This is a genomic window from Gordonia sp. SMJS1, from assembly GCF_029866425.1.
Lineage (GTDB): Bacteria > Actinomycetota > Actinomycetes > Mycobacteriales > Mycobacteriaceae > Gordonia > Gordonia hongkongensis.
The window spans coordinates 55,933-171,275 of record NZ_CP123381.1; the positions used below are offsets into that span (position 1 = coordinate 55,933).

The following is a 115,343-nucleotide window of genomic DNA, read 5'->3' on the forward strand; positions in this document are numbered from 1 at the left end:
CACGCGGTCTCATCGCCACCACCGAACACGAGGTGTGGGGTGAGGTCCGGCAGGTGACCTCGCCGGTGCGTTTCGGCACGGACAAGACGGAGTATCGTCGGGCACCGCATCGCAACGAGAACTTCGACGAGGTGATGGGTCTGCTGGGCTACAGCGCGGACAACGTCCTTGGTCTCGTCGACGGCGGCGCCTTCGGCGCGGTCGCCCAGGCTCCCTCCGGTCAGGCCCCCTCCGGTCAGGCCCCATCGTGACCGCCCGCCGACTCGCGAGCTGGGCCGCCGGCCTGAGCATCGACGCCATCCCCGAGACCACCCGCCGCGCCGCACTCCGACACCTGCTCGACGGCATCGGCAACGGGATCGGGGCCCGGCGCCTCGGCCAGGGCGGACCGGGGTTGACGGTGGCTCGCGCGCTCGGCGGTCCCGCCCAGGCCCACCCGCTCGGAGATGCCGAGGCGATCTCGGCCCCCGCGGCGGCGTTCGCCAACGGCGTGCTGATGCATGCGCTCGACTTCGACGACACGCACGCCGGCGCGCTGGTGCACCCGACGACGGTCGTGGCCCCGGCGGTGCTGGCGGTCGCCGAGGAGGTCGACGCGACCGGCGCCGACACCGTCGTCGCGCTGGTGGCCGGGCTCGAGGTCGCGTGCCGTCTCGGCGCGGCCGCGCCCCACGGGTTCCATGCGCGCGGACTGCACGCCACCGCCGTCGTCGGTCCGCTCGCCGGTGCCGTCGCCGCCGGATTGCTGTACGGCGCCGGGACCGATGTGCTCACCAACGCGATCGGCATCGCCGCGTCGTCGTCGGGTGGGCTCCTCGAGTTCCTCGACACCGGCGCGAACACCAAGACCCTGCACCCCGGGAACGCCGGCTTCAGCGGTGTCCTGGCCGCGCGGCTCGCGGTGGCCGGGGCGAGCGGACCCGAGTCGGTGCTCGAAGGCCGCCGCGGTCTGTACCGTGCGCTCGCCGATCGTGACATCGATCCCGACATCATCGTGGCCGACCTCGGAACCCGCTGGGAGAGCGCCAGTATCGGCATCAAGCCGTACCCGAGTTGCCAACTGATGCATGCCGCACTCGACGCGGTCGGCGCCGCACTGGTCACGGCCGGTGAGCAGGGGCGCGAGATCGTGCCGGGGAACATCACGAGCATCGCCGTCGACGTCCACCCGGACAGCGTCGAGATCGTCTGCGGCCCGGGCACCGGTACGCGCAGCCCGCGCAGCGTCTACGACGCCAAGTTCGATCTGCCGTGGAGCGTCGCCGCCCTCGTGCACGACGGTGCCGTCACCGTGGACACCTACGCGGTGGACTCGATCGGGCGCCCCGAGGTCGCGACCACCGCGGGACTCGTCGAGGTCACCACCGTGCCCGATGACCGCCCGGCCGCCGACGCCGCCGGCCGGGCGGTCATCACCTTCGCCGACGGCTCCCGGGTCGTCGGCGAGGTGCCCTGCAGCCGTGGCACTTCGGGCCGGCCGATGGACGACGCCGCCGTGGCCGCGAAGTTCCGTGGGAACAGCGGTGGCGGAGATGCCTCCGATGAGCTCGTCGACGCGGTGTTCGGTCTCCCGAACGCGTCGTCGGTCGTACCGATCACCACCCTCGCGACGACCATCGTCGCCGCCGGCTGACACACACCACGCCCATCTCGCCGTGGGTTTGCCGCCGCGAACCCGTCCGGTCACGCCTGAGAGCAAGGATCACAATGGATTTCAGCTTCAACTCCGAACAGCGCGACTTCCGCGCCGCCCTGCGCCAGCTCGTCGACAAGGAGATCATCCCGGTCGCCAACGAGTGGGAGCGCACCGGCCGGTATCCCACCGAGATCGTCGACCGGTTGCGGGAGATGGGGCTGTTCGGGATCACCACGCCGGAGGAATTCGGCGGACTCGAACTCGACATGGTGTCCTTCACCCTCGTCTACGAGGAGCTCGCGCGCGGTTGGATGGGGATCGCCGGAATCCTCGGCAGTCACAATCTGTCCTGCTGGATGATCGCGCGCCACGGCACCGACGAACAGAAGGCACAGTGGCTCCCGCGCCTGGCAAGTGGTGAGTGCCGCACCGGAATCGGCCTCACCGAGCCGGGGGCCGGAACCGATCTACAGGGCATCAAGACGACCGCCACCAAGGACGGCGACGACTACGTCATCCGCGGCACCAAGACCTGGATCACCAACGCGCGCCACGCGAATGTGCTCCCGGTACTGGTGAAGACCGACCCGTCGGCCACTCCGGCGCACAAGGGCATGAGCATCCTGCTGGTGGACACCACCACGCCCGGCTTCGAGGTCCAGCGGGACATGGGCAAGCTCGGCTACAAGGGCACGGAGTCGTGCGAGATCTTCCTCGACGAGGTGCGCGTCCCGCAGTCGACGCTGCTCGGCGGCGTCGAGGGCCGGGGCATGCAGCAGGCGCTGTCGGGCCTCGAGATCGGTCGGTTGAACATCGCCGGCCGTAGCGTCGGCATCGCGCAGGCGTCGTACGACGCGGCGCTGAACTACTCACGTGAGCGGACGGCATTCGGCAAGCCGATCTCGGACTTCCAGGCCATCCAGCTCAAGCTCGCCGACATCGCCACCCAGCTGCAGGCGGCGCGTCTGATGACGTACTGGGCAGCGGCCAAGGCGGATTCGGGTGCCCGCGTCGACGGCGAGGCCGGGATGGCCAAGTACTTCGCGTCGGAGACCGCGATCACCGCGAGCCTCGAGGCGATGCGCATCCACGGCGGATACGGCTACTCGACCGAGTTCAACGTGGAGCGGTACTACCGTGACGCCCCACTGATGTCGATCGGTGAGGGCACCAACGACATCATGCGGACGGTCATCGCCAAGGCGCTCGTCAACGGCACCGTCACGGTCGGATGACGCAGACGCTGGTCTTCCTGTACGTCCCGGGCGACCGGCCCGAGCGCTTCGACAAGGCGGTCGGGTCGGGGACCGACGCCGTGGTCCTCGACCTGGAGGACGCGGTGCCGTTGTCGGGCAAGGACACCGCACGCATCGCCGTCGGCGCGTGGCTGGAGAACCGCGACCGGGACGGCGTCCCCGTCTGGGTGCGGGTCAACCCCGGAGCCGAACTCCTCGACGACCTCACCATGGCGGTGCGGGCCGGCGCCGACGGCGTCTGGCTGCCCAAGGTCGACGACGCGGCGACGCTCGAGCGGGTGGACACCATGCTGGCCGAGCTCGAGGCCGAGTGGGGACGACCCCGCACACCGGTGTCGCCGCTGATCGAGACCGGGGCCGGACTCTGCAACGCGGCGTCGATCGCGGCCGGACCGCGGGTCGAGTTCGTCCAGATCGGCGAAGTCGATCTCGCCGCCGACCTCGGGGTCACCTCGGTGGTCGGCAACGAACTGCTGTGGGCACGCTCGCAGGTGGTCGCCGCGTCGGCGGCGGCGCGGATCGGTCCACCGCTCGGCGCGGCGTCGCCGGTCATCGACGACCCGGACGGCTTCGCCGACGAGACCCGACGGCTGACCGCCCTCGGGTTCCTCGGGCGCGCCTGCATCCACCCGCGACAGATCGCCCCTGCCCGAGCAGGGATGGCACCGACCGACGCCGAGGTCGCCTCCGCCCGCAACGTCCTGACCGCCTTCGACGCCGCGGGAGGCGCCGCGGCCACCGACAGTGCGGGCCGTCTGATCGACGAGGCGGTCGCGCGGATCGCCCGGCGAACTCTCGCCCGGCAGTCGACGTAGGATCGACAGCGCCGGGGCGGGGCGACCCACGGTTTCCTGCTCGGTGCCGGACCCGACCCCTCACGCGAACATCGAAACGGAGACGAACATGGTGGACAACATCCTGTGGCAGGCGATCCAGGACAACGAACTGGCACTGGCCGTACTGCAGTACGTGTTCTCGGGCGTCAAGTAGGGGAATCCCGAAACAACCGCAATCACGTTGCGGCAGCTCGGTCCGAATTGCGGGCCGAACTGCCGCAACAAACATTTTGGGACGTATTTCAGAAATCGATCCGGTGAATTCACCGGCTACTCGGGCTATGTCTGAATTGTCCGCTAGTGTTTAGCGATGCTCACAGGCACGCGCGGTAATCGATGGCTGGTGCGTCTCTCGGTGACGGCACTTGTGCTGGCGGTGGCCGCAGGTTTGTCGATCGTCGCCTCCGGTCCGTCGCAGGCGGCGCCCGTGGTGAACCCCAACGCCGGAAAGCTCGTCGCGCAGGCCGACTTCCAGGTCAAACGGGACGGTTTCTCCTTCGAGAACTGGGGGCCGAACGACGCTCTGCACACCCGCGGCCTGAGCGTCGAAGGTATGCGGGCGGTCTTCGGCGACGAGGTCTGCGCACGCATCGTGGTCGGTGTGTGTTCGCCGACCACCGTCGCCGAACTGCTGCAGCAGGAATTCAACGAGTCGATGGCGGGCGGGCACTGCTTCGGAATGGCCGCGCTCGCCGCACTGTATGCCACCAAACGTCTGAACCCGTTCCCACTGGCGCTGCCGTGGCAACCGGTCTACAGCATCGGCCCGTCGACGCCGCTGGACGAACTCATCGCGCGGATGTTCATCACCCAGGGCTTCCCGCCCACCGACCTCCTCGAGTCAGAGGTCACCGTCACAGAGGCGCTGTCCCGATTGCGCTCGGCGTGGGCGCGCAACGACAACTACGTCTTGGCGATCTACACCGATGAGGAGCAGAGCGCCGGGCACGCCATCAACCCGATCGCCATCCGCGATCTGGGACAGGGCAAGCGGGGCATCGTGGTCTACGACAACAACTTCCCCGGCGTAGAGAAGATGATCGTCGCCGACCCGGGTGCCAACAGCTGGTACTACTCGACGGCCACCAACCCGTCCGAGCCGACACTGTTGTTCCAGGGGTCGCCGGCCAACAAGATGATGCTTGTTCCGCTGGCGCCGATCCTGGCACGTCATCAGGATCCGGAGCTGCGCAACGACGAGACGGTCGTGATGGTGTCGGACAACAACGGCGGTGCACGCGGTGTCGGCGACGTCGACTGGGACGTGCGGGTCACCGATCCCGCCGGTCGTGCGATCCCGGGTGTCGACAAGAAGATCTTGTTCAACAACGACAACTCCGCCACGTTCACGGTGCCCGCGAACCGGAAGTTCCGGATCGTCGTGGACGGGGTGGAAGCGGGTCGGACCGCGGACATCGACGCCACCGTGCTCAGCGCGGGCGGCGTGGTCGCGATGGGTGATCTCGAGGTGCCCGCGGGTGCGGTCGCGGTCATCGACGCCGATCCGGCCCGGCACGGGATGCGGGTGACCTCGTCGGCACCGTCGACCGCGGAGTTCGAAGTCGCGACCGAGAATTCGCTGCGATCACTGTCGACCGAGACCACGCAGTTGGCGATCGGCCCGGGCTCGGCGGTCTCGGTGGGGGCCACCTCTCCGTCGGGAGTGACCGTTCGATCCGAAGGACGGGCACAGCGGCTCCGACTGGAGGTCGAACGCAGCGACACCTTCACCGATCGCATCGCGGTCAGCCCGACGTCGATCTCGCTGCCCGCGGGCGCGACGGTCACGGTGCCGGTGAATCTGTGGCCCGGGTTCGGACCGCTGCCGGCGACCCTGCGTAGCGGCGCGTCGATCACGCCTGTACCGCTGAGCGTGCGGTGACGGCCACGTCGCGTCGCGTCCGCACCGCACTGGGTGTCGTCGTCGCCGGCGTGCTGGGACTGTCCGCGTGCTCCACGGGAACCACGCCGACCCCGACCCCCAGCAGCAGTGCCACAGCCGCCCCGGTCGAGTACCTCGACGAGGTGACCGTCCACCGGTTCGACTACCCGACGCCGGACGATGGTGACTCCGAACAGAATTGGGCCGAGCTGTACCTGCCCGCGGGTGAGCAACGGGTCGACACGATCCCGCTGGTGGTCCTCATCCACGGCGGTGCCTGGCAGAGCGCCCTCGGGGCCGACGTCTTCGAGCCGCTGGCACGAGACCTGGCCGATCGGGGCATGGCCGTGTACAACATCGAATACCGCCGCGTCGGATCGGGCGGTGGTTGGCCGACGACGTTCCGGGACGTCGCGAGCGCCCTGGACCACGTCGTCGTGGTGGACCGGCAGTTCCCGCAGATCGACACCGACGACGAGCTGGTTGTCGGGCACAGTGCCGGAGCGCAACTCGCGGTCTGGGGCGGCACCCGGCACAAACTGGACGACGACGAGGTCGGTGCGCGGCCGCTGTTTCGCCCGACGCGGGTCGTCTCGCTCGCCGGTCCACTCGACATGACCTATGCGGCCACGCATGGCGACGACCGGATCGTGACCGCCCTCGGCGGCACCCCGGCGCAGGTCCCGCAGCGGTACACGATGGTCGATCCCATCCAGAACATCGATCCCGACACCCCCGTGGTCGCCGTTCACGGAACCGCCGATCGGATGGTCGCGCCGGCCAATTCGCAACGCTACGTCGCCGCCGTCGTGCGCGACGGCGGCGACGCCGAGGCCGTTCTCATCCGTGGCGGCAACCACGGGTCGGTGGTCACCTCGACTGCGCCCGAGTACCCGCGGGTCCTCGACATCATCTCCGGAGCGTCGGCGGCGGATGTGCAGGACGTGGCCTGAGCTGGTCGTCGGCACCGGGACCGACGTGCCTCCGGGTCGACTCAGAGGGTCACGAGACTCGCTGCGGGCGTGTACTTCTCCCGCTTGATCCGCCGGGGCGGCATGCGTCGTCGCTTGAGGGCCCGGACCCCCGCCTCGACCATCGCGGGCGGGCCGCAGAGGTATGCCGAGTGGTTGCGGCAGGAGTCGAAGTCGGCCATCATCGCGTCACCGACGTAACCGGTACGGCCGCTCCACTCTTCGCGGCTGAGGCAGGGCGTGTACCGGACATTCGGGTGCTCGGTCTCGAGTGCGCGCCAGAAGTCAACGTCGTACAGCTCGGCCTCGGTGCGGACGCCGTGGTAGACGTGGATCTCACGATCGGGGTCGGCGTCGAGTGCTGCTCTCGCGATCGACTTCAGCGGCGCGAGACCGGTTCCCCCGGCGAGCAGGATGAGCCCGAACGTCGGGTTCGCCCGGCTGATGGCAGAAGTCGCCCCACGGTCCCGTCATGGACACCGCCGCCCCGACCGTCAGGGAATCGAAGATCCACCGATCGGTGGCGAGACCGTCTGGCTGCCTTCGGACGTGAAACTCGAGAGCGTCGGATTCGCTGGGCGGGTTGGCCATCGAGTACGGCCGGGTCTGGCCGGTACCCGGGATCGACAACTCGACGTATTGGCCGGCCGTGAACTCGAACGGTTCGTCGAGTGACACCGTGATGGACACGGTGTCATCGGCCACCGCGGTGATCGAACCGACCGTTCCGGCGACATCGCGCAACAGGTGATGGCGCTCGCCGCACTCGGCGGCGGGCGGTTCGACGGCGATGTCGGTGATGGGTGTCGACTGACACGACAGCACGTATCCCTGCTGCTGCTCGGCGTCGGACAGGACACTGTCGGGGGCAGGCGGGGCGGTCACCATGCCGTCGATCACCCGGACCTTGCAGGTGCCGCAGGTGCCCTGGTTGCAGGAGTTGGGAATCCACACCCCCTGGCGCAACAGGGCATCGAGAACTCGCTGTCCGTCACCGCAGGTCACCGAGGTGTTGCCGGCGTCGATTCGGAAGGTCGTCGGGCCGGGCCGGGTCGTCGGGTCGGACACGTCACACCTCCCACACCGTGTGCAGTGACGTTGGCCCGCGGAAACCCCAACCCCAGAACTCGACGTTGCTGCTGTTGTCGCGCTCGAGGTTCGGGATGGACTCGAACAGCTCCTCGAGTCCGATCCGGCACACGTGATTGGCGAAGTAGATTCCTGCGCAGGCGTGGTTGCCGGCACCGAATGCGAGATGCGGCAACGGCGGTCGGGTGATGTCGTAGTCCGACGGTGCCTCGTAGACGGAGTGGTCATGATTGGCCGAACCGTACGACATCAGGACCACTGAGCCCTCCGGTAGGTCGACGCCCGCGACCTCGACGTCCTTCGTACTGATCCGGGCCGTGGCCGACCAGATCGGTGACGTCCACCGCATGCCCTCCGAGATCGCGCGCGGGATCAGGTTCGGCTCGTCGACGACCTGCTCGAATTGGTCCGGCCGGCTGAAGAGGCCGACCAGTGTGGAGGCCATGGCGTGGCCAGGCTCCTGCATCGCTCCGAGGAGGTACACGTACAGCGTCGGGTAGATGTAGTCGCGGTCGCGCGTCTGTCCCTCGGGCATACCGTCGTGCAACCAGTGGGAGATCGCGCTGTCGTCGGGATTCTCGATCCAGTTGTCGATCAGCGGATTGACGATCGACTGGATCTCCAGCTTCGCGGCGTCGGCCTCGGCGAAGCCGTCCGGGTTGGTGAACTCGCCGTTCTCGTCGACTCCCGCGTTGGTGAACGACGCCGACAGTTTGTGGAACCATTCGCGCAACTTGTCCGAACTCACCGACTGAAGGCCGAGAAGGTCGCCGAGCGCGCGCACGCTGACGGGTTCGCAGTACTGGCCGACGAGTTCGGCGCGCCCCACGTCCTCGAAGTCGCTCAGGTACCGGCGGGCGATCGGCCGGACGAGGTCGTCGATCCACCGGTCGACCTCCTGGGGTTGCAGGGCTGGATCGACCATCGACCGTAGGTCGTCGTGGATCGCACCGTTCACCCCGATCACTGCCGGGTGTCCGAAGGTACGGCCGCCGGCCTTGGTGATCACCGCCTCGAAGTCGGGGCTGGTGGCGATCGACCGGCAGATGTCCGCGGTCGTCGCGACGTACGACCCGAGAACCGGGACATAGGCGAGCGGCGCCTCGGCGCGAAGCCGTTCGTAGACGGGGTAGGGGTTGCGTTCGAGTTCGGTCATCGTGATGTCGTCGATCCACGACATGGTGCTGGTCATGGGTTCCTCCGCTGTGTTCGTCTCGAGAGCCGGGGGCGGCGGCCGGCAGGTTGTCGGCGACCCGGTGCGAGGTGACATTAGGGACCGCCGACCGGGCGGTCGATACGCTTCGCGCGTCGGCGGCACCGATCGCGCGGCAATGTGATCGCAGTCTCCGAACCGGGTGGCGAGTGTCGTGTGTCACCGGGTTGAATCGAGATGCACGACCCTGCGCGACCGGAGTACGAGGAAGAAGTCCATGCGGAGCACGACATCGACCAGCGACTGGGAGACGGCGCATCGTGCCGTCGAAGAGGTGTACTTCCCGCATGAGCTGACCGCGCTGTCGTCGCCGGATCAGCTGAATCTGAACCTGCAGACCGTCGAGCTGGGACCGGTCACGATCGGCAAGCTCAACTGGGGAACCAACGTCTCCATCTCCTGCGACTACCCGGGTGCCTACGAGATCAACATCCCGATCCGCGGTGTCCTGGACTCGCGCGCCGGGTCGGTGGAGACGACGTCGGAGGAAGGCAAGGCCACGGTCTTCACCGCGGATCGCCCGTCGACGATCACCCGGTGGTCCGCGGACTGTGTCGTGGTCGGGGTGAAGTTCGACGCCGACTACCTCGAATGCGAGGCCGACCGGGTCCGGGCGTCGGCGCTGCGTTCACAGTTGCGGCTGCCCGATCAGCTGGATCTCGCCGGACCCGACCAGCAGGCGTGGTTCGGGCTCGTGCGCGCGTTGTCGGCCCAGGTGCGCGAACCCGCCGACCTCCTGTCGAACCCACTGGTCGGACCGCAGCTGGCGAGCGCGATCAGCAGCGCGTTCCTCCTCGCTGTCTCTCCGGAAGAGGCGGGGACCGGTCTGCGCCCGCGGATGGTCAAGCGTGTGCTCGACGCATTGCATGACGATCCGGGACGCGACTGGCGTCTGGCGGACATGGCCGAACTGGGCGGCTCGAGCCTCCGGCGGCTGCAGGAGGGCTTCGCCGAACACGTCGGTGCGAGTCCGACCCAGACGCTACGGGACATCCGACTCGACCGGGCTCACCACGACCTCACCGAAGCGGACAACACCGACACGGTGGCCGAAGTTGCTGCGCGATGGGGCTTTTCGAGCCCCAGTCGGCTGGCGGCCGCGTACAAGAAGCGCTACGGCATCCCGCCGTCGGAACACCGTCGGCGGTAGGCATTCCGGGGGTACCGCTCGAATCTGTGCCGGAACTTCGCAGTTCAGACCACGCGGCGACGCCGATCGGTTAGTTTCCGCACTGCGTGATTCCGACGGACCCATCGAAAGGCGCGGCCATGAAACGTCGCCATGCTCTGCTTGCCACCCTCATCAGTGTCACGCTGGCACTCTCCGGGGGAGGGGTGGCGGCCGCCGCGCCGAACCCTTTGGGCGCATTGGATTTCGGATCGCTGGGCGGGCCGGAGGCGGGTGGATGTTCCGCACAGCTGTTGTACAACGACGAACTGTTCGGTCCGAAGATTCTGGCGACCGATGCCCCGGTGGGTCCGCAGTTGAGGGGTTACGACCGGCTCGCGGGTCTGAGTCCGAGCGAGTTCCTGCAGACGTATCGGAAAGGGGACAAGTGGGACTATCCGGACCACGACGGATACACGCTGAACCCCGACGGGTCCGCCAAGAAGTCGCTGACCACCCTCAACCCGAACAAGCGGATAGATCGCTATGGTCCCGCCAATGGTCGCTTCCTGGCCCCCGCGGGCACGCACTACAAGAGGCGGGCGCTTCCGCCGGAGAACCTCGTCGACAAAGACAACCCTCAGTTCTGCAACTACCACGTGTACGTGGTCATGCGCTCGGTGAAGGTGTGGACCGGACGTATCGCCAAGGGCTTCGGTCAGCCGGGCGGCGGCATTCAATATCAGATCGACCAGCAGCTCCTCGATCCCGGGTTGATCGAGGACCATCGCGGATGTTTCAACGAGACAGGCGGTTTCGTCAACACCCAGTGGTTGCTGTGTTCGGGTGTGCTCGAGAGCGTCTTCCCCGGATGACGTCGGGCGCCGACGACCAGCTCGACCCCGAGATGCGCAGCCGGATAGCCGATCTCGCGGCGACGATGTCGGCGGAGCCGTCCGATGTGCCTCGCCTGGGTCACATCCTCGACGACGCGACGCCCTCGTGCGTGCGCGACTCGGACGGTGTGTGGCACTTGATCATTCGCGAACGCGGCACGGTGATGTTCGACCGGCAGTCCAGCGATCCAGAGGAGTTCCTGAGCTGGGTTGCGGTGGCGATCGCCGAAGCGGCGTCGTATCGGCTGCACTCGCCCGGCGCGCCCGACTATCTGCGCCGGATCTGGGCGGAGCAGTATCGGATGCTGACCGCGGCCGACCCGGGGTGGGCCCGTACGTGGCTGGAGCGGACCCGGAAGAGGTTGGTCGACCAGGGAGCCGACGATCGTGAACTGGCGCAACTGCCGGGCGGGCACCACGGCTGAGACGAGGCCGGGAATCGGCGTCCACCGGTGTGGGCGGCGTAGCGGTGCAGGTTCGCTATCCCGGTCTCGAAGAGACGATCGTAGTCACCACGGCTGGTCGAGCCAGACTCATACTCGTTCGACATTGCGGCACGGCCTTTTCAGTCCGGTCTACGCGGGGGTCCACTCGAGTCCGAGGAGCGTCAGGGCGCGGGCCAATTGTGGATCCGCGGCGTCGATGGGGCAGTGATCGACAACGTCGATGTGGGGGCTGATGTCGGGGTCGGCGGCGCGTTCATAGAGCGCCCACATGCGCAGCTGGTCGCCGTGTCGGGAGTCGAACTCGATCCCGTCGACCGCTGCATGGCCGTGGTCGGTGAGGGCGTAAATCCAGCGGGAGATGGCCTGGGTGAGCCCGCGGGGCCGGCCGTCCCGCAACGCGGCGGTGTCGAGGTCATCGAGCCCGTAGCGGATCGCGAGCGGCCGAAACACCGTCCGGAGGGTGGCGAGGCTGTCCGGGTCGGCGGGCACCGCGAACCGTCCGGTCAGGGTGCCGTGACCGATCATCCGTAGATCGCACCACGATCGCGGAACGTGGCCGGGCGGCAGCGCGGGGTAGTCCTGCTCGTCTTCCTCGTCGACGACGATGTCGTCGAGCTCGGCGATCAGTTGTGGGCTGGGTCGGGCGAAGGCGAGGACTTCGAGGTAGCAGGCCAGGGGAGTGTCGGCGCAGTACAAGGTGCGCCACACCCCCGTCGGGGTCGTCCCAGCGGCCGGCGAAGCGGTCGTCGGTGGCGTACTCCCATGGTGTCCACTCCCACGGGCTGGGCGCGTATCCGACTCGATATATGGGCGTGGCAGTCCGGATGCTGGTGGTGATCGGGCCGTGCGGGGTGCTGATCGTCGAAGGCTGTGGTTGGTTCATCCCACCGCGGCGAATTGGCGGGCGGCGGCGAGTACTTGCGGTCCGACGTCGGCGAGCTCGCCGTCGCGCAACAGCAATGCCGGCGCCCGGTCGTCGAGGACCGGGTTGAGGCCCTGGAACCAGGCTTGTGCGACGGCGGGGGTGTCGCGTTCGGTGATCAGGCGGGCGGCGCGGTAGGCGATCCGGAGCCGTTCGACGTCCTCGGGGTTGGCGATGGTGCGGGTGCCGTCAGCCCATTGCCGCACCGCCCGGGTCTCGCTCACCCGACCCAGGTAGGCGACCAGCCGCGCGCCGAGCAGATCTCGCAACGCAGCCACCAGTTCGGGCTGCGACATACGAGCCGCCTCGGCGTAGGCAGCTAGTGTTCTGAGTCATTAATTCGTGTGCAGTAGTGGGCGATGGAGTCGAGGATCTGGTCAGCGGTCTTGACCCACACGTAGGGGCGGGGGTTGTCGTTCCAGGTCTCGATCCATGCTCTGATGTCGGCGTTGAGCGCTCTCACGGTGCGGTGGGGGGAGCGTTGGAGCTTCTTGGTGGTCAGTTCGGCGAACCAGCGTTCGACGAGGTTCATCCAGGATGAGCTCGTCGGGGTGAAGTGGACAACGAATCGTGGGTGCGAGGTCAGCCATCGTTTGACCGCGGGCGTCTTGTGGGTAGAGGCGTTGTCCATGACCAGGTGGACGTCGAGCTCGTCGGGCACCTCGGCGTCGATCTTGCGGAGAAACCCGATGAATTCTGTTGCCCGATGCCGTGAGTGAAGCGAACCGATCACTTTTCCCGACGCGATGTCCAACGCCGCGTACAGACTGGAGGTGCCGTTGCGCACATAGTCGTGGCTGGCCCGTTGCGGGGTGCCCGGGAGCATGGGAAAGATCGGCTGGGTGCGATCGAGAGCTTGGATCTGGGTCTTCTCGTCAACGCAAAGCACCAGGGCACGTTCGGGTGGGTTCATATAGAGCCCGACGACATCGCGGACCTTCTCGGTGAACAAGGGATCTCTCGACAGCTTCCACGAATCCTGTTTGTGCGGAGCCAATCCGAACGCCCGCCACACACGCGACACGGTTGACTGTGACATGTCGAGATGCTCGGCCATCGCCCGCGTCGACCAGTGTGTCGCATTCTTCGGAGTGGTCTCGAGAGTCGCGGTGATCAAGTTTTTGATCTGCTCGTCGTCGACGGTGCGAGGTCGCCCAGGCCGGGGTTCGTCGAGCAACCCCTCGCAGCGGTGCTCGACGAACCGGCCTCGCCAGCGCCGCACGGTACTGCGATTGAGGCCGAGTCGTTGTGCCACTTCAGTATTCGAACCGCCATCAGCGGCGGCGAGAACGATTCGTGAGCGCATCGCCAAACCCGAGGCCGTCGTTCGCCGACGCGCCCACCCTTCGAGCTCACGGCGCTCGTCATCAGTCAGAACAATATCCACTGCTCGCGGACCCCGGGTTGCCATTCCCTAGCCTAACAACCGAACGGAAATTAATGACTCAGGACACTAGGTGGGGTTCGCCGCGCTACATTCCAGTGATGACCGCACTTGAGCGCGGTCTTCCCGTTACGGCAACGTCGAACACACTCGTGAGCTGTCGTGGCTGAATCTATTGGCGATGGGCGGTTCGAGGCCGGGCTCGAGCACCTGCACCGCTACGTCGCGGTGTACGGCACCAGCAACGCCCGCCGGCGCGATGTCATTGACGGATTCGCGATCGGCACCTGGGTGCAGAGCCGCAGCGCTGACTACCGCAAGGGCCGGTTGTCGGCCGAGCGGATCGAACGGCTCGAGACCGAGTTCCCGGACTGGCGGTGGACCATCCGGACTAATCAGGGATGCGTCAATGCATCGCGACCGTAAGATGGCGAGCAGCCACCGCTCACGGAAGCGGAGCTTGAGAAACTGTTCCTCGCACTGGCCTAAACAGTCGGCCAACCTAGTACTACCGCGAGTCGTAGCGACTTGAATCGCCCCGGGTTTGCTGGAGGCTCGGTTAGTTGGTTCCAGCGTTTGCGGGGACCGGGTTCTCACGGTAGCTGGTGACGGTGTGGGTCGACCAGTAGGCGCTCTCGTACTCGACGGGTGGGACGTGTCCGATCTCGCCGTGCAGGCGGCGGTGGTTGAACCATTCGACGTACTCAGCGACGGCGATCTCGACCTCGCCCACACCTGCCCAGCCGCCTCGCGGGCGCATCACGGGGTTACGGATGCATTCGGCTTTGAACAGCGAGTTGAACGCCTCAGCCATCGCGTTGTCGTATGAATCCCCTTTGGAGCCAACAGATGTCACCGCTTCGGCTTCGGCCAGTCGTTCGGTGTAGCGGATGGCTCGGTATTGCACTCCGCGGTCGGAGTGGTGGATCAGCCCGGCCACGTCGTGGCCGGCACGCGACCGTGCCCACAATCCCATGTTCAGGGCGTCGAGGGCGAGGTCGGTGTGCATGGTGGTCGAGACCTGCCAGCCGACGACCATCCGCGAGAACACGTCCAGGACGAACGCCGCGTACACCCAGCCCGAGTGGGTGCGGATGTAGGTCAGGTCCGCCACCCACAACGCGTTCGGTGCCGCCGCGGTGAACTGACGGTTGACCCGGTCAGCCGGCCGGGGTGTTTCAGCTCCCTCGCTGCGCGTGGTCTTGCGTGTCTTGAGTCTCGCTATCCCTTGCAGCCCATCGGCTTTCATCAATCGCTCGACGGTGCAGCGGGCAGCACTATGGCCCTGTCTGCGCAATTGGGCATGCACCTTGCGGGCACCGTAGACGCCGAGGTTGTCGGCATGCACCGCGCGGACCTGGGTAAGGAGCTCCCGGTCACGCACCACACGAGGCGCCTCGGTCTTCTGGGGGCTCAGGTGGGCTCGTACCGTGGACGGAGCGATCTGGGCGGACGTATCGCGCAATGCCGCACAGATCGGATCGACTCCGTGTTCATCGCGGTGAGCCGCGACGAACTCCACGATCAGCGCTGTGGGCGGTCGATCTCCGCCGCAAAGAAAGCCGAAGCCTGCTTCAAGATCGTGTTCGCTCGCCGCAGTTCACGGTTCTCCCGCTCCAACGCCGCGATGCGGTCAGCGTCCTCACTCGTGGTGCCCGGGCGGACCCCGCCGTCGATCTCGGCCTGACGAACCCAATTGCGCAACGCCTCGGGATGGACTCCGAGCTGATCGGCGATCCGCTTGATCGCACCTCTCGACGAATCGGGATCTTGTCGCGCTTCACATGCCATCCGGGTGGCCCGGTCCTTGAGTTCCTCACTGTACTTGCGTGGTGCTGCCATGCTCTCCATCCTTCACAGGTTCGAGAGCCTCCGACAGACCCGGGGCGGTTCAACTGTAGCCAGGACGGAAGGAAGAGAGCTGCACATTCGAGGGAGCTCGCCGCCCTCCCCTCAATCCTGTGAGAACAGTGCTGCCGGTGACCGTTATGGTTCAGCCGCTGTGTACGAGCCTGATGCTGCAGCGCCGCGACTGGTGGGCGGGCAATCCGCTCGGCCTGACCCTCGCGGTCAAGCCGGTCCTTGCGGTGTTGTTTTCCTGTCGCTACTGAACCGGCAGTGGAAGGCCGAGCGTTTGCAGTTCCAGCCCTGTTGACCGTCGCAGCCTGACCGCTGGCGGTGGATCGCCGAACGTGGTCGCGTACCTCGCAGAGTTGGCGGCGCGCAGAACGGAGACGCGTGCGGCGTCAGTCTGACCGCGTGAAGTTGGCGAAGAAGTCATCGATTGTTGATACGTCGGCATAACGTCGAAAGTGAGCAACGTCGACCTTGACGAAAACACCGCTAGAGGTGAAGTACGTTTGCTCATCGAACGATCCGGCGGCCGCGATGTGCAGTAGGCGATCCGACTCGTGGTCAATCCAGGCAGTGAGACGTATGGGAGTGTGCAGCGGGACCGGCCGGCGGTATTCGACGGTCAGGGTGCGGGTCACCGCGGGGGTCCGCGCGATCCACAGGGTGAAACCCATGATGTCGTCGCAGGCGGCCGAGATCGCGCCACCGTGCGCCAACCCGGGCGCGCCGAGGTGTTTCTCGTCGAAGGTGTGATCGGCGTACACCCGCTCGCCGCTCCGGTAGACCTCAAGTTGAAGTCCGTGGGGGTTGCTGCTTCCGCAGCCCATGCACTGGGACGAGTGTGCCGGCAGTCTTGCTTCGGGGGTCATCTCTGATCGTTGTCCTTAACTCAGCCCGCCACCTACGCAACAGGGTGCGGGGGGATCGATGAGGTGTGGGAACCGGTCCCGAACACGGTCTGTGCTCACCACTATAGGTAATACTGCCAGTACCTGATACTGTCCATTACGCACACGCGAATGGAGTGGCGCACACCACGCGCACTAGGGGGGGAGATGGCCATCACCACCGGCACAGGCGTCAACCGTCTGCTAGACGGCGCTGCCACTTTTGGTAACACCGTCGGCTTGGCTGGTCAGGCCCTGCGGTGGGTAGCAGTAGACATTGCTACAGGACGATTTCCGTTTCGCGAAGCCGTATCGCAAACCTGGTTCGTCATCGTCGTGACAACTCTGCCGGCGATTCTCGTAGCTGTGCCATTCGGTGTCATCGTGTCAGTACAGGTGGGTAGCCTCACTCAGCAAGTTGGGGCCACGTCAATAGCTGGCGCCGCTGGTGGCCTCGGGATTATTCAACAGGGAGCGCCCATCGTTACCGCCCTCCTACTCGGGGGCGCGGCCGGATCAGCGATTGCCTCTGATTTGGGTGCTCGAACGATTCGCGAAGAAATTGCTGCCATGGAGACACTCGGACTCAATCCGATCAGGCGAGTCGTAGCGCCCCGGTTCGTATCTGTGTTGATCACCGCGCCGCTGCTCTGCATGCTAATCGTCTTCACCGGGCTGCTGGCGGGCTACGCCATCAGCGTCGACGTCCAAGGCATCACACCAGGCAGCTACGTCGCCTCGTTCGCTTCGTTCGCATCGATAACAGACATCGTTGTCGCTCTATGCAAATCGCTTGTGTTCGGACTTGTAGTGGTGACGATTGCTTGTCACCGCGGCCTGTCGACGAAAGGCGGCCCTAAAGGCGTCGCAACCTCAGTAAATGCCACCGTAGTACTGGGCGTCGTCGCATGCTTCGTGATCAATGTCTTTATCACGCAATTAACAACCATGTTCGTCCCCCAAACTATTGGATGAGAAACGCCTCGTGACCACCGTTCCCTCCCGGAGGTTCTCCGCCGCCACCCGCCCTGTCGAAGCCGTGATCGCGCCAGTTGTACACGTACCTGAACGCTTGGGGCACGTCGCGACCTTTGTGATCGCCGCGGTCCTCGGCATCCGCCATGTGATCACCACCTACCGACGCCAAACCCTGCTCTACATACAAGAATTCGCCTGGGGTAGAGGTGCAGTCTTGGTCGGTGGTGGAACGGCCATCGTCCTCGCCATCCTCGGCATCGCCGTCGGCGCCTCAATCGGTATCCAGGGTTACGCCTCTCTGGACCTCGTAGGGATGGGTTCACTGACGGGGTTCATCTCTTCCTATGCCAACACCCGAGAGCTTGCGCCAATGATCGCGGCGATCGGGTTCGCAGCACAAGCCGGCTGCCGGTTGACAGCTGAGATCGGCTCGATGCGCATTTCCGAGGAGATCGACGCTCTCGAGGCTATGGCGGTACGTCCTATTCCATTCGTCGTCAGCACTCGCGTAGTTGCGTCGATCACGACCGTGATTCCTTTGTACATCGTCGCGCTTATTCTCGGATTCGGGGCCGCCAAACTCGTCGTCACACAAGTTCACGGCCAATCCGGCGGCACTTACGATTTCTATTTCGACCAGTTCCTCAAACCTCAGGATCTTGCCTTCTCGCTTATCAAAGTTCTTGTATTTGTCATTTCTGTAGTGATTATCCATAGCTATCAGGGCTACTTCGCCACAGGCGGAGCTGAGGGGGTGGGTCGAGCGTCCGGTCGAGCGATCCGCACGAGCCTCATAGTCATCGTCGTGGAGGACATGATCTTGACCCTTCTGATGTGGGGATTCGATTCCGGCGTACGGATTTCAGGGTAGGGGGTTCAGTGGCTGTCTTTCATGATCCGTCCGGACGCGAGCCGTCGCACGGGAACCTGGCCCTTCGGGGGGTCGCCCTATTGATCCTCGGCGCGATAGCTGCCTACTTACTGATAAGTGACGCTAACGGCGACTTCAGCGATCACACGTCGTTGACCATCAACACCGACGCGATAGGCGACGGATTGAAGGGGGGATCGGATGTGAAGTACCTTGGGTTCACCGTGGGGGAGGTCTCGAGCATCGCGGTTCGAGACCGTGGCGCGGCGGTCAAAATCAACCTCACCGGTTCCGGTAACGACCTAGTTCTCCGGCAGGGCATGACGGTGAACTACACCTCGTCAAACGCATTGGGACCAACTGCACTGGAGATCGTAGATCCTGGACAAGGACCACCCATCGGTTCCGGCGGGAGTGTCTACGTGAGCAGGTTGCAATCTGAACAGACCTCGGTGTCAACGCTTGTTCGCAAGATCTCCACGCTGGTCGAGGCACTGGACCAGCCCTCATTTGAAGCGGTAGTGAGGTTCATCGTTGAGGACTCGCAGGCAATGGCTGATAGCGGAAGACTCGTTCTCCAGATTGCGCAACTCACGCGAGATGTCCAGAAACGGCCGGTCGGGGAGGACCTAGGAATTGCGGCTAACCTGTCCACCGGAGTCGCCGACTTCATGACGCCGTTTGTCCCTGGCGTCTTGAAGAACGTCGATATCGCTGACTTTTTCGCCACCCAACAAAACATCGACCGCACGAAGAGTAATCTCGGCGACACGGGAAAGGTTCTTTTCGGTGGGCTCGGCGGCCTGCTCGATAAGAATTACCCAGCCCTGAGTTCGCTGTTAGACGTCGGCCTTGACCTAGCGCGGCCCGTCGCCAGATCCGCCTCGGGGCTAGTTCGCACGGTGTACACGATCCCGCAGATCCTCGATGGCATCGACAAAGCCTTGCCGAAATTCAACGAACGGGTCCAGCTCCAGCTAGCACTGGTGGTCCAGACGTCGCCTGCCCTACAAGGCGCATTGAGAATGGGGGGTGCCACGCGATGACTCTGAGGTCGCTAACACCCACAATCATTAAAATCGTCGCTTTCATCGCTCTCATCGGAGTCCTTTCATATGTCATCATCGCGATTCTGCAGCCGACCAACGAAGGGTCACCCAGTTCGCAGCGTTCCGCGGTGTTTGCCGACGCTTCCGGACTCAAGCCCCGCGACGGGGTACGACTCGCTGGAGTGAAAGTGGGATATGTAACGGCTGTCGATCTCGAGGGCTCAACAGCGATCGTCCGTTTCCAACTGGATGACGGTGTCGCGATTACCCCCGCGACGACTGCCGCTGTGCGTTACCAAAATCTGCTGGGGCAGCGGTATGTGGAACTCATCAATGCCGGACAAGGCGCCGACCAGGACTCGATCACACAGGTGGCACTCGAGAAGACCGTCCCGTCCTTCGACGTATCGACACTATTCAACAGTTTCAAACCAGTATTCGATACATTGAATACTGCGGAAATCAACGAGCTTCAGTCGAACCTTCTACGGGTTGCCCAGGGAGACGGTCGAGGTATCGCACCAGTCATGAAGCAAGTCGCGAACATCACTGATTACGGGAACCAGCGTTCAGAGATCATCACCAATATTGTGACGAGCCTGGGGCAGGTGTCCGACCAGTTGATGGGGCGCTCCGCTGAACTGGTTGAGTTGATAGACAAATTGGGGTCAATCGTCGATGCGTTCAGCCGCGTGAGCGATCGACTGCGGGCCTCGCTGCGAGAGGTCAACCGTTCGATGGCAAAGACTGTACTCGCCGGTGAGCAGATCGAGTCGACCTACGACACCAGCTTCGCGGCTATCTTTCAGAGATTAGTGCGGGAGCCAGGGGATACAGAAGGCCTACTGAATGGTGCCGTTCTCCTGAAGCCGCTCCTGGACGCCCTGGCCGCAACATCCAACGCGACTCCCCCGCCCTCGGCGGCAGGGTGTGCCCGAGGGGTGCTCGACCTACCGAGAACAGTGCAGATCGCCCTGATGGGTCAACGACTGGTGGTGTGCCAGTGACCCGTTTCTTCGGCAAGCGTCCGCATCACCGCCCGCAGCGTCGGCGGGACCTCATCCTGGCGGGGGTCGTAACGATGGTCACGGTGGCCGGTCTCGTCGCCGCCGGAGCTGTGTATATCTCGCCGCCCGGACAAACTATCTACAGCGCGGAGTTAGTCAATACCGGCGGATTGGAAGCTGGCGACCAGGTACGTATCGCCGGGATCAGGAAAGGCAAGGTAGCGTCGGTCGACCTGACCGGAACGTTCATCACCGTGCGGTTCCGGCTGGATGACTCGATTGCCGTTCGGTCGGACGCGACGGCGAACGTCCGTCTCCTCACCCCTATCGGTGGACGTGTATTGGACCTCGACCCAGGTTCAGGCCCGTCGGCCATTGACGGCGCGATCCCACTGGTGCAGACAGGCAGCACCTATGATATTTCCAGCACCCTGGAGACATCTACACCGGTGTTCCGTGACGTGCGTGGTGTTGATCTACGGCGCACGGCGGCGTTGCTACAGGATGCCTTTTCCGACGGAAACACCAATATCCCTGATGCCCTGCAAAACGCGAGCAGCCTGATGGACTTGCTGGAGCGTCAGTACGCACAACTCGACAAGACGGTGGCTTTGTCCGACGAGTATGTCGCTGCCCTCGCAAACCGCAAGCAGGTACTCGTGGACTTCCTACGCCAGCTCAGCTTCCTTGCCCGCACCCTTGGACCAGACATCGCCAACGTCCAGAGCGGGTTCGATTATCTACGTCGTCTTTTTAAGTTGCTGACCCGGCCGCTTGTCGCGTACCGCGACGGTATAGAACCATCGGTACAGCAGTTTAAGATCCTTCTAAACAAGGTGTCGGCCCAGATGCCCGCCTACCAAGACGCGCTGGCCCAGGTCGATCAGATCACCAGAAGACTGAGCATTCTCCTCAATGCTCCGCAGGTCGGACCTGCGAGTCCTGAACCGACCGTCCGCGTCTGTATCCCGATTGGTGATAACAAATGTTGACGGAGCGGATGCGTCGGCATCTGATCCCGATCGCCACCATTGTCACACTGGCAGTAGTGATCGGCGGCGTCGGAATCGACTATGCGACAGCCGACGACGACACGCGATCACTATGTGCGGAGTTTTCTGACGCATCAGGTCTGTACGAAGGCAATTCCGTCGCGATGCTCGGCAAGAAGGTGGGCAGGGTCGTAGGCATTCACGAGGAGGGACAGAAAGGTGTGCGTGTCGATATGCGGATCGACAAGACCGTGCCGCTTCCCGCAGATGTGGGTGCGACCCTGGTGTCCACCTCGATTGTCACCGAAAGACAAATCGAGTTCACCCATCCCTATCGTGGCGGAGAATATTACAAGTCGGCTGAGTGTATCCCACTGGAAAAGACCAGGACTCCACTGGGGATTAGTCAAACGCTCGACGCGATCAGCACTCTTTCAGACGAACTCGTCAAGGACGACGGACGTAACACGGATGCGATTCTTCAGGCACTTACACTCGTCTCGAAAAACATGGAAGGGACCCAGGGTGATATATCCGGCATTCTCCAGGACTCGGCCACGCTAATCAACGATCCGACCCGGCGTGATAGCCAGATACGCAGGATTGTAGCCAATCTCGCCACCTTAACCGGTGTTGCCACCGAAAACAGTACTGAGGTGACCCAGCTATTCGACAACTTCGTAGGCGCAATTGAGGTGATTGTTGCTTTCGGTCAAACATTCGGCGCCGCAACAGAGTACGCAGGCACCTTCGTCCCTATCCTGTCGCGCCTATCGTCTGACTTCGGGCCACCTATTTTCTCACTTGGAGATGCTGCGGTTCCCCTCCTCTCGCAAGCGGGCAAGCAAGAAAACATACTTGCGTCCGTCGCCGCTCGAACAGCTGACCTCATCGTTGAGCATCCAGATGCGAAGTCGATCCTGCGGGCATTCGCAATATCTGTACCACTGCAGGCCCTCAAGAACGCGTGCGCTCCTCCTTCCGTCAAGGACGTTTGCGCGACGGGTAACGAAGCGGCGACGATCGCCAACTTGATCGGAGGGCAACCTCGATGATGATCTACGGCTACCTTCGTCGTGTCACGGCCGCGATCGTGACGCTGTTCGTAGCGACTATCGCCCTCGCCGCCTGCAGCATCAGTGCTGACAACCCGCCGACCATCGGTGGATCATCCGCCCGAGACGGCTACGACATCGAGATCGAGTTCACGAGTGCTCTGAACTTGCCTGCCCGTGCCAAAGTCCTCTCTCGAGGGATTGACGTTCGGTGCCGTCACCAGCGTCGCTTACGACGGAGGCCACGCGCTGGTTGCTGCCCGAATTGATAAAGACGCCCAGCTGCCGGAAGATTCGCGCGCGGAACTCCGCCAAGACACTCTCCTGGGCGAGATTTATGTGGCCATCCTTCCCCCTGCACAGCAGTCCACCCAAGGCTTGCTGCGCGCGGGATCGGTAATACCTCTCTCACGCACCGAACCGGCTGCCAACGTCGAGGACGTGATGCGGGGTATGGCTAACGTATTGGGCGGGGGTGAACTCGATAAAATCCATACCGCGATATCGACGCTGAACTCGACTTTTCCGAGTGACCCCGCCCAGTTCGATGCGCTCTACCGCACGACCTTGCGCACCGTGTCTGAGGTGTCTGCCAACACCGACAAACTCGACGTAATCCTGCAGTCAGCCGATCGCACACTCAAAGTGATCCTGGCCGACCCGTCAGGTACAGACCGAATGTTGACCAAGGGGGGAGTGAACTTTTATGGTCTGGGCTACTCGCTAATTGACGTAGCGCTACTCATCGCTAATCTGCGCGACTTCGCGGTATCCGCAGGCCGTATCGTCGACCCTGAGTATTCCCGCATCAAGGAAACGGTGGGCGCGATCGCGCCAGTGGTCGCGTCCATCGCGTACTCGGACATCTACTCCAAGGATGTTTCCGACAAGGCGGCTCGTGTAATACGCGAAAGGCTCATCCCATTCGTCAGCTCGCCAGATATCAACGTCTCCGATGTGTCTATCGATGGCCGAGAACTGGCGCGGCGTGATGCCGAGTCGTTCATAACCGTCTTGCGAGCGATCGGAATGATGCCATGATCCGCAGCACCCTCGTATCGCTGGTTGCCCTTGTCCTCGTTCTCCTCGTCGGAGCGACATACTTGATCATCGACGTGGCACGGGTAAACCCGTTCCGCACCGACTACGCGATCTCGGCCATACTCGAGAGCTCGGGCGGCCTTCTAGACACATCACCGGTAATGTTAGAGGGGGTGCCGGTGGGAAAAGTGACATCTATTCGCGTCACAGGTAATCAGCTCGCCGTCGACATGTCCATCGACTCCGACTATAAGATTCCTCGCGGCAGTGTCATGACGATTCAGAACCTCTCGGTCGCGGGAGAACAATACATCAATTTCATCCCACCGGGCACAACCACCAGTGAGTACTTGCGTAGTGGGGACCTAGTGCCCGCCGGCGCCATCCGCGTGTCGCAATCCGTTCCCCAGGTGCTCCCGAAAATGTCGGCAGTGGCGGACGCGCTCGATCCAGCATCGATTCAGTCCATCAACGAAACGATCTCGGCGGCAGTCGACGGCCGGCAAAAGGACCTCGACACGATCGGAGACATGATGCACCGCCTCGTGGACTTCGTCGGTGACGACGGTGCCGTCCGTACCACTGCGGACAATGCCGAGTTCCTCCTGGGCCTTATGTCGAACGTGGGCGGTGTGCTCAGCACCGCGTCGGTCCGGACCCCGGATGCCGTCGACGGTTTGGCGAGGATCCAACGTGCGTTCATCGTTTTCACTTCTACGTCCTACGACAAATGGCCACCGATCCTGAAGCTAGTGGAAAAGCTCAGCGGCTACATCCAGATACTCCAGCCCGATATTGTCGCCATTACCCGCGCGGTGAAGCCGGCGACGGCGAAAGTCGCAGACACATACATCGACTTCGGATCGATCGGTGATCTTCTGGCTCGAACATTCCCAGCGTCACATCGGGGGCAGGCGCAGATTCCGATCGCCGTCACGCCATCACCTCGCTGACGCCCGATGGATACCTCCTACACCAGCATTCACAGAAGGCAGCAAATGACGGCACAAGACAACGGACCAGAATCCAAGGACAGCAGCGCTGAGGATAAGCTGACTGCGGCTTCCGACAAAGCAGATCGCAGCGACGCCACTGGTGCTACAGAATCTGCGACGTCCCAAGACGGTCCCGCCCCGGACGAGGCAAGCCCCCCGACGTCCGATGCCAGGCACCGATGGAGATCAGCACGCGTCCAGGCGGTGGCCGCCGGCGCTTTCGTGGTGGCACTCGCGGTGCTGGCCGGCCTCTTTGCTTACCTCTACATTGACATGAGGGAAGCAAAGACGTCCGCGGAGAACGCTGCCACACAACGAGCGCAGGCAGCGCAGGCAGCATCGGACTACACCACAAAGTCGCTCACCTACAGCTACCAAAACACCGGCGCATTCTTTACCGAAGTGAAAGAGAATGCCAGCGATGCGTTGGTCAAGCGATACGACGATGTCGAACCCACCCTGACCCAAATCATGGAACAGGCCAAGGTCCAAGCGTCGGGACGCGTACTGGCGACCAGTGTCACCGGCAGCGCCAGCGAGAACCGGGGGGAATACACGGTGCTGGTCTTCGCCACCCAGAAGACCCAGAATGTTCAGAACCCTCAGCCGAGCGAACTCCCCACACTGTTGAAAGTAGTCGTGCTGAAGACCGAGAACGGCTGGCAGATCCAGGATTACGGACCTGCCGAATGATCCAGCGTCCGCCGCGAAAGGAGAATTTGATGAAAAGCACCATGCAGGAGGTGCCGATGACAGTGTCATCGATACTGCGTCACGTCGCAACCAATCATACTGATAGGCAGGTGATTACTTATTCCGCGAGCGACTCTGCCCGGTACGCAACCTACGGCGATCTCGAAGAGCGATGCGCACGTCTGGCGAATGCTCTGCGCCGGGTCGGCGTGGTCGGCGACGACCGCGTGGCAACCATGCTGTGGAACAACCAGGAGCACCTCGAAGCGTACGCTGCGGTACCCGCGATGGGCGCGGTGCTGCATACGCTGAACATCCGGTTGTCACCGGCTCAGCTGCAGTTCATCGCGAACCACGCCGAAGACAAGGTCATCATTGTGGACGGGTCGCTGGTGCCGTTGTTGGCGGCGGTCTTACCGGGCTTGGCGACGGTTCGGGTTGTGTTCGTTACCGGCGACGGCGACACCTCCCCGCTCGACGGCCACGGCGTGACCGTGATGCGATACCATGACGCGCTCGCAGCAGAATCACCAATGTTCTCTTGGGTCGATCCCGACGAGCGGTCGGCTGCGGGTATGTGTTACACGAGCGGCACTACAGGCGATCCCAAGGGGGTCGTCTACAGTCATCGCTCGGTGTTTCTGCACTCCATTGCAGCGTGTACTGGTAACGCTCTGGCGATCGCAGAAGCCGATCGTGTACTTCCCGTCGTGCCGATGTTTCATGCCAGCGCCTGGGGTCTGCCCTACGCGTCGCTGATGGCCGGCGCGGACTTGCTCATGCCTGATCGATACCTTCAAGCGGCGCCGCTCGCCGACTTGATCCAACAGCATCGCCCCACGAAGGCAGGAGCAGTACCGACAATCTGGAACGATCTTCTTCAGTACGGTATCGCGAATCCGGGTGTCGACTTGTCATCAATCGACCTTGTCGCCTGTGGTGGAGCTCCTGTCCCGCAGTCGTTGATCGAAGGGTTTGCGGACCGCTTCGGCGTACAGATTATCCAGGCGTGGGGCATGACTGAGACGTCCCCGCTTGCAGCGGTAAGTCGGCCTCCCGCCGGGATCAGCCCCACAAAGGAAATGTCGTACCGCAAGCGACAGGGACGGGCAATTTGCGGGGTGGAGATGCGCCTCATCGACGAGGGCGGCCTGCCGGTTCCCCGTGACGACAAGTCCGTCGGCGAACTCGAAGTGCGGGGTCCGTGGGTCACAGGCAGCTACTACCGGCTCGAGGACGCCGAGAGGTTTCGGGATGGCTGGTTGCGGACCGGAGACGTGGGACACATCAGCCCGGACGGGTACCTGACGCTGACCGACAGGTCCAAGGACGTCATCAAGTCAGGGGGCGAATGGATCTCGTCAGTGGAGCTCGAGAACTGGATCATGTCGCACCCAGATGTCGCCGAGGCCGCGGTTGTCGCGATGCCCGACCCCCGGTGGCAGGAAACAGCTCTCGCCGTGGTGGTTCCGGTACCGGGTCGCAAGGTGTCGGCTGACACGCTTCACGAGTGGTGCCTAAGAAATTGCCCGGAGGAGATCCCACACTGGTGGATCCCGAAGAACTGGACGTTCGTGGAGCAGGTACCGCGTACGAGCGTGGGCAAGTTCGATAAGAAGGTGTTACGCGCGAAGCATGAGCAGGGCGAGCTGCCGGTTGTATCGAATTAGCGCCGCTATAGGGCGCAAGTGTGCCCACCGAACGTCGTCAGCGTTCGGTGGGCACACTTCTATAGAAGCAATGCATTTGCCGATGGGGACTGCTGCACGGATAGGTGACAGTTTGGGTGTCATGCCGCGGCAGCGGCGGTGTTGATCATTGCTTCGAACTCGACAGGCGTCAACCGACCGAGGCGGGCTTGCCGGCGCCGGCGGCGGTAGGTCCGTTCGATCCAGGTGACGATCGCGATCCGAAGCTGCTCGCGGGTGTCCCAGCGTTGGCGGTCGAGCACGTTGCGTTGCAGGAGTGCGAAGAAACTCTCCATCGCTGCGTTGTCCCCGCACGCTCCGACTTTGCCCATCGACCCCGTGAGTCCATGAGTGTTCAAGGCGTGTACGAATTTTCGCGATCGGAATTGGGCGCGTTCAATCGGTCGATGCAACACTGGGTTGTTGTAGCGAGTGTAGTTGTTCGCCAAAGACTTCGGCGGGAGTTTTCCATCCAAGGACTTTTCTAGGACGGTTGTTGAGGGTGTAGGCGATGGCCTCGAGGTCCTCAGCTGACCACCGCGACAGATCAGTTCCCTTAGGAAAATATTGGCGCAGAACACCATTGGTGTTCTCGTTGGATGGTCGCTGCCACGGTGAGTGCGGATCGGCGAAGAACACCTGCGTTCCGGTGTCCATCGCGAACTGGGCGTGAGCGGACAGTTCCTTGCCGCGATCCCACGTCAACGTTTTGCGCAACTGCTGCGGCAGCGCGGCGATCGACGCTGTCAGTCCTGCATTCATCGCGATGGCACCGTAGCCACCGAGTGCGGGCCCGTTCTTCACAGGCGGCTGCTCACCCCAGCCCTGCTGGCGTGGCAGATGCACCAGAAGTGTTGCACGACTACGACGTTCAACGATCGTGCCGATCGCCGATCTCCCAGTTCCGATAATCAGATCACCCTCCCAGTGCCCGGGGACGGCACGGTCCTCGGCCTCGGCAGGGCGCTGACTGAACACGACATCGGAGGTGACGTGACCCTGCGGCTTGTTGCGCGAGCGGGCCCGCGGCTCCCTCAGTGCACGTCCGGTGCGCAGGCACGCGACCAGCTCACGTTTGAGCGCGCCGCGGCCCTCGATGAACAGGGACTGGTAGATCGCCTCGTGACTGATACGCATGGATTCATCATCGGGGAAGTCGACCTTCAAACGCTGGGAGATCTGCTCTGGACTCCACGCCAGCGACCACCGCCGGTTGGCCCGGTGCGGTTTGTTAAGCCCCTTCCATGGCGGTGGCGTGGGGCCCGCAGCGATCGTGCCATCGGGACGGCGGACAACGCCGGCCAGGCGGTCCTGTACGTACTCCCGCAACTCGACGTGGGCCACGAGCTTCGCTGTTTTCGGGCGCTTGGCGGCCTGCTGGGCTTTCCACTGCGCCACCAACGCCCGATACTCGAGCTTCCCGCTCCTGGTTGCGGCGTTGCGCCGTAGCTCACGCGAGATCGTGGCCGGACTCCGCCCGATCCACCGTGCGATCTCACGCACCCCACGATCCTGGGCGCGTAGCAGCGCGATCTCTTCCCGTTCGGCGAAGGATAGATAGCGGCCCGAAGGCTCATCCAGACTCAGCGGCCTCATGCCGCCAGCGTGGCGGAACCAGCGTGTACCCACCGGCACCGACACACCGACAGCGATCGATGCCTGTGCCGTGCTCACCCCCGTCGCGACCACCCGCCAAAACTCACGTTGCACCTGCCGCGACGGCTCCGGCCGCCCCGGCGATCGCATCGCCGGCCGAAGTGCACGATCAGCACGCCACTGCCGACGAACACCTACCGCCACATCGCTGGTCCTCCGACTCCAGTCCGCCGTAGCCACCGCAAACACCTCCATGATCATGGTGTTGCGACGACCAGTTGAATCCGCCTTGCACTCCGCGGTCGGAGTGGTGGATCAGCCCGGCCACGTCGTGGCCGGCACGCGACCGTGCCCACAATCCCATGTTCAGGGCGTCGAGGGCGAGGTCGGTGTGCATGGTGGTCGAGACCTGCCAGCCGACGACCATCCGCGAGAACACGTCCAGGACGAACGCCGCGTACACCCAGCCCGAGTGGGTGCGGATGTAGGTCAGGTCCGCCACCCACAACGCGTTCGGTGCCGCCGCGGTGAACTGACGGTTGACCCGGTCAGCCGGCCGGGGTGTTTCAGCTCCCTCGCTGCGCGTGGTCTTGCGTGTCTTGAGTCTCGCTATCCCTTGCAGCCCATCGGCTTTCATCAATCGCTCGACGGTGCAGCGGGCAGCACTATGGCCCTGTCTGCGCAATTGGGCATGCACCTTGCGGGCACCGTAGACGCCGAGGTTGTCGGCATGCACCGCGCGGACCTGGGTAAGGAGCTCCCGGTCACGCACCACACGAGGCGCCTCGGTCTTCTGGGGGCTCAGGTGGGCTCGTACCGTGGACGGAGCGATCTGGGCGGACGTATCGCGCAATGCCGCACAGATCGGATCGACTCCGTGTTCATCGCGGTGAGCCGCGACGAACTCCACGATCAGCGCTGTGGGCGGTCGATCTCCGCCGCAAAGAAAGCCGAAGCCTGCTTCAAGATCGTGTTCGCTCGCCGCAGTTCACGGTTCTCCCGCTCCAACGCCGCGATGCGGTCAGCGTCCTCACTCGTGGTGCCCGGGCGGACCCCGCCGTCGATCTCGGCCTGACGAACCCAATTGCGCAACGCCTCGGGATGGACTCCGAGCTGATCGGCGATCCGCTTGATCGCACCTCTCGACGAATCGGGATCTCGTCGCGCTTCACATGCCATCCGGGTGGCCCGGTCCTTGAGTTCCTCACTGTACTTGCGTGGTGCTGCCATGCTCTCCATCCTTCACAGGTTCGAGAGCCTCCGACAGACCCGGGGCGGTTCAACCACCAGCCAGCCGCGTACCAAGGTCAGTGCAGCTAGCGTTTGAATTAGGACGCAACTCATCTATCACGGGCGACGGTGCTGCGTCATGCTTATGCCCCTCCTACCTGTTGACGGAATGGTCGGGATATTCAGCGACCGACGCTTGTCAGATCCCCATGGGTCCGTCCGCGTGACTTTTGCGATGGTCAAGGGGCGAGCCGGAAACGGTCGATGTCACCCGGCCACCAGCTCGCAGTGCCCAGCAGCACCGCTAGCGCCGGGACTACTAAGGTCCGCACCAGGAACGTGTCGAGCAGCAAACCGACACCGATGATGAACCCGATTTGCACCATCACATCGATGGACCCGACCATCAGCCCAAACATGCTGGCCGCGAATATCAACCCAGCCGAGGTGATGACCGACCCGGTGTAAGCGACGGTACGCATTACGCCGACCCGCACGCTCCACCTCGTTTCCTCTCTCAGCCGTGACACCAGCAGCATGTTGTAGTCGGCGCCCACCGCCACCAAGACAATGAACGACACCAGTGGCACGGGCCAGGCGATCCCGGCACCGAGGATGTGTTGAAGTACGAGCACACCAATACCGAGAGCCGCCATGTAGTTCAAGACGACGGTTGCAAGGAGATAGACAGGTGCAACGACGGCCCGCAACAGCAGCATCAGGATCAGACCCACGATGAGAAGGGTGGCTATGCCGAGCAGTTTGAAATCGTACGACAACAGTCGCTGGACGTCGGCATTGATCGCAGGAAAGCCCGCAACAGAAGCACGTCCGCCCTCCAGAGTGGTGTTCGGCATCGCGTTCTCGGCGACGCTGGACAGCTCGTTCGCCAGCGTCATTGCATCGGCAGAGTATGGGTCGTAGGCGGTCTGTACCGCATAGCGCACGGTTTTCCCGTCGGACGAGATGAACTGTCGAGCGACCTGACTGAACTGCTGGTCCTTGAACGCATCCGCGGGGAGATAGAAGCCGGTTGCCGAGTCAGAATCGCCGACCTCCCGTGCGGGAGCCCGAAGCTGTGCGGCGACCTGTGCCAGTCCACTGAGTAGCTGAAGGTTGCTGTCCACCAGAGCACCGACTCCGTTCGACAACTGACGCGCGCCGTCGGCAAGTGCGCCGACGCCGGATTCGAGTTGCGAGAGCCTGTTCCCGAGGTCCTGTCCGCCGATGGCTTGTAGTGCAGAATCCAGCGTTTGAAGAGAACGCTGCAGCTGTGCAATGTTGGTCGAGCCTGGCGCACTCACGCGGCCGAGCTGCGCGGCAAAGTCAGCCACCCTCCCAAGCGACTGATCATCCGCGAGTGCCCGGATGTCGGCCATTTGCGCGCGCAGTGCCGAGCACTGCGCGATCTGCTGGCACCACGGATTGTCTAACGCGGACAACGCCGGCGCGACCGCATCTGCCGCAGACTGGGCCCGACGTGCGAGTTGAGACAGCTCGGGCGCTTGCTTGGAAAACTGTCTAAGCCTTGGGGCAGCGTTCGCCAGTTGGTTCACAAGCGGCCGATACTCGTCGAGCTGCGGGCCAAATGACGACACCTCGTCGAGCAACCCCGACAGCGGAGCGAGGTTGGAGGATATCTGGTCTTCTAACAGTGCCAGGCCTCCGGCGAGCTGCTCTGACCCCGTCTTCAGGACGGCCAGATCACCCTTGCGGGCCTGTCCATCACCGGTCTCCTCGGTGATCTTGGTACCGATCTGATCATTCTGCCAAGATAATTGCGCCTGCTCTAGCTTCTCACCGGTCGGCCGCGTCACGCCAATGACCCTGGTCACGCCGGGAATCTGCGCGACGCGGGAGGCTAGCTGGTCGAGGTCGGCAAGGCCTTGAGCCGTGCGCATGTCGTTCTCGGACTCCACCACCAAGAATTCTGAGATGATGATGTCTTTCGGGAAGTGGCGGTTGAGAAGCGCGTATCCTTCGTTGCTCCCTGTGTCAGGTGGCTGCCCCTCGCGATCGTCGTAGGTGATCTGAATTGTTGCGGCGACCATGGCGAGGCCGATCAACACGACCACACTGATCGCGAGCAGAGGGACCGGCCGCCGGATAACCATGACTCCGACTCTTCTCCAGTAATCCCGCGTCAGGTCACGGCGGGGAAGGCCGGCGCCTTTCTTGGCAGCGAAAGAGAGTACGAGGGGCAGCAATGTCACCGTCGCCAAGAATGCGAAAGCTATGGCGATTGCGCAGGCCGGACCCAAAGTGTTAAACACACTGAGCTTGGCGAAGGCCATAGCCAGGAACGCTAGGGCCACAGTGCCCGCCGACGCTAGAACCACGCGGCCGATAGTTGCATTCGCGTGGGCGATAGCGACATCAGGAGAGTAACCCGCTCGAATACCTTCATGATAGCGGCTGATGAGGAACACCGAATAGTCAACTCCGGCACCAAAGATGATGACGGTCATGAACATTGACGTGAACTGGGATACCGGCATGCCCAGCTCGCCCAGTCCAGATAGAACTCCGCGACCCACAGCCAAGCTCATGCCCACGACAAGCAGCGGCATCAGCGCGGTGAAGACCGAACGATAGACGATCAGGAGGATCACGGCGATCAGCAGCACGGTGGCAACAGTGATCAGGACCAGATCCGACTCGCCCACGGCGAGTTGGTCGCTAAAGGTCGCGGGCGGGCCTGTCACACGGACTGTCGTCCCACTGTCACGAAAGATACTCTCAGCGATCTCACGCACCGCTGCGACCGCCTCCGCGGTATCGGGTCCCCCGAGTGTGCCGGCCACTCCCACGGGCAGATACCAGGCTTGCTTGTCTTTGCTGAGAGCCTGACTTGCGGTGAGGGGATCGCTCAGCAGGTCCCGGACAGCGATGACGTGCCTGTCGTCCGCCCGCAGGGTGTCGACAAGCACGTGATATCGATCGCGGGTGTTGTCGGACAGGCCTGCACTGTTCTCCATCACAACGAATACTGTGGTCTTGGCGCCGCGCTCGTCGAAAGATGCACCCATACGGTCCAAGGTCTGAAAAGACGGGACTCCGGCCGGGATCGGATCCACAGATTGTTCCCGTATCACTGACTCCAGTTGAGGAAAGAGAAGGCCTAAGCCGATGGCGGCGCCGAGCCAGACCAGCGTCACAATTCCCTTGCGGCGGAGGGTAAACCATGCAACCCGCTCAAGGGTCGGACTGTACTCGCCGAGTTTCTCGCCCCCTCTCGACGGGCGGGTTCGAATGGGAGACGAACTCACCATGTGCAATATCCTCTCGACCTGAAGTGGGCGACCCAATCGTGCGGACCCGTTTCGCGAATGTCCGTGCGGCGGTGGATGGTTGTCACTTGTGGTGGTGCTCGACCATGTTCTCGACTTCCTCGAGAGTGGTGGGCAGGTGGTATGGCGGAGTGCTCTTGCCTGAGATGCGGTATCGGCCCCAGAAGTCGGGATCCCCGACGACACACTCCGCTCGGCCCTCGGGGGTCGTAAATACAGCGATCGCGCGGGCGCCTTTCAGGAGCCCGTCGAGCTCATCATTCTTCTGAATCCGGCCATACCAGGTGTACAGGCCGTTCAGCGGCTGGAAATAGCCTTTGATCTTCGCTTCGACATGGATCTCCGCCCCGCGGCACACCAGGGTTCCTTCGCCGGAGTAGTCGAGGTCATGGTCGTCAGACATGCAGTCCTACCTTCTTCGCACTGAGCGTTGACAAATATCGCAGTTCGTGGATACTAGCAGTACCAGATACTATGAGTAATGGGTACTGGGCGCCAGGCCCCGACTCCCAGCCTTGAACGACCGAGGAGAAGACATGACCGTGCAGGATGTCCAGATGAACCCCGACTTTTCGAAGGAGGGCATGGCTCGGGTGAACGGGCGTAAGCCCGTCGACATGGAACGATCTGCGGGTCGATTGCTGCGGTCTTCCGCGGAGAAGTTCTACGACGCGGAGATCGACATCGACTGGGAGTCGCCCTGGGAGGAAGGCAAGTGCTTTCTGCCAGAGCATCGAGTGTCGCTATACGGCACCAGGCTGTGGGACAAGATGACTGAGGAGCAGCGTCGCGAGTTGGGGCGCCATGAGATCGTGAGCATCCTCAGTTTCGGCATCTACGCAGAGAATCTGTTGAGTTCAGCGCTTCTGCGCATGTCGGCGAAGGGGGCTTTAACCGATCAGAAGTCTCTATACGCGTTGACAGAGATCGGCGATGAGTCCCGCCATTCCACTATGTTCGCGCGCCTCATCAACAAGACGGGCGTGCCCCCCTACAAGCTTCCTAAGGGCTTCTTGAGCTTCGCGAAGATCCTGCATTTCGTCCCTCTCGGGCCGTCGGTGTCTGGAGCTACGCTGTTGATCGAGGAAATCCTGGACCGCGCCCAGCGCGAGGCGATGAACGACCCCAGTATGCAGCCTCAGCTTCGCCAGCTCATGAAGATCCACGTCCTTGAGGAAGCCCGTCACATTACCTTTGCGCGACTGGAGATGATCGAAGGCATGCAGCGTCGTCGTAAGGCGACGCGCGCTTGGCACCGAGGGGTGCTTGCCGTCATCGCGAACCTGGCGTACCCGCTGCTCATTAATCCGAAAGTGTACCCCGCAGTGGGAATTAGTCGCTGGCGTGGCGTGTGGGCGCAGCAGACCAGCCCAAACTATCGGACCAACCTGCAATTTATGTCGGAGCCCATGATTCGGTTCTTCCATGAGGCGGGAATGTTGGAAGGCAAGTTCACAATGGCCATGTGGCGTGCGACGCGGAGCCTTCCCGACGATCTTCGCTGATCTCCGTTCACGCGGCCGAGCCGTCGTGATCGACATCAGTTAGACCTGTGCGGAGCATTCTCGATGGCTTCGCGATCACTTCCGCCTCAACAGATCACCTGCCGCCACTGTGCGCAGGTGATGTGTTGTGCGATCCAACCTACGAGGGAGAAAGCATAAACATGGCATCATCGACTACCCGGCGCGCCTCGCGCGCAACCGCCAAGACGGATTCAACCAACGACCCGATTTCGACCAAGATTCTGATTATTGGAAGCGGGTTCTCTGGTCTCGGGATGGCCGCGCAGCTTAGACGTCGCGGGTATAGCGATTTTCTGATTCTGGAGAAGGCAAGCTCCGTCGGTGGGACCTGGCGCGACAATACCTATCCGGGCTGTGCATGTGACGTTCCGTCGCTGATGTACTCGTACTCATTCGAGAGTCGAGGTAGCTGGTCGAAGGTGTGGTCGTCACAGCCAGAAATTGAGCGGTATCTACAGGATGTCGCGGATAAGCGTGGCGTGACACAAAAGATTCATTTCGGTCAGAAGTTGGTTTCTGGATACTGGAGCGAGTCGGAGTCGCGGTGGCACCTGCGTACTGAGTCCGGACGTGAGTACATTGCTCAGTTCGTGGTGTCAGGAGTCGGTGCGCTGCATATCCCCAATTTTCCCGAAATTTCGGGGATTGAGGACTTTAAAGGCGAAGCGTTTCACTCCGCACAGTGGGATCATTCGGTGGATCTGGAGGGCAAGCGTGTCGCCGTGATCGGCACTGGTGCCAGCGCTATCCAGTTTGTACCTTTCGTGCAGAAGGAGGCCATGTCCCTCAAGGTCTTCCAGCGAACCCCTGCCTGGGTCCTACCCCGCAAGAATTTCTCCGTTCCGCCGGCCCTGCGGACTCTTCTGAGTAAACTCCCGATTGCACGTCGTATCGCCAGGTGGTCGGTGTACTGGGGTGCGGAGAGCCTGGCCTTCGGCCTCAACGGTCACTCTAACCTCATGCGGCCAATTGAAAAGGTCGCTCGGTGGAACATTGAACGCTCCATCTCTGATCCGGCATTGCGCAAGAAACTGACCCCGTCGTATCGTATCGGCTGTAAGCGGATTCTGGGGTCAAACGACTATTACCCGGCGCTTGCGGCACCTAACACCACTGTCATCAGCGATCGGATTGAGAAGGTGACCGCTGATTCCATCATTTCTTCAGACGGTGTCGAGCATCTCGTGGACGTTATAATTTATGCGACCGGTTTTCACGTGACTGATGGTTTCGATCAGCTCGCCCTGAAAGGTGCCACTGGCGAGGATCTCCCGTCCCACTGGCATCAGACGGGGATTAACACGCACCTGGGCATCACGACCGAGGGTTTTCCCAACCTGTTTTTCCTCCTCGGACCCAACACGGGCCTCGGCCACAACTCAGTGGTGTTCATGATCGAGCAACAGATCAAATACATCATGAAGGCCATCGACACAGTAGAAAGCCGAGGCGCTGAGAAGGTTGACGTACGCCCGTCCGTGCAAGAACAGTTCAACACCGACATCCAGCGGAAGCTGGCCAAGGGAGTGTGGACCAACGGCGGCTGCACGAGTTGGTATCTCGACTCGCAGGGCGTCAACCGGACCGTGTGGCCGGGCTTCACATGGCAGTACTGGCGCGCCACGAAAGATTTCGAGCCCGCCGAGTACGACATCGCCTGAGCCCGAACGCACGGAGAGACACGATTCGAAGAGATGGTGGGACGACGGTGAGCAGTTCTAATCGGCATGACTATACCGGCAAGGTGGCAGTGATCACCGGTGCCGCGTCAGGGATCGGTCGGTCTCTGGCACTCCAGTTGGCGGAGCGAGGTGCCGCACTGGCACTGTCCGACATTGATGAGATGCACTTGAAGGAGACTGCAGAACTTTGCCGCACCACGCATGGGGCAACGGTAACCGCCGCCGTACTAGACGTTGCGGACCGCGCTGCTTTTCAGGACTATGCCGACGGAGTGCGGTCAGAGTCGGGCCACGTCGACATGGTGTTCAACAACGCCGGCGTGGCCTTGGGCGTCGACGTGGTCGACATGAGCTGGGAAGACTTCGACTGGCTCATGGGCATCAACTTTGGCGGAGTCGTTAACGGGTCGAAGGCGTTTCTGCCTCACCTGATCGCGTCCGGGGACGGACATCTCATTAACACGTCGAGCGTCTTCGGCTTGATCGGAATCCCCAGCCAAAGCGCCTATAATGCCGCGAAATTCGGCGTCAGAGGCTTCACCGAGGCGCTCCGACAGGAGATGAAAATCAGTCGATACCCGGTCACAGTGACATGTGTGCACCCGGGGGGTGTAAAAACCAACATCGTCAACAATGCCCGAGGCGTTTCCGCCATGGGGGCAGACACCGCGACTGTCGCCTCGCTGTTCGACAGGATCGCACGAAGCACCCCGGATAAAGCAGCGGCGACAATCCTCAAAGGTATGGACAAGAAGAGAGCGCGAGTGCTGATCGGTGCGGACGCCCGCGGTTTCGACTTCGTGGCACGGGTGATCGGTCCCCGCTACCAGGACATCGCGGCGCCACTGACACGAGCGGGTTACGCGGTCGCACGTAGACAGGGGATCCTCAAGTGACCGTCGAACCCGATTCACGTCCGGCTGCCGCGGCGGCCCGCTCACGCACCTTAACCGTCTCGGAAGTGATCCAGGAAACGAAAGACTCCGTTACCATTTCGTTCGAAATCCCCGACGCCATGGTCGAGGAATTCAAGCATACCCCAGGGCAATTCATCACCGTCAAGATCCCATCTGATCGGACCGGTCATGTCGCACGGTGCTACTCATTGAGCAGCTCGCCTCACGTCAACGACTTCCGTCTCGAGATCGGCATCAAGCGGACCGAGAACGGTTACGCATCGAACTGGCTGTGCGATAACGCGATTACGGGAATGGAATTGACCGTCCTCCCGCCGTCAGGGCATTTCACGGCGAAGAATCTCGACGTTGATTTTCTATTCTTCGCAGGAGGAAGTGGGATCACTCCGGTCTTTTCGCTGATTAAGTCGGCACTTGTGTGCGGCGGGGGCGAGGTCACACTATTCTACGCGAACCGCGATGCCGAGTCGATCATGTACGGGGGGCAACTGACGCAGATCGTCTCCGAGTTTCCTGAGCGTTTCACCGTCTTCCATTGGTTGGAGTCGGCTATGGGTATTCCGACGCCTCAGAATGTCGAGTCCGCCATACGTGAGCACCGCGGTGCACAGATCTTCACCTGTGGTCCGGCGCCGTTCATGGATCTGGTGCAGAAGTCGGCGGAGGCCTGCGGTGTCGAGCACTCCTCGGTACATCGAGAAGTCTTCCAGTCACTGACCGGGGATCCGTTCGATACAGCCACGATGCGTCAGCTTGGTGACGACGACGGTGTGGCGACCGCTACGGTCTATCTGAATGGGCAGTCCATCACGACTGAGTGGCCGCGCAACACGCCGTTGCTCGACGTGCTACTGGCCCAAGGCCACAATGCCCCGTACTCCTGCCGAGAAGGAGCCTGCAGCGCGTGTGTATGCAAGCTGGTCGAGGGTGATGTAGAAATGGCCCAGAACCACATCCTCGTTGAGGGTGATGTTGCCGACGGTGAACGGCTCGCATGCCAGGCACTTCCGCTGACGGATTCTGTCACGGTGAGCTTCGATGACCTCTGAGTTTGCGAGTGCGTCGCGAGGATCGCGTGACCTCGAGGTCCTTTCCTCCGACGGGACCAAGTTGTTCGCTCAGGAATTCGGTCCGGGCCGGGATGCTCCGCTCCTAGTCTTTAGTCACGGCTGGGCTTGTCAGGGACGTTTCTGGCGTCCGCAGGTCGAGCAGTTCGCGGCGACGCATCGGGTGGTGGTCTACGACCAACGCGGACACGGGTTGAGCGACCGGGGCCGGGTACCGTTCTCGGCGAAGCTCTTGGCCGATGATATGGAGGCCGTAGTCCGGGCAGTGGCGACTCCCGCCGACAAGGCTGTCGTGGTCGGACACAGCATGGGAGGCATGTCCATCATGAGTTGGGCGGCTGAGTACCCCGCCTCGGTTTCGGAGCTGGCCCGCGGAGTAGTACTGGCAAGCACCGGGCCATCACAGTTGGTGGATCGGTCTACATTGCTCAAGGTTCCCCGACAGCTACGACCGAGACTTGAGCGGGCCTTCGCGGCCAGTCTTGCAGTCGCCGGACCCGAGATGCAGGGGACGCGTTTGTCTCGCCGCCTGATTCGTTACGGAACCCTGGGCCCGGGCGCGACTGCCGAGGTAGTCGACGAGTGCGCCGACATCGTGTTGCGATGCCCACCACAGGTGCGCGGGATGTGGGGTTCAGTGTTGGCGACAATCGACGTCAGTAAGGGGGTTGACTCGCTGGAGGTGCCGGCGACGGTCATCGTAGGTGATGCCGACAGACTGACCCCAGCGACCCATTCAGTGGATCTCGCAGCGCGCCTGGGTCGGAAGGGCGTTCTATTTGAATTCACTCTTCTTGACAAAGTCGGTCACATGTCCAACCTAGAGGCCGTCGAAGACTTCAATTCAGCCGTGGCCAGATTAGACAAATCCGCCTGACGCGGGTCTCGTCGACCCAACCCATGTTCACTGGCTAGTGCGTCACTGGCGCGACAAGTCAGCCATCCTGATAACGTAGGAGGTCATGTCTGTAGTCCGTCGCATCTCCGCGGCCCCGGTGAAAGTGCAGCGACGTGTGCGCGACGCTCGAAGCACGCGCTGGGACGACCACCGCGCCGTCGTCAAAGCTGAACTCGTCGATGCAGCGATACGCGCGATCGAAAAGTTCGGCGATGCCGTGAGCATGGACGATTTTGCGGAAGAGGCTGGTGCGTCGAAGCCTAAGCTCTACCGCCATTTCGGTGACAGGGCTGGGCTCTACTCCGCCGTGGCAGCCCGTCTGGGTTCTATGATGTGGGAGTCAGCGCAGTCAACTCTGCTCTCCGGACAGGCAGACAGCACCGTCGACGAACTTTTCCGTTCAGCGGTGTCCGCATACGTATCCTTGGTTGATGAACATCCAGCGGTCGTCCGTTTCCTCATGACGAACCACATGTTCCAGTACTCTGAGTCCGGCGAGGGTGGGGCCGCAGATCAGCTGAGATCGGCAATGGAGATTATTTCCGACGAGTTCGCTCGTGGCCTCCGAGAGGTCGATGCCGAGGAGTCCCCCGTCGCCGTAGCAGTAGCCTCCATTCTGGGGGCTGGCCTATCAGCGACCCAGTGGTGGATCGATCACGGTCGGCAGAATGGAATGAGCAGGGACATGTTTGCCGCGCACCTGTGCCAGACCTCGTGGGGGATCATAGACGGCGCTGCAGCCACAGTAGGCGTTCGATTCCATAGGGACAGGCCCTTAGGCGACCCTGGATTCGCCACTCGCCTCGACGCCGTCTGATCCCCTTCGTACGGGTGGTCCGCCCTGTGTCACGCACGCGGCAGAACTGCTCACACAAACGGAGCGCATTTCACAATCCTGACTGCTGGCTGTCATGGGGGATCATCCTTGGTCGCCGCTCATCTTAGTAGCGGAGCGCTACAGACGGTACTGTTGACGACAGTGCCACAGTCGTGGCGGCACTCATAAGGCCCCCCTCGAGCCTTCCATCGGTACCGCCACTGGCAGTTTCGTTCTGTTACCGACGGTATTGGTGTGCAGTCAGAGGTTCTTGATTTGGTTTCGTAGGGAGTGGCCAGGGTGGAAACCATCGATTTCGACGATGTTGACCCGAGGCGGGTTCGGTCGCGTCAGCGTTTGTTGGATGCTGCGGTGACCTTGCTGAACAGTGGCGGGGTCGAAGCCGTTACCGTGGAGGCGGTCACTCGACTGTCTCGTGTTGCTCGCACCACCTTGTATCGTCACTTCGAGAGCTCCACAGATCTGGTGGCGGCTGCCTTCGAGCGATTGTTGCCTCAGGCCGAGACCCCCGAGACGACGACGTCGATCCGTGATGACCTGCTGAAGCTGATGCAGCGGCAGGCTGAGCTTATTGAGCAGGCACCGCTGCAGTTGACGACGCTGGCATGGTTGGCAATGCTTCCCGAGCAGCCCCGGCAATCCGGGCAATCCGACGGGGATCAGAACGCGCTCGCGCCACTGCGTCGTCGAGTCGTCGAGCAGTATCGAGAACCATTCGATCGAGTTTTGACGAGTGACGTGGCCACGGCGGAGCTCGGCGACCTCGATTTGACCATGGCAGTCACTCAACTGGCGGGCCCCCTTGTCTTTGCCAAGCTCACGGGCATTCGGTCGATGACCGTTGGCGATCTCGAACAGCTTGTCGACGATTTCCTCATGGCCCACCGGCGACACCAAACCTCCTGACCTCCTTCCCCATCTACGGTACTGCTAGTACCGTAACGATACCGTCGGTTTCGTAGACGGGCTGGGTCGAGGGTGAGGTGCTGCGTATGGTGGTCCAACGTCCAAGTGGTGGGCGCTTGGCGGCGCGCCGGTTGGCGGAACGCAGCGAGTACAGCACGACATTGGGGCGGTTGGCACGGTTCACCTTGGCGCACAGATTCCTCGTCATCGGGGCGTGGGTGGCTGTGGGTATCGTCTTGGCGATACTGTTTCCCCAGCTGGAGACGGTGGTGCGGCAGCAGTCTGTTGATCCGATCCCTGCTGGGGTTCCATCGTTTCAAGCACTCGATCAGATGGGTGGTGCGTTCGGTGAGAAGGGCGCCAAGACCACTGTTTTCGTGACCATGGAGAACCCGAACGGGTTCACCGACGTGGCGCGGGAACGCTACGACATGCTCGTTCTGCAGTTGCGCGAAAAAGTCGACGATGTGCAGTCAGTGCGGGATTTGCTCTCCGATCCGACGACGGCCGGCCAGGCCTTGAGTGAGGACGGGCAAGCCTGGTACTTGCCTGTCGGGGTCACCGGAACTTTGGGAGGGCCAACGGCCACGCATGCTGTGGAGACCGTGCGCCAAACCGCGCAGCGCGTGTTTGACGGTACGGACACCACTGTCCATGTCACCGGGCCGACGGCCACTTTCAGTGACCAGATCGTCAGAGCTGAAAGCGATTTAGTCGTGATCACTGTGGCGACGGTGGCGCTTATCGCGATCATTCTGTTGATCGTTTACCGATCGCTGTTCACCGCGCTGGTGCCGTTGTTGGTGGTCGGTGTCAGCCTCGGCGTGGGCCGCGGGGTCTTGTCCGCACTCGGCGAACTCGGTATGCCGGTATCGCAGTTCACCGTCGCGTTCATGACCGTCATCCTGCTCGGAGCCGGGGTCGACTACTCAGTCTTTTTCATCAGTCGCTATCACGAACGGCTACGCCAGGACGCTACCACTGAGGTTGCGCTCGTGGACGCGACAGCAACTATCGGACGGGTCATCCTGGCTTCAGCTGCCACGGTGGCGCTGGCCTTTTTGGCGATGGTGTTTGGTCAGCTGAGCGTGTTCTCCACCTTGGGTCCGGCATGCGCGATCGCCATCCTCATCGGATTCCTCGCCACGGTCACCCTGCTACCACCGGTGTTGCTGTGGGCGGCGCGATTCGGCTGGGGCGCACCCAGACGAGATCTGACCCGAAAGTACTGGAATCGCGTCGCCGTGCTCGTCGTGCGGCGTCCTGTGCCTCTGCTGGCACTAACCCTGGTCGGGCTAATCGTGCTTAGCGTCTTCGCGATGGGCATCCAGATCACCTTCGACGATCGTGAGGGGCAGCCCGCGACAACCGACAGCAACGAAGGCTACGCGTTGCTCGACCGTCATTTCCCTCAAGACGTCACTACCACTGAGTTCCTCGTTGTAGATGCACCGATCGATCTCCGTACTGCCAGCGGGCTGGCCGATCTTGAGCAAATGGCCTCACGTGTATCCCAGATCCCCGGAGTGACTCGAGTCATCGGTGTTACCCGTCCCACCGGGGACAAGCTCGAGCAAGCCGAGCTGTCCTGGCAGAACGGTCAGATCGGGGACCGGCTGGCGGGTGCGGTCGACGATGGCCAGAACCGCCGAGGTGACCTCGAACAGCTCCGTACCGGCGCATTCCAACTCGCCGACGGGCTTACTCAGCTCGACACCCAGGTACGCACCAACTTGGCCCCCCTGGCCGGCATCCTCGATCAGGCAAGCACAGCAGGGCAGCAAATTCAGCAGTACCAGCCGATACTCCGCCAACTCGCCGCATCTGCACCAGCGCTCGATCGCGCTTCTCAGAATGCCCCACAGCTGGCCGCGCTCACCCGCCAAACATCTGCAGCCCTGGCAACAGTGACCTCGATCCTGCCCATCCTCGATAATGCGCCCTGGTGCACCCAAGTCCCGCAGTGCGCAGCTCTGCGCGCGCAGACCCGCAATCTCGACGCCCTACTGAGCAACGGGACCCTCGACCAGATCGCCACGCTGTCAACACAACTCGCGCAGCTGGATACACCGATCTCAACAGTCACCGACCAACTCACTTCCACCGTCAACTCACTGGGCTCCACGCTGGGAAGCATCAGCAGCCAAGACCTTCCCGGCAAGCTCACCCAACTGCAAACAGGTATCAGTCAACTCGCGGCGGGATCACGCCAACTCGCCGCCGGTGTATCCGCGCTGATCGACAGCAACCTTCAACAACTCGCCGGGATGGCCGCGCTAGCCACACAACTACAAACCTCCGCCCGCGAGACCGCCGGAACAAACTCAGCAACCGGCTTCTACCTCCCACCTCAGGCCAACGCAGACCGCCGTTTCGTCAACGTCGCTCGCCAGTTCGTCTCGCCCGACGGCCATACCGTGCGCTACGCAATACAAACCAGCTTCGACCCCTACAGCACCGAGGCCATGCAACTGGCCGACACAATCACCGATGTCGCACTCGCCGCCAGACCGAACACAACCCTGCAGGACTCCAACATCGCGATAGCCGGGTTCCCCGCCATCAACGCCGATCTGCAACGTCTACTCACCGAAGACTTCCGACTCCTAGCGTTGGCCACCCTCACCATCGTCGGCCTGATCCTGATACTCCTACTCCGAGCACTCATCGCGCCGCTATACCTTCTGGGCACCGTCATACTCAACTACACCGCGGCACTGGGTATCGGTGTCCTGATCTTTCAACACATCCTCAAAACCGATATCGCCTGGCCCGTACCACTACTGGCCTTCATAGTCCTCGTCGCGGTCGGCGCCGACTACAACATGCTTCTTATCTCTCGCCTACGCGAAGAATCCCAAAACAACATCCGCATCGGCGTCCTGAGAACCGTCACCAACACCGGATCAGTCATCACCTCGGCCGGCCTCATCTTCGCTGCCAGCATGTTCGGACTCATGGCCGGATCCATCTCGATCATGACCCAGGTCGGACTCATCATCGGCATCGGCCTGCTGCTCGACACCTTCATCGTCCGCACCATCGTTGTGCCGACCATCGCCACACTTGTCGGCAGAGCAAGCTGGTGGCCGAGTACCCGAACCGACACGCATCCAGTGTCCCGCTAGTACGCACGCACGTGCCGAGATCTGACCGGCCCCGCCAGTCATCCAGCCATCGCGCCCACCTCATCGACTGACACCCGCTCGACGGTCGGCCGCGGCACCACACCCGACCCACGTGCGAGCGCCCCTCGCGTCGTTGACGCTGGTAGAACTCGCAGGAGGGCCCGTCGCGGCGTTGGGGACTGTCGCTGATTCGGTGTAAGTGGTTTTGATCGCCCCCGGCGTGGGGCAGGAGGAATCACGACGATGACCGACACAATCGGGGGCGTGGATGCCCCGGTGGCAGGGCCGGTTCAGACCGGTCAGGAACACGATGTCACCACCGCGGATGCGGTGCGTGAGCTCTCGAAGGCCGAGCAGGCTTTGGTGAGCGATCTGGTACGTAGCTCACGCGCTCAGGGAGTGGCTCTGACCGGTCCTGACGGGCTGCTCAAAGCGCTGACCAAGAGCGTGCTCGAAGCCGCGCTCGATGAAGAGATGACCGAACATCTTGGCTATGACAAACATGACGTGGCCGGCCGCAACACCGGCAATTCACGCAACGGCACGCGCACGAAACGGGTCCTGACCGACGCGTGCGGGCAGGTGCCCATCGAGGTGCCCCGCGACCGCAACGCCACCTTCGACCCGGTAATTGTCGGTAAGAGCAAACGTCGCGTCACCGATGTGGATCGGGTAGTGCTGTCGCTGTATGCCAAAGGCCTCACAACCGGCGAGATCTCAGCGCATTTCGCCGATGTCTACGGTGTCAACGGCGGCTGAAAACTGACCCCTTATCGACGGTTGAATTTTGACCCCCTTTGGTGTGGTTACTGGTCGGTGTTGACGAGTTCTCGTCGGGCTTTGGTGCGGTAGGAGTCGCCGTCGATAGCGATGACCTCGGCGTGATGGACGAGGCGGTCGATGAGTGCGGCGGCGACGACGTCGTCGGCGAAGACTTCGCCCCAACGGCCGAATGGCATGTTCGAGGTGATCAGAATCGAGCCTTGTTCGTAGCGACTGGCAATGAGTTGGAAGAACAGGTTGGCGGTGTCGGAGTCGAATGGGAGGTAGCCGATCTCGTCGATGATGATCAGTCGGTAGCGGCGGAGCCGTTTGAGTTCGGCGGCCAGGCGGCCGGTGGTGTGTGCCTCGGTCAGGCGGGTGGCCCATCCGGTGGCGGTGTCGAAGAGCACGGGGTAGGCGTTGTGTGCGGCTTTGATCCCGAGCGCGATCGCGAGGTGGGTTTTTCCCACCCCGGGTGGTCCGAGAAGGATCACGTTGTCGCTCTTGGCGATCCAGGTGCTGGTGGCCAGGTGGGCGATCACATCACGACGCAGTCCTGGAAGGTGGTCGAAGTTGAAGTCCTCGAGTGTTTTGACCGCAGGGAAGCGCGCGCCGCTGATCCGCAGCATGGTGCCGTTGGCTTCGCGTTCGCTGACCTGGCGGTCAAGAATCGCTGCGAGGTACTGCTCGTGGGTCCAGTTGTCGGTGCGGGCCCGCTCGGCCAATTCCGCCCAGCATCGGCGGATCGCTGGCATCTTCAACGCCCGCGCCGCGAACTCGATCCGTTTACCTGTTTGATTGTCGGACACAGTCTTTCACCTTTCAATGCTGGTGGATGTGGTGGGCGGGTGAGCTTGGGGCGGGGTGGCAAAGTTCACCCCGAACAGCTCGTCGTAGTCCGGTAACGCCCGGATCGGCACCTCGTGGCCATCAGGGTGGGCGCGGATGCGGGCGGCGTTTCGGGCCCGGTTGGCGAGGTCTTGGCGGCGGTAATCGCGGCGCAGTTCTTTGGCTGCTCGCACGTGCTGAGGGTCGGCGATGGTGACGTGGTTGGCCCAGCTGCGCGCGTGGTCGGCGACGGTGACCTCGCCGCAGAGGATGCGCACCTGCTGCAGGTCGGCAGTGATGTCGACGAACCGACCGATCACCGACGGGTGCACCGAATAGTCATTGCCGGCTACACGTACGTAGTAGTCGCGACCGAGTCGCACCCGGCTACTCAAGCCGATATGCGGTGCGGTCGGAGGTAGGCCGGTCATCTGCTCGAGGTCCTCGGCGAACACGTCACACGGGCGTCGATCACCGATCGCGCGCACCACTCGGGTGTTGGCATGATCGGCCAGCCACCGATCGAACTGGGCGGTGAAATCGGCCGGTGAGCTGAACTGGCGGCCCGGCAGGAACGAGCTCTCGAAGAACCGGTTGTTGCGTTCGACCATGCCCTTGTACTCGGGGTCTCGCGGTGGCGCCAGCTCCAGCCGCGTACCCAACGTGCCCACGAAGCCGGCCGCCAACGCGGTGGGTGTGCCCTTGGGGCCGATCGCGGCTTCGCGGTCCCACACCAGTTTGCGGGTCACCCCGCCCAGTTGCGACAGCAGCAGCCACATTCCCGTCAGGATGTCTCCGCCCTGGCGAGACGGGATCATCACCGCCGACCGGTACCGGGAGAACGCCAACGTCATCACCAACACCGGTAGCATGGCGAACTGATTGTGGCTCAGAGGGATTCGGTAGTCCGGAAACCACAAATCCCACTGTGAACAGCCGCCGGGCTGATAGATCACCCGATCGGCTGGATCTACCCCACGAAACTCTGGACGAATAGCCCGGACCCGGTCTTTGAGGACCGTCAACGACCTCGTCCACCCAACCCGCTCGGCGATCACCGTCGCCGGCATCGTCGGATACTCCCGCAGCAACGCCCGGATCTGCGGTTCGAACGCGTCGACCGCCGAGCCCGTCGCCGGCCGCGAGTACTTCGGCGCGGTATCCGAAGCCAACGCCGCACGAACGGTGTTGCGGGCCACCCCCAACCGGCGCGCGATCTCCCTGATCGGCACACCCTCACTGCGATGCAAACGGCGGATCTCTGCCCATTGCTCCACTGAAATCACCCTCCTAACAAGACGGGGGGTCAAAATTCACCCGTCGTCAGGGGGTCAGTTTTCAGGCGTCGTCAACATACGGTGCGTCGGTATCGAAAGACTGAATCGCCCCGGGTTTGCTGGAGGCTCGGTTAGTTGGTTCCAGCGTTTGCGGGGACCGGGTTCTCACGGTAGCTGGTGACGGTGTGGGTCGACCAGTAGGCGCTCTCGTACTCGACGGGTGGGACGTGTCCGATCTCGCCGTGCAGGCGGCGGTGGTTGAACCATTCGACGTACTCAGCGACGGCGATCTCGACCTCGCCCACACCTGCCCAGCCGCCTCGCGGGCGCATCACGGGGTTACGGATGCATTCGGCTTTGAACAGCGAGTTGAACGCCTCAGCCATCGCGTTGTCGTATGAATCCCCTTTGGAGCCAACAGATGTCACCGCTTCGGCTTCGGCCAGTCGTTCGGTGTAGCGGATGGCTCGGTATTGGGCGCGTTCAATCGGTCGATGCAACACTGGGTTGTTGTAGCGAGTGTAGTTGTTCGCCAAAGACTTCGGCGGGAGTTTTCCATCCAAGGACTTTTCTAGGACGGTTGTTGAGGGTGTAGGCGATGGCCTCGAGGTCCTCAGCTGACCACCGCGACAGATCAGTTCCCTTAGGAAAATATTGGCGCAGAACACCATTGGTGTTCTCGTTGGATGGTCGCTGCCACGGTGAGTGCGGATCGGCGAAGAACACCTGCGTTCCGGTGTCCATCGCGAACTGGGCGTGAGCGGACAGTTCCTTGCCGCGATCCCACGTCAACGTTTTGCGCAACTGCTGCGGCAGCGCGGCGATCAACGCTGTCAGTCCTGCATTCATCGCGATGGCACCGTAGCCACCGAGTGCGGGCCCGTTCTTCACAGGCGGCTGCTCACCCCAGCCCTGCTGGCGTGGCAGATGCACCAGAAGTGTTGCACGACTACGACGTTCAACGATCGTGCCGATCGCCGATCTCCCAGTTCCGATAATCAGATCACCCTCCCAGTGCCCGGGGACGGCACGGTCCTCGGCCTCGGCAGGGCGCTGACTGAACACGACATCGGAGGTGACGTGACCCTGCGGCTTGTTGCGCGAGCGGGCCCGCGGCTCCCTCAGTGCACGTCCGGTGCGCAGGCACGCGACCAGCTCACGTTTGAGCGCGCCGCGGCCCTCGATGAACAGGGACTGGTAGATCGCCTCGTGACTGATACGCATGGATTCATCATCGGGGAAGTCGACCTTCAAACGCTGGGAGATCTGCTCTGGACTCCACGCCAGCGACCACCGCCGGTTGGCCCGGTGCGGTTTGTTAAGCCCCTTCCATGGCGGTGGCGTGGGGCCCGCAGCGATCGTGCCATCGTGAACCGTCCTGGGTCTGGTGGAGACCGTGATCTCACCAGGAGAATGCCGGTATGGGTGCACTGAGGAAGTTTGATCCAGAGACGCGTGAGCGGGCTGTGAGGATGTATCACGACCACCTCGCCGAGCATGGCGGCGGAAAGCTCGCCGCCCGGAAACACGTGGGCGCATTGCTCGATATCAACCAGGCGACGTTGCGGAACTGGATCGAGAAGGACCGGCCGATCGTGACTGCGCGGGGAACGATGACGGTGGGCGAGCAGGACGCCGAGTTGGCGGCGCTTCGCAAGGAGAACGCTGAATTGCGAAGGGCCAATGAGATTTTGAAGACAGCGTCGGCGTTTTTCGCCGCGGCGGAGGTCGACCGCCGACTGCGGTGATCGTTGATTACATCGACGCTCACAAGGGTCGGTTCGGGGTCGCCCCGATCTGCCGAGTGCTCACTGAGCACGGCGTGCAGATCGCCCCGTCCACCTACTACGCCCGCACGCAAGCGGGTCCGGTCTCGGTGACACGATTGGCCGAGGCGTACGACGCTCACGCGGTCTACCAGGCGTTTCATCGCAATCGTGGCGTGTACGGCGTCCGCAAAATCTGGCACACGATGCGCCGCGAGGGCCGTGAGATGGGCCGTGATCAGGTGGGCCGACTGATGGGGATCTGCGGGATCGCCGGAGTCACCCGCGGAAAACATCGCACGATCACGACCCAGCGCGATGATCGCGCGCCGCGGCATCCTGATCTGGTGGAGCGCAAGTGGTCATTGCCGGCCAGGCCAGATCAGTGGTGGGTGGCTGATTTCACCTACTGCTGGACCCTGGCAGGGTTCGTTTACACCGCGTTTCTCGTCGATGTGTACTCGCGTCGAATCCTCGGGTGGCGGGTGATGACGAGCAAGTCGACACCGTTGGTGACCAGCGTTCTCGAACAGGCCTTGTTCACCCGACGTAGAACCGACTTCTCGTTCACTGCAACAGGTTTGATTCATCACAGCGATGCCGGAAGTCAGTACACAGCGCTGGCGTTCACCGAAGCATTACGCGACTCCGGCTTGGCCGGATCGATCGGGTCGGTCGGCGATGCACTCGACAATGCGTTGATGGAATCAGCCATCGGGTTGTACAAGACCGAACTGATCGAGCGCCAGCGATCGTGGACCGGGCGCGCAGAAGTCGAGCGCGAGACCGCCGCCTGGGTGCACTGGTACAACACCGAGCGGCTGCACTCATCGATCGGCTACTGCCCGCCCATTGAGTACGAGAGGCGCTACCGTGAGACAGCCACCTCCGAGATGGCGGTGGCCTAAACGAGGTCTCCATCCGATCCAGGACGGTTCATCGGGACGGCGGACAACGCCGGCCAGGCGGTCCTGTACGTACTCCCGCAACTCGACGTGGGCCACGAGCTTCGCTGTTTTCGGGCGCTTGGCGGCCTGCTGGGCTTTCCACTGCGCCACCAACGCCCGATACTCGAGCTTCCCGCTCCTGGTTGCGGCGTTGCGCCGTAGCTCACGCGAGATCGTGGCCGGACTCCGCCCGATCCACCGTGCGATCTCACGCACCCCACGATCCTGGGCGCGTAGCAGCGCGATCTCTTCCCGTTCGGCGAAGGATAGATAGCGGCCCGAAGGCTCATCCAGACTCAGCGGCCTCATGCCGCCAGCGTGGCGGAACCAGCGTGTACCCACCGGCACCGACACACCGACAGCGATCGATGCCTGTGCCGTGCTCACCCCCGTCGCGACCACCCGCCAAAACTCACGTTGCACCTGCCGCGACGGCTCCGGCCGCCCCGGCGATCGCATCGCCGGCCGAAGTGCACGATCAGCACGCCACTGCCGACGAACACCTACCGCCACATCGCTGGTCCTCCGACTCCAGTCCGCCGTAGCCACCGCAAACACCTCCATGATCATGGTGTTGCGACGACCAGTTGAATCCGCCTTGCACTCCGCGGTCGGAGTGGTGGATCAGCCCGGCCACGTCGTGGCCGGCACGCGACCGTGCCCACAATCCCATGTTCAGGGCGTCGAGGGCGAGGTCGGTGTGCATGGTGGTCGAGACCTGCCAGCCGACGACCATCCGCGAGAACACGTCCAGGACGAACGCCGCGTACACCCAGCCCGAGTGGGTGCGGATGTAGGTCAGGTCCGCCACCCACAACGCGTTCGGTGCCGCCGCGGTGAACTGACGGTTGACCCGGTCAGCCGGCCGGGGTGTTTCAGCTCCCTCGCTGCGCGTGGTCTTGCGTGTCTTGAGTCTCGCTATCCCTTGCAGCCCATCGGCTTTCATCAATCGCTCGACGGTGCAGCGGGCAGCACTATGGCCCTGTCTGCGCAATTGGGCATGCACCTTGCGGGCACCGTAGACGCCGAGGTTGTCGGCATGCACCGCGCGGACCTGGGTAAGGAGCTCCCGGTCACGCACCACACGAGGCGCCTCGGTCTTCTGGGGGCTCAGGTGGGCTCGTACCGTGGACGGAGCGATCTGGGCGGACGTATCGCGCAATGCCGCACAGATCGGATCGACTCCGTGTTCATCGCGGTGAGCCGCGACGAACTCCACGATCAGCGCTGTGGGCGGTCGATCTCCGCCGCAAAGAAAGCCGAAGCCTGCTTCAAGATCGTGTTCGCTCGCCGCAGTTCACGGTTCTCCCGCTCCAACGCCGCGATGCGGTCAGCGTCCTCACTCGTGGTGCCCGGGCGGACCCCGCCGTCGATCTCGGCCTGACGAACCCAATTGCGCAACGCCTCGGGATGGACTCCGAGCTGATCGGCGATCCGCTTGATCGCACCTCTCGACGAATCGGGATCTCGTCGCGCTTCACATGCCATCCGGGTGGCCCGGTCCTTGAGTTCCTCACTGTACTTGCGTGGTGCTGCCATGCTCTCCATCCTTCACAGGTTCGAGAGCCTCCGACAGACCCGGGGCGGTTCAGACCGTCGGCCAATCTGCGCCCCAACCACCGTGCTCCTCGGGTACCGCGAGCGCCAGCAGACCACTTAGGCGTAAGTCCTCTTTCTCACGGGTGGCTGGCCCCCCATCGCGATCCCGTTCGACGATTCCCTCCCGCCAGCTTGCAGCAAGGTCTCGAGCCACCGCGAGAGGATCGCCCGCCCGCCGGTCGGTGGCCGCCGCCGTGTCGTCGGTGACTGTCATTCGTATTCTCCAATCGCTGATGTGCCGGCCGCGCATGTACGCAGGCTCGTCTGCAGAAATTCCGGGGCCGACCAATCAGTCAGGTCGATCGCCTTATCCACCAGATCGTGGTCGACCAGGTACCGCTGTGTCGCAGCAAGGACAGTGAGCGCATCGTGGTCGAGGGTGGGTACTAAGTTGTCGGTGAAGTGCTCGCCGAAACCGCGTGTCACCGCAGTCTCGCTAACACCGAGGTTGCGGGCATGAATCGCGACTGTCTCGGTCAGATGATCGCGCGCCCAGGAGCCTGCCCGGACCACCGTATCCACCAGATGCTGCACGAGTGACGGGTTCTTATCGACGAGTTGCGCGCTGATTGTCCAAACGCTGGCGTAGTGGCTTGTCCTGTCCAAGCTCAGGTCACGCAGCGGTCTAACACCGGTGAGGTCTTCGAACTCCGCGGACCACGGAAGCCAGCTGAATAGCGCATCGACCGTCCCCCCGGCAAAGACTTGTGCCTGATGGGCCCCGACGGCGGGAAAGAGGTCCGAACCGTTCACTGATGCCGATGCGCTGAGTCGGTCCTGCGGTAAGTCGACTCCCGCCGTCTCAATGGGTACGAGCTCGATATCGTTTACTGTTACGCCGGAGTGACGAAGGGTGTGCTGCAGGGCTCGCGCCTCCCAAGTGCCCAGTGCGACGAGAGTCTGGCGCCACGGGTCGAGCTGTCGGTAGTCACCAAGGTCGCCGCGCAGGATCCGGATTGCCGATGCGGATACGCCGACACGATGCCCCGCCAGTTGCTCCGGTGCGGTCAGGGTGGGGTCGGCCGCGTAAAAGCCCAGCTTTCCCTCGAACAGGGTGACGCCCAGGAGGCGTGTGCGACCCGGTGCACGCAGGCCCTCACTCACCAACGGCGGGATCTCTCCGCCGAATCGGGTGTAAGCGGGATGATCGTAGGTGAAGTGCAAGGAGCCCAGCGGCCCTCCCAGCACGTCCAGATTGATGCCAGCCTCGGCGAGCAACTGCGACTCGCGGCCAACCAGCAGGGCGTTGGGAACAGGGCAGTTGCTGTACGCGAGGGTGTGGACCGCTGAGCTGGTGTCGGTCACAGCGCCGCCGCCCCGCTTGGCAGTTCCAGGCCGAGGTGGTCGCGCAGCGTTGATCCCTCATACTCGTCGCGGAATACCCCACGTTCTTGCAACAGCGGCACCACCTGGTCGACAAAGTCCTCGTAAACGCCGGGCAGATAGGCGGCGGAGATGATGAACCCATCAGCCGCTCTCGCATCGAAGTACTCGACCAGTCTGTCGGCGATCTGGGTGGGCGTTCCTCCCCACTGCGGGACAAAACCCACGTTCGTGCCATAACGCTTTCCAAGGTCGGCCAGTGTCAGATCCTCGCCGTCGCTCGCAACCGTGGAGAACATGTGGAGCATGGTGGGGATGTGCGCGTCCCCCAAGCTCGCGACGATGTCGGAGTACTTCGCGTCTAGGGGGAAGGCGGACAAGTCGATTCCACTATGACTCGACAACGTCGACAGACCGACCTCGGGGTGGACGAGACCGTTGATGTATTCGAGGCGATCGCGTGCGATCGCCTCGGTCTCCCCAAGTATGGGCATGACAGCTGTGAAAACCTTCGTGGCGTCGGGGTTGCGACCCGCGGCACTCACTTGCCCCTTGATGTCCTGGTACGTGCGCTGCATCATCTCCAGCGTCGGCGAGATGCTGAACACGGCGTCGGCCCACTGGCCCGCGAAACGTCTACCGCGAGGCGACAATCCGGCCTGGAGGAGTACTGGCTCGCGCTGACTTGAAGGGGGGATTTGCAGGGGGCCGCGCACGTCGAACCAGTCACCACGGTGATCGACGTAATGAACTTTCTTAGGATCAGCGAACCGGCCGCAGATCTTGTCCAACAGCAGCGCATCATCGTCCCACGAGTTCCACAGCTTACGTACGACCTCGACGAACTCGTCCGCGCGGTCGTAACGGGTGTCGTGTTCAAGATGAGCATCGATTCCGAAGTTCTTTGCCTCTGAATCGTTCAGCGATGTCACGATGTTCCACGACACCCGCCCGTCGGACAGGTTATCCAGCGTTGCCAGGATACGGGCGACGTGAAACGGCGGGTAATACGTGGTGGAGATGGTGGCTCCAAGTCCCAACCGGTCGGTCACGGCGGCCATCGTCGCCACCACCGTGGCGGGCTCGAGTGCGATCGCGCCCTGGCCGCCCAGTCCGACGCCTGTTTGCAGATCATGGCCGTAGCTGTCCTCGACTGCGAGAGCATCCGGAAGGAAAAGAAGATCAAACTTTCCGCGTTCAAGGGTCTGAGCGATCTTCTTATAGTATGCACCGGAAAGAAAATCGTTAGTTGCTGCGGATCTAGTGTCCTGAGTCATTAATTTCCGTTCGGTTGTTAGGCTAGGGAATGGCAACCCGGGGTCCGCGAGCAGTGGATATTGTTCTGACTGATGACGAGCGCCGTGAGCTCGAAGGGTGGGCGCGTCGGCGAACGACGGCCTCGGGTTTGGCGATGCGCTCACGAATCGTTCTCGCCGCCGCTGATGGCGGTTCGAATACTGAAGTGGCACAACGACTCGGCCTCAATCGCAGTACCGTGCGGCGCTGGCGAGGCCGGTTCGTCGAGCACCGCTGCGAGGGGTTGCTCGACGAACCCCGGCCTGGGCGACCTCGCACCGTCGACGACGAGCAGATCAAAAACTTGATCACCGCGACTCTCGAGACCACTCCGAAGAATGCGACACACTGGTCGACGCGGGCGATGGCCGAGCATCTCGACATGTCACAGTCAACCGTGTCGCGTGTGTGGCGGGCGTTCGGATTGGCTCCGCACAAACAGGATTCGTGGAAGCTGTCGAGAGATCCCTTGTTCACCGAGAAGGTCCGTGAATCACCCCTGGTTTGATGCCGCTTCCTTCTGAGTCAGGAAGGATGAGCACATGCCTAAGAAGATCGATCCGGAGGTCCGTTCGAGGGCCTTGCGTTTGCTGGAGGCGCACGGCGGCGAGTACACGTCGTTGACTGCCGCGGCAGAGGCGATCGCCAAGCAGGTCGGTGTCGGTGGGGAGACGGTACGTCGGTGGGCCGTGCAGGCCCAGGTCGATGCCGGCGCCCGGTCGGGGACCACGTCGAAGGAGTCCGCTGAGATCAAGCGACTCAAGGCGGAGAACAAGCAATTGCGAGAGGACGTTGCCATTTTGAAAGCGGCGACGACTTTCTTCGCGGGGGAACTCGACCGCCGCAACCGATGATCGTGGCGTTCATAGATCGGATGCGCGCCAACGGTTTTGCGGTCGAGTCGATCTGTCGGGTCTTGCGTGAGCAGGGCTGCATGATTGCCGCACGAACCTACCGGGCATCGCGAACACGCACGCCTGCCGCTCGGACCGTCTCCGATGCCCACGTCGTCGATGCGGTGCGCACCGTGGTCTGGCGCACCGATGACGACGGCCGGCGGAAGATGACTCCGGAGGGCCTCTACGGGCGGGTGAAGATGCGCGCCCATCTGCATCGGACAACACTGCCCGGGGTGTCCTATGGCGCCGTTGATCGAGCGATGAAAGTGCTAGGTCACAACGGGATTCGAAGGTCCAAGGGAGTCCGTACGACCGTGCGGTCCGCTGATGGTGTACGCGCGGAGGATCTGCTGAATCGACAGTTCAGTGCCGTCGAGCCGAACCGGGTGTGGGTGACCGATTTCACCTACTGCCGGACGTGGGCGGGGTGGGTGTACGTGGTGTTCATCATCGACGTGTTCTCACGTCGGATCGTGGCGTGGCACGCCTCGACGTCGAAGACGGTGGAGCTGGTGACGGTCCCGCTTCGGATGGCGCTGTGGCAGCGGAAACGAGAGGGTCATCCGGTGAAAGCTGCTGAGCTGATTCATCATTCGGATGCTGGAAGTCAGGGCGGATTCAACTGGTCGTCGCAACACCATGATCATGGAGGTGTTTGCGGTGGCTACGGCGGACTGGAGTCGGAGGACCAGCGATGTGGCGGTAGGTGTTCGTCGGCAGTGGCGTGCTGATCGTGCACTTCGGCCGGCGATGCGATCGCCGGGGCGGCCGGAGCCGTCGCGGCAGGTGCAACGTGAGTTTTGGCGGGTGGTCGCGACGGGGGTGAGCACGGCACAGGCATCGATCGCTGTCGGTGTGTCGGTGCCGGTGGGTACACGCTGGTTCCGCCACGCTGGCGGCATGAGGCCGCTGAGTCTGGATGAGCCTTCGGGCCGCTATCTATCCTTCGCCGAACGGGAAGAGATCGCGCTGCTACGCGCCCAGGATCGTGGGGTGCGTGAGATCGCACGGTGGATCGGGCGGAGTCCGGCCACGATCTCGCGTGAGCTACGGCGCAACGCCGCAACCAGGAGCGGGAAGCTCGAGTATCGGGCGTTGGTGGCGCAGTGGAAAGCCCAGCAGGCCGCCAAGCGCCCGAAAACAGCGAAGCTCGTGGCCCACGTCGAGTTGCGGGAGTACGTACAGGACCGCCTGGCCGGCGTTGTCCGCCGTCCCGATGGCACGATCGCTGCGGGCCCCACGCCACCGCCATGGAAGGGGCTTAACAAACCGCACCGGGCCAACCGGCGGTGGTCGCTGGCGTGGAGTCCAGAGCAGATCTCCCAGCGTTTGAAGGTCGACTTCCCCGATGATGAATCCATGCGTATCAGTCACGAGGCGATCTACCAGTCCCTGTTCATCGAGGGCCGCGGCGCGCTCAAACGTGAGCTGGTCGCGTGCCTGCGCACCGGACGTGCACTGAGGGAGCCGCGGGCCCGCTCGCGCAACAAGCCGCAGGGTCACGTCACCTCCGATGTCGTGTTCAGTCAGCGCCCTGCCGAGGCCGAGGACCGTGCCGTCCCCGGGCACTGGGAGGGTGATCTGATTATCGGAACTGGGAGATCGGCGATCGGCACGATCGTTGAACGTCGTAGTCGTGCAACACTTCTGGTGCATCTGCCACGCCAGCAGGGCTGGGGTGAGCAGCCGCCTGTGAAGAACGGGCCCGCACTCGGTGGCTACGGTGCCATCGCGATGAATGCAGGACTGACAGCGTCGATCGCCGCGCTGCCGCAGCAGTTGCGCAAAACGTTGACGTGGGATCGCGGCAAGGAACTGTCCGCTCACGCCCAGTTCGCGATGGACACCGGAACGCAGGTGTTCTTCGCCGATCCGCACTCACCGTGGCAGCGACCATCCAACGAGAACACCAATGGTGTTCTGCGCCAATATTTTCCTAAGGGAACTGATCTGTCGCGGTGGTCAGCTGAGGACCTCGAGGCCATCGCCTACACCCTCAACAACCGTCCTAGAAAAGTCCTTGGATGGAAAACTCCCGCCGAAGTCTTTGGCGAACAACTACACTCGCTACAACAACCCAGTGTTGCATCGACCGATTGAACGCGCCCAGTACACATCGGTTACACTGACTGAGCGGCTGCGGCTCGAAGACATCGCCGCGTCGATCGGGTCGGTCGGAGACGCCTACGACAACGCTCTGGCCGAGTCGGTGAACGGGCTGTACAAGACCGAGTGCATCCGGACCACGATCTTCCACTCCGGCCCGTACCGGACGATCTCCGACGTCGAGTTCGCGACCGCTGGTTGGGTCGACTGGTACAACAACAGCAGGCTGCACTCGAGTATCGGCCAGATTCCCCCGACCGAGTTCGAAACGCTCCACTACGCTGGCCTCGGCCCCGAGGACCAGCCCACACTGGAGGCGGCACAAAACCCTAGGGTGATTCACCCAGCCGATCTTTCCCATGCTCCCGGGCACCCCGCAACGGGCCAGCCACGACTATGTGCGCAACGGCACCTCCAGTCTGTACGCGGCGTTGGACATCGCGTCGGGAAAAGTGATCGGTTCGCTTCACTCACGGCATCGGGCAACAGAATTCATCGGGTTTCTCCGCAAGATCGACGCCGAGGTGCCCGACGAGCTCGACGTCCACCTGGTCATGGACAACGCCTCTACCCACAAGACGCCCGCGGTCAAACGATGGCTGACCTCGCACCCACGATTCGTTGTCCACTTCACCCCGACGAGCTCATCCTGGATGAACCTCGTCGAACGCTGGTTCGCCGAACTGACCACCAAGAAGCTCCAACGCTCCACCCACCGCACCGTGAGAGCGCTCAACGCCGACATCAGAGCATGGATCGAGACCTGGAACGACAACCCCCGCCCCTACGTGTGGGTCAAGACCGCTGACCAGATCCTCGACTCCATCGCCCACTACTGCACACGAATTAATGACTCAGAACACTAGCGGGAATTATGTCATAACGTAGGTTATCGGCGAATCTTGGAGAAAATCAGGTCATTTCGTCATCAATGACGAAACTGTGGAGCAATCACGAACCGTTCGGCCGTCGAGGCGTTCTCCAAGCTGATCCTGCGGAACGAGTACACCCTCTCCGACGTCGAGAAGGTCATCGCCGGGGACACCGATGCCGTCGACGTGCCACCCGACTAGACCCCGTCCAGCGGTGGGCCGCGACCTCTCACGGTCGCGGCCCAGCGCCCCGGCCCCGCTCACACCCGCCACCTCGAGGAACCATCGTGACCATCACCGCCGAACTTTTCCCCCGCTGCGCCCTGCCCGGCTGCGCGATCCCCACCGACACCCAGGGCCACCCCTGCAGACAATGCCGCCGTGACCTCGGAACCCTCGTGCGCCACAACCCCGGCGGCCGCCGACGCCCAAACCGGCCGCGACCACGACGTCGCCCTGGCCTACCGGGCTTAAGAACAGCTACGCATCGCCGACGCCGCCGAACAACGCATCGCCCTCCAGATCGGTCAGCGCGAGAAGCCCGGACAGTCCAGTTGGCTGTGCGAGAAACGCCGAAGGTGTGACATTCTGTCCGTTCCGTACCCGAGGAGTGCGAACGTTCTGTAGGTATCGCGCGACGGGCGGTGCGACCACCATGGATGCACTGCGCATCGTCGCGCGCCATGCCCGAACGCACCCCGCCCAATCGGGGGCCGACACTTCCTGGACGGACTCCATGACCGCACTCGACGCCGCGACCCCGTCGGCACCCGGACCGGGCCATTCGGGCCCGCAGGCCGAGGCCGAACTCGAACTGATCCCCGAGTCCGCGAAGACCCATGACGTGCGCGGACAGTTCTGGATCTGGGCCGGTGCGAACATCGCGCCGATCAACTGGGTGCTGGGTGCACTCGGCGTCACGATGGGCCTCGGGCTGTGGGAGACGGTGGCGGTCCTCGTCGTCGGCAATGCCATCGGCATGACCATCTTCGGCGTCTTCGTCGTCATCGGTCAGCGCACCGGGGTCACCGGAATGGTGCTGTCGCGAGCCGTCTTCGGACGCCGCGGCGCCTACGTTCCCGCCGCCGTCCAGGCCCTGGTCTGCATGGGCTGGTGCGCGGTCAACACCTGGATCGTTCTCGACTTGGTGATGGCGCTGCTCGGCGAGATGGGACTCGTCGACCCGGACCTCGACAACAACGCCGCACGGATCGTCGTGGCCGCGGTCATCATGGGGATGCAGGTGACGATCGCGTGGTTCGGGTACCGGGTGATCTCCGCGTTCGAACGATGGACGGTGCCTCCGACGGTCGCGATCCTGCTCGTCATGACCGTCGTCGCGTGGGTCGGCCTCGACGTCGACTGGGGACAGACGACCGCTCCGGAGCTCACGGGATCGGCCCACATCGGCGCGATCACGGCGGTGATGACCGCGATCGGCATCGGCTGGGGTCTGACGTGGATCGGTTACGCCGGCGACTACTCGCGCTTCGTGTCCCGGGACGTCCCGTCGCGCAGGCTGTTTCTCGCCAGTGCACTCGGGCAGTTCATCCCGGTCGTCTGGCTCGGAGTGCTGGGTGCGTCCCTGGCGACATTGAGCGACTCCGCCGACCCGGGTGAGATCATCGTCGACGCCTACGGCGTTCTCGCACTGCCGGTTCTGTTGCTGGTGATCCACGGACCGCTCGCGACCAACATCCTCAACATCTACACGTGCACGGTGTCGAAGCAGGCGCTCGACATCCGCGTCGACCGGCGCGTGCTGAACCTGATCATCGGCGTCGTGGCGATGGCGGTCGTCGTCTACTTCGTGCTCAATAGCGACTTCGCGACCACCATCGACTTCTGGCTGGTGTCGATCGTCGGCTGGTTGAGCCCTTGGGGCAGCGTTGTTCTCGTGCACTGGTTCCTGATCGCGCGGCAACAGATCGACGCCGAGAGTCTGTTCGCCACACCGGCGGACAGCGTCCTGCCGATGGTCCGGCCGACCGCCCTCGTCGCACTCGCTCTCGGTGTCACCGCGACCTGGATGTTCATGTACGGGATGCTGCCCGTGCTGCAGGGCCCCGTCGCCGTCGCCCTCGGTGGGATCGATCTGTCGTGGCTCGCCGGGGCGGTCGTCGCCGGCACGTCGTACTGGGCCATGGAGAAACTCGCCGCGCCACGTGCTGCCTGAGGCCCGACCGGTGAGGACCGTGGCGGTCGTCGGCGACAACGAACGGCGAAAGCCGCCTGCCACATCAGGGCGTCGACTAGGGTTCGGCGGAGTGGGAGGCAACGCGGCCTCTCGGTGAGGAGGTTCCATGGCCACCGTCCACACCGCGACCGGCCCGACCGATTCCGCAGACCTCGGAAACGTGTTGGTGCACGAGCACGTGTTCGTCCTCGGCGAGGAGTTCCGGCAGAACTACCAGGATGACTGGGACGAGGACGACAAGGTCGCCGAAGCGGTCCGCGACCTGACCGAACTGAAGGAGCTCGGGATCGACACGATCCTGGACCCGACGGTTCTCGGTCTCGGCCGGTACATCCCACGCATCCAACGGATCGCCGAACAAATCGACCTCAACATCGTCGTGGCGACCGGCCTCTACACCTACAACGACATCCCGTTCCAGTTCCACTATGCCGGACCGGGAATGCTGTTCGACGTCCCGGAACCGTTGGTCACCCTGTTCACGAAGGACCTGACCGAGGGGATCGCGGACACCGGTGTGCGAGCGGCCTTCCTGAAGTGCGCCATCGAATCACAAGGATTGACACCGGGAGTTGAGCGCGTGATGCGCGCGGTGGGACAGACGAGCGCCCAGACGGGGGCGCCCATCACCGTCCACACCGATCCGCACAGTCAGTCGGGTCTGGTCGCCCAGCGGGTCCTCGCCGAGGAGGGAGCCGACCTGACGAAGGTGGTCATCGGCCACTCCGGTGACAGCGTCGACCTCGACTACCTGATGAAGCTCGCCGACGCCGGTTCCATCCTCGGCATGGATCGTTTCGGGCTCGACCTCCTCCTGCCATTCGACGAACGGGTGAACACCGTCGCCGAATTGTGCAAGCGCGGCTATGCCGACCGCATGGCCCTCGCGCACGACGCCGCCTGCTTCATCGACTGGTTCGACCACGAGGCCAAGAAGCAAGCACTCCCGAAGTGGAACTACCGGCACGTCAGTGAAGAGGTGTTGCCCGCCCTGCGCGAACGCGGGGTGAGCGAGGCCGACATCACGACGATGCTCGTCGACGTGCCGCGCCGCTACTTCGAGTAGGGCCGCGATGCACGGACCACTTGGCTTCGCGGAATGTCCGCGAGCCGGCGCGGACTCAGGCCCTGGGTACCGGGACCGCCACAGAGTTCGACCGGGCTCAGGATGGCGGATGCCAGCGCGCGGAACTCGCCTTCGATGCCCGGCCGCGAGCGGAGCTCCGGCGACGAGATGACCTGGTAGACGAATCCGGTAAGTGCCTGCGTGAGCGCGTTGGCATCGGCATGCGTCAGGGTCGGTGAACGGGCCAGGATCGCAGCAGTCCACTCAGCAGTGTAGTCCGACGCCGTCCGGCGAAGTGAGACCTGGTCTGCTTCCGGCAGATACACGATGTCCTGGTGGGCGATGGCCAACACTCGACCGTTCGGGCCGAGCGAGTAGTCGAGGAACACACCCACGAGGACGTCCAGCGCTTCGACCGCCGAGGACTCCGCCAGTGCGTCGACGGATATCCAGTGCAGATTCTCGAGACCTCGACGCATGATGGTCATCAGGATGTCGGTCTTTCCCGCGTACTCCTGGTAGACCGTCGCCGGCGACACATCCGCTTCGGCGGCGATCTCGTGGATTCGGACGTTGGGAAATCCGCGCGCGAAGAACATCCGGGTCGCGGCGGCGAGTATCCGATCACGCCGCGCAGCGGGCCGTCGGCTGGATCCATCGGCGAACCGCGCGCGGGACTGTGCCCCGCGGGGAAGCGGACAGCTCAGGATCGAGTCCACGACCGCCCGCTGGATCTGCGTGAGCCGCCGTGGGGTGAGCGAACCCCGCATCGCGGCGGTGCTCGAGAACACGCTGACCGCCGCGGTCGCGAGGAGTTTCGCGGTCTGGGCGTCGATGCCGGCCTCGGTGGCGTCGAACTTCGACGCCAATGCGTCGATCAGCGTGCGGTGGTGCCCGTCCATGTCGTCGAGATCGGATCGGTCGAGATGCCGTCGCTCGCGGGTCCACAGTGTCGAGACGTCGCCGTGCGCCGCCCTGGTCGCAAGCAGGTCGAAGAACACGCCGAGCTGTTCGGCCGGCGATTCGCTGCGCTCCTCGGCTTGGGTCAGGAGTGCGCGTACCCCCTCCACCTGCGTCGCCAGCGCTTTCGCGAGAATGTCCTGCTTGGACGGAAAATACCGGTACACCGCCGGCCCGGTCAGTCCGACGGCGGCGCCGATCTCCTCGACGCTCACATTCCGGTAGCCGGCGTCCTGAAAGAGCGAGGTCGCTTCCGCGATGAGCTGCTCGACCCGCGGTTCCGGGGGTCGCCCCGGCCTCTCGTCTCGAGGCGCGGGAGCCGGCGCCGACCGTGACGGGGACCGAGGTGTGGGTGAGTTCATCGCGCGCCGGCAGCCTTTCCTGCTCGAGGTCTGACGACCTCGGGGTCACTTTCCATTCGTTGGAGCCCGCCGGGTGGATCCCAACAGTGCCGCGAATCACACTCGCGATTCTGAGATCGAAACCGAACGACTCTTGACCACGCGGCGTAGGCGTGTGTTTCCGGCTCGGGGCCGCAGACCGCGGTCGTCGGACGACGCTTCGAACCCAGCTGTGAATCGCAGGTCGACGACGCAGCGCGTGTAACGGCGACTCACTGAATCCGCCGACCGCGTGTGGAGGCCGGCCGCTGTGCTGGGCTTTCAACCCGTTTTCGCGCCCGGAAGGCAGTGCTTACCGCGTGTATCGGCCATTAACCCTGGATGCGCATTCAGGGCCGAGAGGACGGCTGACCATACCGCCCGGTACGTGGTCTGGCACGAGTTTGGTTGCGCTGCCACGCGTTCCGAGTTCGGAATCCGTTCGCCTCGCGAAGCTCAACAGGCGCGCTGTACGCCTCCCCATCTCGCCGATCCTCTGCTACTGTCCGAATCGGGTCGTCGGGGAGGACGGCCCTGTCTCTCTACTTCAGAACGCGCACTCGCTCGACTCGTTCAGTCGATGCTTCCGGGGGGAAGTCTCGTACACACACGTGTGGTTGGACCGTGCGCGGGATTGGACACAGTGATCGAAATGACCGGCCAGAACAACGGGACCGCAACTGTTGCGGCGCAACCAGATGCCCAGCATCGACTCAGCAACACTCAATTCGTCACTCACCGAGATCGTGGCCCCACGACATCCACGGTGAGCCTCATCATTCCGGTTCGCAACGAAGCACGGAACATCGGGTGGGTGCTGGAACAGATCCCCAAGCGGATCGACGAGATCATCCTCATCGACGGAAACTCCACCGACGCAACACTCATCACCGCGCGGAGTTACCGCCCCGACATCAAGATCGTGCAACAGAGCGGACCCGGCAAGGGCAGTGCGTTGCGTACCGGTTTCGCCGCCGCGACGTCCGACATGATCGTCATGATGGACGCCGATGGCAGTATGGCTCCGCAGGAGATCACGCATTTCCTGCACTTCCTCGAGAACGGTTACGACTTCGTCAAGGGGTCGAGGTTCATGGGCGGGGGCGGGTCACTCGACATCACCCGGTTCCGGCGGTTGGGCAACTACGGGTTGCTCGCGTTCTTCAACAGCTTGTACCGAACCGAGCTGACCGATCTGTGTTACGGCTTCTGCGCTTTCCATCGGCGATACCTGGATCTTCTGGATCTGCAGGCGACCGGCTTCGAGATCGAGGCCGAGATGACTGTACGCGCGGTGCAGGCCGGCCTGCGGATCGCCGAGGTTCCGAGCCTGGAAATGCCGCGTCGCACAGGTAATTCCAATCTCAACGCGATCTCCGACGGCCGACGGGTGCTGCGCACCGTGTGGCAGGCGCGAGGTGGCAGGCGGCCGGCGACGATACGTCCTGATGACAATCATCGAGGCGCCGCCCAGGTCTCCTCGGGTCACCCGGCCGGCTGAGCCGTGACCTCCGTCAAGGTCGACGACGCCGGTAAGCGGCGTGGTCGGATCGTGGTGATGACGGATCGGATGAGTCCCGGCGGGGTGAGTCATTTCATCCTGCAGGTCGCGACCCACTTCGCGGGCGAGGGACATCAGGTCGACGTGCTGTCGCTGGCGGCCGGTGAATGGGACCATCGGCTCGCCGATGCCGGCATCCGACGGCTTCGTCTCACGGACTCCGCAGCACTCCGCGCACTGCGATCCGCCGACGTGATCCATTGTCAGCAACGATTTCTCGGACTGATCGCCGCTGCGCTCGGGCGTGGTTCCCGCACGGTCGAACACGTACACAACGTGCTCACCGACCATCGCGGCCTGTCGTATCGCACGCAGCGGATCGTCGCGGTGTCGGGCGCCGTCCGGGCGTCACTACTCGCGAACTTCCCGCACGTGACTGCTGAGCGGGTCTCGGTCGTGCACAACGGAGTACGGAAGCTGGGCGCCACCATTGCGGCCTATGAAGACAGGCCATACGACCTCGTGAACGTCGCGCGGTTCGACGAGCAGAAGGACCCGCTGCTGTTCCTCGAACTGGTGAAGGAGCTCTCGGAACGGCGGGAGAGTCTTCGTTGCCTGTGGATCTCTCCCGGTACGGGACCGCTACAGGACGACTTCCTCCGAAGACGCCAGGAACTGCTCCTCGAGGACGTGGTCCAGATCAGCGTCGGGGACACCCACGCGCACACACGCGCACAGGTTGCCCGGTCCCGGATGTTCCTGCTCACATCGCGGTGGGAGGGCCTACCGCTGTCGGCGCTGGAGGCGCTGGCCAGCGGCACGCCGGTGGCGACAACCCCGTGCGGCGAGATCGCACACATCGTGAACGAGAGGTCGTGCGGTGTCGCCATCGACCCGCAGGCAGACGACCGTGCCGACCGGATCAACGACGTGCTGACCAATCGGACGTCATGGAATCGGCTCGCGCACAGAGCTTTCGCCGTAGCGGATGACTTCAGCGAAGTCCGCATGACGGAACAGATCAGACACATCTACGCCGGGATCGCCCCGGTATTCAGCAAGGTGCCCAGTCGGCACCTCGACAGCCAACGAACAGGAGGACGGGGATGAGGGTTCTCGTCACCGGACATCTCGGATACATCGGAGCCGAGTTGGTCCCCATGCTCGTCCACGCCGGACACGACGTCGTCGGGCTCGACACCGATTACTATCGGGACCGCGACTTCCGCACGGAACCGCTGCGCGTACCCACGCTCGACATGGACATCCGTGACGTCGAGCAGCGTCATCTGGCGGGGTTCGACGCCGTCGTACACCTGGCGGCACTGTCCAATGATCCGGTCAGCGAGCTGAACCCGGAGCTCACCTACGACATCAATCTCGATGCCAGCGTGGGCATCGCCCGAGCCGCGAAGGCGGCCGGCGTTGCCCGCTTCGTCTTCTCGTCGTCGTGCAGTCTCTACGGGGCCGGCGCGGAGGGTGCGCTCACCGAGGATGCCGAGATGGAGGCCGTCACTCCGTACGGCGAATCCAAAGTCCGCGCCGAACAGGCGATCAGCGCGCTGGCCGACAACTCCTTCTGCCCGACCTTTCTCCGGAACGCCACCGCGTACGGGATCTCTCGTCGACTCCGCACGGATGTCGTGGTGAACAACCTCGTCGGGCACGCCGTCACGTCCGGAAAGGTGCTGCTGATGAGCAATGGCGCCGCCTGGCGACCGCTCGTCCATGTCCGCGACATCTCGCACGCGATCGTCACGGTCCTGCAGGCGCCATCGGCCACCGTGTACAACGAGGTCTACAACGTCGGTCGCAACAGTGACAACCATCAGATCCGGGATGTGGCGAAGATGGTCGCCGACATCGTGCCCGACTGCGAGGTGGCCTTCGCCGACGACGTCGTCGCCGACATCCGGAACTACGTCGTCGACTTCACCAAGATCGAGACGTCGCTACCGGGCTATTCGCCGCAGTGGACCCTGGCCACCGGCATCGCGGAGATCCACGACGCCTACGTCGACGCGGGCCTGAGCGCGGACCGGTTCAACGGAAACGACTTCGTCCGGCTGCGAGTCCTGCGCGAGCTCCTCGACGCCGACGCGCTCGACGCCGATCTGCGATGGACGGGTGATCGGTCATGAAAGCGGTGATCCTCGCCGGAGGAAGAGGCACCCGTATCAGTGAGGAGTCCGTCGACCGGCCGAAACCGATGGTCGAGATCGGCGGACGTCCGATCATCTGGCACATCATGCAGATCTACGCGGCCGCTGGTGTCACGGATTTCGTTGTGCTGCTGGGCTACAAGGGCTACATGATCAAGGAGTTCTTCGCCAACTACTTCCTGCACGCCAGCGATGTCACCGTGGATCTGGGCACCGGTGCGATCGAGAACCACTCGTCGAACGGCTTGCCGTGGCGCGTCACCCTCCTCGACACCGGGCTCGATACGATGACCGGCGGACGGCTTCTCCGCGCTCGCGAGCACATCGGCAACGAGACGTTCTCGTTCACCTACGGTGACGGTGTCGCCGACATCGACATCCGAAAGGTGCTGGCGCACCACGAGATGTCGGGCAGCATCGCGACGGTGACGGCCGTGCAACCACCCGGGCGGTTCGGCACACTCGACGTCTCGTCGCCGCAGACCAGATTCGTCGAGAAGCCGGAAGGCAGCAGCGGCTGGATCAACGGCGGGTTCTTCGTCTCGTCGCCGAAGATCCTCGACTACATCGCGGGCGACGCCACCCTGCTGGAGAAGGAGCCGCTGGAGACTTTGTCGGCGGAAGGCCAGTTGTCGGCCTACCAGCACGACGGCTTCTGGCGCGGGATGGACACCATCTGGGACAAGGTCTTCCTCAACGATCTCTGGGATCGCGGCGAGGCGCCGTGGAGGTGCTGGTCATGACGATGTCGATGGATCGAGCCACCTCGACGGTGCCCGTCTACCGCCCCTACCTGGGCGAGGATGTCCAGCAGGCTGCGGTCGATGCCCTGGCGGCCGGATGGCTGGGCATGGGTGCACTCAGCAAACAGTTCGAGGAAGAAGTCGGAACCTACCTCGGTGCGTCCGAACGAACTGTCGTGTCCACGAATTCGTGTACTGAAGCCCTCCATCTTGCGGCCCGGTTGATCGGACTCGGTCCGTCCGACGAAGTGATCTGTCCGTCGTTTACCTACGTGGCGGGTCATCAGGCGCTGACGCGGACCGGAGCCGAGGTGGTCTTCTGTGACGTCGAACCCCGGTACCTCAACATCGACCCGCAGCGTGTGCGCGAGCTGATCACGCCTCGCACCAAGGCGATTCTGGTGGTCGACTACCTCGGCTTCCCGTGCGACCTCGATGAGCTGATGACCATTGCGCGCGAGCACGATCTGCGGGTGATCGAGGACGCGGCGCACGCGTTCGGCAGCGTCCGGGCGGGTCGTCGTATCGGCTCACACGGCGACATCACATGTTTCAGCTTCGGACCGGTGAAGATGATCACGACGCTCGAGGGTGGGGCGATCGTCACCTCCGATCCCGCTGATCTGCAGGTGCTTCGGGAGCTCCGGCATCTCGGTATCGACTCCGACACCGACGCGCGATATCGGAACCAGCGCAACTGGGACTTCGACGTCGTGCGGCAGGGTTACCGGTGCCACCTCGGCTCGGTTCCCGCTGCGATCGGTCTGTCGCAACTGGCCAGGGTCGACGAATTCATCGCCAACCGCCAACGCTACTGTCGGTTCTATGATTCGGCATTCGCCGACATCCCCGAGCTCGAGCTGTTCGACACGGACTGGGCTGACATAGCACCGTACATCTATGTGATCAGGACCGGCGGTCGCGCCGAACGCGCCCAGTTGGTCGAACACCTCAAGTCCGCAGGAGTCGCCACCGGAATTCACTTCCAGGGTGCGCATGAGTTCAGTTACTACCGGAACAGCCGACGCGGTGACCTGTCCGTGACCCAGGCCGCTGCCGACCGTGTTCTGACCCTTCCGCTGCACTCGTATATGAGCGACGCGGATCTCGACCGGGTCGTCTCCGCGGTGACATCCTTCTACCGTCCCGCCATCGGTTCGGGGCGGGCCACGGACGGATAGACGTGGTTCACCGACTCGAGGTCGCGATCGCGAGGCGCTACCGAGCCCGCCGACTGCGCACTCGGTGCCTGACCGTGCACCGGCCGTCGTCGCCCTCCTGTCGATGACGGCGATCGCGGTCTCGACGCTGATGTGCGTTCTGACGGCATCCGGGGTGGCGGCGCTCTTGCCCGAAGGGCTTCGTGCCGTGGCGGTGGTGAGTGTGACCCTGGTCCTCCCCGGGCTACCGATCGCGGGGCTGTTCGGGTGGCCGCGCAACGGACTTCTGCCGAGCGTCGCCATCGCCCTGTCGTTGAGCACCACCGCCATCATCGGGCTGGCCTCCCTCCTCGCCGGTTTCTGGCATCCGCTGCTCGCGCAGGGGGTCATCCTCGTGATCGCCACCGTCGCAACCGGGGTACTCATCAGAGCGCGATGCCCGCATCCGTCGTCCGACCTGCGCGCTGGCGCGGGAGCGGCGGCGTCGGCGGTGATCACGTCGGTCCGGACGTTCGATCGGGTCACCGCGGCGCTGCTGGGCGGATCCCTCGTCCTGTTTCTGATCGCGGTCGCCCGATTGCATCCCGAGCAGGCGGGCGTGTACGGGCTCGTACCGGTTCTCGGGATCACCTACTTCATCGGATTGGCTGCGCTCTGCGTGGCCCTGTTCCGGGAGTATCGTCGACGCCGACTGCACCGGACGGGTCTCGCCGCGACCAACGTGATGCTCATCGTCTACATGAGCATGCCGGTCGCATGGTCCAGTGGCACACCGCCTTTCCCGACCGCCTATGTGCACCGGTTCCTCACCGATTGGTACTCCGAGCTCGGCGCGCTGCCGCCCGCGGTCGACGGCCGGATCAGCTGGAGTGGCTTCTTCGCGGGCGCGGCGCATGTGATGAGGACGGGTGGGCTCGACGACAGCACGGTCTTCCTCACCAGCGCGTCGCTGATCTTCGGAACTCTGCTGATGTTTCCCCTGTACGCACTCGGACACAGCGTGTCCGGAAGCGCGCGCGTCGGATGGGGGACCATCACCATCTACATTCTCTTCAACTGGTATCAGCAGGATTACTTTGCGCCCCAGGCGCTCGCGATGCAGTTGTACGTGACGATCGTGGCTGTGCTGATCTGGCAGCTGAGGGTCTCACCCCTCCCGCCCGTCGGCTTCTGGCGCGCATGGCGACGCGTGCCAGGACGACCACGTGGTCGTGGACCGGGATTCTCATACGCGGTCGAGGGAGTTGTGATCGTCCTCGTCGCCGCGATGGTGGTCAGTCACCAGTTGACCCCGATGGTGACCATTGCCGCCCTGGCGGGGCTCGCCCTCGTCGGGTCCACACGACACAAACTGCTCTGGCTGGCCGGACTGCTCCTGTTCAGTGCGTGGTTCACCTTCGGTGCGAGCGGGTATTGGCTGGGGCACCTCGATCAGATCCTGACCGAGATCGGCGACGTCACCGCGAGTGTCAGCTCCGGGCTGTCTGACAGAATCACCGGGGATCCGGTCTACGGTCGGATGCAGTACCTCAGGATCGGTGGCACCGCCCTGCTCCTCCTGGTGGCCACGATCGGCTGGTTCCGTCTCGGCAAGAGCCGATTCCGATCACCCCTCGCCGTCCTGTCCCTGGTCCCGTTCGCGCTCGTCGTGGTGCAGAGCTACGGCGGCGAGGTGCTCGTACGGTGCTTCCTGTATGCGTCACCCGCGCTGGCCGCACTGGCCGCGCTAGCCGTGGTCGGTGCGGCGCGTCGAATCCGAGGTCCCGCGCGCTTGCCCGCCACCGTGTTCGCGATCAGTGCGGTCGCAGTCACTCTCGTGGTCGCGGTGTTGGGGGTCTCCAATCGTGCGCTCAACACCTCGTTCGAGTACTCGCGGCCGGCCACCGTGCGGGTTTCCGACGAGCTGGTGGCCCAGGCGCCGTCGTCTGCGATCGCGTACTGGGGGCACGGCTCGACGATCGGACTGCCGCGGGCCTACGACATCGGGGCCTCGTGCATCGCCGAACAGCGCGAGTTGGCGGAATGCACTGCGGCTGAGGACATCGACTATCTGCTGGTATCCGAGGAGGACGAGAAGCTGTTGCAGTACCGGTACGGGATTAGCCCGGACGAGGTCGCCCGACAACTCGCGCTGATGGTGCAACGGGACGGTTTCGTCTCCGCCTACGACGACGGAGAGGTCCACGTGCTGAAGCGCCTGGGGGCGCCCGACATCGATCTGGAGACCGCGCCATGATCGCGACCGTCCTGCTGTTCGTCACGGCCGCAGCTCTTTTCGTAGCCGCTACCGTTCGGCGCGAGCATCGGGTCCCTCCACGGGGAGCGGTGTCCACCGATCGCGTGTCACAGGTCATCACCGTCGTGGCGATCACGACCACGGCGATCGCCTGCGCTTCCGCCCTGCTCTACATGGTGGGCCGGATATGACGCGTGCGCGAGGTGGTTGGTTCCGGACATTCCTGCAGCTGTTGACGGTGGTTCTCCTCGCCCCGGTAGTCGGATGTGGGATGACACCGGCGCGGGGGTTTCCTCGTGGAGACCTCCCCGGCTGGAAGCAGGTGTTCTTCGACGACTTCGATCGTGATGCGCCGGTAGGGAGTTGGGCGAACGAGTGCTCCCCTTACGACGTCGTGTACACCGGCGCGGAAGGTCAGCAGTGGTTGACCTATCCGCGGTGTTTCCCGGACACCTTCGACCGTCGGCCGTATCGAGCGGATGAGGTACTGAGTGTGGACAACGGGTACCTCGTTTTCGATCTGCACAACGTCGACGGGGTTCCGGCAGGGGCGAGTGCATCACCGATACTCGACACCGGTAGCCAGTACCAGACCTACGGGCGCTACTCGGTCCGGATGCGTGTCGACACACCAGACCTCGACGAGTACTACGTCGCATGGCTCCTGTGGCCGCAATCGGAACAGTGGCCGCGGGACGGCGAACTCGACTTCCCCGAAGGCTGGCTGTCGAGAACCGTTGGTGGATGGCAGCATTTCGCCGGCGAAGGTTCCTGCGACGGGTGCAAGATCCCGTCCCGGGACATCGGGGCGCGCTTCACCGACTGGCACACCTACACCATCGAATGGTCGCCGGGGCGTGTGCGGTACCTGCTAGACGACACCGTGGTCCTGGACAGCACGCAGTGGGTCCCGGCCACTCCGATGCGCTGGCAGTTGCAGACCGAGACGAGAGGCGACGGGAACAACCGCGGCCGCGTTCTCGTGGACTGGGCTGCGGTGTGGTCGTACGAGGAATGACACTGCACGACCGAAGACTTCGACCGGAACTGAAGAGGATTGATGGGAAATAGTGACATCGGCAAGTTGTCGGTGGTGATCTGTGCCTACACCACCGACCGATGGGCTGACCTGATCCGATCGGTCGACGCCGCCGAACGCGAACTGACCGACGACGATGAACTGATCGTGGTGATCGACCACAACGACGAGCTGTTCGACCTGGCGAGGCGGGAGTTCGCCTCGTCGCTCAAGCCCCTGATCTGGGTGGTGGCCAACGACGAGAAGCGCGGTCTCTCCGGTGCCCGCAACTGCGGCACCCGTCTCGCCTCCGGTCAGATCGTCGGGTTCGTCGATGACGATGCCGTCGTCGAACCCGGCTGGCGCCGGCGACTTTCCGGGCAGTTCACCGATTCGGATGTTGCGGCGGTGGGCGGATACGCGGAGCCGGTGTGGCCCGGCGACCGACCCCGTTGGTTTCCCCGGGAATGCGACTGGACAGTGGGATGCAGTTACGCGGGTTTGCCGACCGCGCCGGCGCCGGTCCGCAACCTGATGGGGTGCAACATGGCGTTCCGTCGCCGGACCTTGCTCGACGTCGGGGGATTCGACACCGACCTCGGACGGGTGGGCACGCTGCCGGTGGGCTGCGAAGAGACCGAGTTGTGTATCCGGATCGCCAGTCAAGACCCGGCTGCGAAGATCATCTTCGACCCGGATGTCCGTGTGCGACACCATGTGAGCCGCGCCAGGACAAACGTCCGCTACGTCTTGCGGCGGTCGTTCGGCGAGGGCGTCTCCAAACGACAGATCAGTGGCCTCGTCGGGGCAGCGGACGCCACGAGCTCGGAGCGTTCGTATCTCGCCAGGACGGTCCCGGCGGCCGTCCTGCATTACCTTCGTGACAGTGTGACGGCCGAGAAGCGCCGGACGGATCCCGGAGGACTCGGACGCTGCACCGTTCTCGCGGGGACCGTCGTCGCAGCAGCTCTGGGCTACCTCTTCGCGATGCTGACCGAGGCGCGAAGCGCGTTGAGTCCTCAGACATGAGCATCGTGAGCAGGCCGGTGATGCTCGGCTCGAGGGCGATGACGGTGGACTCCGTCGCCGTGGTGGCGAGCTTCTTCGTCACGGCTGGGGCGGGAATGCTCTTCTGGGTGGTCTCGGCCCGGGTCATCCCTCCACATGCGCTCGGCATCCAGACCGCGCTGTTGTCACTTGTCACGACGGTCGGCACCATCACCGCGTACGGGGTGGGAAGTGCCTACAAGGCGATGCTGTCGACGCCCGACTGCCCACGTCGCGAACGGTTGCTCGAGGGCCTGCTCATCACCATCGGCTCGGCCGCCGTCTTCGGCGTGATGGGCGGGATGATCGCGGGCGACATGCTCGAGAACCGGGTGGCGACCGTCGTGCTGGTGGCCTGCGGGTCCGTCGTCATGGCGCTGTTCGTACTCAAGGACGCCGCTCTGATCGGACTGCACGCCTCGCGCTGGCTTCCGATCGTCAATGTGGCCGCCGTGGTTCTGAAAGTGGCCCTCGTCTGCGTGTTGGCGAGTGTCGTGGCGCTCGCTGCGGTGTGGGCCACGATCGTGCCCGCCCTGCTCGGGGCGTGCGTGGTGTTCGTCGTCCTCGTGCCGCGGATTCTGCGGCGCCCCGAGAACCGCACGAGCCCGCACCGTGTCGTGGTGGTGGATCGCGGCCAGATGCCCATGTTCGCTCTTCGCGATGGCATCGGAAGCGCGACCTCGTTCGGACTCATCCTCGTGCTGCCGTTCCTCACCACGCTCGTCGCCGGACCGGTCGCGGGTGCGACTCTGGCCTTGGCGCTCGCGGTGGCACAGGTGCTCGACTTCGTGCCGGATGGCATCGGAGCAGCCCTCACCGCGCATCTCGCGCGCGATCCGGCGGCACTGGCCGGGCAGATCCGTCGGATCTGGGCCATCTCGCAATGTCTGGTCGTCGTCGGAGCAGGGGTTCTGATCGCAGCCTCGCCGATCGTCGGGAAGATCTTCGGCCCGGCCTACTCGGGCTCGGAGTTCACGACTTCGTTGTGCCTGCTCGCGGCGGCCTCGGTCCTGCGCGTCCCCTATTCGATCTGGATGTCAGTACTCCGGGCGGAGTTGGACACCAAGACGATCCTGCGATGCAACACGTTGGTGTTCGTCATCACCTTTCCGGTCACCCTCGTGCTGGCGGGCACCTGGGGCAGCATCGGTGCGGGCTCGGGTTTGCTCGTCAGCTCGCTCCTGCTGGGCGCTGTCGGCACCTGGGACCTGAGACGACGATGGTTGTCGAACGCAGAGGGTCACCGCAAGCTCGTCTGGTAGCGGCGCATCCCACGCAGCCACCGGTCGTAGTCGGCGCCCTTCTGGCGGTACATGTCGAGGACCTCCAGGTGCGGGAGGATGAGGAAGCGTTCGTCGGCGACGGCCTCCAGCACGATCGCGGCCACCGTCCCGGGGGTGAGCACCGCGCCGGCGCTCTCCACCGCCCGCTGCATCAAGCGCTGCTCGGCGGTGGCGGAATCACCTTCGGGCCGTAGCAGTTTGGTGTCGACACCCATCGGGCAGAGGCAGCTGACGCGGACCCCGTCGTCGCCGTGGGTGATGTTGAGCCATTCCGCGAAGCCGACCGCGGCATGTTTGGTGACCGAGTACGGCGCGTTGCCGATCTGGGTGAGCAGACCCGCGGCCGAGGCCGTGCTGACGAAGTAGCCGCTGCCTCGTTCCACCCAGTCCGGGATGAGGCGTCGAGCAGCTCGTATGTGGGCGCGGAGGTTGACGTCGAAGGCGAGATCCCACACGTCCTCCCCGGTGTCGACGCCGCCGCCCAGTCCAACCCCGGCGTTGGCGAAGTAGAGGTCGACCGGACCGAAGGTGTTCTCCGCCAACCGGACCGCGGCGTCGATGTGTTCGTCGGACGAGGCATCACCGGCGAGCGCGGCCGCCGAATCGCCCAGCTCCTCGGCGACGGCCCGGGCACCGGACTCGTCGAGATCGGTGACGACGACCCGCGCGCCCGCGTCGACCAGGGCGTGCGCCATCGCCGCGCCGATACCTCCACCGCCACCCGTGACGATGGCAACCTTGCCTGCGACGTCCATGGATCTCCTTCGATCGCCGATGTGTGGGTCCAGAGTTACCAGACGGCGGGCTTCGACAGGCTCAGCCGGCGGGAAGGGGGCTCGGCCCCCTCCGCTCCCTGAGGAGCGCCCGGAGCTTGCGGAGGAACGCTGCCCCCCTCCGCTCCCTGAAGAGCGCCCGGAGCTTGCGGAGGGCGCCGCCCCCTCCGCTCCCTGAGGAGCGCCCGGAGCTTGCGGAGGGCGCGTCACGAAGGGTCCCGACAGAGGTCACGAGACTCTCGACGCCGATGACTTTCCCGCCGCCCCACGGTCTGACATCGTGACGTTCACCGGAGTGACGAGAGGCAGCGCAATGGGAAAGATCCACGTCCACGAGTTCATCACCCTCGACGGCAGCTACGAGGACCCGAGTTTCACGATGCCGTACGGTTTCCCCGACGTGCTCGGCGAGACACTCAGTTCGTTCATGAACGACTGCACCGGAATCCTCCTCGGACGCAACACCTTCGAGATGTTCGGCCCGGCATGGTCGGAGCGGACCGTCGACGACGATCCCGGCGCCCCGTTCTTCAACGGCACCACCAAGTACGTGGTGTCCTCGACCCTCGACGAAGCGACCGGGTGGCAGAACTCCGAGGTCATCGGGGCCTACGACGCCGACCGGATCCGCGAACTCAAGAAAGACCGTAACCTGTACATCAGCGGCAGCGGCACCCTCGTGCGGGCGCTGCTGCGCGACAAGCTGATCGACGAGTTGCACCTGCTGGTCTATCCGGTCGTGCTCGGCAGCGGTGCTCGCCTGTTCGACGGTCTGGCCGACCTGCCGCTCACGCTCGCCGGCACCGACGTGTTCGACAACGGCGTCGTGCACCTGTCGTACGGTCCCACTGATTGAGAACCCCGCCTGGGCCGAGACCAGTTACTCCGCTGCCGAGTGACGTCGCATGCGATATCGATCCGTCGGCGCGACTTCGATCGAAGTCGCGCGGCCTGATTGACGTCGCATGCGACTTCAGTTGGGGGGGTGGCGCGGCAGTCGGAAATCCTCCGCCCGCCCCGGGATCACGTCCCCGGCGAGGGACCGAGTGACGACCCGCCGGCGAGGTCCATCGCGGTGAGGAGCAACCGGGCGACGCGGGCGTAGGCCTGGTGCTCGGCCTCGCAGAGCGCGATCTCCTCGTCGCCGAGTTCGGCCTTGCGGGCGGTCGTGAGATTGTCCATCCACTCCCGCATCTCGGCGGCGCAGATGTCGAAGAACTCGTGGACGCGCTCACGGTCCTGACGGCACATGGCCAGCACGGTCGTCGGGGAGAGCTTGTTGTCGAGCTTCTGGTTGACCCGTAGGAGCCCCTGCAGCGCCACGGGAAGGCGATCGCCACGGCGGCGGTGCTCCAGTTTGGGGCCGCTCTCGAGGCGTCGGATCATCTCCCCGCGCGCCGACCGGGCGAAGTCGTCCCAACGTCGGAGTGCGGCATCGAGATTGGCCGGACTGAAGACCGCGACGTCGATGCGGCGCTGGGCGAAAACGAGCCCGTTGCGCACGACCAGCGCGACTTCGGGCCACCGCGGCGAGAACTCGGCGACGACCATTCCGAGCAGCGAGGGTGCGGGCACCGACGAGCTGAGGATGGTCACGATCTCCAGGGAGCGGGCGTCTCGGGTCGGCCGGAGCAGTGAGGTGCCCGTCGACCGCAGGAAGATGGCCTTGCGTGGGCTCACCACGGCGGGACGTCCGGCCGCGCTCATCGCGGCGCGGGCCAGTTCCACGAGATGGTCTTTCGACTGCGGCACCACCCCGCCCTCGACGGGGGCGTCGAGGAAACGGGCCGGGGCGGTGAAGCGCAGGGTATCGGCGTCCGTGCTGCCGGCTCGATCCGAGTCGGCCGGCCGGCCGGCGTCGGTCTCGTCGGCGTCGTCGGTGTCGAGACCGTCAGCCGGGGAGTGGTGTCGGGCGAAGGACGGGTCGCCGATGCTCACGAACGACGGGTGGATGACACCCCACACCTCGCGCAACGCCCGCACGGCGGCGCCGGCGAGGTCGCCGGACCGAACGGCATCGACTTCGAAGCAGAAGGCGCTGCGACCCTCGAGCCGGCACCAGCCACGATCGACGATGTAGGTGGCCTGGCGCATCCACCGGTCCTTGTCGGTCCAGGTGAGGTCCCCCGCCGAGATGGTGCAGCGCAGGCGGTCCGCCGACTCGGGACTCCCGGCCACCGCGAAGGTCATCCGTCGTCGCCATCCTCCGGCGGCCGCCTCGACGATCGACAGCGTCTGACCCGGCAGGAGACGTGGCACCCGAACCGCGAGAGTGTCGGCGAAGTCCCGCCAGGCCGCCTCGAGGTCGGCGTCGAAATCGGGGGACATGCAGGCTCCTCGTGGGCGGGACGTACGCGGACCGGATCCGAATAGTACGACGCCGCGCAGACACCCGTGGCGACACCCGCAACAGAACTACAGGGGGGCGGAGTGCTCGACCGTCTCGTCGTAGACCGGGTCCCACGGGAGATCGTGGTCGGCGTAGTCGGTGCTCGTCAGCGCCACGTGGGGTACCGGTTCCCCGGTGAGCGATTTCCACGTGATCGAGTTGACGATGCGGACCGCGGCGGCGTCGAACATCGTCGGATGCCAGGTGTCCGCGGACTCCAGCGGACCCATCACGCGCGGCGCGGGGAGCCGGGGATGCGCACCGGACTGCCCGGCTCGCGACATGTCGCAGAGCACACAGGTCCCCGACGCCGACGGCAGATGACGGCGGCGTCTGGCCCACGCTTCGGCGCGCATCGGGATGACCGTCAATTGCACGAGCGTCCCGGCGGCGCTTCCGACGGCGTGCGTCGACGGTGCGACGAACTGACGGTTGTCGCCGGCAAGGCTCCGATACGAGGCGAGGGACGGTTGCGTGGGCACCTCGAGGTAGTCGCCGGCGTCGAAGTCCGGCACGCCCGTGAACGCACTACCGCTGACGACGTTGACACCGTCGACGCCGATCATCACCAGGAACGGGTGCAGGTGCGGCGAGGAGAAGTCGAGCCAGGTGGCCTCCGACTGCCACATCGGGATGGTCGCGTGCGCGTCGCCGTCGGGTGAACCCTGAGCGAGGCGGAGGGCGCCATGGCCGCCGACCGCGCCGGGCCGTCCGACCGGGTCCGGGGTGCGCAGAGCCCGCTGAAACGTGACGTGCAACCGCGCGTCGCGACCCAGTTCGGGAAAGGTGATCGTGAGTGCGCCGCGATCCGTGGTGATGGCCATGTGAGGGCTCCGATCGATGACTGGAACCGCTGAGGGTTGCCTAACCGATTGAACGCCTCATCTGGCCGCGGTGCGATGCTCCGCGTCGAAAATCGTCCGCGCAGACTACGTGCAGAGGTGTTGCCGGTACCGATTTGCCTGAGTCACTTGGCCGGTGAGCTGCGATCCGCGGCGTCGTCGTCGGACAGCACGACGACGCGCAGCGCCGCCCGCAGGTTGTGCGTGGTCGCCTTCCAGGCTTCGGCTTCATGGCGGCACGCGTCGGCCTCGGCCGGGTCCGACGCGGCGGCCGCGTCGACCGCCGACCGCCGCCAGGTGAGGTGCTGCTCCTCGCTGGTGTTGATGTACGAGAGGATGTCGGCCTGGCTGTACCGGCAGATCTTGGCGACCTCGCGGGCGGACAGCGAGCGGCCGTCGGGGTCGAGTTCGAGCAGTGTCTGCAGAGCGTCGGGGAAACGGCCGTCGTTCCTCGCGGTCAGTGGTGCGTCCTCACCGACCTTGGCGATGACCGACGGGGCGCAGTCAGCCAGGAACGTGAACCACTCGGCCAGCGCCGAGCTCAGGTTGTGCGGATGGAATACGGCGCACTCGACGGTCAGCGTCGCGAAGACCTCGTCCTCGAGGAGATGCACACGTACCGCCGACCCCATGGTCGGCTGGGCGGCGACGATGTCGGCGGCGCGCCGGCGGTCGGTGATGTCACCGGCGAGGCGCGCGAAGAACTCGAAGCGGGGTGCGTCGCTGCGCGGACTCAGCCACGACGAGACGGGCTTGGTGGGCAGGGCGATGTCGCCGTCGGCGTCGGTCTGGATACGGCAGCCGGTGAGGTCCTCGAGCGAGCCGACGAGCAAGGCCCGCAGATGGTCGGCGTCGAACGGCTGGACCGCGACCTCGATCTGGGGTTCGGGGCGCGCGGCAGGCGAATGGTCCAGGAACGCGGGGTGCACGACCTCCCAGACCTGCCGGAGCGTCAGCACCGTCGTGTGCGCGAGCTGATCGACGCGGCGCCGCCCGACTTCGAAGATGTGGGTTCCGTTGCGCAGACGTCGCCACCCGAGGGCGGCGAGGAGGTCGAGATGCTCGGCGAAGTACTCCGGCGTGGGATGCAGGTCGGTGTCCTCGATGGTGCAGCGCAGCCGGCGCGAACCGGTGACCGAGAATCGCATCGTCCCGTGCGGACCCTCCGGGATGGCGGGGTCCTGCTGGATCGTGAGGGTCTCGCCCGGCTCGAGATGCGACAGACGATCTCCGACGTGCAACGCGAACGTGCGCCACGCGTCGTCGATGTTCGAGTCCACGGTGAAGTCGGTCATCTCGACTCCCTTCCTCGTGCGCTGACGTGCATGCGCATTGTGCAGCGATGTCAGGATCGGGAGCACGCTCCACCGAGCTGTTCGACGGCCGGCCCCGAACCCGCCTTCGGACTTCAGGTTATGTGACTCGGCCGACAGACTTGGTCACTTGAACAGACCCGTCGACGAAGCCTTGCCCGAACCGTACCCCTAGGTCGGCGGCCCGGCTGACTCAGGCATCGGTTGTTAACCGACAAGAAGTACTTGTGTCCCCAGCCCGGGGGACACCCGTCTCACGGGCGGTTCTCAGACGCTCTGTCGTTGACGCCAGCTCAGGGTCACCGAGGTCCCGTGCGGTCCGCTGGTGACGTCGGATGCGTCGCAGAGTGCCGAGATCAGGGCGAGTCCGCGACCGCGGTACGGCGACGACGACGCATCTGTCTTCCACTGCCCCGTGTCGGTGACGATGACCTCCAGGGACTCGTCGCGCGTCTTCCGCGCCCGGACATCGATGGCACCGGGCCGGGTGCCGGGCGATGGGGTGGCGTAGGCGTGCTCGGCCGCGTTGGCGACCGCCTCGTAGACCGCGAGGACGATGTCGCTGCGACGCTCGGCGTCCACGCTGATCGTCGCGTCCAGCCACTGCGCGAACTGTTGCCGGAAGCGGTAGGCGGTCTCGGGAGAGGCCGTGACCGAAAATGCGAGACCGGTCGCGTCCGTCCCGTCCGAGTCGCCGGGGTCTCGGTGAGCCGATGAGATCCGAACCATCTGTGACTAACCAGCCGGACGGTCGGCCAGCCCCTCTGTGGTGGTCATGGCCGTGATCGCATGGTTCAGCGTCGGGTAGAGCACCATCGTCTGGTCGAGGCCCATGATGGTGAGGGGGCGGGCGGTCGCCGGTCCGGCGGCCACGACTCCGAACATGCCGGTGGGTGCGATGGCCTCGTGTGCCGCGACGAGCGCCGCCATCCCGGCGGAGGCCAGGAACTCGGTGGTTGTCAGGTCGATGATCAGACCGTCGGGTTGTCCGCTCAGCGCCTGCGACACGGCGTCGGACAATTGCGGGGCGGTGAGCACGTCGATGCTGCCCTCCACGGTCAGGATCACCAGTTGCTCATGTGCTGCGGACACCACCGACATCAGCGCGCGTCCGGCACTCAGGCCACTGTCGTCGACGATCACAGCATCAGGATTCTCTGCCTGCATCGGGTGGCCCTCTCTACGGGGGACGGCGGCAGCCCGACTTGCGGCCCCGTCCCGGGAGATGTACGACGGCAGCTGCTCAACCGGTGATCCCATCGTGCCACGGCATGACGCCACGCCGGTACCGGGGTGCGCGAACGCCCTCGGCGGTTACTTTCCGAAGAGCCGGCCGAGGAAGGGGATGGTGTCGGCTTGCGACCGGACCAGCGTGCCGCTGTGGTCGCTCGGATAGGTCCGGAAGGTCACCGGCTGGCGGTTGGCGGTCAGCGTCGCCGCATAGGCCGCGGTGGTGGGATACGGCACGTCGGTGTCGAACAGGCCGTGGCCCATGAAAAATGGCTTGTCGAAACCCTTTTCGGGCATGCCCAGGTAATTCGCCAGGGTCGCGGAGAATCTCGGCAGACTGGTCAGCGGGGCGGTGAAGTAGTCGCCGAGCGAGACGCCCCGGAGCTGCTCCTCGAATTCGCCGACGCAGCGGGTCTCGGCGAGGGCCACATACTTCCGGCCGGTCGGCGTGAGGATGCGATCGATGCCGAGCTCGGGGTGTGCGTATCGGAGTCCGGCGAGGATGTAGCTGAGGTAGGCGGTCAGCGCCGGGGTGATCGCCACCGGCGGGACACCCGGACCCGCGATCTGGACCAGTCGTTCGATGTAGGCCGGGGTGCCGGTGCCGACGGCACCCCGGTAGTCGAGCTCTTCACCGCCGAACTCGGTCGCGTAGCGCGCGGTGTAGATGGCCGCGCCGCCGCCCTGTGACTGCCCGACCGCTGCCCAGGAGCGCGACAACCGTTGTGCGACAGGTCGAGTCGAAGAGAACTCCCGGCCCGCTCGCACCATGTCGACGACGTTGTGGGCCGTCGTGCGGCCGTCGAGGTAGGCGTGCAGACCAGGGGTGCCCAGGCCGGCGTAGTCGCTGGCCACGATGGCGTAGCCCTGCTGCATCCACTTGGCTAGGTACGGCAGGTCGCGCTCGGGCAGGCCCGGACCCCGGACCGAGGGGGCGCAGTCGTCGCCGATCCCCGACGTTCCGTGGGCCCACGAGATCACCGGCCAACCGCCCGGCGGTGCCGTCCCCCGTGGGGTGAACACGGTCCCGGTGCTGAGCGCCTTCGTGCCGAAAGCGTCGGTCGTGACATAGGTCAGGACGGTGGCGTCGGCGGAGCCGGGCACCCAGAACTGCGGGGCGAGCGGCCTGGCGGAGACGACCGCGCCGGCGTCGCCGAGATTCGACGGCGAGGAGATCGCCGGGCCGGCGGCGAGGGTCCCGGCCGCTCCGGAACCGCCGATCGCGACCGCCGCACACACGGCCAGTGTCAGAACCTTGCGGTGCCATCGCGTCACGATCCACACCGTACTGCGAACGGGTGCCGGTCGTCGATTCCTCGCCTGTTCCGTTATCGCTCAGTTCCTTTCGGTGCGCCGGGAGCGGGACCGTCGGCCACGGCAATACCCTGGTTCGGACAAACCCGGCAGAGAGGAGTCACGGCATGGCGTTGCGAACGGTCGGGTTGCCGACCCCGGCGGAGATGAAACCGAGGTGGGCTGCGTATGCGGCACTGCTGGCCGTGCGGGGTGAGCGCTGGGCGCAGGGGGCGCATGCGACCGCTCACGGGTGGCATTACGACGACGGCGGAGGCAACTGGGCTGACCTCGGCACCCGGCTCCGGGCGATGGTCGCCGCCGGTGATGCGCCGACGGCGGCCGACTTGCGGCGGATACTCGGACCGGCGGCCGCGCACGCCGACATCGACGCGGCAGTGGCTGCGGCGCAACGGTTCTGACGATGCCAGGTCCGTCGCGCCGCGCGTCCGTCACCGCGAGCGCAGTTCCCGCTTGAGCAGTTTGCCGCTCTGGTTGCGGGGGAGCTCGTCGACGAACCGCACCTTCTTCGGGACCTTGAACGGCGCGATCCGGGTCCGGACGTGCTCGATCAGTTCCTGTTCGGTCACCGACCGGCCGTCCCGCACCACGACGACCGCGGTGATGGCCTCGATCCACTTCGCGTCCGGCTCGCCGATGACGGCCACCTCCGAGACCGCCTCGTGGGTGTAGATCGCGTCCTCCACCTCGCGGGAGGCGACCAGGATGCCGCCGGTGTTGATCACGTCCTTGATGCGGTCGACCACCGTGATGAAGCCCTCGGCGTCGCGGGTGACGAGGTCGCCGGAGTGGAACCAGCCGTCGCGGAACGCGTCCTCGGTGGCGGCCGGGTTCTCCCAGTAACCGCGGCACAGTTGCGGCGAACGATAGAGGATCTCGCCGGGAACCCCGGGTTCGACGTCGTTGCCGTCGGAGTCGACGACCCGGGTCTCGACGAAGAACACCGGCCGGCCGCACGACGACGGCCGGTCCTCGTGCTCTTCCGGGCGCAGAACCGTTGCCAGCGGCCCGATCTCGGACTGTCCGAAGCAGTTGTAGAACTGCATGCCGGGGAACTGCTCGCGGAGCCGGTTCAGCACGGTCACCGGCATGATCGACGCGCCGTACTGGGCCTTGCGCAGCGAGGACAGATCTCTGGTCGCCAGGTCCGGGTGACCGGCGAGCGGAACCCAGACGGTCGGCGCGAGGAACAGCGACCCGATGCGGTCCGCCTCGACGCGACGCAGGATCTCCGGGATGTCCGGGGTCGCCATCAGCCGGACGGTCGCGCCCACGGAGAGGTACGGAAGCATGAAGACGTGCATCCCCGCCGAGTGGTAGAGCGGCATGGCGATCAGCGGGTTGTCATCCGCGGTGAAGTCGAGGGCGATCACCGACGACACGTACTCGCTGATGAGTGCCGCGTGGGACATCATGGCGCCCTTGGGCTTCGAGGTGGTTCCGGAGGTGTAGAGGAGCTGGGCGAGATCGTCGCCGTCGGCCGCCGAGGTGAACTGGCCGGCCGGGCTGGTCGCCGTCTCGAGAAGCGAATCGTCGGCGTCGCGCAGCGGGACGATCTCCTCGACCTCGGCGAGATCGCCGCGGATCTCGTCGATCCGTTCGGACAGGGCGGGGTCGACGAGGACGGCACGTGCGCCGGACTGCACGACGAGATAGCGGAGTTCCTCACCCCGCAGCGCGTAGTTGATCGGGACGTGGACGAGTCCCGCGCGGCAGCACGCCAGGAAACCGATGACATACGCGTCCGAGTTCGTGCCGTATGCCGCCACCCGGTCGCCCTGCTGCAGTCCGCGGGCCACCAGCCCGGCGGCGGCAGCGGACACCGCGTCGTCGAGTTGTCGATAGGTGAAGGAACGGTCGTCGAAGACCAACGCGGTGCGGTCGGGATGCCGCGCCGCGGACCTGCGGAGGATGCCGTCGATGGTGTTGGCGGAAGAAGGTCGCGAAGCCATGCCGTCGACGATACTTGGACGTCCTAGTGAACCGTGGCGGATCCGCCCATCAGGGCCCGGGTGTGCCCGTCAGGGCCAGAAGATGGTGCCGTTCAGGAAGTCCTGGGCGAATCGGTTGCCGGTTCGGTACTCGCCGCCGAGTGGGACCCCGAAGTAACCGCCCGCTCCACCGGTCTCCTCCCACTTGCGCCGGATCTGGCCCCAGACGATCTGCGCGCCACCGGTTTTCGACCAGGTGACCACACCGCCCTGGAAGTCGTTGCTCCGTCCGCTGCCCGACCGGTACTCGTTGCTGACCGGATAACCCAGCGCGCCGCGCTCGGCCCCGGCCTTCTGCCACCGGCTCCGGATCGCGCCGCCGACCTGGTGTGCCGTACCGCCGTCGGCAGCGGGGTGCCAGTAGAACGACGTGTCGCGTGAGAACACCTGGAATCTGCCGCGCTTGGCTCCCGCGCGCTCGGGGCCGGTCGGGACGCCCCACTTGAAGAAGCCGCCCGTCGACGAGTAGGCCTCGCCGATCTTGCCGCCGACGAGGTGACCGTTGATGATCCGATCGGCCTGCGCGCTGGGCGCGAGCATCACCAGCGACACCATCGTCGCCACGACCGCGACGCTCGCCACCCGTCGTCGGACGCGTCTGCGAACGGACTCCGGACGGAGGTCGCGGGCGGGGCTCGGCGTCGACGTGGTGAGAGCAGACATGCGCGCGATGGTACGGACGTCCCACGACGCCTGCTGTTGGGCAGCTCACATCAGGGGTGTCACCGCAGGTGTCAGGGGCCCGCGGGAGCCTCGGGTAGGGGTGGGTTCTCCGTGGTGGTCGTGGTGGTCGTCTCCTCCGGGGCTTCTGCGGCGGGCGGCGCGGCATGGGTGGAGGGGTCCGGCGCCGGCGGATCCGTCGTCAGGGGGTCCGGCGCAGACGGTTCGGGAGCCGGGGCGGCGGGCGGTGCGACGATCCAGTTCGCCGACCGGACGGTCACCGGCTTCGACGCGCCGACCGCCGTCAGCGTCAAGGTCCACACCCCGGTGCTGGTGGTGGAGCCGGACACCGAGGTGCGCTGTAGGGCCGAACCGGCGACCGACCGGGTCACGCCGTCGGTGCACGAGAGGGCGACCGTACCCGCCGAAGAGTTGCCGGGGGCCGTGCAGCCCACCGACAGCCCGGCGTCGTCGAAGCTGAAACTGTTGATGAACTCCCCCGAACCGCTGAACGAGGTCGGCGTCGCGGGGGCCTCGGCCGGGGCTTCCGGTGCCGGCGCGCCGGGGAGGCCCGGCTCCGACCCGGGTTCGGGCGCCGCCGGACCCGGCGCCTCGTACCCGGGCGCCTCGGGGACCGGGGCGTCGGAGGCGGGCACCGATGCATCCGGAGGCGGCGCGTCCGAGGCCGGTCCCGGGCTGCCCGGCGCGGCGGGTGGCACCGAGGAGTCCGATTCGGACGAGTCCGGTCCAGCGGAGTCCGGAGCCGCCGAGTCCGAGTCCGGAGCTCCTTCCGGCAGACCGCCGTGCTCTGCGGCGCGATCCTCGAGGGCCGGGGCGGCCGCGGGATCGCCCGGCGCGATCAGTCCGTTGTGCTCGGCGTCTTCTTCGGTGTCTGCCTCGAACGGCGTGTTGAGCGCGGCCGGGGTGGGCAGGAGACCCGACGGTGGCGGGAAGCGGCTGAGGTCGAGCAGTCCGCCGAGCGGTTGCGAGAAGATCTGCCCGGTCAGGAAATTCAGCAGTTGGAGCGCGTCGCCAACCGGTGTGCCGGGGGCAGCCGGGACCGACGGCGCGGGCACGATGGTCGTCGACTTGCCGACCGCGGTGACGTTCTGGTTGTTGTACGCGATGCGGGTGACCGATCGACTCTTGTAGCCCTCCCACGTCTGGCCCTCCAGCCGGTACCCGCCGAGCGGGGCGGCGGCCGGCGGAGCGAGCGGATTGCCGCACGAGCACATGGCGCGCGGGACGCCGGCGGAGTCGACGTAGACCGCTGTCCCACGCTGCAGGACGGACTGGAACGGGACCGCTCGGCCGGAGGTGTACGAGTGGTTGGTCACCCAGGTGTCGGTGGTCAGCACCACGGGGGTGAGGGTGTTCAGATAGTGCGGGATGTCGGCGGTGCCGATGCCATAGACGCCGGCCCAGGCGCGAGCCGCCGGGGGATCGGCGAGCAACCGGTTGCTGAGTGCCGCGGTGTCGCAGGCGGCGGTGTCTCCCGCGGCATACAGCCCGGCGTCGGTGCCGTTGACCGCGCGGCCACCGAGGTCGGCTGCGCCCGCGGTACCGGTGAGTGCCACGTTCGCCGGGAGGTCGCCGGCCCCGGACACGAGGACCGGATCGGTGAACGGATCGATCCCGGGGTCGTTCGCCGCGGTCAGGGTGAGGCCGGGGACGTAGATGTCCCCGTCGCGGGCCTTGACGACGAAGACGATGCCCGCGGCGAGGACGAGCGCGAGGACGACCACGACGGCGCTCAGTACGAGGGTCAGTGCGCGACGACCGTCGGGCTGCGGCGGGATCGCGCCGTACGGGGTCGACGGGTGGGTCGGGGGACCGGGTGGATAGGTCATCGCGCAGCTCCTACTGGTCCACTCCTGCCCGGGCGGGCAATCGTTCGACCCGAGCCCAGTATCGGCGCGTCACAGAACGGGGAGCAAGGCTTGACCAGCATTTTCACGTCGTCGACGGCAAATCTCGACCGTTTGGACCACACCGCCGTAACGCCGCGCGGCGGGGCCCCGACACCAGTCCGGGCCCCGCGCGCGGAGCCGGGTCAGGCCCGGCCGAACACCATCGATTCCTCGACCTTGTTGATGCGGTGGTCGATGGCGTCGCGGTAGTAGTTGTGCCGCACCTGCCAGTGACCGCGGGTGCCCGACTTCGGCAGTGCATCCGGGGACCGTTCGACGTACCCCGCCTTGAGGTCCCACAGCGGCCGCGAACCCATGACCTCCGAACCCAGATGCGGATAGGCGTGGGTGTAGCCGTTCGTGCGCATGTGCTTGATCAGGTCGGCGACGGCGCGAGCGGTCATGTCCGCGCGAAGGGTCCACGAGGCGTTCGTGTAACCGACCGACCAGGCGAGGTTCGGGACGTCCTCGATGAGGTAGCTCTTGAAGACGAAACGGTCGTGTGGTTTCACCTCGGCGCCGTCGACGCGGAGCCGGGTACCGCCGAAGCCGAGCAGTTGCAGTCCGGTCGCGGTGACGATGATGTCGGCGTCGAGGTGCTTGCCCGAGGTGAGGGTGACCCCTGTGGCGTCGAACCGGTCGATGTGGTCGGTGACCATCTCGACCTTGCCCTCGGTGATATCGGCGAAGAGGTCGGCATCGGGGACCATGCACATCCGCTGGTCCCACGGGTTGTACGTCGGATTGAAGTGGACGTCGACCGGATAGTCCTCGGGCAGGTTCGCGACGACGTTGTTGCGGATCATCTTGCGTCCGAGCTTCGGGAACCGGTGGGTCAGGTGCACGATCGCGGCCGTCTGGGCGGCGTACCTGGTGCGGATGACCTTGTGCGCCGCCTGCGGTGGCAACAACTTCTGCACGAGCGGTGCCAGGTACTGCTTCTGCTTGGACGAGAAGATGTATGACGGCGAGCGCTGCAGCATCGTGACGTGCTCGGCCTGCTCGGCTAGGCTCGGGATGAGACTGACCGCCGTCGCGCCGCTGCCGATCACCACGACGCGCTTGCCCCGGTAGTCGAGGTCTTCGGGCCAGTGCTGCGGGTGCACGATCTGGCCGGTGAAGTCGTCGGCACCGGCGAACCGTGGTGTGTAGGGGTTGTCGTAGTCGTAGTAACCGGTTGCGAAGATGACGAACCTCGCCCGGTGGGTCTCGCGGCGCCGGTCCTCACCGACCTCGACCCCCAGCGTCCAGGTGTCCGTCGCCGAGTCCCAGTCGGCGGTCAGGACGTGCTGCCCGAACCGGATGTGCTCGGCGATGGCGAACTTGTGGGCGGTGTCCTCGATGTACTCCCGGATGTCGTTTCCGTGCGCCAGCGCCCGCGGCTTGCGCCACGGCTCGAACGGGTAACTCAGCGAGTAGATGTCGCTGTCGGACCGCACGCCGGGGTACCGGAACAGGTCCCACGTCCCGCCCATGCGTTCGCGGCGTTCGAGGATCAGATAGTCGGCGTCGGGATTCTGCTCCTTCAGCCGATAGGCGCAGTCGATGCCGGACAAGCCGGCGCCGATGATGATCACGTCGCGCACGGTTGGCTGTGTGGCGTTCGGTTCGCTGTCGGTCACGGGGACCTCCTCGGTGGGGATGCCTCAGGTGCTGTCATCATGCAACACTTGTCTTCAGATGTGAACGGAATCACACCAACCGTAGGCCTGCCCGCCTGCGGCCAGTCATCGCGCGAGGTCAGGGGACGCAAGATGCCGATGGAAAAACACACTTACTGCCGAATCTGCGAGCCGCTGTGCGGCATGATCGCGACCGTCGAGGACGATCGGCTGGTCTCGTTGCGGCCGGACAAGGGGCACCCGTTGTCGCGGGGCTTCGCGTGTCCGAAGGGGATCGCGTTCACCGAGATCGTCAACGATCCCGATCGTCTCCGGCACCCGCTCCGGCGACGCCCCGAAGGCGAGTTCGAGCAGATCTCGTGGGACACGGCGCTCGAGGAGATCGGCCGCCGGCTCGTCGAGGTGCACCAGAAATCCGGCAGCGACTCGATCGGCTGGTACTTCGGCAACCCGGCGACGTTCTCGACCGGACACACGCTGTGGACCGCGATCTTCATGAACCTCCTCGGCACGCCGCACGTGTACTCGGCGGGATCCCAGGACGTGAACAACCGCTTCGTCGCCAGCCACTTCCTGTACGGCAACCCGCTGGCCGCGCCGATTCCCGACATCAACCGCGTCGACTACCTCGTGATCATCGGGGCGAATCCGGTTGTGTCGCACGGCAGCGTGATGAGTTCGCCGCGTATCCGTGAGGGACTGAACGCGATCACCGCACGCGGCGGGTCCGTCGTCGTCGTCGATCCCCGGCACACCGAGACGGCCCGAGAGTTCGACTGGCTGCCGATCACGCCCGACACCGACGCGCTGTTCCTGCTGTCGCTGTTGCACGTGCTGTTCGACGAGAACCTCGCCGACCGCGACCGGCTCCGGCGGCAGGCGCGCGGCGTGGCGGAACTCGAGACGCTCGTCGCGGCCTACGCGCCAGAGGCGACCGCGGGCCGTACGGACATCGATCCGGAGCGTGTGCGCGCTGTCGCCCGCTCGCTCGCCCGCACGGAGCGGGCCGCGGTGTACGGACGGGTGGGTACCTCACTGGGGCGCACCGGCACGCTGACGACCGCCCTGCTCGACATGGTGAACCTCGTCGCGGGCAACCTGGACGTGCCGGGCGGGTCGATGTTCGGTGATCTGGGGATTCCGGGTCAGCGCCTGGGCGTCACCGCGCTGCAACGGCTTTCGAGCTTTCGCTGGGCGGGGCGCCGAAGCCGCGTCGGCGGCCTGCCGCAGGTCCTCGGGACCGCGCCGGCGTCGTTGATGGCCAAGGAGATCACCACCCCGGGCCGCGGGCAGCTGCGCGCGCTGTTCGTCAGCGCGGGCAATCCGGTGCTGTCGGTTCCGAACGGCGACGAATTACGTTCGGCGTTGGACGAACTCGACCTCATGGTGTCCCTGGACATCTACCGCAACGAAACCAACGCCCGGGCCGACTACATCCTGCCGGCCACCACGATGTACGAACGCGAGGACTTCCTGCTCCCGTTCCAGGCCCTGTTCACCACTCCGTTCAAACAGGCCACCGAGGCGGTGATCTCACCGCAGGGCGAGGCGCGGGAGGAGTGGACGGTGATCAACGAACTGATCGGCTTCCTGTCGTCGGAGAGCCTGCTGATCCGCTCGCTGCACGTCGGCACCCAGCTGGCGCGACGCGTGGGCCGGCCGGTCACCCCGCGCCGGGTCTCGGACCTGGTGATCCGAATGGGATTGGGAGGAGACCGATTCGGCCTTCGACGCGGTGGACTCACCTACCGCCGTCTCGTCGAGGACCACCCGCACGGTGTCGTGGTCGCCGACGACCTCGCGCCCGGGCAGCTGGCCAAGAACGTCACGTACCTCGACGGCCGGATCCGGTTGGCCGCACCGGAGTTGATGGCCGAGATCGAGCGACTCGGTGTCGCTGACGACGCAGGGTATCCGTTGCGGCTCATCGGGATGCGCGAGATCCGGTCGGAGAACAGCTGGCAGCACAACGCGCCGATGTTGTTGCGCGGCGGACGGTCCCACGCGGCCCGGATGCACCCCGACGATGCCACGGCACGCGGGCTGGCCGAAGGCGACCTCGCGACGGTGGAGTCCCGGCACGGTCGGATCTCGTTGCCCGTGACCGTCACCGAGGACATCAAGCCCGGCGTCGTCGCGATCCCGCATGGATGGGGACACAACGGCTCCGGCGGTTGGACGCAGGCGAACGCGGCTGCGCAGAACGATCTGGGTGCCGGTGGCGTGAACGTCAACGCACTCATCTCGTCCGACCCGGCCGACCTGGAGCGACTTGCCGGGATGGCGAACATGACCGGGGTGCCGATACAGGTGTCGGCGTTGATCGAGAGCCGGGTGCGGTCCGAGACGGATGCGCAACCCGCTCGAACCTGAACGCACGCACCGGTTCCCCAGACGAGCAGTGATGCGCGCGCAGGGAACCGGTGTGTGTTCAGGGTATGGTGCGGTGTCCCCTGCGTCCGTACGTCATCCCGCCCACGGAGTCCGGACTCTTCCGTGATCGAGGCGAACGGATCGCACCCGGGTCACGCAGCACGATTCTCACCGACGGATCGCGTCGGTGAGAATCGTGGAAAGCACTCTCGCGCAGTGTTTACGGAGAGATCACATGCCGGCCGGGGGCATGAGCACGCTGTCGATGAGGTACACCTGCGCGTTCGAGGTGGTGACGCCACCGCAGACCACGCCGGCCTCATTGACCTTCAGGTTGTCGCCCGATCCGGTCACGTTGACCTGCTGACCCTCGAGAGTGGTGTGCTCTCCGACGATCTGGTCGGGGGTCGCCTGGCCCTCGACCACGTGGTAGGTCAGGATCTTGTTGAGCAGGTCAGCGTCGGTCTTGAGCTGCTCGACGGTCTCCGGGGGCAGCTTCGCGAATGCGTCGTCGGTCGGCGCGAATACGGTGTACTCACCCTCGTTGAGGGTCTTCACGAGGTTGACCTCGGGGTTCAGCTGACCCGAAAGTGCTTGTGTCAGAGTCGTGAGCTCGGGGTTGGTGGCCGCCGCGGTGGCAACGGGCACGGTCGACATCCCGTTCACCGACGCCGGTCCCGAGGGATTGGCCTCGGCGTAGGCGGCGCAACCCGGCCCGACGAGGTTGGCGGCCGGATCGGCCATCGCGCTCTCGCTCATCATGGCGCTGGATTCTGTTGCCGCTCCGGTCGTTTCGCTCGAGGTGTCCGAATCGTCACTGGAGCAACCGGCCATCACGCCGACGGCGAGGACCAGTCCGGTCAACGCTCCTGCTACACGGGGAATTCGCTTGATCATCGCCGATCCAATCTGTGTTGGGGTGTCGACTGCGCCTGGCCGGCAGCCTCACAACGTCTTCGGCGCCCGGGGGCCTGCGGATTGGTCGGAGATGAGACTGCTCGACGAATGCCCGGTGTAGCTCACCGCGCCGGCGTCACTTCGCCCAGTCGGCGTCGGCCCACTGCTCGGCCCATTCCTGCCCTTCGGAGATGGCGCCCATCGTGGTCTGGCGGTCGAGCGCCTCTCGGATGATGTCGGCGTGACCGCAGTGGTGGGCGGTCTCCCGGATGAGGTGGATGATCATGGCCCGAATCGACAGCCACTCGCGTTCCGGCTGCCACGGCGCCGTGGGCTGAGGGATCAGCTCGTCGAGGCTCTCGGCGTCGGCGATCACGCGGTCGAACTCGGCTGCCCCACGGTCGTATGCGGTCAGCCAGCCGGCGAGAGTCTCGTCGCCGGTCATCTCGTACTCGGTCATGGCCTGGCTCATGTCGAACTCGGCGTTCTCGTCCCGCTCGGTGATGACGCGGGCCGCGTTCTCCTCGCCGTGCGCGAGATGCTTGATCAGCGCGCCGATCGTGAGGGTGCTGACCGTCGACTGCTTGCGGGCATCGTCGTCGGAGAGGTTGCGTGCGGTGATCTTGAGCATGTTGCGCTGATCCTGCAGCAGGATGAGCAGGTCGCGCTTCTCGCCGGTGACGTCGACGCTGAGTTCGGTGGAGGTGTAGGTGCTCATGATGTGTCCTCTCGGTTGGTGTGAGGACCACGCTATGAGTGATGGAGGACAGCTATGGTCCTCGTTGAATCGGGAGCTCCCCCGGGTCCCGGTGGCCCGGCGTGGAATGCGCCCAGCAGAGCGAGCCGGAAGTCGATATGTGGCTAGGCCCGCCCTGGTGGGTGGATATCAGCAAGGGGAGTCTTCGGCGGAGGCGCCGGCGAGCAAATCTGTTGAGCCGGGCGCGTTCGGGGGCGACCATGTCCGCGTGACTTCGACCGGCGGTACCCCGTCCGACGTGACTTCGCGTCAGGCGTCGTTGACGCGCAAGCCTGATCGGGCAGCCGATCGCGAGCTGCTCGACGCCCTGCTCGACGAGACCAAAGTCGGGACCCTCAGCACCGTCGTCGACGGTCTGCCATGGTCGGTGCCGATGCTCTTCGCCCGGGACGGCGACTCGATCCTGCTGCACGGATCGACCGGGGCGGGTGCGCTCCGGCACGTCGCCGCGGGTGCGCCGGTGACGTTCACGGTGTTCGCGCTGGACGGGCTCGTCGTCGCCGACACCCTCTTCGACCATTCGGCGAACTACCGGTCGGCGGTCGTACGCGGAGTCCTCGAAGTCGCCGACGACGCCCAGGTGGCTTTGGAAGTGTTGTCCGACAAGCTGATTCCGGGGAGGGTGGCCGAGGTCCGGCCGACGACGCGCAAAGAGTTGGCAGCGACGGTGGCCCTGCGACTGCCGATCGTCGACGGCCAGTGGATCGCCAAGGCGCGGACGGGCGGGCCGGGTGGGGAGTCGGCGGACTGGACCGGCGTGGTTCCCGTGCGGACCGTGTACGACGCCCCGGTCACCTACAGCGGCGACGTGCCGCCCGACTCGGTACGAGCGCTCCTGGACTGATCTCGCCAGAACCGGAGATGCGCAACCAGCGGATAGGGGTGTGACCCGCTGGTTGCGCGTCCGGTGATCGCGTCGTGGGGCAGGCGAGGTCCTCGGAGTCTGCCCGACGCGATCGGCTGTTGGCGCGGCCCGGCTGCGGGTCGCGCAGTCGGTTCATCGTTCGCGCACGGTGGCGCCGTTACGCGCCAGGTTGGCGCACCACGGCAGCCATTCACCGCTGGCGCAGCAGGAACCGCTGGATCTTGCCGCTCGGCGTCTTGGGCAGGGCGTCGACGAAATGCACGGTGCGCGGGTAGGCGTGCGCGGCGAACTGCGTCTTGACCAGCTGCTGGAGCTCGGCTTCGAGCGCATCGGTGCCCTCGACCCCGTCCGCGAGGACGACGAACGCCTCGAGGACCTCGCCGCGGAGCTCGTCGGGGCGCCCGACGACGGCGACATCGACGACCGATGGATGAGTGATCAGCACGCTCTCGACGTCGAACGGGCCGATCCGGTAGCCGGCCATGATGATCACGTCGTCGTCGCGTGCGGTGAAGAAATAGCGGCCCTCGTCGTCGACCCGGCCGGTGTCGCCGGTCAGGTACCACCGCCCGTCCGGCGAGAACCGCTGCTTGGTCTTCTCCGGTGCGTCCAAATAGCCCTCGAACCACATCAGCGGGCTGGCCGGGACATCGATGGCGATCTGGCCGTCGACGATGCCTGCGGCGAAGCCGGGCATCGGCTGACCCATCGAACCGGGCACGAGGGTCTCGTGCACCGACTCGTGCCAGTGGTTGTTGATGAACATGCCGTGTTCGGTCTGGCCGTAGTGGTCGCGGACCTCGGTGCCGATGGCGCGGAGCGCCCAGTCGATGACGTCGGGGGTCAGGGGCTCGCCGGCCGAGGACGCCCGGCGCAGCGAGAACCCGGAGATGCGCGAGTCCTTGCTGAGCGCGCGGTACACGGTCGGCGCGGCCGCGAAATTGGTGACACCGAGGTCGCCGAGGATCTTCGCGGTCAGCTCGGGGGTGAATCCGGCGTGCAGCAGGAGGTTGCGCCGTCCGGCGGCCAGCGGCCCGAGCACGCCGTAGTAGAGGCCATAGGCCCAGCCGGGGTCGGCGGCGTTCCAGAACACGTCGTCGGCGCGGACGTCGAGCCCGAAATGCATGTAGGCGACGAACGAGGCGAGCGCCTTGACCGGGACCGGGACGCCCTTGGGCGCGCCGGTCGTGCCGCTGGTGAAGAGCAGGATCAGGGTGCCGTCGCCGCTGACCGCGACCGACTCGGTGACTGGCTCGTGCGAAGCGATGAGTTCCTCGAACTGGTCGCCGGCGATCACCGTGGTGATCCCGTCGATGTCCGCGAGCTTGTCCGCCTGACTCGGCTCGGTTATGACGACCTTCGCGGCGCCGGCCTGCAGCCGCATCTCGATCGCGGGTGTCGCGAACGCGGTGAACAGCGGGATGTAGATCGCGCCGAGGCGGGCGATGGCCAGCAGCGAGACGGCGAGTTCCTCGCGCTTGCCCATGAGGACGCCCACCGTGTCGCCACGACCGATGCCCATCTCCGCAAGGCCCGCCGCGAGTCTCTTGGACCGCTCGGCCAGCTCGCCGTAGGTGATGTCGGTGGTGACCGGACGTACGCCGCCCGACTGCTGATCGTCGGTCTGCTCGACCTCGATCACCGTGAAGGCGATCGCCTCGGGATCGTGCCCGTCGACGAGGAGCGCCGCCGCATCGGCGTCGGACGCCCCGTAGATTGCCAACCATCGTTCGACCATGTCGGTGGGGGTCGTGGTGGCCTGTGTCATCGTGAACCTCGCTCCGTACTGAGTAAGCTGAGTCACAGTGTCCTCCGTGACCGGCCCCAGGAACACCCTCGGAAGAGGGGGAGAAGTGAGGTGAGATGCCCGAGCCGCTGAGCGGGATCGTCACCGAGGCGTTGCGCCGGGTGCGCAAGTCCAGTGGGGTGCCACTGGCCTTCGCGGGTGTCCTGAACGGACCGTCGAATCTGCGTCTGCAGCATTTCGCCGGGGCGACCGTGGGCGCGTTGAACGGGGTATCGGTCGACGTCGGGCACGGGCTGGGCGGCAAAGTCGTGTCGCTGAACCGCCCGATGGTCGTCGACGACTACTTGCGCACGCCGCGCATCACCCATCGCTACAACACGATCATCGAGCGGGAAGGGTTGCGCGCCATGATGGCCGCACCGGTCATCGTCGATCGGACGCCCGTGGCGGTGCTCTACGGCGCGCTGCACACCCCGGACCCGATCGGCGGGCGGATGCTCGACGTCCTCGCGATGGAGGCCCGGACCGTCGAACACGAGATCGTCGCGTCCCGCGCCCGGCTCGAGCACGCCGCGCAGGACGAGGCGGAGATGCGCGACCGGATGACCGCGGCCTACGCGCGGCTTCGGTCGCTGGCCGAGACGGTCGACGACGCCCGGCTCGCCGACGAACTCGCCGCGATCACCGAGGCCCTGATCGCCGCGAGCCCGGCGTCGACGGCGCAGGTGGAACTGACCGGCCGGGAGCAGGACGTGATCTCCCTTGCCGCTCTGGGCTATTCGAACGCCCGTATCGGAGAGACCCTCGGTGTCACCGTGTACACGGTCAAGGGCTACATGAAGGATGCGATGCGCAAGCTCGGGGCGTCGTCGCGGCTGGAGGCCGTGGTGACCGCCCGCAGTGCCGGTCTGCTGCCCTGACGCTTCCTCTGCTCCCTGAGGAGCGCCCGGAGCTTGCGGAGGGCGCGTCACGAAGGGTCTCGCGTCCCCGGTGGGGAGGGGTTGATCCGCGCGCAGATGGGTATCACCGGGTCCCATGCGAGCACTCTCAGCGGCACTGCTGGCCCTCGGCCTCATCGGAACACTCGTGGTCGCCGCCCCGGCGCCGGCGCATGCGGCACCGGCCGAGACGTGTGGAACCGATCTCCGCCCGGCCGACCGCGAGCGGATCGTCGAACTCAGTACCTACGAGCAGGATTCGAAGGACCTCCCTCTCGTCCAGCTACGACGAAACGTCGACAAGCTGTACGGGATCGTCGACATCCTCACCGACCGCCGCGACCGGCGCGGATTGTTCGCCCTCGGGCTGGCAGCGGTGGAACGCGACGCGGTGATGCCGCTGCAGAACAACCCGCGCGTCTTCCAGACTCCGCGGTGGGCGCCCGTCATCAGTCTCGAACTCCTCAACCGGTTCCTCGACGCCGTGCGAGGCGAATTCGGCGGCGGACCTGTCGCACCCCAGTGGCGGCACTACTTCGACATGGCCGACGACTGCGCAGTCCCCGGCCAACGGGTCGCGATGGCCGGTTACAACGCGCACATCACCGTCGACCTCGCCTATGCGACCGCCGACGCCCGGGCCACGACGGCGAATGCGCGGGATTTCTTCTTCATCGTCGATGCGATTGCCGCACATGGTAATTCGATCGTCACCGCGACACTCCGTGAATACGGCGTCAACCTCGGACCGATCTTCCGGTTCTACGTGGTCGGTGAGGGCCTCGACCGCGTCGTGGGCGCCGGCCGGGCGACCGGGCCGATGCTGCGGGCCGCCGACGTCGGATACAACGTGCTGACGTTCCGCAACGGACTCGCGCTCCAGGATCCGGCGACCGCTGCTCGGGCACGCGGCGACGTGACCGGGCTGTGGAACACCGGCGAGACGGCGTTGACCGCGTTCCAGCGGGTCGGGCTGGTCCGATGACCGGCCGGTCGGCCTCATCGGTGGGTGTCGGGCAGGTCACGTCGGACGGGCCGGAATATCCCGAGCGGGGTCGTAGTTGTACCCCGCGACGGTGACGGACTCAATGCCCCGGGTCCCACCCTTTTGCCGCTTCGAGCGGCCTGTTTGCCGAGAGGCGCACTGACCGGCACCGTCCCTTTACACATCGAAGCCGCCGACCCCTCGGGTCGGCGGCTTTGATGTTCTCCGAGGAGACGGGTCTCAGTGGTCCCGCAGCTTCTCGATGAGCTCGTCCTTCTTCAGGTCGGAGTAGCCCGAGAGGTCGAGTTCCTTGGCGCGGTCCTTGAGCTCGTCGACCGTCCAGTCCTCGTAGGACCCGGACTTGCCGCCGCTCTTGCCGACGTCCGACCGTGAGCTGTTGGCCGCGGCGTTGGCGATCCGAGCGGACTTCTCCTTCGAGTTGCCCTCGTCGCGCAGCTTCTCGTAGAGCTCGTCGTCCTTGACCGAAGGTCCAGGGTCCTTCTTCTTCTCTGCCATGGTCTACCTCCTCGTGGTGGAGATGAGCGGTCCGCACCAGGGTTGCCAGATGCGTCGGTGGTCAAACAACGGGATCGGGGTGGACGGATCGGACGCTGTGTTCACGATGACCGAATCCGAAGCGGGTGCGCGGTTCGTCGAACTACGGTTACATCCGAACGGGCGCGTGGATAATCACAGTAGACAACGATCACTCTGAGTAGTCGACTTTGATCGATACCGATAAGGTTGTGGCGATGTGTTCCGGCGACGTCACCCATGCGTCGCCGCACTCGAGCACACGTCGCACCCGTACCCCGAACAACGCAGTTGCGGAAGGAACAACGTATGTCGCAGACAGTCAAGGGAGTCATTTCGCGCAGCAAGAAGGCGCCGACGGAGGTCGTGGATGTGGTGATCCCGGACCCGGGTGCGCGTGATGTGGTGGTGGCGATCAAGGCGTGCGGTGTCTGTCATACGGATCTGGCCTACCGCGAGGGCGGCATCAACGACGAGTATCCGTTCCTGCTCGGCCACGAGGCCGCGGGTGTGGTCGAGTCGGTCGGTTCGGATGTCACTCACGTCGAGGTCGGAGACTTCGTTGTCCTGAACTGGCGGGCGGTGTGCGGGCAGTGCCGGGCGTGTAAGCGGGGGCGTCCGTGGTACTGCTTCGACACCTTCAACGCCAGCGTCCCGATGACCCTGACCGACGGCACCGAACTGACCCCGGCGCTGGGCATCGGTGCGTTCGCGGAGAAGACCCTCATCCACGAATTGCAGTGCACCAAGGTCAATCCCGACACCGACCCCGCTGTCGCCGGGTTGCTCGGCTGCGGTGTGATGGCCGGTATCGGTGCGGCGATGAACACCGGCAACGTCGGCCGTGGCGACTCGGTCGCGGTCATCGGGTGCGGCGGTGTCGGTGATGCCGCGATCGCCGGTGCCCGGTTGGCCGGTGCGACGACGATCATCGCAATCGACCGCGATGCGTCGAAGCTGGAATGGGCGACCGATCTCGGTGCCACCCACACCATCGACGGCTCGAAGGTCGACGATGTGATCGCCGCGGTGCAGGAACTGACCGACGGCAACGGCGCCGATGTCGTCATCGACGCGGTCGGCCGCCCGGAGACCTACAAGCAGGCCTTCTACGCGCGCGATCTCGCCGGGGTCGTCGTGCTGGTCGGTGTGCCGACCCCGGAGATGACCCTGGAGATGCCGCTGGTCGACTTCTTCTCCCGCGGTGGCGCGTTGAAGTCGTCGTGGTACGGCGACTGCCTGCCCGAGCGCGACTTCCCGATGCTGATCGACCTGTACGAGCAGGGTCGTCTGCCGCTGGACAAGTTCGTCACCGAACGCATCGGCATCAACGACGTCGAGGCCGCGTTCTCGGCGATGGAAGCCGGCAAGGTGCTGCGATCGGTGGTGGAACTCTGATGTCGGATCTGCGCATCGACAACGTCGTCACCTCGGGCACGTTCAGTCTCGACGGCGGCACCTGGGACGTCGACAACAATGTGTGGCTCGTCGGCAACGACGACGAGGTCATCATCATCGACGCCGCCCACTCCGCGCAGCCGATCCTCGCCGGCGTCGGCAACCGCACCGTGAAGGCGATCGTGCTGACCCACGGGCACAACGACCACGTCACCGTCGCCCCGGAACTGTCGCAGGCCACCGGAGCGCCGATCCTGCTGCACCCCGGCGACGACATGCTGTGGAACGACACCCATCCCGATGTCGCGCACCAGGATCTCGAGGACGGGCAGAAGATCGGGATCGCCGGTACCGAGCTGACGATCATCAACACCCCGGGCCATTCGCCGGGCTCGTCGGTGATCCACCTGCCCGAGGCGAAGGTGCTGTTCTCCGGCGACACCCTGTTCCAGGGCGGGCCGGGCGCAACAGGCCGCTCGTACTCGAGCTTCCCGACGATCATCGCCTCGATCACCGAGAAGATCTTCACCCTCGACCCCGAGACCAAGGTCTACACCGGTCACGGCGACGGCACGACCGTCGGCGACGAAGCTCCTCATCTCGAAGAGTGGATCAAACGGGGTAGCTGAGGCGGTACGTCCTTCGGCCGACTAACGGCGGTTGCCGGTAGTCGGCCGGCCTCGAAGACCTTCAGGAGATCTCTGCGACAAGGCTTTTCAGCAACCGCCGGAAGGTCGCTGCCTGACCGTCGGACATGGCGCCGCGGAGTAGCTCGTCTTCCACGGCTCGGATCTCGGCCCGGACGCCATCGTGCAGTGAACGCCCCTCCGGCGTGGTCGAGACGGTCCACTGGCGACGACTGCCCGACCTGTCCCTGGACACGAGGCCCCGCTGCTGGAGTTCGTCCAGGTGCTTGCCGAGCCGTGTCGGATCTCGCCCGGTGCGTTCGGACAACTCACGCTGCGACACTGCCGGCGTCGCGGCGATCTCGCTCACGATGGCGTACTCCCACATCGACAGTCCGGCGGCCCGGAGGATCGGCTCCTCGAGGGTGATCAGATGCGGTATCAGTCGCCCGAGAAGTGCGCCGAGATCGGGCTCTGCGCCCGAGGCACTGTCGTCGTTCACCATCGACATCCTCTCTCGAATCGTCTACCGTGGTAGACGATCGCTGCGAACGGCCTCTCCCGTGCGGTGCGGGAGCATCCTCTCATCATCGCGGTCCACCGGGACTGATCGACAGATTGATCGGGCATTGTCTGGAAGAAGGGACGTCGAATGGATACATCGGCTTTGCGGGCGGTCACTGACGATGTGGGTGCGCAAGTCTCGGAGATGACAGTCGGTGACATGGCCATCCGGACCACTTCGGGGTGGGGCGACCTCGGTGATCTGTACCTGGCCGCCGTCGAACGAAACACGCGTCTCACAGCGCTCCTCACCGGCGAGGAGCTGAACTCTCGGCGAGCTGCACCGATGGACAGGGCATCGTTCCCGCTGGTGGCGGACCAATACGGAGGCGGATTCGAACACCGATACCGGCGAAGTGCCGACCTGCTGGTCGCCGCCTTCGCCGAAGTCCTCGACACGCAACGGGTCGTCGACCTCGACGGCACCCACACAACTGTGCGAGCGCTCTACGACCACGCGGTCCGCGATGCCTTCCTGCTCACGTGGAACATCGCGACCGCAATCGACATCCGGTACCAGCCGCGACCCGACATCGTCCGAGGGGTCGTACAGACGATGCTCTCGGACCTCGAGGATGCCGATCTGGCAACGGCAGTCGACGTCCTCGTCCAACTGACGGGTCCACACCGGGACAAGTGAGCAGTCGGGTTGGACTGCGATGCCGCGTCCGCTGGGTGTCGCGGTCCGCTCAGCTTTTTCTCAGGGGTCGGAATCGATCGCTCGAGCCGCAGGCGTAACGTCGCGCGAATGAGCGATTCCGCGGTCCGCAACATCGACCATCCCGATCAGGCGCCGGTACCCCGCAGCCGCATCGTGGTCGCGTCGATGATCGGGACGAGCATCGAGTTCTTCGACTTCTACATCTATGCCACGGCCGCGGTCCTCGTGTTCCCGGTGCTGTTCTTCCCCAAGGGGGACGACACCGCGGCGCTGCTGTCGTCGTTCGCGACCTTCGGCCTCGCGTTCGTGGCGCGGCCCATCGGCTCGATCCTGTTCGGGCACTTCGGCGATCGCATCGGACGTAAGGCGACGCTAGTCGGTTCGCTGCTCACCATGGGCATCGCGACCTTCGTCATCGGCCTGCTGCCCACCTACGACTCCGTCGGTTACCTCGCGCCCGCGCTGCTGGCGCTGATGCGGTTCTGTCAGGGCCTCGGGCTCGGTGGGGAGTGGTCGGGCGCAGCGCTTCTCGCGACCGAGACCGCGGAGAAGGGCAAACGGGCGTGGGCGGCCATGTGGCCGCAACTGGGTGCGCCGATCGGGTTCTTCTTCGCCAACGGCACCTTCCTGCTGCTGATGCTCGCCCTCGATTTCGACGCCGCGACCGCCGACCCCGACCACGCCTTCATGACCTGGGGCTGGCGAATCCCGTTCCTGGCCAGTGCGATCATGGTGGCCGTCGGGCTGTACGTGCGTCTGAAGCTCACCGAGACACCGGTGTTCGCGAAGGCCGTCGCGGACGGCAAGAAGGTCAAGGCGCCGCTGGCAGAGGTCGTCAAGACCAGCTGGCGTCCGCTCATCGCCGGCACGTTCATCATGGTCGCGACGTACACGCTGTTCTACATCGTGACCACCTGGGTGATCTCCTACGGCACCGGCAAGGTGACCGACGAATCGGGTGTGAAGCTCTCCATCAGCTACGTCGACTTCCTGCAGCTGCAGCTCGTCGCGGTCCTGTTCTTCGCCGCGTGCGTGCCGATCTCGGGTCGCCTCGCCGACCGGTACGGCCGCCGCGCCTTCCTCATCGTGATCACCGCGGCGATCATCGTCTTCGGTCTGTGCTTCCAGTGGCTGCTCGACCCGGCGTCGATGACCGACGGCATGATGCTGTTCTTCCTGATCCTCGGAATGACGCTGATGGGTCTCACCTTCGGGCCGATGAGCGCGATCCTGCCCGAGCTGTTCCCGACCAACGTGCGCTACACGGGTTCGGGCGTGGCCTACAACGTGGCGTCCATCCTCGGCGCCGCCGTGGCCCCGTTCATCGCGACGTGGATCGTCGCCGACTACGGCGTCGGCTGGGTGGGCGTGTATCTCGCGGTCGCCGCCTGCGCCACGATGATCGCCCTGCTCAGCGTCCGCGAGACCAAGTCCGTCGACCTCACCGAGGTCTGAGTCCGGACGGGTTGTCGGGGGCTCGGCGTACCGTCGGACAGGTGAATGCGCGTCCGACACCAGGCGAGACGACATGAGGCTGATCGACGTCGTCGAGACCTCCGCAGATGTCGCGCGAGACCGGTCGCGGATCCGGAAGACGACGGTGCTCGCCGACGCGCTCTCCCAGGCGACCGACGAGGAACTGCCGGTCGTCGTCGCCTGGCTGTCGGGTGAGATCCCGCAGGGCCGGCTCGGCGTCGGGTGGCGGTCCCTGTCCAAACTGATGGCACCACCGGCCGATTCGCCGACCCTCGAGGTCGCTGCCGTCGACGCCGCGCTCGGCGAGCTCGCGTCCGCGTCGGGCCCGGGTTCGACGAAGCGCCGAGGTGAGATCATCGCGTCGTTGTTCGGCGCGTCAACCGAGTCCGAGCAGAAGTTCCTCGTGGCACTGCTCACCGGTGAATTGCGGCAGGGGGCGCTGGCCGGTGTCATGACCGACGCCATCGCGAAGGTCACCGGCCAGGATCTGGCTCTGGTGCGTCGCGCGAACATGCTGACCGGTTCGCTGCCGGTCACCGCCGCGTTGGCCCGGTTCGGCGCGGAGTCGCTGGCGGGGGTCGGCCTGGAGGTCGGACGCGCCGTCGAACCGATGCTCGCGACACCCGCCGACGACCTCGACTCCGCGCTTGCGCTCCTCGGGCCCGACCTCGTCGTCGACTACAAACTCGACGGGGCCCGAATCCAGGTGCACCGCAACGGAACCGAGATCTCGGTGTTCACCCGCACGCTGCGCGACGTGACGGCGAACGTCCCCGACCTCGTCTCGGTGATCGCCTCCCTGCCCTGCGACTCGGTCATCCTCGACGGCGAGACGTTGATGCTCTCCGACGACGGGCGCCCGCGGTCGTTCCAGGACACCATGAGCCGGTTCGGCTCTGGACCCACCGCGGCCGGCGAACCCGAACGCCTGCTCAAGCCGTTCTTTTTCGACTGCCTTCATCTCGACGGCGTCGACCTCATCGACCGGCCGCTGTCCGAGCGGCTCGCCGCGATCGACTCGATCGCCCCGCAGTTGCGCATCCCCGCGGTCACCCGGCCGAGCGTCGAGGAGGCCCGCAGCCACTTCGACGCCGCGATGGCCGACGGCCACGAAGGTGTGATGGTGAAGTCGCTCGCCGGCCTGTATGTGGCGGGTCGCCGCGGAAAGGCCTGGCAGAAGGTCAAACCGACGCACACGTTCGATCTGGTGGTGCTCGGTGCCGAATGGGGCTCGGGCCGGCGGTCGGGGTGGCTGTCGAATCTGCATCTCGGCGCCCGCGATCCCGAGACGGGTGAGCTCGTGATGGTCGGCAAGACGTTCAAGGGCCTGACGGACGAGCTGTTGCGCTGGCAGACCGAGGAGTTCCCGAAGCACGAGACGCACCGGGACTCGTACACGGTGTACCTGCGTCCGGAGATCGTCGTCGAGATCGAACTCGATGGCGCGCAACGGAGTTCGAGGTATCCGGGCGGGGTCGCGCTGCGCTTCGCGCGCGTGGTGCGTTACCGCCCGGACAAGACTCCCGCGCAAGCCGACAGCATCGAGGCGATCCGCGCGCTGTTGAAGTGAGTCCGAAAACCACCCGTAGGAAACGGACAGCCGACGATGCGTCGCGTGTCCGGTTCTACAGGGTGGTTTTCGACGAGATACTCAGAGCAACGACAGTTGTGCGACCGGGGTGGTGGTGGGACGGTCCGAACCGCCGGGCGGTTCGACGGTGAACGCGAGCGTCGAGGCGTCGTTGATCCCGGAGAGCACGGCGGTGGTGACCGGTTCGACGTCCTGGTCGGTCATCGTGCCGGCCGAGCGAGCGCCGCCCGGCCCGATGAGCCACATCTGGTAGACGGTCCCCGGCTGTGGTGGCGGGACCGAATCCATCACCAGTACACCGGTATCCGCCGACTTGGCGAGATAGACGGTGACATTGCCGGTAGCTACCGGGCCGCCCGTCGACCGCAGGTCCTCCGCGGAGAAGACCTGTTCGGCCGGTGAGGCCAGTGGGCGGACCTCCGGTTCCGGCGAGCTCGACTCTCCCATGACCCACCCGGCGGCGCCGATGGCGACGGCCGCCACCGCCGCGGCGGCGAGATACGTCCAGCGGCGAGGCAAGCGCCGTCGGTCGTCCGATCCGACCGTCGGCGTCACGGGGGCGGGAACGCTCGGATCGGATGCGGCAGGCGCGGATTGCTGCTGCGGAGGCGGCGATCCCGGCCCGGTCGGCGCCTCGGCGCCCGGGGCGGCAACGTCCGGCGCGTCGAGACCGGCGTCGGCGCGCGCAGCGGAGAGGATGCGGTCACGGAGCGTCGGCGGAGGCGGCGTGGCCGTCGTCTTGCTCAGCGCGGCCAGCGCCTCGCGGGTCGCGCGGACCTGCTTGTCGAACAAGGTCTGAAGATCCTGCGGCGCGGCCGCGACCCGAGCCTGGACGTCGCGCAATTCGTCGGCGGACAGTGCGTCGAGCGCGACCAGGGGTGCCATCTCCAGCAATTCGGCAGCGTCGGGATCGAGATGATCAGCCATCACGTGCCTCCTGCCGTCGTCGAACGATCTGTTGCTGTCCCTCCGAACGCCGCTCTCGGCGGGCGGGCGTCACGTTTCCGCGTGGGCCCGGAGGCAACGAGGCTGCGGCAAGAAGTATGACGTGCGCGGATGGTGTCCGGGGTATCCGGGATGTCGGCTGAACGACTCCTGGTGGAGTCGGGCGCCGGTCGCGTACAACGAGAGACAGGCCGTCGCCACCGGCGGCAGCGTCGCGTCCGTGCCGAGCCACGCGCTCGCGACGTCAGTCTGGGACCCGAGTGTCATGCCACCTGTTCGGATCCATCGGCGTCCCGGATGGGTTGGGTGGCGGATGGGTCGGGGGAGGTCAGCGCGACGTTCGGTGGATCACATCCGCACCGGCGTACCGCCGGGCATCCGCTGATCGGTCGGGACGATCTCGGCGCCGAGGGGCAGAAGCGACACCGGCACCATCTTGAAACTCGCGATGCCGAGGGGGATGCCGATGATCGTGAGGCACATCGCGATGCCGGTGGTGATGTGCCCGATCGCGAGCCACAACCCGGCCACGATGATCCAGATGACGTTGCCGATGGTCGACGCGACGCCCGCGGTCGGCTTGCGGATGACAGTTCGTCCGAAGGGCCAGAGCGCGTAGCTCGCCATCCGGAACGAGGCGATGCCGAACGGGATCGTGATGATCAGGATGCAGCAGATGATGCCGGCGACGACGTAGCCGATCGCCATCCACAGTCCGCACAGGACGAGCCAGATGACGTTGAGGATGGTCTTCATCCCACCATTGTCCATTCGGCACCGACCGGTGGGGACAAATGCGAGACGCGCGAGGCCTGCCCGCGGCCCGGCCCGACATTACGATGACCGACGTGGCGGGAAGTCCGGGGCGGGCGCGTGAGGCGGTGTGGGCGGTGCTCGCCACGGTCGTCCTCGTGATCCGCATTCTGGCGACCATCGCGCTCGTGCTGTTCGTGATCGGCTGGGCCGTCGCGGCGGTCCGCGACTCGCTCGACAACGCGTTCCTCTGGCCGTCGATCGGTGCCGGCATCGCACTGCTCGCGAGCACCTACGTCTACGGCCACCTCCGCGCGCGCTACCCGCGGCACAACGGCTGGATTCCGTGAGTTCTGCGCACCGCTCCCTCGGTGCGTGCGGGCCCGCCCCCGCTCCCTGAGTTGCGAGCGAGGCCCCGCTCAGCGCTGTTTGAGTTGCGGGCTAGGCCCGCCCCCGCTCCCTGAGGAGCGGCCGGAGCTTGCGCTGCGTCATTCCGCTCCCTGAGGAGCGGCCGGAGCTTGCGGAGGCCGCGTCACGAAGGGTCCTGGTGAGGCACGCTCACCAGGCCCTTCGAGGCTCGTCGCTATCGCTCCTCGCACCTCAGGGAGCAAGAGGAGACTCGCACCGCAGGGAGCAAGGGGAGGCTCGCACCTCAGGGAGCAAGAGGAGACTCGCACCGCAGGGAGCATGGGGAGGCTCGCACCTCAGGGAGCAAGGGGAGGCTCGCACCTCAGGGGGCAGAAGGGGGCGTCTGGTCCCCGCAGGGACCTCAGGACGCGACGCGACCCAAACGGGCGAGCAGCGTCGTCTGACGATCGGCGCCGGCCGGGATCTCGACCTTGCGACACACGCCTTCGGAGTAGATCGCGTCGCCGAAACCGTCGATAGCGGCTTCCATCTCGGACAGGTCGTCGTCGGAGAACCGATGGTCGGTACCGGCTGCGCGGGCGATGTCCCAGCGGTGGGCGACCATGTCGAAACCGTAGAAGCGGATGAGGGTCTCGCCGATCGTCGTCGGTCCGAAGTGTCCGTCGAAGGTGCGTTCGCCGACGGTCGGGTCGGCGAGCAGTCCGGCGACGGTGTCGCGGTGGGTGTGCCAGGCGGCGGCCGGGTCGTCGAGCGAGGGTGCCGGTCCGGCATCGATGTCGTGGTGGGAGAAGAACTCGCGCTGGGTGTCGATGACGTGGCCGACGACGTCGCGTCCGGTCCATCCCTCGCACGGCGAGTCCGCGGTCCAGGTGCTCGCGGGCGCGGCATCGAGGACGGTGGCGAAGCCGTCGGCGAGGCGGACGTAGTGGTCGAGCAATGGTGAGGTGTCGTTGATTGCGGTCATGATGAGAGTCAACCGCGAGACCACGGGACGGTGATTGATGAAACCCGACAATCCGGCGCGGCTCGACGACGTCGAGCGCGCGCACCTCATCGACCCGTCGGACGCGAGCTTCCGCATCGGACGGTGGGCGCCGAGCCCCGATCTGGACGAACTGGTGCGCCGCTTCTGGGTGCCGGTGTGGTGGGTCCCGCCCGGGGCGGAGGCGCCGCAGCGCGTCCTGCAGTACCCCGTCTGCCTCATCGTCGTCAGCAACACCTACGCCCGCTTCTACGGCGTGGTGACCGGGTTGTCGGAGACGGTGCTGACCGGCGACGGCTGGGCAGTCGGGGTGATGCTCACGCCGGGCGCCGGGGGAGTGCTGACCGGTGACGTCGGGAAATGGACCGATCGGCATGCCGAACTGTCCGAGGTCTTCGGTGAGCGGGGCACCGACCTCGAGCGGTCGGTGCGGTCGGTGATGGCTGTCGAACCCGGGGTCGAGACAACCCAGCGTTCTGCGACCGGCCGCGTCGAGGATTGGCTGCGGTCATATCTCCCGCTCGACGACGACGGCCGGCTGATCAACGCGATCGTGGAGTACGTGGAAACCGATTCGTCGGTGGTGGCGGTCGCGCAGATCTGCGAGCGATTCCACCTCACCGAACGCAGCCTGCAGCGGCTGACCCGGCGTCGTCTCGGTCTCACCCCGAAGTGGCTCATCCAACGTCGACGGCTCCACGAGGCGGCCGAGCGGCTGCGCGACCGGTCGGGGACGCTCGCCTCGCTGGCGGCGGAGCTGTCCTACGCCGACGAGGCGCACTTCGTGCGTGACTTCAAGACCGTCACCGGTATGACCCCGCGGACGTTCTCCGCGCGGTTCGGTTAGGCCGGGTGCGGTCCTTCACCGGCGACGACCAGCTCGGTGTTTGTTGCCGAGATCACATCGCGGCAGGCAGAATCGTCGACATATCGGGCAATCGACTCGGCTGATCGTACGGAGGGTGCATGACGGACGCGGCTTCGGTGGCCACGCGCATCCGCCGGGCGTACGAGGACTTCCTCTCCGGCGGCAATCCGCCGGCCGATGCGGTTCGGTCGATCGTCCGCGACTCGTGGGCGAGGTCCCTGACCGGCGGAGTGGACCCCAGCGACGCGACCCCGAACGGCGATCGTGCCTCCGCGATGTCGCCTGCGGAGTTCGCCGCCTACCGCGCCGCGCATCCAATCACCGCCGTCCGGCCGTTGGTGCAGTCCCTGATGGTCGACGCCATCGCCGACACGGGGGTCGTCGTCGCCCTGACCGACCAGTCCGGGCGCCTGCTGTGGATCGAGGGCGACTCGGCCGCCCGTGATCGCGCCGGCCACATCGACTTCGTCGAGGGCTCGGTGTGGAGCGAGGAGGTCGTCGGCACCAACGCCCCCGGACTGGCACTGGCCGTCGATCGGAGCGTCCAGGTCGTCGGGCCCGAGCACTTCGCCGGGCCCGTGCAGGAGTGGAGTTGTGCAGCGGCGCCTGTGCACGACCCGCTGACCGGGCACGTGATCGGTGTCATCGACGTGACCGGCGGGCGCGAGGTCGCGGCGCCGTTCGCGCTGGCGGCGGTCCGGTCGGTGGTCGCCGCTGTCGAGCGCGAACTGCGGGCAGGCGCCGTCGATCTCGCCGACCCGGCCACCTTCGACCCGTCACCGGGCGCGCGGGCCGCGGCCCACCTCGCCGTGCTCGGTGACGGCCCGGGACGCTGGCATCGCGCCGCCGACGGGCCCGGCGCCCGCACCCTGTCGCGCCGGCATGCCGAGATCCTCGTTCTGCTGCAAGCATTTCCAGAAGGTCTGAACACCGAACAGCTCGCCTTGAAGCTGGCCGAGGACGGGCTCGACCCGGTCACGGTGCGAGCCGAGATCTCCCGGCTCCGCCGCGACCTCGGTGCCGACGTCGTGGCAAGCAGGCCCTACCGCCTCACTCTCGACATCACCTCCGACGTCGACGCCCTCCGGTCGCGCATCGCGTCGGGTACGGATCTCGCGTCGGTGGTCGACGACCTCGGTCGCGGCGGACTGCTCGCCGAGTCGAGCGCGCCGGGCATCGTCGACATCTTCGAGGAACTCCGGGAAGATCTGCGGTCACGTCTCTTCGCGTCCGGCGACGTCGCGGCCCTCCGCCGGTGGACGTCGTCGACCCACGGACGCGACGACCTCGCCGCCTGGCGCCGCCTCGAACACCGCCTGCCGGTCGGCGATCCCGACCGGGCCGTCGTCGGCGGCCGCATCCGACTCCTGGACAAGAGGTACGGGGCGTAACCGGCTGAGCTGCGTCAACAGCAGGTGGCCAACGTTGCAACGCTCGTGCAACCACCCCGCTCCTAGAGTGTGGAGCAGATCACAACGGACGCCTCCGGTGTCCCGTGTGACATCCGCAGAGCGTCCTCAGCTTGAGGCCCACACGCAAGGAGCAACCATGACCGTCTTCGCAAAGCCGGGTGCCGATGGCTCGGTGATGAGCTACGAGTCGCGCTACGACAACTGGATCGGCGGACAGTGGACCCCGCCGGTGAAGGGTCAGTACTTCGAGAACCCGTCGCCCGTCGACGGCAAGATTTTCTGCGAGGTCGCACGCTCGACCGCCGAGGACATCGACCTCGCGCTCGACGCCGCCCACAAGGCCGCACCCGGATGGGGCAAGACCCCCGTCGCCGAGCGCTCGCTGGCCCTTCTGCGCATCGCCGATCGCATGGAGGAGAACCTCGAGAAGCTGGCCGTCGCCGAGACCTGGGACAACGGCAAGGCCGTCCGCGAGACCATGGCCGCCGACATCCCGCTGGCCATCGACCACTTCCGCTACTTCGCCGGCGCCCTCCGCGCCCAGGAGGGTTCGATCTCCGAGGTCGACGAGGACACCGTCGCCTACCACTTCCACGAGCCGCTCGGCGTCGTCGGCCAGATCATCCCCTGGAACTTCCCGATCCTGATGGCAGTGTGGAAGCTGGCACCCGCCCTCGCCGCGGGTAACGCGGTGGTGCTCAAGCCCGCCGAGCAGACGCCCGCGTCGATCCTGTACCTGGTCAGCCTCATCAGCGACCTGCTTCCCGCCGGAGTCCTCAACGTGGTCAACGGGTTCGGCGTCGAGGCGGGCAAGCCGCTCGCGTCGAGCAACCGTATCCGCAAGATCGCGTTCACCGGTGAGACCACCACCGGCCGGCTCATCATGCAGTACGCCTCGGAGAACCTGATCCCGGTCACCCTCGAGCTGGGCGGCAAGAGCCCGAACATCTTCTTCAACGACGTGATGTCCGCCGACGACGGGTTCCTCGACCGCGCGCTGGAAGGCTTCTCGATGTTCGCGCTCAACCAGGGCGAGGTGTGCACCTGCCCCAGCCGCGCACTCATCCAGCAGGACATCTACGACGAGTTCATCGCCAAGGCCGTCGACCGCGTCGGAAAGATCAAGCAGGGCAACCCCCTCGACACCGACACGATGATGGGCGCGCAGGCCTCCAACGATCAGTTCGAGAAGATCTCCTCCTACCTCGCCATCGGCAAGGACGAGGGCGCCGAGGTGCTGATCGGCGGCGAGGCAGCCGAACTCGACGGCGACCTGGCCGGCGGCTTCTACATCAAACCGACTGTCTTCCAGGGCAACAACAAGATGCGCATCTTCCAGGAAGAGATCTTCGGCCCGGTCCTCGCGGTCACCACCTTCAAGGACTTCGCCGACGCCATGCACATCGCCAACGACACGCTCTACGGGCTCGGTGCCGGTGTGTGGAGCCGCGACGGTGCGACCGCCTACCGGGCGGGCCGCGAGATCCAGGCCGGCCGGGTGTGGACGAACACCTACCACGACTACCCGGCGCACGCCGCCTTCGGCGGCTACAAGCAGTCCGGTATCGGTCGCGAGAACCACCTCATGATGCTCGAGCACTACCAGCAGACCAAGAACCTCCTGGTCGGTTACGCTCAGAGCGCCAAGGGTTTCTTCTGACCCGTCGAGCCCTTCGAGGCTCGTCGCTAACGCTCCTCGGACCTCAGGGAGCGGAGGGGTCGCGCTCCTCGCACCTCAGGGAGCAGACGAAAGGTGATTGACGATGACCGCCGAGCAGAGTGTTCCTGATCGCGTGGTCGCCACAGACTCCGCCGTGCAGCTCCTGACCAAGTTGTCGGAGCTGCACGGCGGCCTCATGATCCACCAGTCCGGTGGGTGCTGTGACGGCTCGGCCCCGATGTGTTATCCGGTCGGGGAGTATCGCGTGGGCCAGCGAGACGTGCTGGTCGGCGAGATCGAATTACCCGAACCCATTCCGGCCGTTCGGGTCTGGATCAACGGTGACCAGTTCGAGCTGTGGAAACACACTCAGCTGATCCTCGACGTCGTGAAAGGCCGCGGTGCCGGATTCAGTCTCGAGGCACCGGAAGGGGTTCGTTTCCTTTCGCGGGCACGGACTTTCACCGACGAGGAGAACGACCTGCTGGCGACGTCGCCACCACTGACGGGGGCCACCGCCGGCCCCTGAGGTCCGACCCACACAGAATGCGTCGTAGGTACCGGAAACCGGTACCTACGACGCATTCTGCGTTTGTCCGCGGTAGTTCACCACTGGTCGAAGCCGACGTTGACCTGGGGGTATCCGGTGTCGATGTGGTTGTTCATCCAGTAGTTCTGGGCGTGGGGTCCCCAGATGCTGCTCATGGCGGTGTTGACGTTGTGGGGGTGGTTGGTGAGTTGGTAGTTGGCGGTGGGGCCGAACAGTCCGATGCGGTAGATGGCGTTGACGTCGAGGTGGTTGGTGAAGGGTGCGGTGGCGGTTATTGTTTCGGTGGCTCCGGGGTAGAGGATGTGTTGGGGTGCGTTGATCCATTGGCCGCCGTCGGCGTTGGCGCCTTGGAGGTATTCGGGCTTGTCGGTGTGGTTGGTGATGGTCATGGCGACGGTGGGTTCGCCGGGTCGGGTGATGGGTAGGGTGCCGGCGTGGGCTGCGCCGGCGGCGCCGAGGGCGATGCCGGTGGCGGCGACGAGTCCGAGGGTGGCGGTGGCGATGCGGGTGGTGGTTTTCATGGTGGGCTCCGGTGTGGTGTGGGGGTTGTGTTGGTGACACCACTGACTCTGCCGGGGATGGGTGGTCGGGGGATTCCGCTGACCGGGTGATGGGTGGGGTGAATGGCACGTCCACCGATCGGGGGACGTGCGGTGGTGGTTGCCGGGTGGCTTCGACTCGGCTCCTCGCTGCGCTCGGTGCCGGCTCAACCAGCGGTGGGTGACGGCTCAACAAGCGGTGCGCGGTGGTCGCGGGGCGGCTTCGAGAACGATGATCCGAGGTTGCGCCGGTTCGGGGTAGCGGAACGCGCAGGCAACTACCATCGAGGGATGTCGAACGCCGACGGCTCTCCGCCTCCCCGCCCGCGCGTCGCCGTCACGCCGCTGCGCCCGCAGCGGCCGGTCGGACGCTCCCCGGTCACTCGCTATGTGATCCTCGGCTGGTTGGTGTCGGTGGCCCTGGTCGTGGTGACCGTCGGCCTGACGCTGGTGTCGCTGAACGACATTCGGTCCGTCCTGGCCGCCGATCTCGTCCGGACCAATCCGGGCAGCGGGACCGATGCCGCACGCGCCGTGGACATCTCGTTGATGGTGGGCGGGGCGATCGCTCTGGTCGTCGTGCTCCTCGGGCTGTTCGGGTCCGCGCGACTCTGGGACAGTCGACGGTCCGGCCGGAGCATCCTGACGGTCGGTGCCGTCGTCGCCGTGGCCGGCGCCGTGGCCTTCCACCTCACCGTCAGCCCGTCCGCGACGGCACTCGCCGACGCCGGACTTCCGATTGTCGCCCAGTGGATTCCGGTGGCGGCCGCGCTCGTCGCGGTCGTCGCCACCGGAGCGTCCTACACCCGGTCGGTCACGGCATCCCTGCGCTGAAACCCTCGCCGCCGGTCCGGACCGCCTCACCGAGTTGGGCGACGATACCCTCGGCACTACGCACCGCGACCTGACACGCCGACGCCGAGGCCGGCGCGAGGAGCGGATGCCCGGCACGTGCCCGCCAGGTCCGCGCGGCGTCGATCGCCGCGTCCCGCAGTGTGTACAGGTCGGCGGTCGCGGGCAGTCCGAGGCGGGCCGCGGGATCGATGCCCGACCCGCCGATGAGCCGGGTGATCTCGGCCCTCTGATCAGGGGGGAGGTCAACGCCCCCGGCCCGGATGGTGCCGAGCAGACGCAGCTCGCGGAAACCGTGGACGTCCGCGAGTTCCCGGCGAACCGCGGCCCGGACTTCGCGCGCCCCCGCCGACGCTGACGCGGCCAGGAGGTGATCCATCGTCACCAGCGCCGAATGCGACTTGAGCTGGTCCGCGCGCTGCCCGAATTGGGTGTCGATGATGGCGCTCAGCTCCGAGAGTCCGCTGCGCTCGACGAGTTCGGCGGCCAGCGCCGACGACGAGCCGGCACCGAACCGGATGAGCGTGACCGCCATTCGGATGCCGAAGGCGCCGAAGCGTTCGGCCAGCGAACGCCGCAGCTCGGCGGGTATGTCGGGCAGGATGTCCGGACGGGAGAACCGGTCCATCGTCAGCAGGGCCGCCTCGAGGTCGGGTGCCGGGGTCGCGGCCAGCTGTGCAAGCGCGCGGAACTCGACCTCCCGCATGGTGCGGGCGGCCAGTGCCAGCAGTCCCGCCACCGGCACGACCGCCTGGCACAGGCCCGTGCGTTCGAGCTCGCCGGCGAACCGTCCGGCGATCTGGTGCGCGGAGATCATCGCATCCATCCGGCCGGCACCGAGCTCGTCCGCGCGGGAGACGACGCCGATGACACCCAGCGGGCCCGACGATCCGCCGATGGCCGACCCGATGCGGCGCAGCATCGTCGTGTCGGTGGCGGTCAGTGAACGCAACAGGTAGACGACGGCGTCCACGCCGGACTGACCGTCGTCGGGGGTGAGGAGCCGGATTGTCGACGCGGACAACTCCGTCGACAAGGACGCCGTGCCCGGGGTGTCGACGATGGTCGTCGACTGCAGGGCACGCGCGGGCCATTCGACGTCCAGACGGTCGACGCGATCGGCGGTGAGTCGCCCGAAATCGAAGCCCAGTCGACCGTCGATGCGGGTGACCGGGATGCCCACCGCGCGACCGTCGTCGACGTGTGCGGTGACCGACGGCGACCGGCCGTTGCGGTACCAGGTGACGACCCGCGTGCACTCGGTGGCATCGGTGGGGGCGATGTCCTGTCCCACAAGGGCGTTCAGCAGCGTCGACTTGCCAGCTTTGAGCGAACCGGCCAGGGCGACCCGCACCGGTTGGTACAACCGGTGGGCGCACACGTCGAGCTCGGCCTGTGCGTGCGGGTCGTCGGCGAGGGCGGTGCGGGTGGCGTCGAGAAACCCTCGGACGCGGGCGATGTCGGTCATCGGCGCGGGAGCTCCGCAGCGGGTTCCTCCGGGTCGAGATGATCGGCCGCCTTGCGCAGCGCGGCGACCGCGGTGAGCCGGGACTCGAGTTCGGCGACGCGTCCGGATCGCTCCGAATCGGCGAGGGTCGCGGCAGACTGTGCGGCACTGAGGGATTCCGAGATCGAGCGTGCGGTCTGTTCGGCGACCGAGGTGAAGTGATCGCGGAGGACTCGCTGGATGACCCGCAGCCGGTCGCGGGATTCCTTGCCGACCTGGAAGCTGACGTCGTCGGTGAACGCGCGCACCGCGACCTTCGCCTTGGCGCGGCGTTCGAGGACCTTCGCCTCCTTGTCATCCCGGTACGCCTTGGTGCCGAGCAACAGACCGGCGCCGACGGACACCGGGTTGATGAGCGCCATGCCGACCATCGTCGAGATGAGTCCGAACATCAGCACACCGCCGTACGAACCGCGCATGCCGATCAACAGCTTCTGGGCGAGACCGACTCTGCCGCTGTCGAGTTCGGCGAGCTCGGCCACGGAATCGAGCACACCGGTCAGATCGGCGACGTCGATGTCGGGCAGCGAGTTCTGGCCGGCCGCCGCGAAGTGGTCGGCCACCCGCTCGGCGAGCCACACCGATCGCTCATGCGCCCAGACGAAGTTGTCACCGATGACGGCGGCGGTCTGATCGGCCAGCCACTCGCTCAGCTGTTCCCAGTCGACCCCCGGATCGCCCTCGTCGATGGCCCGTTCGGCTTCCCGGGTCACCGCGCGGAGACGGTCCCGCAGGTCGTGGTCGATGTCGGCGGCGAGGTCGGCGATGCCGTCGGCCAGCGTCTGCTGCCACTGAGCGGACTGACGTCGCATGGCCTCCGCGTCGGACTTCGCCTCCCGGAGCGCGCCGACGGCGCGGCCGGCGGTCTCCGGATCGCGCAGGGCGGCGAGTTCGCTGCCCAGGGTGAGCGCGAGATGTTCGCTGACGACGCGCAGATCGGTGGCGACGGTGGTCCGGGTCGCCTGTCGTGCGGTGGACACCACGCGCTCGCGCAGGTACCGGTACAGATCGAGGAACCCGGCCTCCGCGTTGAGTTCCTCGTCGCCGAGCCGCAGCGCGTGGGTGCGCAGCACCGATGAGACGGGCAACAGCGGGATGTCGAGGCCGGCGGTTTGCAGATGGCTCCGGTCGGCGTCGACGACGGCGCGCCAGTGCGGGTACAGGTCGGTCTTCGTGATGAGGCACGCGATGGTCGGGCACAGTCCGGCGACCTGCTGGAGGAAGGACATCTCCGGCGCGGTGAACTCCTGGCTGGCATCCGACACGACGAGCACCGCGTCGGCTGCCGCGACCATGCCGAGAGTCGCTGCGGCATAAGGGTGTCCGTGGCCGCCGACACCGGGGGTGTCGACGAGGACGAGACCGTCGGCGAGCAACGGGCCGGGTGCCTCGATCTCGAGCCGGAGGACCTCGCGGCCACCGGCGAGCGGGGAGTCGGGGGTGATGCCGGCGATGGCGTCCATCGGCACCGGGATGCGATTGTCGGCGGCCGGGCCGTCGACTATCAGATGGGCCGACGGTTGCGTGGCGTGCGAGATGACCGTCGGCACCGCGGTCGTCTCGTCGTCGCCGACCGAGCACACGTCCAGGTTGAGCAGTGCGTTGACGAACGAGCTCTTGCCCTGTTTCAGCTGACCCACCACGACGATCCGCAGGCGGGGGTCGGTGATCCGGGTGCGCGCGCCGTCGAGGCGACTGACGAGATCGTTACGGCCCGCCTCCCGGGCCACCTCGGACATCGTGGTCAGCAGGTCGCCGATGGTGTTCGGCACCTGCGTCCGTGCCGGGGTCGCCACTGCCGGGGTCGCCGGGGCTGGGGCCGTGGTCGCGGGTGGCCGGGGCGGGGCAGCGGCGTGTGCCGGTGCGGTCGGGGCTGCTGCCTTCCACGTGGGGGCGGGATCAGGTGCGTCCCGATCGGCGGCGTGCCGGCCGACGCGAGGTGGTTCGGCGGGTGGAGTGGTCATGGTGTCCTCACGGTAGCGGTGAGTCGGCCCGTCCGGTCGGCATCGCCGGGGCTCCGCACTCGTTCGGGCGGTGCGTGCGAACATGCCGGGCGAAGGCGGGGCCGGACGAGGACCGCCCCGGGGCCGGCCCACGTCCAGGGTTGCTGGAGCGTGGGACGATCCCGGGGCGGGTTTGCCGACGTGACCCGGTCAGTCGGCGTCGGGTCCGGCGTCCGGGGTGTTGACGCCGAT

100 protein-coding genes, 11 pseudogenes and 4 other annotated features (2 of these 115 only partly in view) are annotated in these 115,343 nt (G+C 65.2%); of the genes and pseudogenes, 65 read left to right on the forward strand and 46 right to left on the reverse strand.

All coding sequences use genetic code 11. From position 1 onward, the window contains the following. The 7 genes and pseudogenes from QAD21_RS00295 to QAD21_RS00330 form a co-directional block, all read left to right on the forward strand. Positions 1–251: pseudogene (locus QAD21_RS00295) on the forward strand (CoA transferase); it begins 992 nt to the left of the window's first position. Further along, positions 248–1,633 (forward strand): MmgE/PrpD family protein, encoded by a 1,386-nt coding sequence (locus QAD21_RS00305; RefSeq protein WP_101820403.1) that lies wholly within the window; start codon positions 248–250, stop codon positions 1,631–1,633. The pseudogene QAD21_RS00295 and the gene QAD21_RS00305 overlap by 4 nt, the downstream one beginning before the upstream one ends. 74 nt (positions 1,634–1,707) lie before the next feature. Then, positions 1,708–2,871, forward strand: coding sequence for an acyl-CoA dehydrogenase family protein (locus tag QAD21_RS00310; protein ID WP_004020855.1), 1,164 nt, complete (start codon positions 1,708–1,710; stop codon positions 2,869–2,871). Continuing rightward, complete coding sequence (locus QAD21_RS00315; protein ID WP_280360357.1) at positions 2,868–3,707, forward strand: CoA ester lyase; 840 nt, start codon at positions 2,868–2,870, stop codon at positions 3,705–3,707. The genes QAD21_RS00310 and QAD21_RS00315 overlap by 4 nt, the downstream gene beginning before the upstream one ends. Before the next feature lie 43 nt (positions 3,708–3,750). Continuing rightward, on the forward strand, positions 3,751–3,882 hold the full coding sequence (locus QAD21_RS00320) for a hypothetical protein (RefSeq protein WP_255220179.1): 132 nt from the start codon (positions 3,751–3,753) through the stop codon (positions 3,880–3,882). 156 nt (positions 3,883–4,038) lie between these two features. After that, positions 4,039–5,610, forward strand: coding sequence for a hypothetical protein (locus tag QAD21_RS00325; protein ID WP_280360358.1), 1,572 nt, complete (start codon positions 4,039–4,041; stop codon positions 5,608–5,610). After that, positions 5,607–6,563 (forward strand): prolyl oligopeptidase family serine peptidase, encoded by a 957-nt coding sequence (locus QAD21_RS00330; RefSeq protein WP_280360359.1) that lies wholly within the window; start codon positions 5,607–5,609, stop codon positions 6,561–6,563. The genes QAD21_RS00325 and QAD21_RS00330 overlap by 4 nt, the downstream gene beginning before the upstream one ends. Before the next feature lie 41 nt (positions 6,564–6,604). Here QAD21_RS00330 and QAD21_RS00335 read toward each other — a convergent pair. After that, a pseudogene (locus tag QAD21_RS00335) lies at positions 6,605–7,649 on the reverse strand (2Fe-2S iron-sulfur cluster-binding protein). Between the two features lies 1 nt (position 7,650). Then, on the reverse strand, positions 7,651–8,862 hold the full coding sequence (locus tag QAD21_RS00340; RefSeq protein WP_280360360.1) for a cytochrome P450: 1,212 nt from the start codon (positions 8,860–8,862) through the stop codon (positions 7,651–7,653). A gap of 238 nt (positions 8,863–9,100) precedes the next feature. Between QAD21_RS00340 and QAD21_RS00345 the strand changes: the two genes are divergently transcribed. The 3 genes from QAD21_RS00345 to QAD21_RS00355 all read left to right on the forward strand — a co-directional run bounded on the left by QAD21_RS00345 (position 9,101) and on the right by QAD21_RS00355 (position 11,312). Next, positions 9,101–10,033 carry an AraC family transcriptional regulator gene (locus tag QAD21_RS00345; RefSeq protein ID WP_280360361.1) on the forward strand — a complete coding sequence of 311 codons (933 nt, stop codon included), beginning with the start codon at positions 9,101–9,103 and terminating at the stop codon, positions 10,031–10,033. Positions 10,034–10,152: 119 nt separating this feature from the next. Further along, positions 10,153–10,866: a TNT domain-containing protein gene (locus QAD21_RS00350; RefSeq protein WP_004020848.1), complete on the forward strand. Its 714-nt coding sequence runs from the start codon at positions 10,153–10,155 to the stop codon at positions 10,864–10,866. Continuing rightward, entirely contained in the window at positions 10,863–11,312 is a 450-nt protein-coding gene (locus QAD21_RS00355) for an Imm63 family immunity protein (protein WP_004020847.1), read from the forward strand. The genes QAD21_RS00350 and QAD21_RS00355 overlap by 4 nt, the downstream gene beginning before the upstream one ends. A 150-nt stretch (positions 11,313–11,462) precedes the next feature. Here the strand turns inward: QAD21_RS00355 and QAD21_RS00360 are convergent, their stop codons facing one another. The 3 genes from QAD21_RS00360 to QAD21_RS00370 form a co-directional block, all read right to left on the reverse strand. Next, positions 11,463–12,041, reverse strand: coding sequence for an RES domain-containing protein (locus QAD21_RS00360; protein WP_231896066.1), 579 nt, complete (start codon positions 12,039–12,041; stop codon positions 11,463–11,465). A 171-nt stretch (positions 12,042–12,212) separates the two neighbouring features. Next, entirely contained in the window at positions 12,213–12,551 is a 339-nt protein-coding gene (locus QAD21_RS00365) for a hypothetical protein (protein WP_033204248.1), read from the reverse strand. 23 nt (positions 12,552–12,574) lie between these two features. Continuing rightward, complete coding sequence (locus QAD21_RS00370; RefSeq protein WP_068884350.1) at positions 12,575–13,666, reverse strand: IS630 family transposase; 1,092 nt, start codon at positions 13,664–13,666, stop codon at positions 12,575–12,577. A gap of 135 nt (positions 13,667–13,801) precedes the next feature. On the opposite strand from QAD21_RS00370, the gene QAD21_RS00375 reads away from it, so the two are divergent. Then, entirely contained in the window at positions 13,802–14,065 is a 264-nt protein-coding gene (locus QAD21_RS00375) for a helicase associated domain-containing protein (protein ID WP_004022477.1), read from the forward strand. Between the two features lie 133 nt (positions 14,066–14,198). Here QAD21_RS00375 and QAD21_RS00380 read toward each other — a convergent pair. Then, positions 14,199–15,481 (reverse strand): IS3 family transposase gene (locus QAD21_RS00380; RefSeq protein ID WP_280360362.1). Its coding sequence is split into 2 segments (ribosomal slippage): positions 14,199–15,193 and positions 15,193–15,481, totalling 1,284 coding nucleotides; the frame shifts between segments, so codons are not numbered across the junction. Next, positions 15,075–15,203: a sequence feature (AL1L pseudoknot), on the reverse strand. (Overlaps the previous gene by 129 nt.) Before the next feature lie 119 nt (positions 15,482–15,600). Here QAD21_RS00380 and QAD21_RS00385 point away from each other — a divergent pair. Next, positions 15,601–15,750, forward strand: coding sequence for a hypothetical protein (locus QAD21_RS00385; RefSeq protein WP_156524372.1), 150 nt, complete (start codon positions 15,601–15,603; stop codon positions 15,748–15,750). A gap of 135 nt (positions 15,751–15,885) precedes the next feature. On the opposite strand, the gene QAD21_RS00390 is transcribed toward QAD21_RS00385, so the two are convergent. Then, positions 15,886–16,362, reverse strand: a complete 477-nt coding sequence (locus tag QAD21_RS00390) for a PaaI family thioesterase (RefSeq protein WP_004023289.1) — start codon at positions 16,360–16,362, stop codon at positions 15,886–15,888. A gap of 258 nt (positions 16,363–16,620) precedes the next feature. Here QAD21_RS00390 and QAD21_RS00395 point away from each other — a divergent pair, with 258 nt between their 5' ends. The 10 genes from QAD21_RS00395 to QAD21_RS00440 all read left to right on the forward strand — a co-directional run bounded on the left by QAD21_RS00395 (position 16,621) and on the right by QAD21_RS00440 (position 26,731). After that, positions 16,621–17,355 carry an ABC transporter permease gene (locus QAD21_RS00395; RefSeq protein ID WP_033206584.1) on the forward strand — a complete coding sequence of 245 codons (735 nt, stop codon included), beginning with the start codon at positions 16,621–16,623 and terminating at the stop codon, positions 17,353–17,355. Between the two features lie 10 nt (positions 17,356–17,365). Next, positions 17,366–18,229: an ABC transporter permease gene (locus tag QAD21_RS00400; protein WP_014928961.1), complete on the forward strand. Its 864-nt coding sequence runs from the start codon at positions 17,366–17,368 to the stop codon at positions 18,227–18,229. Between the two features lie 8 nt (positions 18,230–18,237). Then, positions 18,238–19,275 carry an MlaD family protein gene (locus QAD21_RS00405; RefSeq protein ID WP_004023292.1) on the forward strand — a complete coding sequence of 346 codons (1,038 nt, stop codon included), beginning with the start codon at positions 18,238–18,240 and terminating at the stop codon, positions 19,273–19,275. Next, the gene (locus tag QAD21_RS00410; RefSeq protein ID WP_004023293.1) at positions 19,272–20,285 is read left to right on the forward strand and encodes an MlaD family protein; all 1,014 of its coding nucleotides are present in this window, start codon (positions 19,272–19,274) and stop codon (positions 20,283–20,285) included. Before QAD21_RS00405 ends, QAD21_RS00410 begins: the two co-directional genes overlap by 4 nt. Further along, positions 20,282–21,277 carry an MlaD family protein gene (locus QAD21_RS00415; RefSeq protein WP_004023294.1) on the forward strand — a complete coding sequence of 332 codons (996 nt, stop codon included), beginning with the start codon at positions 20,282–20,284 and terminating at the stop codon, positions 21,275–21,277. Before QAD21_RS00410 ends, QAD21_RS00415 begins: the two co-directional genes overlap by 4 nt. Beyond that, on the forward strand, positions 21,271–22,332 hold the full coding sequence (locus QAD21_RS00420; protein ID WP_004023295.1) for an MlaD family protein: 1,062 nt from the start codon (positions 21,271–21,273) through the stop codon (positions 22,330–22,332). Before QAD21_RS00415 ends, QAD21_RS00420 begins: the two co-directional genes overlap by 7 nt. A 177-nt stretch (positions 22,333–22,509) precedes the next feature. Beyond that, a complete protein-coding gene (locus QAD21_RS00425) occupies positions 22,510–23,373 on the forward strand; it encodes an MlaD family protein (RefSeq protein WP_280360363.1) in 864 nt (287 codons plus the stop codon). After that, the gene (locus QAD21_RS00430; RefSeq protein WP_004023297.1) at positions 23,370–24,326 is read left to right on the forward strand and encodes an MlaD family protein; all 957 of its coding nucleotides are present in this window, start codon (positions 23,370–23,372) and stop codon (positions 24,324–24,326) included. Before QAD21_RS00425 ends, QAD21_RS00430 begins: the two co-directional genes overlap by 4 nt. Before the next feature lie 6 nt (positions 24,327–24,332). Next, a complete protein-coding gene (locus tag QAD21_RS00435; RefSeq protein WP_223258800.1) occupies positions 24,333–25,061 on the forward strand; it encodes a hypothetical protein in 729 nt (242 codons plus the stop codon). Between the two features lie 29 nt (positions 25,062–25,090). Further along, positions 25,091–26,731 carry a long-chain fatty acid--CoA ligase gene (locus QAD21_RS00440; protein ID WP_014928958.1) on the forward strand — a complete coding sequence of 547 codons (1,641 nt, stop codon included), beginning with the start codon at positions 25,091–25,093 and terminating at the stop codon, positions 26,729–26,731. Positions 26,732–26,850: 119 nt separating this feature from the next. Here QAD21_RS00440 and QAD21_RS00445 read toward each other — a convergent pair. The 6 genes and pseudogenes from QAD21_RS00445 to QAD21_RS00470 form a co-directional block, all read right to left on the reverse strand. Beyond that, positions 26,851–27,240 (reverse strand): annotated as a pseudogene (locus QAD21_RS00445) (IS3 family transposase); the annotation flags it as partial. Continuing rightward, positions 27,146–28,345, reverse strand: coding sequence for an IS30 family transposase (locus QAD21_RS00450; protein WP_101819295.1), 1,200 nt, complete (start codon positions 28,343–28,345; stop codon positions 27,146–27,148). The pseudogene QAD21_RS00445 and the gene QAD21_RS00450, both read right to left, overlap by 95 nt. A 169-nt stretch (positions 28,346–28,514) precedes the next feature. After that, the gene (locus QAD21_RS00455; protein WP_014928955.1) at positions 28,515–29,255 is read right to left on the reverse strand and encodes an IS3 family transposase; all 741 of its coding nucleotides are present in this window, start codon (positions 29,253–29,255) and stop codon (positions 28,515–28,517) included. Further along, positions 29,169–29,297 (reverse strand) — a sequence feature (AL1L pseudoknot). It overlaps the preceding gene by 87 nt. Beyond that, positions 29,258–29,575, reverse strand: coding sequence for a transposase (locus tag QAD21_RS00460; RefSeq protein WP_004022138.1), 318 nt, complete (start codon positions 29,573–29,575; stop codon positions 29,258–29,260). Its footprint overlaps the feature before it by 40 nt. 239 nt (positions 29,576–29,814) lie before the next feature. After that, on the reverse strand, positions 29,815–32,847 hold the full coding sequence (locus tag QAD21_RS00465; protein ID WP_014928953.1) for an RND family transporter: 3,033 nt from the start codon (positions 32,845–32,847) through the stop codon (positions 29,815–29,817). Between the two features lie 82 nt (positions 32,848–32,929). Continuing rightward, on the reverse strand, positions 32,930–33,268 hold the full coding sequence (locus tag QAD21_RS00470) for a DUF4873 domain-containing protein (protein WP_004021766.1): 339 nt from the start codon (positions 33,266–33,268) through the stop codon (positions 32,930–32,932). A 133-nt stretch (positions 33,269–33,401) separates the two neighbouring features. On the opposite strand from QAD21_RS00470, the gene QAD21_RS00475 reads away from it, so the two are divergent. The 9 genes and pseudogenes from QAD21_RS00475 to QAD21_RS00515 all read left to right on the forward strand — a co-directional run. Next, positions 33,402–34,370 carry a diiron oxygenase gene (locus QAD21_RS00475; RefSeq protein ID WP_004021765.1) on the forward strand — a complete coding sequence of 323 codons (969 nt, stop codon included), beginning with the start codon at positions 33,402–33,404 and terminating at the stop codon, positions 34,368–34,370. A 161-nt stretch (positions 34,371–34,531) separates the two neighbouring features. Then, a complete protein-coding gene (locus tag QAD21_RS00480) occupies positions 34,532–36,052 on the forward strand; it encodes an NAD(P)/FAD-dependent oxidoreductase (RefSeq protein WP_004021764.1) in 1,521 nt (506 codons plus the stop codon). A gap of 47 nt (positions 36,053–36,099) precedes the next feature. Beyond that, the gene (locus tag QAD21_RS00485; protein WP_004021763.1) at positions 36,100–36,969 is read left to right on the forward strand and encodes an SDR family NAD(P)-dependent oxidoreductase; all 870 of its coding nucleotides are present in this window, start codon (positions 36,100–36,102) and stop codon (positions 36,967–36,969) included. Continuing rightward, on the forward strand, positions 36,966–38,039 hold the full coding sequence (locus QAD21_RS00490) for a ferredoxin--NADP reductase (RefSeq protein ID WP_280360364.1): 1,074 nt from the start codon (positions 36,966–36,968) through the stop codon (positions 38,037–38,039). The genes QAD21_RS00485 and QAD21_RS00490 overlap by 4 nt, the downstream gene beginning before the upstream one ends. Further along, positions 38,029–38,934: an alpha/beta hydrolase gene (locus tag QAD21_RS00495; protein WP_004021761.1), complete on the forward strand. Its 906-nt coding sequence runs from the start codon at positions 38,029–38,031 to the stop codon at positions 38,932–38,934. The genes QAD21_RS00490 and QAD21_RS00495 overlap by 11 nt, the downstream gene beginning before the upstream one ends. A gap of 85 nt (positions 38,935–39,019) precedes the next feature. Continuing rightward, a complete protein-coding gene (locus tag QAD21_RS00500) occupies positions 39,020–39,772 on the forward strand; it encodes a TetR/AcrR family transcriptional regulator (RefSeq protein ID WP_004021760.1) in 753 nt (250 codons plus the stop codon). Between the two features lie 300 nt (positions 39,773–40,072). Continuing rightward, on the forward strand, positions 40,073–40,699 hold the full coding sequence (locus QAD21_RS00505; protein ID WP_280360365.1) for a TetR/AcrR family transcriptional regulator: 627 nt from the start codon (positions 40,073–40,075) through the stop codon (positions 40,697–40,699). Positions 40,700–40,785: 86 nt separating this feature from the next. Then, the gene (locus QAD21_RS00510) at positions 40,786–43,827 is read left to right on the forward strand and encodes an MMPL family transporter (protein ID WP_280360366.1); all 3,042 of its coding nucleotides are present in this window, start codon (positions 40,786–40,788) and stop codon (positions 43,825–43,827) included. A gap of 243 nt (positions 43,828–44,070) precedes the next feature. Further along, positions 44,071–44,577 (forward strand): annotated as a pseudogene (locus tag QAD21_RS00515) (transposase); the annotation flags it as partial. A gap of 56 nt (positions 44,578–44,633) precedes the next feature. On the opposite strand, the gene istB reads toward QAD21_RS00515, so the two are convergent. From istB to QAD21_RS00535, 4 genes and pseudogenes are all read right to left on the reverse strand, one after another. Beyond that, the gene (gene istB / locus QAD21_RS00520; protein ID WP_068972656.1) at positions 44,634–45,398 is read right to left on the reverse strand and encodes an IS21-like element helper ATPase IstB; all 765 of its coding nucleotides are present in this window, start codon (positions 45,396–45,398) and stop codon (positions 44,634–44,636) included. Between the two features lie 6 nt (positions 45,399–45,404). After that, positions 45,405–46,703, reverse strand: coding sequence for an IS21 family transposase (istA, locus tag QAD21_RS00525; RefSeq protein WP_165629285.1), 1,299 nt, complete (start codon positions 46,701–46,703; stop codon positions 45,405–45,407). Between the two features lie 122 nt (positions 46,704–46,825). Next, positions 46,826–47,173, reverse strand: a pseudogene (locus QAD21_RS00530) (integrase core domain-containing protein); the annotation flags it as partial. 4 nt (positions 47,174–47,177) lie between these two features. Continuing rightward, positions 47,178–48,029 (reverse strand): annotated as a pseudogene (locus tag QAD21_RS00535) (IS30 family transposase); the annotation flags it as partial. Between the two features lie 86 nt (positions 48,030–48,115). Between QAD21_RS00535 and QAD21_RS00540 the strand changes: the two are divergent. Then, a protein-coding gene (locus QAD21_RS00540; protein ID WP_137811086.1) for an IS3 family transposase occupies positions 48,116–49,368 on the forward strand; the annotation gives its coding sequence in 2 pieces (ribosomal slippage) (positions 48,116–48,410 and positions 48,410–49,368; 1,254 coding nt in all). Continuing rightward, positions 48,400–48,531 (forward strand) — a sequence feature (AL1L pseudoknot). Its footprint overlaps the gene before it by 132 nt. Before the next feature lie 48 nt (positions 49,369–49,416). Here QAD21_RS00540 and QAD21_RS00545 read toward each other — a convergent pair. From QAD21_RS00545 to QAD21_RS00565, 5 genes and pseudogenes are all read right to left on the reverse strand, one after another. Further along, positions 49,417–49,716: pseudogene (locus tag QAD21_RS00545) on the reverse strand (helix-turn-helix domain-containing protein); the annotation flags it as partial. A 169-nt stretch (positions 49,717–49,885) separates the two neighbouring features. Continuing rightward, the gene (locus QAD21_RS00550) at positions 49,886–50,626 is read right to left on the reverse strand and encodes an IS3 family transposase (RefSeq protein WP_014928955.1); all 741 of its coding nucleotides are present in this window, start codon (positions 50,624–50,626) and stop codon (positions 49,886–49,888) included. After that, positions 50,540–50,668, reverse strand: a sequence feature (AL1L pseudoknot). (Overlaps the previous gene by 87 nt.) After that, positions 50,629–50,946: a transposase gene (locus QAD21_RS00555; protein WP_004022138.1), complete on the reverse strand. Its 318-nt coding sequence runs from the start codon at positions 50,944–50,946 to the stop codon at positions 50,629–50,631. Its footprint overlaps the feature before it by 40 nt. A 270-nt stretch (positions 50,947–51,216) precedes the next feature. After that, complete coding sequence (locus tag QAD21_RS00560; RefSeq protein WP_004022072.1) at positions 51,217–52,311, reverse strand: hypothetical protein; 1,095 nt, start codon at positions 52,309–52,311, stop codon at positions 51,217–51,219. After that, positions 52,308–53,606, reverse strand: coding sequence for an LLM class flavin-dependent oxidoreductase (locus QAD21_RS00565; RefSeq protein WP_068970850.1), 1,299 nt, complete (start codon positions 53,604–53,606; stop codon positions 52,308–52,310). The genes QAD21_RS00560 and QAD21_RS00565 overlap by 4 nt, the downstream gene beginning before the upstream one ends. A gap of 29 nt (positions 53,607–53,635) precedes the next feature. On the opposite strand from QAD21_RS00565, the pseudogene QAD21_RS00570 reads away from it, so the two are divergent. The 7 genes and pseudogenes from QAD21_RS00570 to QAD21_RS00600 form a co-directional block, all read left to right on the forward strand. Continuing rightward, a pseudogene (locus tag QAD21_RS00570) lies at positions 53,636–54,118 on the forward strand (IS630 family transposase); the annotation flags it as partial. A 49-nt stretch (positions 54,119–54,167) separates the two neighbouring features. After that, positions 54,168–55,141, forward strand: a pseudogene (locus QAD21_RS00575) (IS3 family transposase); the annotation flags it as partial. A gap of 283 nt (positions 55,142–55,424) precedes the next feature. Beyond that, positions 55,425–56,624 carry an IS30 family transposase gene (locus tag QAD21_RS00580; protein WP_101819295.1) on the forward strand — a complete coding sequence of 400 codons (1,200 nt, stop codon included), beginning with the start codon at positions 55,425–55,427 and terminating at the stop codon, positions 56,622–56,624. 4 nt (positions 56,625–56,628) lie between these two features. Next, positions 56,629–56,928, forward strand: a pseudogene (locus QAD21_RS00585) (integrase core domain-containing protein); the annotation flags it as partial. Positions 56,929–56,971: 43 nt separating this feature from the next. Beyond that, positions 56,972–57,496, forward strand: a pseudogene (locus QAD21_RS00590) (IS630 family transposase); the annotation flags it as partial. A gap of 742 nt (positions 57,497–58,238) precedes the next feature. Next, the gene (locus QAD21_RS00595; protein ID WP_280360367.1) at positions 58,239–59,678 is read left to right on the forward strand and encodes a cytosine permease; all 1,440 of its coding nucleotides are present in this window, start codon (positions 58,239–58,241) and stop codon (positions 59,676–59,678) included. A gap of 127 nt (positions 59,679–59,805) precedes the next feature. Further along, positions 59,806–60,765, forward strand: a complete 960-nt coding sequence (locus tag QAD21_RS00600; RefSeq protein WP_137809092.1) for a phosphotriesterase — start codon at positions 59,806–59,808, stop codon at positions 60,763–60,765. On the opposite strand, the gene QAD21_RS00605 is transcribed toward QAD21_RS00600, so the two are convergent. Then, complete coding sequence (locus tag QAD21_RS00605; protein WP_259936970.1) at positions 60,753–61,985, reverse strand: TetR/AcrR family transcriptional regulator; 1,233 nt, start codon at positions 61,983–61,985, stop codon at positions 60,753–60,755. The genes QAD21_RS00600 and QAD21_RS00605 overlap by 13 nt on opposite strands. Before the next feature lie 772 nt (positions 61,986–62,757). Between QAD21_RS00605 and QAD21_RS00610 the strand changes: the two genes are divergently transcribed. From QAD21_RS00610 to QAD21_RS00650, 9 genes are all read left to right on the forward strand, one after another. Beyond that, a complete protein-coding gene (locus QAD21_RS00610; protein ID WP_137809090.1) occupies positions 62,758–63,606 on the forward strand; it encodes a glycosyltransferase family 2 protein in 849 nt (282 codons plus the stop codon). A 3-nt stretch (positions 63,607–63,609) separates the two neighbouring features. After that, positions 63,610–64,716 (forward strand): glycosyltransferase family 4 protein, encoded by a 1,107-nt coding sequence (locus tag QAD21_RS00615; protein ID WP_259936958.1) that lies wholly within the window; start codon positions 63,610–63,612, stop codon positions 64,714–64,716. Beyond that, positions 64,713–65,747: an SDR family oxidoreductase gene (locus QAD21_RS00620; protein ID WP_259936959.1), complete on the forward strand. Its 1,035-nt coding sequence runs from the start codon at positions 64,713–64,715 to the stop codon at positions 65,745–65,747. The genes QAD21_RS00615 and QAD21_RS00620 overlap by 4 nt, the downstream gene beginning before the upstream one ends. After that, a complete protein-coding gene (gene rfbF, locus QAD21_RS00625; protein WP_259936960.1) occupies positions 65,744–66,511 on the forward strand; it encodes a glucose-1-phosphate cytidylyltransferase in 768 nt (255 codons plus the stop codon). The genes QAD21_RS00620 and rfbF overlap by 4 nt, the downstream gene beginning before the upstream one ends. Then, the gene (locus tag QAD21_RS00630) at positions 66,508–67,692 is read left to right on the forward strand and encodes a DegT/DnrJ/EryC1/StrS family aminotransferase (protein WP_259936962.1); all 1,185 of its coding nucleotides are present in this window, start codon (positions 66,508–66,510) and stop codon (positions 67,690–67,692) included. The genes rfbF and QAD21_RS00630 overlap by 4 nt, the downstream gene beginning before the upstream one ends. A 64-nt stretch (positions 67,693–67,756) precedes the next feature. Next, positions 67,757–69,907 (forward strand): hypothetical protein, encoded by a 2,151-nt coding sequence (locus QAD21_RS00635; protein WP_259936964.1) that lies wholly within the window; start codon positions 67,757–67,759, stop codon positions 69,905–69,907. Between the two features lie 271 nt (positions 69,908–70,178). Next, entirely contained in the window at positions 70,179–70,925 is a 747-nt protein-coding gene (locus tag QAD21_RS00640) for a glycoside hydrolase family 16 protein (protein WP_311199330.1), read from the forward strand. A 42-nt stretch (positions 70,926–70,967) separates the two neighbouring features. Next, positions 70,968–71,954, forward strand: a complete 987-nt coding sequence (locus tag QAD21_RS00645) for a glycosyltransferase (protein ID WP_259936966.1) — start codon at positions 70,968–70,970, stop codon at positions 71,952–71,954. Further along, positions 71,951–73,234, forward strand: coding sequence for a hypothetical protein (locus QAD21_RS00650; protein WP_280360368.1), 1,284 nt, complete (start codon positions 71,951–71,953; stop codon positions 73,232–73,234). Before QAD21_RS00645 ends, QAD21_RS00650 begins: the two co-directional genes overlap by 4 nt. On the opposite strand, the gene QAD21_RS00655 is transcribed toward QAD21_RS00650, so the two are convergent. Then, entirely contained in the window at positions 73,213–74,010 is a 798-nt protein-coding gene (locus tag QAD21_RS00655) for an SDR family oxidoreductase (protein WP_280360369.1), read from the reverse strand. The genes QAD21_RS00650 and QAD21_RS00655 overlap by 22 nt on opposite strands. A gap of 331 nt (positions 74,011–74,341) precedes the next feature. Between QAD21_RS00655 and QAD21_RS00660 the strand changes: the two genes are divergently transcribed. After that, positions 74,342–74,884 (forward strand): dihydrofolate reductase family protein, encoded by a 543-nt coding sequence (locus QAD21_RS00660; protein WP_226512031.1) that lies wholly within the window; start codon positions 74,342–74,344, stop codon positions 74,882–74,884. Positions 74,885–75,051: 167 nt separating this feature from the next. On the opposite strand, the gene QAD21_RS00665 is transcribed toward QAD21_RS00660, so the two are convergent. The 6 genes from QAD21_RS00665 to QAD21_RS00690 form a co-directional block, all read right to left on the reverse strand. Continuing rightward, positions 75,052–76,356, reverse strand: a complete 1,305-nt coding sequence (locus QAD21_RS00665) for a hypothetical protein (protein ID WP_068972364.1) — start codon at positions 76,354–76,356, stop codon at positions 75,052–75,054. A gap of 87 nt (positions 76,357–76,443) precedes the next feature. Next, complete coding sequence (locus QAD21_RS00670; protein WP_065631342.1) at positions 76,444–77,241, reverse strand: hypothetical protein; 798 nt, start codon at positions 77,239–77,241, stop codon at positions 76,444–76,446. A gap of 143 nt (positions 77,242–77,384) precedes the next feature. Continuing rightward, a complete protein-coding gene (locus QAD21_RS00675) occupies positions 77,385–78,554 on the reverse strand; it encodes a hypothetical protein (protein ID WP_137809082.1) in 1,170 nt (389 codons plus the stop codon). Between the two features lie 285 nt (positions 78,555–78,839). Next, positions 78,840–79,301 (reverse strand): ATP-binding protein, encoded by a 462-nt coding sequence (locus tag QAD21_RS00680; RefSeq protein ID WP_259937388.1) that lies wholly within the window; start codon positions 79,299–79,301, stop codon positions 78,840–78,842. Positions 79,302–79,307: 6 nt separating this feature from the next. Beyond that, positions 79,308–79,739 (reverse strand): STAS domain-containing protein, encoded by a 432-nt coding sequence (locus QAD21_RS00685; protein ID WP_065631340.1) that lies wholly within the window; start codon positions 79,737–79,739, stop codon positions 79,308–79,310. 147 nt (positions 79,740–79,886) lie between these two features. Then, a complete protein-coding gene (locus tag QAD21_RS00690; protein ID WP_165629277.1) occupies positions 79,887–81,086 on the reverse strand; it encodes a lipase family protein in 1,200 nt (399 codons plus the stop codon). Between the two features lie 137 nt (positions 81,087–81,223). Here QAD21_RS00690 and QAD21_RS00695 point away from each other — a divergent pair, with 137 nt between their 5' ends. Further along, positions 81,224–81,517: a hypothetical protein gene (locus QAD21_RS00695; protein ID WP_280360370.1), complete on the forward strand. Its 294-nt coding sequence runs from the start codon at positions 81,224–81,226 to the stop codon at positions 81,515–81,517. 30 nt (positions 81,518–81,547) lie between these two features. Here QAD21_RS00695 and QAD21_RS00700 read toward each other — a convergent pair whose 3' ends face one another. The 4 genes from QAD21_RS00700 to QAD21_RS00715 form a co-directional block, all read right to left on the reverse strand. Beyond that, entirely contained in the window at positions 81,548–83,068 is a 1,521-nt protein-coding gene (locus QAD21_RS00700; RefSeq protein WP_259937392.1) for an acyl-CoA synthetase, read from the reverse strand. Between the two features lie 69 nt (positions 83,069–83,137). After that, on the reverse strand, positions 83,138–83,770 hold the full coding sequence (locus QAD21_RS00705) for a lysozyme (protein WP_065631336.1): 633 nt from the start codon (positions 83,768–83,770) through the stop codon (positions 83,138–83,140). 71 nt (positions 83,771–83,841) lie between these two features. Further along, positions 83,842–85,617 (reverse strand): DUF6777 domain-containing protein, encoded by a 1,776-nt coding sequence (locus QAD21_RS00710; protein WP_259937394.1) that lies wholly within the window; start codon positions 85,615–85,617, stop codon positions 83,842–83,844. A gap of 203 nt (positions 85,618–85,820) precedes the next feature. Beyond that, the gene (locus QAD21_RS00715; RefSeq protein ID WP_205334277.1) at positions 85,821–87,299 is read right to left on the reverse strand and encodes an NAD(P)/FAD-dependent oxidoreductase; all 1,479 of its coding nucleotides are present in this window, start codon (positions 87,297–87,299) and stop codon (positions 85,821–85,823) included. 132 nt (positions 87,300–87,431) lie between these two features. On the opposite strand from QAD21_RS00715, the gene QAD21_RS00720 reads away from it, so the two are divergent. Next, a complete protein-coding gene (locus QAD21_RS00720) occupies positions 87,432–89,672 on the forward strand; it encodes a molybdopterin-dependent oxidoreductase (protein ID WP_280360371.1) in 2,241 nt (746 codons plus the stop codon). Between the two features lie 231 nt (positions 89,673–89,903). On the opposite strand, the gene QAD21_RS00725 is transcribed toward QAD21_RS00720, so the two are convergent. After that, the gene (locus QAD21_RS00725; protein WP_171011559.1) at positions 89,904–90,569 is read right to left on the reverse strand and encodes a fasciclin domain-containing protein; all 666 of its coding nucleotides are present in this window, start codon (positions 90,567–90,569) and stop codon (positions 89,904–89,906) included. Positions 90,570–90,705: 136 nt separating this feature from the next. Beyond that, positions 90,706–91,287, reverse strand: a complete 582-nt coding sequence (locus QAD21_RS00730) for a DinB family protein (protein WP_280360372.1) — start codon at positions 91,285–91,287, stop codon at positions 90,706–90,708. Positions 91,288–91,534: 247 nt separating this feature from the next. On the opposite strand from QAD21_RS00730, the gene QAD21_RS00735 reads away from it, so the two are divergent. After that, the gene (locus QAD21_RS00735) at positions 91,535–92,170 is read left to right on the forward strand and encodes a pyridoxamine 5'-phosphate oxidase family protein (protein WP_280360373.1); all 636 of its coding nucleotides are present in this window, start codon (positions 91,535–91,537) and stop codon (positions 92,168–92,170) included. 211 nt (positions 92,171–92,381) lie between these two features. Here QAD21_RS00735 and QAD21_RS00740 read toward each other — a convergent pair whose 3' ends face one another. Further along, complete coding sequence (locus QAD21_RS00740) at positions 92,382–93,959, reverse strand: AMP-binding protein (RefSeq protein WP_280360374.1); 1,578 nt, start codon at positions 93,957–93,959, stop codon at positions 92,382–92,384. A gap of 95 nt (positions 93,960–94,054) precedes the next feature. Between QAD21_RS00740 and QAD21_RS00745 the strand changes: the two genes are divergently transcribed. Continuing rightward, a complete protein-coding gene (locus QAD21_RS00745) occupies positions 94,055–94,858 on the forward strand; it encodes a LuxR C-terminal-related transcriptional regulator (RefSeq protein ID WP_068970870.1) in 804 nt (267 codons plus the stop codon). Positions 94,859–94,973: 115 nt separating this feature from the next. Continuing rightward, positions 94,974–95,861, forward strand: a complete 888-nt coding sequence (locus QAD21_RS00750) for a DUF5995 family protein (RefSeq protein WP_068971475.1) — start codon at positions 94,974–94,976, stop codon at positions 95,859–95,861. 240 nt (positions 95,862–96,101) lie between these two features. Here the strand turns inward: QAD21_RS00750 and QAD21_RS00755 are convergent, their stop codons facing one another. Next, complete coding sequence (locus tag QAD21_RS00755) at positions 96,102–96,377, reverse strand: Rho termination factor N-terminal domain-containing protein (protein ID WP_058253403.1); 276 nt, start codon at positions 96,375–96,377, stop codon at positions 96,102–96,104. A 327-nt stretch (positions 96,378–96,704) separates the two neighbouring features. Between QAD21_RS00755 and QAD21_RS00760 the strand changes: the two genes are divergently transcribed. Beyond that, positions 96,705–97,793: an S-(hydroxymethyl)mycothiol dehydrogenase gene (locus tag QAD21_RS00760; RefSeq protein WP_239403106.1), complete on the forward strand. Its 1,089-nt coding sequence runs from the start codon at positions 96,705–96,707 to the stop codon at positions 97,791–97,793. Next, entirely contained in the window at positions 97,793–98,422 is a 630-nt protein-coding gene (locus tag QAD21_RS00765) for an MBL fold metallo-hydrolase (protein WP_159369759.1), read from the forward strand. The genes QAD21_RS00760 and QAD21_RS00765 overlap by 1 nt, the downstream gene beginning before the upstream one ends. A gap of 61 nt (positions 98,423–98,483) precedes the next feature. Here QAD21_RS00765 and QAD21_RS00770 read toward each other — a convergent pair whose 3' ends face one another. Continuing rightward, positions 98,484–98,924: a MarR family transcriptional regulator gene (locus QAD21_RS00770; RefSeq protein ID WP_159369760.1), complete on the reverse strand. Its 441-nt coding sequence runs from the start codon at positions 98,922–98,924 to the stop codon at positions 98,484–98,486. A 219-nt stretch (positions 98,925–99,143) separates the two neighbouring features. On the opposite strand from QAD21_RS00770, the gene QAD21_RS00775 reads away from it, so the two are divergent. The 3 genes from QAD21_RS00775 (at position 99,144) to QAD21_RS00785 (ending at position 102,690) form a co-directional block, all read left to right on the forward strand. Beyond that, on the forward strand, positions 99,144–99,623 hold the full coding sequence (locus tag QAD21_RS00775; protein ID WP_211539184.1) for a hypothetical protein: 480 nt from the start codon (positions 99,144–99,146) through the stop codon (positions 99,621–99,623). A gap of 108 nt (positions 99,624–99,731) precedes the next feature. Continuing rightward, the gene (locus QAD21_RS00780) at positions 99,732–101,099 is read left to right on the forward strand and encodes an MFS transporter (protein WP_065631324.1); all 1,368 of its coding nucleotides are present in this window, start codon (positions 99,732–99,734) and stop codon (positions 101,097–101,099) included. Between the two features lie 73 nt (positions 101,100–101,172). Next, complete coding sequence (locus tag QAD21_RS00785; RefSeq protein ID WP_280360375.1) at positions 101,173–102,690, forward strand: ATP-dependent DNA ligase; 1,518 nt, start codon at positions 101,173–101,175, stop codon at positions 102,688–102,690. Between the two features lie 81 nt (positions 102,691–102,771). Here QAD21_RS00785 and QAD21_RS00790 read toward each other — a convergent pair whose 3' ends face one another. Both QAD21_RS00790 and QAD21_RS00795 read right to left on the reverse strand, forming a co-directional pair. After that, positions 102,772–103,638 (reverse strand): anti-sigma factor, encoded by an 867-nt coding sequence (locus QAD21_RS00790; protein ID WP_165629265.1) that lies wholly within the window; start codon positions 103,636–103,638, stop codon positions 102,772–102,774. Positions 103,639–104,004: 366 nt separating this feature from the next. Then, positions 104,005–104,412, reverse strand: a complete 408-nt coding sequence (locus QAD21_RS00795) for a YccF domain-containing protein (protein ID WP_058253395.1) — start codon at positions 104,410–104,412, stop codon at positions 104,005–104,007. 83 nt (positions 104,413–104,495) lie between these two features. Between QAD21_RS00795 and QAD21_RS00800 the strand changes: the two genes are divergently transcribed. Further along, on the forward strand, positions 104,496–104,759 hold the full coding sequence (locus QAD21_RS00800; protein WP_058253394.1) for a hypothetical protein: 264 nt from the start codon (positions 104,496–104,498) through the stop codon (positions 104,757–104,759). A 419-nt stretch (positions 104,760–105,178) separates the two neighbouring features. Here QAD21_RS00800 and QAD21_RS00805 read toward each other — a convergent pair whose 3' ends face one another. After that, positions 105,179–105,742, reverse strand: coding sequence for a maleylpyruvate isomerase family mycothiol-dependent enzyme (locus tag QAD21_RS00805; RefSeq protein WP_068971494.1), 564 nt, complete (start codon positions 105,740–105,742; stop codon positions 105,179–105,181). Positions 105,743–105,779: 37 nt separating this feature from the next. On the opposite strand from QAD21_RS00805, the gene QAD21_RS00810 reads away from it, so the two are divergent. The 4 genes from QAD21_RS00810 to QAD21_RS00825 all read left to right on the forward strand — a co-directional run bounded on the left by QAD21_RS00810 (position 105,780) and on the right by QAD21_RS00825 (position 110,229). Further along, positions 105,780–106,607, forward strand: a complete 828-nt coding sequence (locus QAD21_RS00810) for a helix-turn-helix domain-containing protein (protein WP_068971489.1) — start codon at positions 105,780–105,782, stop codon at positions 106,605–106,607. Positions 106,608–106,726: 119 nt separating this feature from the next. Further along, positions 106,727–108,019, forward strand: coding sequence for a GAF domain-containing protein (locus QAD21_RS00815; protein ID WP_068971490.1), 1,293 nt, complete (start codon positions 106,727–106,729; stop codon positions 108,017–108,019). 157 nt (positions 108,020–108,176) lie between these two features. Beyond that, positions 108,177–109,700, forward strand: a complete 1,524-nt coding sequence (locus QAD21_RS00820; RefSeq protein ID WP_004021499.1) for an aldehyde dehydrogenase family protein — start codon at positions 108,177–108,179, stop codon at positions 109,698–109,700. A 103-nt stretch (positions 109,701–109,803) separates the two neighbouring features. After that, positions 109,804–110,229, forward strand: coding sequence for a DUF779 domain-containing protein (locus QAD21_RS00825; protein WP_065631317.1), 426 nt, complete (start codon positions 109,804–109,806; stop codon positions 110,227–110,229). 77 nt (positions 110,230–110,306) lie between these two features. Here the strand turns inward: QAD21_RS00825 and QAD21_RS00830 are convergent, their stop codons facing one another. Beyond that, positions 110,307–110,771 carry a hypothetical protein gene (locus tag QAD21_RS00830; protein ID WP_211539205.1) on the reverse strand — a complete coding sequence of 155 codons (465 nt, stop codon included), beginning with the start codon at positions 110,769–110,771 and terminating at the stop codon, positions 110,307–110,309. A gap of 309 nt (positions 110,772–111,080) precedes the next feature. On the opposite strand from QAD21_RS00830, the gene QAD21_RS00835 reads away from it, so the two are divergent. Beyond that, positions 111,081–111,623, forward strand: coding sequence for a hypothetical protein (locus QAD21_RS00835; protein ID WP_058253388.1), 543 nt, complete (start codon positions 111,081–111,083; stop codon positions 111,621–111,623). On the opposite strand, the gene QAD21_RS00840 is transcribed toward QAD21_RS00835, so the two are convergent. The 3 genes from QAD21_RS00840 to QAD21_RS00850 all read right to left on the reverse strand — a co-directional run. Continuing rightward, positions 111,604–113,109, reverse strand: coding sequence for a dynamin family protein (locus QAD21_RS00840; RefSeq protein WP_280360376.1), 1,506 nt, complete (start codon positions 113,107–113,109; stop codon positions 111,604–111,606). The genes QAD21_RS00835 and QAD21_RS00840 overlap by 20 nt on opposite strands. After that, positions 113,106–115,112, reverse strand: coding sequence for a dynamin family protein (locus QAD21_RS00845; RefSeq protein ID WP_280360377.1), 2,007 nt, complete (start codon positions 115,110–115,112; stop codon positions 113,106–113,108). The genes QAD21_RS00840 and QAD21_RS00845 overlap by 4 nt, the downstream gene beginning before the upstream one ends. Positions 115,113–115,301: 189 nt before the next feature. After that, positions 115,302–115,343 carry the end of a hypothetical protein gene (locus QAD21_RS00850; protein ID WP_280360378.1) on the reverse strand. 1,485 nt of this gene lie beyond the right edge of the window, so the window shows 42 of its 1,527 coding nt (coding positions 1,486–1,527); its start codon lies beyond the right edge, outside the window — the gene reads right to left on this strand; it ends in the stop codon at positions 115,302–115,304.

Bases quoted from the DNA above. Each gene is read 5' to 3' on its own strand.
- QAD21_RS00795 (WP_058253395.1), bottom strand. From the start codon at position 104,412: ATGAAGACCATCCTCAACGTCATCTGGCTCGTCCTGTGCGGACTGTGG.
- QAD21_RS00810 (WP_068971489.1), top strand. From the start codon at position 105,780: ATGAAACCCGACAATCCGGCGCGGCTCGACGACGTCGAGCGCGCGCAC.
- QAD21_RS00420 (WP_004023295.1), top strand. From the start codon at position 21,271: ATGTTGACGGAGCGGATGCGTCGGCATCTGATCCCGATCGCCACCATT.
- QAD21_RS00725 (WP_171011559.1), bottom strand. From the start codon at position 90,569: ATGATCAAGCGAATTCCCCGTGTAGCAGGAGCGTTGACCGGACTGGTC.
- QAD21_RS00650 (WP_280360368.1), top strand. From the start codon at position 71,951: ATGAGCATCGTGAGCAGGCCGGTGATGCTCGGCTCGAGGGCGATGACG.
- QAD21_RS00740 (WP_280360374.1), bottom strand. From the start codon at position 93,959: ATGACACAGGCCACCACGACCCCCACCGACATGGTCGAACGATGGTTG.
- QAD21_RS00620 (WP_259936959.1), top strand. From the start codon at position 64,713: ATGAGGGTTCTCGTCACCGGACATCTCGGATACATCGGAGCCGAGTTG.
- QAD21_RS00705 (WP_065631336.1), bottom strand. From the start codon at position 83,770: ATGTCTGCTCTCACCACGTCGACGCCGAGCCCCGCCCGCGACCTCCGT.
- QAD21_RS00500 (WP_004021760.1), top strand. From the start codon at position 39,020: ATGTCTGTAGTCCGTCGCATCTCCGCGGCCCCGGTGAAAGTGCAGCGA.
- QAD21_RS00845 (WP_280360377.1), bottom strand. From the start codon at position 115,112: ATGACCACTCCACCCGCCGAACCACCTCGCGTCGGCCGGCACGCCGCC.
- QAD21_RS00465 (WP_014928953.1), bottom strand. From the start codon at position 32,847: ATGGTGAGTTCGTCTCCCATTCGAACCCGCCCGTCGAGAGGGGGCGAG.
- QAD21_RS00695 (WP_280360370.1), top strand. From the start codon at position 81,224: ATGGCGTTGCGAACGGTCGGGTTGCCGACCCCGGCGGAGATGAAACCG.
- QAD21_RS00730 (WP_280360372.1), bottom strand. From the start codon at position 91,287: ATGAGCACCTACACCTCCACCGAACTCAGCGTCGACGTCACCGGCGAG.
- QAD21_RS00370 (WP_068884350.1), bottom strand. From the start codon at position 13,666: ATGGCAACCCGGGGTCCGCGAGCAGTGGATATTGTTCTGACTGATGAC.
- rfbF (WP_259936960.1), top strand. From the start codon at position 65,744: ATGAAAGCGGTGATCCTCGCCGGAGGAAGAGGCACCCGTATCAGTGAG.
- QAD21_RS00700 (WP_259937392.1), bottom strand. From the start codon at position 83,068: ATGGCTTCGCGACCTTCTTCCGCCAACACCATCGACGGCATCCTCCGC.
- QAD21_RS00765 (WP_159369759.1), top strand. From the start codon at position 97,793: ATGTCGGATCTGCGCATCGACAACGTCGTCACCTCGGGCACGTTCAGT.
- QAD21_RS00355 (WP_004020847.1), top strand. From the start codon at position 10,863: ATGACGTCGGGCGCCGACGACCAGCTCGACCCCGAGATGCGCAGCCGG.
- QAD21_RS00350 (WP_004020848.1), top strand. From the start codon at position 10,153: ATGAAACGTCGCCATGCTCTGCTTGCCACCCTCATCAGTGTCACGCTG.
- QAD21_RS00760 (WP_239403106.1), top strand. From the start codon at position 96,705: ATGTCGCAGACAGTCAAGGGAGTCATTTCGCGCAGCAAGAAGGCGCCG.
- QAD21_RS00600 (WP_137809092.1), top strand. From the start codon at position 59,806: ATGGCCACCGTCCACACCGCGACCGGCCCGACCGATTCCGCAGACCTC.
- QAD21_RS00790 (WP_165629265.1), bottom strand. From the start codon at position 103,638: ATGGCTGATCATCTCGATCCCGACGCTGCCGAATTGCTGGAGATGGCA.
- QAD21_RS00345 (WP_280360361.1), top strand. From the start codon at position 9,101: ATGCGGAGCACGACATCGACCAGCGACTGGGAGACGGCGCATCGTGCC.
- QAD21_RS00680 (WP_259937388.1), bottom strand. From the start codon at position 79,301: ATGGTTCGGATCTCATCGGCTCACCGAGACCCCGGCGACTCGGACGGG.
- QAD21_RS00655 (WP_280360369.1), bottom strand. From the start codon at position 74,010: ATGGACGTCGCAGGCAAGGTTGCCATCGTCACGGGTGGCGGTGGAGGT.
- QAD21_RS00325 (WP_280360358.1), top strand. From the start codon at position 4,039: ATGCTCACAGGCACGCGCGGTAATCGATGGCTGGTGCGTCTCTCGGTG.
- QAD21_RS00665 (WP_068972364.1), bottom strand. From the start codon at position 76,356: ATGTCCCCCGATTTCGACGCCGACCTCGAGGCGGCCTGGCGGGACTTC.
- QAD21_RS00430 (WP_004023297.1), top strand. From the start codon at position 23,370: ATGATCCGCAGCACCCTCGTATCGCTGGTTGCCCTTGTCCTCGTTCTC.
- QAD21_RS00555 (WP_004022138.1), bottom strand. From the start codon at position 50,946: ATGGCAGCACCACGCAAGTACAGTGAGGAACTCAAGGACCGGGCCACC.
- QAD21_RS00645 (WP_259936966.1), top strand. From the start codon at position 70,968: ATGGGAAATAGTGACATCGGCAAGTTGTCGGTGGTGATCTGTGCCTAC.
- QAD21_RS00450 (WP_101819295.1), bottom strand. From the start codon at position 28,345: ATGAGGCCGCTGAGTCTGGATGAGCCTTCGGGCCGCTATCTATCCTTC.
- QAD21_RS00440 (WP_014928958.1), top strand. From the start codon at position 25,091: ATGAAAAGCACCATGCAGGAGGTGCCGATGACAGTGTCATCGATACTG.
- QAD21_RS00660 (WP_226512031.1), top strand. From the start codon at position 74,342: ATGGGAAAGATCCACGTCCACGAGTTCATCACCCTCGACGGCAGCTAC.
- QAD21_RS00480 (WP_004021764.1), top strand. From the start codon at position 34,532: ATGGCATCATCGACTACCCGGCGCGCCTCGCGCGCAACCGCCAAGACG.
- QAD21_RS00365 (WP_033204248.1), bottom strand. From the start codon at position 12,551: ATGTCGCAGCCCGAACTGGTGGCTGCGTTGCGAGATCTGCTCGGCGCG.
- QAD21_RS00435 (WP_223258800.1), top strand. From the start codon at position 24,333: ATGGATACCTCCTACACCAGCATTCACAGAAGGCAGCAAATGACGGCA.
- QAD21_RS00825 (WP_065631317.1), top strand. From the start codon at position 109,804: ATGACCGCCGAGCAGAGTGTTCCTGATCGCGTGGTCGCCACAGACTCC.
- QAD21_RS00675 (WP_137809082.1), bottom strand. From the start codon at position 78,554: ATGACCGACTTCACCGTGGACTCGAACATCGACGACGCGTGGCGCACG.
- QAD21_RS00315 (WP_280360357.1), top strand. From the start codon at position 2,868: ATGACGCAGACGCTGGTCTTCCTGTACGTCCCGGGCGACCGGCCCGAG.
- QAD21_RS00820 (WP_004021499.1), top strand. From the start codon at position 108,177: ATGACCGTCTTCGCAAAGCCGGGTGCCGATGGCTCGGTGATGAGCTAC.
- QAD21_RS00310 (WP_004020855.1), top strand. From the start codon at position 1,708: ATGGATTTCAGCTTCAACTCCGAACAGCGCGACTTCCGCGCCGCCCTG.
- QAD21_RS00685 (WP_065631340.1), bottom strand. From the start codon at position 79,739: ATGCAGGCAGAGAATCCTGATGCTGTGATCGTCGACGACAGTGGCCTG.
- QAD21_RS00815 (WP_068971490.1), top strand. From the start codon at position 106,727: ATGACGGACGCGGCTTCGGTGGCCACGCGCATCCGCCGGGCGTACGAG.
- QAD21_RS00580 (WP_101819295.1), top strand. From the start codon at position 55,425: ATGAGGCCGCTGAGTCTGGATGAGCCTTCGGGCCGCTATCTATCCTTC.
- QAD21_RS00630 (WP_259936962.1), top strand. From the start codon at position 66,508: ATGACGATGTCGATGGATCGAGCCACCTCGACGGTGCCCGTCTACCGC.
- QAD21_RS00750 (WP_068971475.1), top strand. From the start codon at position 94,974: ATGCGAGCACTCTCAGCGGCACTGCTGGCCCTCGGCCTCATCGGAACA.
- QAD21_RS00340 (WP_280360360.1), bottom strand. From the start codon at position 8,862: ATGACCAGCACCATGTCGTGGATCGACGACATCACGATGACCGAACTC.
- QAD21_RS00475 (WP_004021765.1), top strand. From the start codon at position 33,402: ATGACCGTGCAGGATGTCCAGATGAACCCCGACTTTTCGAAGGAGGGC.
- QAD21_RS00775 (WP_211539184.1), top strand. From the start codon at position 99,144: ATGGCCATCCGGACCACTTCGGGGTGGGGCGACCTCGGTGATCTGTAC.
- QAD21_RS00610 (WP_137809090.1), top strand. From the start codon at position 62,758: ATGACCGGCCAGAACAACGGGACCGCAACTGTTGCGGCGCAACCAGAT.
- QAD21_RS00830 (WP_211539205.1), bottom strand. From the start codon at position 110,771: ATGAAAACCACCACCCGCATCGCCACCGCCACCCTCGGACTCGTCGCC.
- QAD21_RS00780 (WP_065631324.1), top strand. From the start codon at position 99,732: ATGAGCGATTCCGCGGTCCGCAACATCGACCATCCCGATCAGGCGCCG.
- QAD21_RS00410 (WP_004023293.1), top strand. From the start codon at position 19,272: ATGACTCTGAGGTCGCTAACACCCACAATCATTAAAATCGTCGCTTTC.
- QAD21_RS00495 (WP_004021761.1), top strand. From the start codon at position 38,029: ATGACCTCTGAGTTTGCGAGTGCGTCGCGAGGATCGCGTGACCTCGAG.
- QAD21_RS00745 (WP_068970870.1), top strand. From the start codon at position 94,055: ATGCCCGAGCCGCTGAGCGGGATCGTCACCGAGGCGTTGCGCCGGGTG.
- QAD21_RS00640 (WP_311199330.1), top strand. From the start codon at position 70,179: ATGACACCGGCGCGGGGGTTTCCTCGTGGAGACCTCCCCGGCTGGAAG.
- QAD21_RS00670 (WP_065631342.1), bottom strand. From the start codon at position 77,241: ATGGCCATCACCACGGATCGCGGCGCACTCACGATCACCTTTCCCGAA.
- QAD21_RS00510 (WP_280360366.1), top strand. From the start codon at position 40,786: ATGGTGGTCCAACGTCCAAGTGGTGGGCGCTTGGCGGCGCGCCGGTTG.
- QAD21_RS00460 (WP_004022138.1), bottom strand. From the start codon at position 29,575: ATGGCAGCACCACGCAAGTACAGTGAGGAACTCAAGGACCGGGCCACC.
- QAD21_RS00840 (WP_280360376.1), bottom strand. From the start codon at position 113,109: ATGACCGACATCGCCCGCGTCCGAGGGTTTCTCGACGCCACCCGCACC.
- QAD21_RS00800 (WP_058253394.1), top strand. From the start codon at position 104,496: ATGACCGACGTGGCGGGAAGTCCGGGGCGGGCGCGTGAGGCGGTGTGG.
- QAD21_RS00470 (WP_004021766.1), bottom strand. From the start codon at position 33,268: ATGTCTGACGACCATGACCTCGACTACTCCGGCGAAGGAACCCTGGTG.
- QAD21_RS00835 (WP_058253388.1), top strand. From the start codon at position 111,081: ATGTCGAACGCCGACGGCTCTCCGCCTCCCCGCCCGCGCGTCGCCGTC.
- QAD21_RS00720 (WP_280360371.1), top strand. From the start codon at position 87,432: ATGCCGATGGAAAAACACACTTACTGCCGAATCTGCGAGCCGCTGTGC.
- QAD21_RS00565 (WP_068970850.1), bottom strand. From the start codon at position 53,606: ATGACTCAGGACACTAGATCCGCAGCAACTAACGATTTTCTTTCCGGT.
- QAD21_RS00785 (WP_280360375.1), top strand. From the start codon at position 101,173: ATGAGGCTGATCGACGTCGTCGAGACCTCCGCAGATGTCGCGCGAGAC.
- QAD21_RS00595 (WP_280360367.1), top strand. From the start codon at position 58,239: ATGACCGCACTCGACGCCGCGACCCCGTCGGCACCCGGACCGGGCCAT.
- QAD21_RS00805 (WP_068971494.1), bottom strand. From the start codon at position 105,742: ATGACCGCAATCAACGACACCTCACCATTGCTCGACCACTACGTCCGC.
- QAD21_RS00770 (WP_159369760.1), bottom strand. From the start codon at position 98,924: ATGGTGAACGACGACAGTGCCTCGGGCGCAGAGCCCGATCTCGGCGCA.
- QAD21_RS00710 (WP_259937394.1), bottom strand. From the start codon at position 85,617: ATGACCTATCCACCCGGTCCCCCGACCCACCCGTCGACCCCGTACGGC.
- QAD21_RS00390 (WP_004023289.1), bottom strand. From the start codon at position 16,362: ATGACCCCCGAAGCAAGACTGCCGGCACACTCGTCCCAGTGCATGGGC.
- QAD21_RS00755 (WP_058253403.1), bottom strand. From the start codon at position 96,377: ATGGCAGAGAAGAAGAAGGACCCTGGACCTTCGGTCAAGGACGACGAG.